The sequence below is a fragment of the Serratia sp. AS12 genome (assembly GCF_000214195.1).
Lineage (GTDB): Bacteria > Pseudomonadota > Gammaproteobacteria > Enterobacterales > Enterobacteriaceae > Serratia > Serratia plymuthica.
Genome location: NC_015566.1, coordinates 3,540,386 through 3,654,973, shown reverse-complemented (window position 1 = coordinate 3,654,973; position 114,588 = coordinate 3,540,386). Strand labels below are relative to the sequence as shown.

General features: G+C 55.2%; 107 protein-coding genes, 2 tRNA genes and 1 pseudogene (2 of these 110 only partly in view). 68 read left to right on the top strand and 42 right to left on the bottom strand.

Annotation, left to right across the window (positions count from 1 at the left end; translation table 11 throughout):
- The 29 genes from SERAS12_RS17090 to SERAS12_RS16950 all read left to right on the top strand — a co-directional run.
- Positions 1-598, top strand: the 3' portion of a protein-coding gene (locus SERAS12_RS17090; RefSeq protein WP_013813827.1) for an antitermination protein. Its footprint begins 224 nt before the window's first position; only the last 598 of its 822 coding nucleotides appear in the window; its start codon lies beyond the left edge, outside the window; it ends in the stop codon at positions 596-598.
- A gap of 329 nt (positions 599-927) precedes the next feature.
- The gene (locus SERAS12_RS17085) at positions 928-1,302 is read left to right on the top strand and encodes a putative holin (protein ID WP_013813826.1); all 375 of its coding nucleotides are present in this window, start codon (positions 928-930) and stop codon (positions 1,300-1,302) included.
- Positions 1,292-1,570 carry a phage holin family protein gene (locus SERAS12_RS17080; RefSeq protein WP_013813825.1) on the top strand — a complete coding sequence of 93 codons (279 nt, stop codon included), beginning with the start codon at positions 1,292-1,294 and terminating at the stop codon, positions 1,568-1,570. The genes SERAS12_RS17085 and SERAS12_RS17080 overlap by 11 nt, the downstream gene beginning before the upstream one ends.
- A gap of 6 nt (positions 1,571-1,576) precedes the next feature.
- Complete coding sequence (locus tag SERAS12_RS17075) at positions 1,577-1,963, top strand: M15 family metallopeptidase (protein WP_013813824.1); 387 nt, start codon at positions 1,577-1,579, stop codon at positions 1,961-1,963.
- A complete protein-coding gene (locus SERAS12_RS17070) occupies positions 1,960-2,346 on the top strand; it encodes a DUF2570 family protein (RefSeq protein WP_013813823.1) in 387 nt (128 codons plus the stop codon). The genes SERAS12_RS17075 and SERAS12_RS17070 overlap by 4 nt, the downstream gene beginning before the upstream one ends.
- A gap of 230 nt (positions 2,347-2,576) precedes the next feature.
- Positions 2,577-3,137, top strand: a complete 561-nt coding sequence (locus SERAS12_RS17065) for a hypothetical protein (protein WP_013813822.1) — start codon at positions 2,577-2,579, stop codon at positions 3,135-3,137.
- 42 nt (positions 3,138-3,179) lie between these two features.
- Positions 3,180-3,434 (top strand): DNA polymerase III subunit theta, encoded by a 255-nt coding sequence (locus SERAS12_RS17060; RefSeq protein ID WP_013813821.1) that lies wholly within the window; start codon positions 3,180-3,182, stop codon positions 3,432-3,434.
- Positions 3,435-3,497: 63 nt separating this feature from the next.
- A complete protein-coding gene (locus tag SERAS12_RS17055) occupies positions 3,498-3,746 on the top strand; it encodes a DUF2560 family protein (RefSeq protein WP_013813820.1) in 249 nt (82 codons plus the stop codon).
- A 284-nt stretch (positions 3,747-4,030) separates the two neighbouring features.
- Positions 4,031-4,540, top strand: coding sequence for a DUF1441 family protein (locus SERAS12_RS17050; RefSeq protein WP_013813819.1), 510 nt, complete (start codon positions 4,031-4,033; stop codon positions 4,538-4,540).
- A complete protein-coding gene (locus tag SERAS12_RS17045; protein ID WP_013813818.1) occupies positions 4,530-6,638 on the top strand; it encodes a phage terminase large subunit family protein in 2,109 nt (702 codons plus the stop codon). The genes SERAS12_RS17050 and SERAS12_RS17045 overlap by 11 nt, the downstream gene beginning before the upstream one ends.
- On the top strand, positions 6,635-6,850 hold the full coding sequence (locus tag SERAS12_RS17040) for a hypothetical protein (RefSeq protein WP_013813817.1): 216 nt from the start codon (positions 6,635-6,637) through the stop codon (positions 6,848-6,850). The genes SERAS12_RS17045 and SERAS12_RS17040 overlap by 4 nt, the downstream gene beginning before the upstream one ends.
- Positions 6,847-8,355: a phage portal protein gene (locus SERAS12_RS17035; RefSeq protein WP_013813816.1), complete on the top strand. Its 1,509-nt coding sequence runs from the start codon at positions 6,847-6,849 to the stop codon at positions 8,353-8,355. Before SERAS12_RS17040 ends, SERAS12_RS17035 begins: the two co-directional genes overlap by 4 nt.
- Positions 8,297-10,321, top strand: coding sequence for a ClpP-like prohead protease/major capsid protein fusion protein (locus SERAS12_RS17030; protein WP_013813815.1), 2,025 nt, complete (start codon positions 8,297-8,299; stop codon positions 10,319-10,321). Before SERAS12_RS17035 ends, SERAS12_RS17030 begins: the two co-directional genes overlap by 59 nt.
- Before the next feature lie 85 nt (positions 10,322-10,406).
- On the top strand, positions 10,407-10,730 hold the full coding sequence (locus tag SERAS12_RS17025; protein WP_013813814.1) for a DUF2190 family protein: 324 nt from the start codon (positions 10,407-10,409) through the stop codon (positions 10,728-10,730).
- Entirely contained in the window at positions 10,723-10,998 is a 276-nt protein-coding gene (locus tag SERAS12_RS17020; protein WP_013813813.1) for a DNA breaking-rejoining protein, read from the top strand. Before SERAS12_RS17025 ends, SERAS12_RS17020 begins: the two co-directional genes overlap by 8 nt.
- Positions 10,999-11,009: 11 nt before the next feature.
- Positions 11,010-11,573, top strand: a complete 564-nt coding sequence (locus tag SERAS12_RS17015; protein WP_013813812.1) for a phage tail protein — start codon at positions 11,010-11,012, stop codon at positions 11,571-11,573.
- Positions 11,570-11,971, top strand: coding sequence for a phage tail terminator protein (gene gpU, locus SERAS12_RS17010; protein WP_013813811.1), 402 nt, complete (start codon positions 11,570-11,572; stop codon positions 11,969-11,971). Before SERAS12_RS17015 ends, gpU begins: the two co-directional genes overlap by 4 nt.
- Positions 11,972-11,982: 11 nt before the next feature.
- Positions 11,983-12,720: a phage tail protein gene (locus tag SERAS12_RS17005; protein ID WP_013813810.1), complete on the top strand. Its 738-nt coding sequence runs from the start codon at positions 11,983-11,985 to the stop codon at positions 12,718-12,720.
- A 46-nt stretch (positions 12,721-12,766) separates the two neighbouring features.
- A complete protein-coding gene (gene gpG, locus SERAS12_RS17000; protein WP_013813809.1) occupies positions 12,767-13,174 on the top strand; it encodes a phage tail assembly chaperone G in 408 nt (135 codons plus the stop codon).
- Between the two features lie 20 nt (positions 13,175-13,194).
- Positions 13,195-13,494: a phage tail assembly protein T gene (locus SERAS12_RS16995; protein ID WP_013813808.1), complete on the top strand. Its 300-nt coding sequence runs from the start codon at positions 13,195-13,197 to the stop codon at positions 13,492-13,494.
- On the top strand, positions 13,487-16,612 hold the full coding sequence (locus tag SERAS12_RS16990) for a phage tail tape measure protein (RefSeq protein ID WP_013813807.1): 3,126 nt from the start codon (positions 13,487-13,489) through the stop codon (positions 16,610-16,612). The genes SERAS12_RS16995 and SERAS12_RS16990 overlap by 8 nt, the downstream gene beginning before the upstream one ends.
- Positions 16,612-16,965, top strand: coding sequence for a phage tail protein (locus SERAS12_RS16985; protein WP_013813806.1), 354 nt, complete (start codon positions 16,612-16,614; stop codon positions 16,963-16,965). Before SERAS12_RS16990 ends, SERAS12_RS16985 begins: the two co-directional genes overlap by 1 nt.
- Positions 16,966-16,973: 8 nt before the next feature.
- Positions 16,974-17,723 (top strand): phage minor tail protein L, encoded by a 750-nt coding sequence (locus SERAS12_RS16980; protein ID WP_013813805.1) that lies wholly within the window; start codon positions 16,974-16,976, stop codon positions 17,721-17,723.
- Between the two features lie 2 nt (positions 17,724-17,725).
- Positions 17,726-18,427 carry a C40 family peptidase gene (locus tag SERAS12_RS16975; protein WP_013813804.1) on the top strand — a complete coding sequence of 234 codons (702 nt, stop codon included), beginning with the start codon at positions 17,726-17,728 and terminating at the stop codon, positions 18,425-18,427.
- Between the two features lie 43 nt (positions 18,428-18,470).
- On the top strand, positions 18,471-18,893 hold the full coding sequence (locus tag SERAS12_RS16970) for a lipoprotein (RefSeq protein WP_013813803.1): 423 nt from the start codon (positions 18,471-18,473) through the stop codon (positions 18,891-18,893).
- Positions 18,894-18,935: 42 nt separating this feature from the next.
- A complete protein-coding gene (locus SERAS12_RS16965; RefSeq protein WP_013813802.1) occupies positions 18,936-19,544 on the top strand; it encodes a tail assembly protein in 609 nt (202 codons plus the stop codon).
- Between the two features lie 60 nt (positions 19,545-19,604).
- Entirely contained in the window at positions 19,605-22,982 is a 3,378-nt protein-coding gene (locus tag SERAS12_RS16960; RefSeq protein ID WP_013813801.1) for a DUF1983 domain-containing protein, read from the top strand.
- 51 nt (positions 22,983-23,033) lie between these two features.
- Positions 23,034-25,109, top strand: a complete 2,076-nt coding sequence (locus tag SERAS12_RS16955; RefSeq protein ID WP_013813800.1) for a prophage tail fiber N-terminal domain-containing protein — start codon at positions 23,034-23,036, stop codon at positions 25,107-25,109.
- Entirely contained in the window at positions 25,106-25,822 is a 717-nt protein-coding gene (locus SERAS12_RS16950) for a LamG-like jellyroll fold domain-containing protein (RefSeq protein ID WP_013813799.1), read from the top strand. Before SERAS12_RS16955 ends, SERAS12_RS16950 begins: the two co-directional genes overlap by 4 nt.
- A gap of 411 nt (positions 25,823-26,233) precedes the next feature.
- Here SERAS12_RS16950 and SERAS12_RS16945 read toward each other — a convergent pair whose 3' ends face one another.
- The 5 genes from SERAS12_RS16945 to SERAS12_RS16925 form a co-directional block, all read right to left on the bottom strand.
- The gene (locus SERAS12_RS16945) at positions 26,234-26,476 is read right to left on the bottom strand and encodes a hypothetical protein (protein ID WP_013813798.1); all 243 of its coding nucleotides are present in this window, start codon (positions 26,474-26,476) and stop codon (positions 26,234-26,236) included.
- Positions 26,476-26,718, bottom strand: a complete 243-nt coding sequence (locus tag SERAS12_RS16940; protein WP_013813797.1) for a DinI family protein — start codon at positions 26,716-26,718, stop codon at positions 26,476-26,478. Before SERAS12_RS16940 ends, SERAS12_RS16945 begins: the two co-directional genes overlap by 1 nt.
- A 220-nt stretch (positions 26,719-26,938) precedes the next feature.
- Positions 26,939-27,015: transfer RNA gene (locus SERAS12_RS16935), tRNA-Pro, on the bottom strand.
- A gap of 78 nt (positions 27,016-27,093) precedes the next feature.
- Complete coding sequence (gene yejM / locus SERAS12_RS16930) at positions 27,094-28,875, bottom strand: LPS biosynthesis-modulating metalloenzyme YejM (RefSeq protein WP_013813796.1); 1,782 nt, start codon at positions 28,873-28,875, stop codon at positions 27,094-27,096.
- A gap of 9 nt (positions 28,876-28,884) precedes the next feature.
- On the bottom strand, positions 28,885-29,112 hold the full coding sequence (locus SERAS12_RS16925) for a YejL family protein (RefSeq protein ID WP_006317912.1): 228 nt from the start codon (positions 29,110-29,112) through the stop codon (positions 28,885-28,887).
- A gap of 177 nt (positions 29,113-29,289) precedes the next feature.
- Between SERAS12_RS16925 and yejK the strand changes: the two genes are divergently transcribed.
- Positions 29,290-30,300 (top strand): nucleoid-associated protein YejK, encoded by a 1,011-nt coding sequence (gene yejK, locus SERAS12_RS16920; protein ID WP_004947114.1) that lies wholly within the window; start codon positions 29,290-29,292, stop codon positions 30,298-30,300.
- A gap of 85 nt (positions 30,301-30,385) precedes the next feature.
- Here the strand turns inward: yejK and rplY are convergent, their stop codons facing one another.
- The gene (rplY, locus tag SERAS12_RS16915) at positions 30,386-30,670 is read right to left on the bottom strand and encodes a 50S ribosomal protein L25 (RefSeq protein WP_013813795.1); all 285 of its coding nucleotides are present in this window, start codon (positions 30,668-30,670) and stop codon (positions 30,386-30,388) included.
- A gap of 161 nt (positions 30,671-30,831) precedes the next feature.
- A complete protein-coding gene (locus SERAS12_RS16910; protein ID WP_013813794.1) occupies positions 30,832-32,589 on the bottom strand; it encodes a DEAD/DEAH box helicase in 1,758 nt (585 codons plus the stop codon).
- Between the two features lie 309 nt (positions 32,590-32,898).
- Here SERAS12_RS16910 and rsuA point away from each other — a divergent pair, with 309 nt between their 5' ends.
- The 3 genes from rsuA to SERAS12_RS16895 all read left to right on the top strand — a co-directional run bounded on the left by rsuA (position 32,899) and on the right by SERAS12_RS16895 (position 35,800).
- Positions 32,899-33,612 carry a 16S rRNA pseudouridine(516) synthase RsuA gene (gene rsuA / locus SERAS12_RS16905; protein WP_013813793.1) on the top strand — a complete coding sequence of 238 codons (714 nt, stop codon included), beginning with the start codon at positions 32,899-32,901 and terminating at the stop codon, positions 33,610-33,612.
- A 30-nt stretch (positions 33,613-33,642) separates the two neighbouring features.
- Positions 33,643-34,839 carry a Bcr/CflA family multidrug efflux MFS transporter gene (locus tag SERAS12_RS16900; protein ID WP_013813792.1) on the top strand — a complete coding sequence of 399 codons (1,197 nt, stop codon included), beginning with the start codon at positions 33,643-33,645 and terminating at the stop codon, positions 34,837-34,839.
- A gap of 616 nt (positions 34,840-35,455) precedes the next feature.
- Complete coding sequence (locus tag SERAS12_RS16895) at positions 35,456-35,800, top strand: YejG family protein (RefSeq protein ID WP_004947098.1); 345 nt, start codon at positions 35,456-35,458, stop codon at positions 35,798-35,800.
- 8 nt (positions 35,801-35,808) lie between these two features.
- Here the strand turns inward: SERAS12_RS16895 and yejF are convergent, their stop codons facing one another.
- From yejF to SERAS12_RS16855, 8 genes are all read right to left on the bottom strand, one after another.
- Positions 35,809-37,401, bottom strand: a complete 1,593-nt coding sequence (gene yejF / locus SERAS12_RS16890) for a microcin C ABC transporter ATP-binding protein YejF (RefSeq protein WP_013813791.1) — start codon at positions 37,399-37,401, stop codon at positions 35,809-35,811.
- A gap of 1 nt (position 37,402) precedes the next feature.
- Positions 37,403-38,428 carry an ABC transporter permease gene (locus SERAS12_RS16885; protein ID WP_006326758.1) on the bottom strand — a complete coding sequence of 342 codons (1,026 nt, stop codon included), beginning with the start codon at positions 38,426-38,428 and terminating at the stop codon, positions 37,403-37,405.
- The gene (locus SERAS12_RS16880; protein ID WP_013813790.1) at positions 38,425-39,519 is read right to left on the bottom strand and encodes a microcin C ABC transporter permease YejB; all 1,095 of its coding nucleotides are present in this window, start codon (positions 39,517-39,519) and stop codon (positions 38,425-38,427) included. Before SERAS12_RS16880 ends, SERAS12_RS16885 begins: the two co-directional genes overlap by 4 nt.
- 10 nt (positions 39,520-39,529) lie before the next feature.
- Positions 39,530-41,338 carry an extracellular solute-binding protein gene (locus SERAS12_RS16875; RefSeq protein WP_013813789.1) on the bottom strand — a complete coding sequence of 603 codons (1,809 nt, stop codon included), beginning with the start codon at positions 41,336-41,338 and terminating at the stop codon, positions 39,530-39,532.
- 89 nt (positions 41,339-41,427) lie between these two features.
- Positions 41,428-43,014, bottom strand: a complete 1,587-nt coding sequence (locus SERAS12_RS16870) for a cyclic di-GMP phosphodiesterase (protein WP_013813788.1) — start codon at positions 43,012-43,014, stop codon at positions 41,428-41,430.
- Between the two features lie 257 nt (positions 43,015-43,271).
- The gene (gene mepS, locus SERAS12_RS16865; protein WP_013813787.1) at positions 43,272-43,847 is read right to left on the bottom strand and encodes a bifunctional murein DD-endopeptidase/murein LD-carboxypeptidase; all 576 of its coding nucleotides are present in this window, start codon (positions 43,845-43,847) and stop codon (positions 43,272-43,274) included.
- Between the two features lie 407 nt (positions 43,848-44,254).
- The gene (locus SERAS12_RS16860; protein WP_013813786.1) at positions 44,255-44,965 is read right to left on the bottom strand and encodes a phosphatase PAP2 family protein; all 711 of its coding nucleotides are present in this window, start codon (positions 44,963-44,965) and stop codon (positions 44,255-44,257) included.
- Between the two features lie 51 nt (positions 44,966-45,016).
- Entirely contained in the window at positions 45,017-45,991 is a 975-nt protein-coding gene (locus SERAS12_RS16855; protein WP_006326746.1) for a GTP-binding protein, read from the bottom strand.
- 312 nt (positions 45,992-46,303) lie between these two features.
- Between SERAS12_RS16855 and SERAS12_RS16850 the strand changes: the two genes are divergently transcribed.
- On the top strand, positions 46,304-46,612 hold the full coding sequence (locus SERAS12_RS16850) for a type 1 fimbrial protein (RefSeq protein ID WP_013813785.1): 309 nt from the start codon (positions 46,304-46,306) through the stop codon (positions 46,610-46,612).
- A gap of 48 nt (positions 46,613-46,660) precedes the next feature.
- On the opposite strand, the gene SERAS12_RS16845 is transcribed toward SERAS12_RS16850, so the two are convergent.
- Positions 46,661-48,142 carry a mannitol dehydrogenase family protein gene (locus SERAS12_RS16845; RefSeq protein ID WP_013813784.1) on the bottom strand — a complete coding sequence of 494 codons (1,482 nt, stop codon included), beginning with the start codon at positions 48,140-48,142 and terminating at the stop codon, positions 46,661-46,663.
- A gap of 341 nt (positions 48,143-48,483) precedes the next feature.
- Here SERAS12_RS16845 and uxuA point away from each other — a divergent pair, with 341 nt between their 5' ends.
- A complete protein-coding gene (uxuA, locus tag SERAS12_RS16840; RefSeq protein WP_013813783.1) occupies positions 48,484-49,677 on the top strand; it encodes a mannonate dehydratase in 1,194 nt (397 codons plus the stop codon).
- 132 nt (positions 49,678-49,809) lie between these two features.
- Here the strand turns inward: uxuA and yeiP are convergent, their stop codons facing one another.
- Both yeiP and mtr read right to left on the bottom strand, forming a co-directional pair.
- Entirely contained in the window at positions 49,810-50,382 is a 573-nt protein-coding gene (yeiP, locus tag SERAS12_RS16835) for an elongation factor P-like protein YeiP (protein WP_013813782.1), read from the bottom strand.
- A gap of 129 nt (positions 50,383-50,511) precedes the next feature.
- Complete coding sequence (mtr, locus tag SERAS12_RS16830; RefSeq protein WP_013813781.1) at positions 50,512-51,756, bottom strand: tryptophan permease; 1,245 nt, start codon at positions 51,754-51,756, stop codon at positions 50,512-50,514.
- Positions 51,757-52,040: 284 nt separating this feature from the next.
- Between mtr and SERAS12_RS16825 the strand changes: the two genes are divergently transcribed.
- Entirely contained in the window at positions 52,041-52,295 is a 255-nt protein-coding gene (locus SERAS12_RS16825) for a YkgJ family cysteine cluster protein (protein ID WP_006317870.1), read from the top strand.
- Here the strand turns inward: SERAS12_RS16825 and SERAS12_RS16820 are convergent.
- The 4 genes from SERAS12_RS16820 to SERAS12_RS16805 form a co-directional block, all read right to left on the bottom strand.
- A complete protein-coding gene (locus tag SERAS12_RS16820; RefSeq protein WP_013815092.1) occupies positions 52,292-53,470 on the bottom strand; it encodes a sugar efflux transporter in 1,179 nt (392 codons plus the stop codon). The genes SERAS12_RS16825 and SERAS12_RS16820 overlap by 4 nt on opposite strands.
- A 166-nt stretch (positions 53,471-53,636) precedes the next feature.
- Positions 53,637-56,117, bottom strand: a complete 2,481-nt coding sequence (gene torA / locus SERAS12_RS16815) for a trimethylamine-N-oxide reductase TorA (protein ID WP_013813779.1) — start codon at positions 56,115-56,117, stop codon at positions 53,637-53,639.
- A 12-nt stretch (positions 56,118-56,129) separates the two neighbouring features.
- On the bottom strand, positions 56,130-57,290 hold the full coding sequence (locus SERAS12_RS16810) for a NapC/NirT family cytochrome c (protein ID WP_013813778.1): 1,161 nt from the start codon (positions 57,288-57,290) through the stop codon (positions 56,130-56,132).
- A gap of 258 nt (positions 57,291-57,548) precedes the next feature.
- Positions 57,549-57,989 carry an NUDIX hydrolase gene (locus tag SERAS12_RS16805; RefSeq protein WP_013813777.1) on the bottom strand — a complete coding sequence of 147 codons (441 nt, stop codon included), beginning with the start codon at positions 57,987-57,989 and terminating at the stop codon, positions 57,549-57,551.
- A 247-nt stretch (positions 57,990-58,236) separates the two neighbouring features.
- Here SERAS12_RS16805 and fruB point away from each other — a divergent pair, with 247 nt between their 5' ends.
- From fruB to fruA, 3 genes are read left to right on the top strand one after another with little or no spacing between them, the layout of a single operon-like run.
- A complete protein-coding gene (fruB, locus tag SERAS12_RS16800) occupies positions 58,237-59,370 on the top strand; it encodes a fused PTS fructose transporter subunit IIA/HPr protein (protein ID WP_013813776.1) in 1,134 nt (377 codons plus the stop codon).
- Positions 59,367-60,308, top strand: a complete 942-nt coding sequence (fruK, locus tag SERAS12_RS16795) for a 1-phosphofructokinase (protein ID WP_013813775.1) — start codon at positions 59,367-59,369, stop codon at positions 60,306-60,308. The genes fruB and fruK overlap by 4 nt, the downstream gene beginning before the upstream one ends.
- An 11-nt stretch (positions 60,309-60,319) precedes the next feature.
- Positions 60,320-62,008: a PTS fructose transporter subunit IIBC gene (gene fruA, locus SERAS12_RS16790; RefSeq protein WP_013813774.1), complete on the top strand. Its 1,689-nt coding sequence runs from the start codon at positions 60,320-60,322 to the stop codon at positions 62,006-62,008.
- A 59-nt stretch (positions 62,009-62,067) separates the two neighbouring features.
- Here the strand turns inward: fruA and nfo are convergent, their stop codons facing one another.
- Both nfo and SERAS12_RS16780 read right to left on the bottom strand, forming a co-directional pair.
- A complete protein-coding gene (gene nfo, locus SERAS12_RS16785) occupies positions 62,068-62,907 on the bottom strand; it encodes a deoxyribonuclease IV (RefSeq protein WP_013813773.1) in 840 nt (279 codons plus the stop codon).
- 108 nt (positions 62,908-63,015) lie between these two features.
- Positions 63,016-64,095 carry a YeiH family protein gene (locus tag SERAS12_RS16780; RefSeq protein WP_013813772.1) on the bottom strand — a complete coding sequence of 360 codons (1,080 nt, stop codon included), beginning with the start codon at positions 64,093-64,095 and terminating at the stop codon, positions 63,016-63,018.
- Positions 64,096-64,398: 303 nt separating this feature from the next.
- Between SERAS12_RS16780 and yieE the strand changes: the two genes are divergently transcribed.
- Positions 64,399-65,271, top strand: coding sequence for a DNA-binding transcriptional regulator YeiE (gene yieE / locus SERAS12_RS16775; RefSeq protein ID WP_013813771.1), 873 nt, complete (start codon positions 64,399-64,401; stop codon positions 65,269-65,271).
- A gap of 216 nt (positions 65,272-65,487) precedes the next feature.
- On the top strand, positions 65,488-66,966 hold the full coding sequence (locus tag SERAS12_RS16770; RefSeq protein WP_013813770.1) for an amino acid permease: 1,479 nt from the start codon (positions 65,488-65,490) through the stop codon (positions 66,964-66,966).
- 92 nt (positions 66,967-67,058) lie between these two features.
- On the opposite strand, the gene SERAS12_RS16765 is transcribed toward SERAS12_RS16770, so the two are convergent.
- Positions 67,059-68,156, bottom strand: a complete 1,098-nt coding sequence (locus SERAS12_RS16765; RefSeq protein ID WP_013813769.1) for a diguanylate cyclase domain-containing protein — start codon at positions 68,154-68,156, stop codon at positions 67,059-67,061.
- Positions 68,157-68,514: 358 nt separating this feature from the next.
- Between SERAS12_RS16765 and SERAS12_RS16760 the strand changes: the two genes are divergently transcribed.
- Both SERAS12_RS16760 and SERAS12_RS16755 read left to right on the top strand, forming a co-directional pair.
- Positions 68,515-69,597, top strand: coding sequence for an iron ABC transporter permease (locus SERAS12_RS16760; RefSeq protein WP_013813768.1), 1,083 nt, complete (start codon positions 68,515-68,517; stop codon positions 69,595-69,597).
- Complete coding sequence (locus SERAS12_RS16755) at positions 69,594-70,382, top strand: ABC transporter ATP-binding protein (RefSeq protein WP_013813767.1); 789 nt, start codon at positions 69,594-69,596, stop codon at positions 70,380-70,382. Before SERAS12_RS16760 ends, SERAS12_RS16755 begins: the two co-directional genes overlap by 4 nt.
- Before the next feature lie 116 nt (positions 70,383-70,498).
- Here SERAS12_RS16755 and SERAS12_RS16750 read toward each other — a convergent pair whose 3' ends face one another.
- The 5 genes from SERAS12_RS16750 to puuR all read right to left on the bottom strand — a co-directional run bounded on the left by SERAS12_RS16750 (position 70,499) and on the right by puuR (position 77,222).
- Complete coding sequence (locus SERAS12_RS16750) at positions 70,499-72,484, bottom strand: ligand-gated channel protein (protein ID WP_013813766.1); 1,986 nt, start codon at positions 72,482-72,484, stop codon at positions 70,499-70,501.
- 253 nt (positions 72,485-72,737) lie between these two features.
- Entirely contained in the window at positions 72,738-73,733 is a 996-nt protein-coding gene (locus SERAS12_RS16745; protein ID WP_004947008.1) for an ABC transporter permease, read from the bottom strand.
- Positions 73,730-75,241, bottom strand: coding sequence for a sugar ABC transporter ATP-binding protein (locus SERAS12_RS16740; protein ID WP_013813765.1), 1,512 nt, complete (start codon positions 75,239-75,241; stop codon positions 73,730-73,732). The genes SERAS12_RS16745 and SERAS12_RS16740 overlap by 4 nt, the downstream gene beginning before the upstream one ends.
- 122 nt (positions 75,242-75,363) lie before the next feature.
- Positions 75,364-76,644: an FAD-binding oxidoreductase gene (locus SERAS12_RS16735; protein WP_013813764.1), complete on the bottom strand. Its 1,281-nt coding sequence runs from the start codon at positions 76,642-76,644 to the stop codon at positions 75,364-75,366.
- A 20-nt stretch (positions 76,645-76,664) separates the two neighbouring features.
- Positions 76,665-77,222, bottom strand: a complete 558-nt coding sequence (puuR, locus tag SERAS12_RS16730; RefSeq protein WP_013813763.1) for an HTH-type transcriptional regulator PuuR — start codon at positions 77,220-77,222, stop codon at positions 76,665-76,667.
- A gap of 394 nt (positions 77,223-77,616) precedes the next feature.
- On the opposite strand from puuR, the gene SERAS12_RS16725 reads away from it, so the two are divergent.
- Positions 77,617-79,035 carry a glutamine synthetase family protein gene (locus SERAS12_RS16725; RefSeq protein WP_006326689.1) on the top strand — a complete coding sequence of 473 codons (1,419 nt, stop codon included), beginning with the start codon at positions 77,617-77,619 and terminating at the stop codon, positions 79,033-79,035.
- 533 nt (positions 79,036-79,568) lie between these two features.
- Positions 79,569-80,936, top strand: a complete 1,368-nt coding sequence (locus SERAS12_RS16720) for an APC family permease (RefSeq protein WP_013813761.1) — start codon at positions 79,569-79,571, stop codon at positions 80,934-80,936.
- A gap of 273 nt (positions 80,937-81,209) precedes the next feature.
- Here SERAS12_RS16720 and sbcB read toward each other — a convergent pair whose 3' ends face one another.
- The 3 genes from sbcB to SERAS12_RS16705 form a co-directional block, all read right to left on the bottom strand.
- Positions 81,210-82,637 (bottom strand): exodeoxyribonuclease I, encoded by a 1,428-nt coding sequence (sbcB, locus tag SERAS12_RS16715; protein ID WP_013813759.1) that lies wholly within the window; start codon positions 82,635-82,637, stop codon positions 81,210-81,212.
- Positions 82,638-82,737: 100 nt separating this feature from the next.
- The gene (locus tag SERAS12_RS16710; RefSeq protein ID WP_013813758.1) at positions 82,738-82,926 is read right to left on the bottom strand and encodes a DNA polymerase III subunit theta; all 189 of its coding nucleotides are present in this window, start codon (positions 82,924-82,926) and stop codon (positions 82,738-82,740) included.
- 76 nt (positions 82,927-83,002) lie between these two features.
- The gene (locus tag SERAS12_RS16705; protein WP_013813757.1) at positions 83,003-83,212 is read right to left on the bottom strand and encodes a hypothetical protein; all 210 of its coding nucleotides are present in this window, start codon (positions 83,210-83,212) and stop codon (positions 83,003-83,005) included.
- Between the two features lie 258 nt (positions 83,213-83,470).
- Between SERAS12_RS16705 and SERAS12_RS16700 the strand changes: the two genes are divergently transcribed.
- On the top strand, positions 83,471-84,580 hold the full coding sequence (locus SERAS12_RS16700; protein ID WP_006326621.1) for an SDR family oxidoreductase: 1,110 nt from the start codon (positions 83,471-83,473) through the stop codon (positions 84,578-84,580).
- 58 nt (positions 84,581-84,638) lie between these two features.
- Here SERAS12_RS16700 and SERAS12_RS16695 read toward each other — a convergent pair whose 3' ends face one another.
- Positions 84,639-85,385, bottom strand: coding sequence for a helix-turn-helix transcriptional regulator (locus SERAS12_RS16695; protein ID WP_006326620.1), 747 nt, complete (start codon positions 85,383-85,385; stop codon positions 84,639-84,641).
- A 182-nt stretch (positions 85,386-85,567) separates the two neighbouring features.
- Here SERAS12_RS16695 and SERAS12_RS16690 point away from each other — a divergent pair, with 182 nt between their 5' ends.
- From SERAS12_RS16690 to tmaR, 3 genes are all read left to right on the top strand, one after another.
- Positions 85,568-86,335 carry an N-acetylmuramoyl-L-alanine amidase gene (locus SERAS12_RS16690; RefSeq protein WP_013813755.1) on the top strand — a complete coding sequence of 256 codons (768 nt, stop codon included), beginning with the start codon at positions 85,568-85,570 and terminating at the stop codon, positions 86,333-86,335.
- 99 nt (positions 86,336-86,434) lie between these two features.
- A complete protein-coding gene (locus tag SERAS12_RS16685; RefSeq protein WP_004946966.1) occupies positions 86,435-87,502 on the top strand; it encodes an FUSC family protein in 1,068 nt (355 codons plus the stop codon).
- Positions 87,503-87,663: 161 nt separating this feature from the next.
- The gene (gene tmaR, locus SERAS12_RS16680) at positions 87,664-87,981 is read left to right on the top strand and encodes a PTS system regulator TmaR (protein WP_006318052.1); all 318 of its coding nucleotides are present in this window, start codon (positions 87,664-87,666) and stop codon (positions 87,979-87,981) included.
- Positions 87,982-88,077: 96 nt separating this feature from the next.
- Here tmaR and SERAS12_RS16675 read toward each other — a convergent pair whose 3' ends face one another.
- Both SERAS12_RS16675 and SERAS12_RS16670 read right to left on the bottom strand, forming a co-directional pair.
- Positions 88,078-88,866: an ABC transporter substrate-binding protein gene (locus tag SERAS12_RS16675; protein WP_013813754.1), complete on the bottom strand. Its 789-nt coding sequence runs from the start codon at positions 88,864-88,866 to the stop codon at positions 88,078-88,080.
- Between the two features lie 38 nt (positions 88,867-88,904).
- Positions 88,905-90,074: a M20 aminoacylase family protein gene (locus tag SERAS12_RS16670; protein ID WP_013813753.1), complete on the bottom strand. Its 1,170-nt coding sequence runs from the start codon at positions 90,072-90,074 to the stop codon at positions 88,905-88,907.
- Positions 90,075-90,213: 139 nt separating this feature from the next.
- Here SERAS12_RS16670 and SERAS12_RS16665 point away from each other — a divergent pair, with 139 nt between their 5' ends.
- Entirely contained in the window at positions 90,214-91,167 is a 954-nt protein-coding gene (locus SERAS12_RS16665) for a LysR family transcriptional regulator (protein WP_013813752.1), read from the top strand.
- A 22-nt stretch (positions 91,168-91,189) separates the two neighbouring features.
- Here SERAS12_RS16665 and SERAS12_RS16660 read toward each other — a convergent pair whose 3' ends face one another.
- Positions 91,190-91,993: an NADPH-dependent F420 reductase gene (locus tag SERAS12_RS16660; protein WP_071880459.1), complete on the bottom strand. Its 804-nt coding sequence runs from the start codon at positions 91,991-91,993 to the stop codon at positions 91,190-91,192.
- Positions 91,994-92,045: 52 nt separating this feature from the next.
- On the opposite strand from SERAS12_RS16660, the gene SERAS12_RS16655 reads away from it, so the two are divergent.
- Positions 92,046-92,426: a helix-turn-helix domain-containing protein gene (locus SERAS12_RS16655; RefSeq protein ID WP_013813750.1), complete on the top strand. Its 381-nt coding sequence runs from the start codon at positions 92,046-92,048 to the stop codon at positions 92,424-92,426.
- Between the two features lie 60 nt (positions 92,427-92,486).
- On the opposite strand, the gene SERAS12_RS16650 is transcribed toward SERAS12_RS16655, so the two are convergent.
- Positions 92,487-93,263, bottom strand: coding sequence for an NAD(P)-binding domain-containing protein (locus SERAS12_RS16650; RefSeq protein WP_013813749.1), 777 nt, complete (start codon positions 93,261-93,263; stop codon positions 92,487-92,489).
- A 106-nt stretch (positions 93,264-93,369) separates the two neighbouring features.
- On the bottom strand, positions 93,370-94,827 hold the full coding sequence (locus tag SERAS12_RS16645) for an efflux transporter outer membrane subunit (RefSeq protein WP_013813748.1): 1,458 nt from the start codon (positions 94,825-94,827) through the stop codon (positions 93,370-93,372).
- 89 nt (positions 94,828-94,916) lie between these two features.
- Between SERAS12_RS16645 and SERAS12_RS16640 the strand changes: the two genes are divergently transcribed.
- The 9 genes from SERAS12_RS16640 (at position 94,917) to hutH (ending at position 106,435) form a co-directional block, all read left to right on the top strand.
- On the top strand, positions 94,917-95,531 hold the full coding sequence (locus tag SERAS12_RS16640; RefSeq protein ID WP_004946948.1) for a TetR/AcrR family transcriptional regulator: 615 nt from the start codon (positions 94,917-94,919) through the stop codon (positions 95,529-95,531).
- Positions 95,532-95,607: 76 nt separating this feature from the next.
- Positions 95,608-96,717: an efflux RND transporter periplasmic adaptor subunit gene (locus tag SERAS12_RS16635; RefSeq protein WP_013813747.1), complete on the top strand. Its 1,110-nt coding sequence runs from the start codon at positions 95,608-95,610 to the stop codon at positions 96,715-96,717.
- On the top strand, positions 96,714-99,803 hold the full coding sequence (locus tag SERAS12_RS16630) for an efflux RND transporter permease subunit (RefSeq protein ID WP_013813746.1): 3,090 nt from the start codon (positions 96,714-96,716) through the stop codon (positions 99,801-99,803). Before SERAS12_RS16635 ends, SERAS12_RS16630 begins: the two co-directional genes overlap by 4 nt.
- A gap of 168 nt (positions 99,804-99,971) precedes the next feature.
- A complete protein-coding gene (locus tag SERAS12_RS16625; RefSeq protein WP_013813745.1) occupies positions 99,972-101,210 on the top strand; it encodes a multidrug effflux MFS transporter in 1,239 nt (412 codons plus the stop codon).
- A 311-nt stretch (positions 101,211-101,521) separates the two neighbouring features.
- On the top strand, positions 101,522-102,616 hold the full coding sequence (locus tag SERAS12_RS16620; RefSeq protein WP_013813744.1) for an ABC transporter ATP-binding protein: 1,095 nt from the start codon (positions 101,522-101,524) through the stop codon (positions 102,614-102,616).
- Positions 102,617-102,620: 4 nt separating this feature from the next.
- Complete coding sequence (locus SERAS12_RS16615) at positions 102,621-103,271, top strand: ABC transporter permease (RefSeq protein WP_013813743.1); 651 nt, start codon at positions 102,621-102,623, stop codon at positions 103,269-103,271.
- Positions 103,268-103,975: an ABC transporter permease gene (locus SERAS12_RS16610; protein ID WP_013813742.1), complete on the top strand. Its 708-nt coding sequence runs from the start codon at positions 103,268-103,270 to the stop codon at positions 103,973-103,975. Before SERAS12_RS16615 ends, SERAS12_RS16610 begins: the two co-directional genes overlap by 4 nt.
- Positions 103,976-104,009: 34 nt before the next feature.
- Complete coding sequence (locus tag SERAS12_RS16605) at positions 104,010-104,894, top strand: ABC transporter substrate-binding protein (protein ID WP_013813741.1); 885 nt, start codon at positions 104,010-104,012, stop codon at positions 104,892-104,894.
- Positions 104,891-106,435, top strand: a complete 1,545-nt coding sequence (hutH, locus tag SERAS12_RS16600; RefSeq protein WP_013813740.1) for a histidine ammonia-lyase — start codon at positions 104,891-104,893, stop codon at positions 106,433-106,435. Before SERAS12_RS16605 ends, hutH begins: the two co-directional genes overlap by 4 nt.
- 347 nt (positions 106,436-106,782) lie before the next feature.
- Here the strand turns inward: hutH and SERAS12_RS16595 are convergent, their stop codons facing one another.
- On the bottom strand, positions 106,783-107,685 hold the full coding sequence (locus SERAS12_RS16595) for a LysR family transcriptional regulator (protein ID WP_013813738.1): 903 nt from the start codon (positions 107,683-107,685) through the stop codon (positions 106,783-106,785).
- Here SERAS12_RS16595 and SERAS12_RS26280 point away from each other — a divergent pair.
- The gene (locus tag SERAS12_RS26280; protein WP_143760036.1) at positions 107,653-107,925 is read left to right on the top strand and encodes a hypothetical protein; all 273 of its coding nucleotides are present in this window, start codon (positions 107,653-107,655) and stop codon (positions 107,923-107,925) included. The genes SERAS12_RS16595 and SERAS12_RS26280 overlap by 33 nt on opposite strands.
- A 3-nt stretch (positions 107,926-107,928) precedes the next feature.
- Positions 107,929-109,119 (top strand): MFS transporter, encoded by a 1,191-nt coding sequence (locus SERAS12_RS16590; protein WP_013813737.1) that lies wholly within the window; start codon positions 107,929-107,931, stop codon positions 109,117-109,119.
- Between the two features lie 111 nt (positions 109,120-109,230).
- On the opposite strand, the gene SERAS12_RS16585 is transcribed toward SERAS12_RS16590, so the two are convergent.
- Positions 109,231-109,626: a carboxymuconolactone decarboxylase family protein gene (locus SERAS12_RS16585; protein ID WP_004946930.1), complete on the bottom strand. Its 396-nt coding sequence runs from the start codon at positions 109,624-109,626 to the stop codon at positions 109,231-109,233.
- A gap of 99 nt (positions 109,627-109,725) precedes the next feature.
- Between SERAS12_RS16585 and SERAS12_RS16580 the strand changes: the two genes are divergently transcribed.
- The 4 genes and pseudogenes from SERAS12_RS16580 to SERAS12_RS25750 form a co-directional block, all read left to right on the top strand.
- The gene (locus SERAS12_RS16580) at positions 109,726-110,634 is read left to right on the top strand and encodes a LysR family transcriptional regulator (RefSeq protein ID WP_013813736.1); all 909 of its coding nucleotides are present in this window, start codon (positions 109,726-109,728) and stop codon (positions 110,632-110,634) included.
- 632 nt (positions 110,635-111,266) lie between these two features.
- Positions 111,267-111,593: a hypothetical protein gene (locus SERAS12_RS16575; protein ID WP_013813735.1), complete on the top strand. Its 327-nt coding sequence runs from the start codon at positions 111,267-111,269 to the stop codon at positions 111,591-111,593.
- Between the two features lie 205 nt (positions 111,594-111,798).
- Positions 111,799-112,110 carry a hypothetical protein gene (locus SERAS12_RS16570; protein ID WP_013813734.1) on the top strand — a complete coding sequence of 104 codons (312 nt, stop codon included), beginning with the start codon at positions 111,799-111,801 and terminating at the stop codon, positions 112,108-112,110.
- Positions 112,111-112,368: 258 nt separating this feature from the next.
- Positions 112,369-112,594, top strand: a pseudogene (locus tag SERAS12_RS25750) (zincin-like metallopeptidase domain-containing protein); the annotation flags it as partial.
- 65 nt (positions 112,595-112,659) lie between these two features.
- On the opposite strand, the gene SERAS12_RS16565 reads toward SERAS12_RS25750, so the two are convergent.
- A tRNA-Asn gene (locus SERAS12_RS16565) sits at positions 112,660-112,735 on the bottom strand.
- A 487-nt stretch (positions 112,736-113,222) separates the two neighbouring features.
- On the opposite strand from SERAS12_RS16565, the gene SERAS12_RS16560 reads away from it, so the two are divergent.
- Both SERAS12_RS16560 and SERAS12_RS16555 read left to right on the top strand, forming a co-directional pair.
- On the top strand, positions 113,223-114,341 hold the full coding sequence (locus SERAS12_RS16560; protein WP_004946915.1) for a branched-chain amino acid ABC transporter substrate-binding protein: 1,119 nt from the start codon (positions 113,223-113,225) through the stop codon (positions 114,339-114,341).
- A 159-nt stretch (positions 114,342-114,500) separates the two neighbouring features.
- Positions 114,501-114,588, top strand: partial view of a branched-chain amino acid ABC transporter permease gene (locus SERAS12_RS16555; protein WP_004946913.1) — the beginning only. The gene runs 827 nt beyond the window's last position; 88 of the gene's 915 nt are visible here — the first part of the coding sequence; it begins with the start codon at positions 114,501-114,503; its stop codon lies beyond the right edge, outside the window.

Sequence of the window (114,588 nt, the reverse complement as noted above, 5' to 3'; positions counted from 1 at the left end):
CAAGAAAGCGCCAAGGGCGATAAAGCGAGCCGCCGGGGCTAAGTTTGGTCGTTGCCTGCGTATCATGGCCGCAATGGCTTACGGTGAGTTTTGTCGTTCGGCATTGTCAGCTGAGTCGTGTTCGTGCTGCCAGGGTAGAGGGTTGGTGCGTAAAACCCAGATTAACCGCAACGAGCTGGCCATCGAGTGGGAAGAAAACAAATTCAGCATTAAGAATGGGTTGTGGATGATAAAAGACCAATGCCAGCCGCCAGCAAAGACAGTGTGGGAAGACGTTATGATGGTGGCCTGCCCAGTATGTAATGGTAAAGGCAATATCAGCGCACGTTGCCGCTGCCAGGGTACAGGTACCGTGCTGGATAAGAAGAATAGCGAGCTGCAAGGTGTGCCGGTAATGAAGGAGTGCCCGAAATGCAAGGGGAGAGGCTTCAAACGGGTTCAGCCGTCAGTGATCCACCACGCGGTTAAAAAGCTAATCCCTGAGCTGCCAGAGCGCACATGGCGGTATAGCTGGAAACCCTTCTATGAGTCGTTGCTGACAAAATGCTATCAGGAAGAGAGTGAGTTAGAGCGTGTTTTCAGTAAGGTCACCCGGTGATGGAAAACGTGCACTTGCAATAGTTGCCGTTTTTTCCTAATATCAGTCCTAACGATGGGGTATATACGCCCGTTACAGAAAACCTGCCGATGTGCAGGTTTTTTTATGGACGCAGCAGAAGGGCGCATTTAGTTTTGATACGCACTATCGAACCCTTTGGTGGGGAGTTTCTAAGTGCGCCCCTCGATGTGAAGTGACAGTCGGGAAAGACCGGCACTAATTCTAACCCTGGCATCTGCCGGGGTTTTTCTATTTAAGGGCTGCGCTAATGCGTGGCCTTTTTTATGTCTTACGCCCGGCGTTCGCTGAGCGAGCAAAGGAGCAAACAAATGACTGAGCCGGTAGGTACTGGGGCAGCGACTACCGCATTAACCGGCGTGACTGTGGCGGGGCTGTTATCAGGGGTAGATTCTGGCGTGCTGATCGGGGCATTCGCCGGCGCAGTAATTTTTGTTATGTCAGCCAGTGATTTTACTTGGCTAAAAAAGCTGGCGTTGTTCGTTGCTTCTTTACTCGTGGGAATTCTGGCAGCGCCTTTTGCAGCTGACATCATCACTTGGGCAACACCTGGTGACATCAAAGCCAGTAATCCAGTCGGTGCGTTGGTGGCCTCCGCAATCGCAGTTCGGCTACTCATGTCAGCTAGTCAAAATCCAACGGGTTTTTTTGACCGGTTCCGGCGAGGGGGGAGCGATGCTAAATGAATACCTCTTAATCGTGAATGCCATCACATGTGCAGTGATAGCAGCCCGCATGATGTTGTATCGCCGGAACGGGGCAACTCACCGGTTCTTTGCTTCTTTCTGCGCCTGGCTGCTGATCGTCGCCAGTGCCTCAGTGACGATCCGTATTCTTACCGGTGATTATCACTATGCAAACTGGTCGGAAACATTAATCAACTTGGCGTTCTGCGTAGCGGTAATTTCGTCTCGCGGCAATGTCATGAGACTGGCAAAACCCGCCCAAAGGTAATTCACCATGACTTATAAATTCAGCCAACGCAGCGAGAAAAATCTCGTTGGCGTCAACCCCGCGTTGGTAGCGGTTGCACGCCGGGCACTTGAGCTATCACCCGTAGATTTCGGTATCACGGAAGGGCTTCGTAGCCGAGAACGTCAAAAACAGATGGTTGCTGCCGGCGCCAGCCAGACGATGAACAGCCGCCATCTGACCGGGCATGCTGTAGACGTAGTGGCCTATCTTGGCAGCAATATCAGTTGGGAATGGAAATACTACGAGCAGATCGCCATAGCCTTTAAGCAGGCGGGCGCGGAGTTGGGCACGCCGATCGAGTGGGGTGGTGATTGGAAAACCCTGAAGGACGGGCCGCACTTCCAGTTACCACATCGGGATTATCCGGCATGAATAGCTGGTTGGCGGTGGTAAAGAACGGTGGATTAGTGGCGCTGCTGCTTACCGCCATTTTCCTGGGTGGGTATAGCTCGCTGTTGTCGCATCGGCTGGAGCTGGCACGGCAGCAGGTGACAGAACAGGAAAAAACGCTGGCGCAGCAGGCCGGGTTGATCGCCACGCTGCAAACTCAGGATGCGCAGAACCGTGCATTGATGTCAGCCCAGCAGCAGCGAGAGCAGCAGTTGCGCCAGCAGGCCGACATCTATCAAAGGAAATACCGGGATGCGATTAAAAACGATGAGTGCGCCCGTCGCACTGCTCCTGGTGCTGTGCTTGACCTCATGCGCCAGCCCAGCGGTACAACCACCAGCGCCGATCATCCTGTTACCCCCTGAGTCAGTATTTAAACAATGCGAGCAGCCAACGCTGCAGGGTGGTACCTGGGGAGACATCGGCAGCCATGCACTGGCACTACAAACAGCTTTATCAATCTGCGCTGGCCAGGTGGCCACGTTAAACCAATGGCGGACATTAATTGGTAGAGAGAATAGTAGTTTTTGAAAAGCGTACAGTTCACTGGTGAGGCCAAAGGTGTTAAATTGCCCATTAAAGAATGGGGGAATTTATGGCTGAGTGGTTTGATACTAATGCGTCCGCAATCATTGCAGCATCTGCGGCTCTTCTCGCAGCAATAATCGCTGCATTGGCCGCCTTCGGTGGCGCAATAATAAATAATAATAGTAGTAAGGCTTTAAGAGATGGACAATTTAAAATTGAAAAATGGAAAGCGAACCGAGAGCTTTACTTAAATAAAGCAGAGGAGTTGTTCACATTATTTGATAAGTGGCACGATAACGCCCACCAGGTAATGCTGCTTCAAACATTTCGTGCCCTTGGTACCAAGACAAAAGAGCAAGTTCTTGAAGAATGGGATAAATTCGATAACAGGATAATCCAGCCAAGGATTAAGTCATTGATATATCTTTACTTTCCAGACTTGGCGGACCGCTTCGAAGAAATAACAAAAATAATAACAGAAGTGAATTTAAAGTACGCAGTCTTTATATCTGATGATAATGAGAAAGCAAATTTTATTATTTTATCTCAAAAGAAAGCAACGGAACTATTTCCTCTAGCATCACAGTTTAGAACCGAGCTTGCTAAATTGACGCAAAAACACATTTGATCTCTATGTGTTGATGTATAATCCCTCTAATTGGAGGGTTCTATGTCATACAATCTCGGCAATCTGCCAAAAGAAGAAATGGACAAGGTGAACGTTGACCTTGCAGCGTCAGGCGTAGCGTACAAAGAGCGCATGAACCAGCCTGTTATCGCCGATCAGGTGGAGCGAGAGCAGCCAGCGCACCTGCGCGAATACTTCCGCGAGCGCGTGGCTCACTACAGAGAGGTGAGCAAAAGGCTACCTACCGGATCCGCGCCGGTGTATCAGCAAATGGCTGAGGCCAACGGCAAGAAGTAACAGAACATCGATAACGACCCGCTTAGGCGGGTTTTTTTATGCCCGAAATAACTGGAGGCTTAAATGTCAGAAACAGTAGAAATCGCACAGGCGAAGAGCATTCGCCTTAAAATTTTGTCGTTGGTGGGATACGACACCGCCGCAGCTTCAAGCGCTATTACGTTTGTTGCTGACGACCCTTTTAAGGCTGAGCTATTTGAACAGCAATACAACCGCTTCCTCCTCGATTACGGTGAGGTAATCGCCCGAACACTCAAGGCAATTCAAGAAAGCAAAGAGGCGTTGACACTGTTTGATACACCTATGTCATAAGCATCGCAGCAGCCATTCGTTGAGTGGCTGATTCAATGCAAATGAGAGTGATTATCAAAAGGTACTCCCGAGGGGGGACCCCAGCCACGGGGCGGCGGACTCGCGGAAAACGGCTAGTTTTCGGATTTTCATGCTGTCGGCAGCAGGTGTTATAACTATTTGAAATATAGAAATAAAAACGTATTTCAGGTGACAAACCTTTAAACCTACTGTCATCTGACCAGCTTGCAACCCTTTGAGTTAACGAAATAAATCGTGACTTCACCTGACAACGTGAGGTGTCAATGTCCAATATCAGCAATCTGGGGGACGCCTACAACTGGAGCGTAGCGAAGATTGCTGAGGCTTTTGGGCTGAACCGCGGCACGGTAAGAAAGCGGCTGCTTGAAGCCAATACGCCGATCGCCGATACGGTGAGAGGCAACCCAGTTTATGCCCTGAAAAATGTGGGGCCGGTGTTGTTCGGTGTGAGTGTACCTGGCGATATCGATGATATTCAAAACCCTGAAAAGATGGGGCCGAAAGACCGCAAGGACTGGTACCAGTCTGAAAACGAGCGCATCAAGCTGGAAGAATCACTTAAACAGTTGCTACCGGCGTCAGAGGCCCATCGTGAAATGGCATTACTGGTTAAAGGCATTTCTCAGGTGCTTGATACCTGGCCAGATAAGTTAGAGCGTGACCGAGGTTGGCGGCCTGATCAAATAGCCGAGGCACAGGTCGCAATAGATGAAATGCGGGAAATGTTGGCGGCGGAAGTTATGACGATTGAGGATGGCGACGATGACAGTTAATTGTTACGCATCGGCCAGCGCCTTGCGTCGTGAAGTTGCCACTTTGCTGAAGCCCCCCCGGCGTATGCCTGTGGCGGAAGCAGTGACAAAATTTATGCGGGTACCGATGGGGGCGGGGAGTTCTCTTCCTTGGGATCCAACCCTAACCCCCTATATCATTGAGCCGATGAACTGCCTGGCTTCACGGGAATATGATGCGGTGGTGTTTGTTGGCCCTGCGCGTACCGGAAAAACGGTGGGGTTAATCGACGGCTGGATCGTCTATACCATTGTTTGTGACCCTGCAGATTTCCTGTTGATACAGATGACAGAAGAAAAAGCCCGCGAACATTCTAAAAAGCGTCTCGACAGGACTTTTCGTGTAAGTAAAAAGGTGGCTGAACGACTTAGCCCACGAACAAATGACAATAACGTCCATGACAAAACATTCCGGGCCGGCAACTACCTGAAGATCGGCTGGCCGTCGGTCAACATCATGTCTTCTTCGGATTATCGTTTTGTAGCCCTGACGGATTATGACCGCTGGCCAGACGATATTGATGGGGAAGGCGATGGGTTCACGCTGGCATCCAAGCGTACCACCACTTTTATGTCTTCAGGTATGACGCTGGTTGAAAGTTCCCCAGGGCGGGAGATCAACGGTAAATGGCGACAAACCTCCCCGCACGAAGCACCGCCAACCACCGGGATTTTGTCTTTGTATAACCGTGGTGATCGTCGTAGTTGGTACTGGCCGTGTCCGCATTGCGGCGAATATTTCCAGCCATCGAAATCTAACATGACGGGATTCCGAGAACATACGGATCCGGTGATAGCCAGCGAAGCAGCTTATCTTCAATGTCCCCACTGCGCGGGCCGGGTTGACGCCAACCAAAAGCGAGAGCTTAACGGGCGGGGGGTATGGCTAAAGGACGGTGAAAAGATAAGGGCCAATGGGGAAAGGTACGGTGACGTTCGGCGGTCACGTATCGCGTCATTTTGGATGGAAGGGCCTGCTGCCGCATATCAGACCTGGGCGCAGCTGGTTTACAAATTACTGACGGCTGAACAAACATTCGAAGCCACTGACAGTGAAGAAACGTTGAAAGCGGTTATCAACACTGACTGGGGCTTGCCATATTTGCCGAGGTCAGCCTCTGAGCAGCGAAAGTCAGATGCACTGATGGCCAGGGCGGAGGAGATCACCAAACGTACTGTACCAGAGGGCGTTCGTTTCCTTGTTGCAACGGTAGACGTTCAGGGTGGGAAAAATCGCCGGTTCGTTGTTCAAATCATGGGTTACGGTGCTCACGGGGAACGCTGGCTGGTTGACCGTTACAACATCAGGCAGTCGATGCGATTTGACAAGAACGGTGAAAGCCTGCCGATTGATCCTGCCGCTTATCTTGAAGATTGGGATCTGCTGCGAACTGATGTGCTGGACAAAGCCTGGCCGTTGGATAAAAACCCCGACATCAAAATGCCGGTGCTGGCCATGGCTGTGGACTCCGGCGGTGAGGACGGTGTCACGGGTAATGCGTACGAATTCTGGCGTAAGTGCCGCCGTGATGGGGTGCATAAACGGGTTTATCTCTTCAAGGGGGACAGCCAGGCCCGTAGCAAGTTGATCAGTAAAACATTCCCCGATAACACAGGCCGCTCCAACCGGCGTGCGGAGGCTCGCGGAGATGTGCCGTTATATCTACTGCAGACTAATGCCCTAAAAGACCGGATAAATAACGCGCTATTACGTAATACGGCAGGGCCGAATTATGTGCATTTTCCTGATTGGATCGGTGAATGGTTCTATGACGAGCTGACGTATGAAGAACGCGGGCCAGATGGTAAGTGGAAGAAGCCTGGCCGTGGTGCTAACGAGGCATTTGACCTTATGGTCTATGCCCATGCGTTGGTGATATTGCGTGGCTACGAGAAGATCAAATGGGAAAAACCGCCCCCTTGGGCGCAACCCTTTGAAATGACTGAAAGCTCAACTCCATCACCCACACCTGTACCCCTTGCCACATCTGAAAGATTAACCGAACAAAAAGACACCGCAGCCCCTGAAAGTAAACCTTCAGCGTGGGCACCCATAAATTCATCCGGAGGGTGGGTATGAATCAGGCTGATATCGAAAACATGATCCAGCGCTATCTGGACGCAGAAACATCAGTCTTGGAGGGAAAGTCGATCACGTTTAACGGCCAATCCATGACGATGGAAAATCTGTCAGAAATTCGCAAAGGCAGGGAGTCCTGGGAGCGGCGGTTGACGAGTTTGACAGCGACGCGCCGCGGACGGCCGATGTACAAAGTGGCGAGGTTCCCATGAGTTTTATCGATGACGTGATCGGCATCATTTCCCCAGGCTGGAAGGCGGGAAGGTTGCAAGCTCGCTATAAGATTGCTGCTTATGAGGCGGTGATGCCGACTCGAACCCACAAGGCCCGCCGGGAGAACCGCAACGCTAATCAGCTGACGCAGTTTGGTGGGCGCTCTTTACGCGAGCAGGCTCGTTGGCTGGACAACAACCATGATTTGGTGATCGGCTTGCTGGACAAGATGGAGGAGAGGATTGTCGGTGCCAGAGGGATCATTGTTGAACCACAGCCATTATTGCTAACGGGAGCAGTGGCGGACGATCTGGCTAAAGAAATCCGTGCTGCCTGGGCGGAATGGTCTGTGGCGCCCGAAGTCACTGGCCAATATACCCGCCCGGTGATGGAACGGTTACTGGCTCGAACCTGGCTGCGCGACGGTGAAGTTTTCTGTCAGATGGTTCAGGGGAAAGTCACCGGACTCACTCCGCAGGCAGGGGTGCCATTCTGGCTGGAGGCGCTGGAGCCCGATTTCGTGCCTCTGGATAGCAATGACAGCGGAAAAGGTTTGTGCCAGGGGATTTTCCTCAATGCCTGGGGACGACCTATCAAGTACCAGGTTCATAAATCACTTACCACATCGGGTATAGCGTTGGGTGATACAAAGGAAATCAACGCCGACAACATGTTGCACCTGAAGTTTGTGCGCCGACTTCACCAAATCAGGGGCAACAGCTTGCTGTCCGGCATCCTTATCCGTCTCAGTGCGCTGAAGGATTACGAAGATGCAGAACTGACAGCAGCACGTATTGCAGCGGCACTTGGCATGTACGTTAAAAAAGGTGATGGCCAGTCGTATCCAGAAAGCGAAGACAAGGAGGAGCGGGAAATGGATATCGTGCCGGGCATGCTCTTTGATGGGCTACAGCCTGGTGAAGATATCGGCATGATTAAATCCGATCGGCCCAATCCAAATCTTGAAAACTTTCGAAATGGGCAGTTGCGAGCGGTATCTGCAGGCAGCCGTGGTAGCTACTCCAGCATCGCACGGGACTATAACGGTACCTACTCATCCCAACGGCAAGAGCTGGTGGAGTCATTCGAAGGCTACAACATCCTTCAAGACTCATTTGTGGCGGCCATTTCCCGTCCGAATTACCGAAACTGGCTGCAGATGGCGATCACCTCTGGCGTGATAAAAACGCCGGCTGATCTCGACATGAAATCACTTTTTAACGCCGTGTACAGCGGCCCGGTGATGCCGTGGATTGACCCGTTGAAAGAGGCCAACGGCTGGAAAGTGCAGGTGCGAGGTGGTGCGGCTACAGAAAGCGATTGGATACGCTCTCGAGGTGCCAACCCGTCAGAGGTTAAGCGCCGGCGCAAAGCTGAAATTGACGAAAACAATAAGCTGGGGCTGGTGTTTGATACCGATCCCGCCAACGACAAAGGAGGCACCAGTGCCGAAGCAACGAAACAGGACGAATCGTCGTCCGAAAGCGAACGCCGGAAGAAATAACTCCTGGTTCCGCATGCAGGCCAAGGCCAACAGCTCCGCCGATATCTACATCTATGACGAGATCGGTTACTGGGGGATCACGGCCAAGCAGTTTGTTAAAGACCTGCAGGCCTTGGGCGATATCACCCAAATTAATCTGCATATCAACTCCCCTGGCGGCGATGTTTTTGACGGTATCGCCATTTTTAATGCCCTGAAAAACCATGGCGCCGCGATTACTGTGCATATTGATGGCCTGGCGGCCTCGATGGCTTCAGTAATCGCGATGGTTGGAAACCCCGTCATCATGCCCGAAAACACCATGATGATGATCCATAAGCCCTGGGGCTTCGCCGGTGGCGATGCCAATGACATGCGGGATTACGCTGACTTGCTGGATAAGGTCGAGAACGTATTGATCCCGGCCTATGTGGCCAAAACAGGAAAGTCGGCGGAAGAAGTTGCCGCCATGCTTGATGATGAAACCTGGATGGATGGCAAAGAATGCCTTGCTTTAGGTTTCGCTGATCAGGTCACCCCCTCTCTGCAGGCCATGGCCTGTATTCATTCCAAACGCATTGAGGATTTTGAGAAAATGCCAAATTCTATCCGTAACCTGATCACTCCACCGCGCAACAGCACCACTCCGGCGCCACAACCAACACCGCAACCAACGCAACCTGTCGATCAGGGTAATCCAGATGCAGCCACTATTCGTGCGCAAGTGGTTGCTGAACAAAAAGCCCGGGTGACAGATATCAACAACCTGTTTGCCATGTTTGGCGGTAAACACATGGATCTGCAGGCGAGTTGCATCGCTGATATAGATTGCACCGTGGCGGCGGCAAAAGACAAGCTGCTGGAGATGTTGGGCAAAGGGGCGACGCCTTCAGACAAAACCTTACCTGGCGCACAAGGTCATATTGGTAACGGCAACATTGTCGGCGACGGTGTACGACAAATGTTGATGGCCCGCGCCGGTTATGAAGAGCGTGATAACAGCAACGCCTATAACGGCATGACACTTCGCGAACTGGCACGTATGTCGCTGACCGAGCGAGGTATCAGCGTTTCGACGCTCAACCCGGTTCAAATGGTCGGTCTGGCGTTGACGCACAGCACGTCCGACTTTGGCAACATTCTGCTGGATGTGGCGAACAAGTCGATTCTGCAGGGCTGGGAAGAAGCAGCCGAAACGTTTGAACAGTGGACCAAGAAAGGCCAACTGTCAGACTTTAAAACTGCGACCCGCGTCGGTCTGGGTGGGTTCCCATCGTTACGGCAGGTACGTGAGGGGGCCGAGTACAAGTATGTTACCACCGGTGATCGCGGTGAAAAAATTGCGCTGGCCACCTATGGGGAAATTTTCTCTATCACCCGCCAGGCCATCATCAACGACGATCTCAACCAACTGACGGATGTGCCGATGAAGATGGGCCGCGCGGCGAAAGCGACGATCGGCGATCTGGTTTATGCCGTATTGGTGGATAACAAAGTTATGTCGGACGGTAAAAAGCTGTTCAGTGCCGACCATAAAAACATGACCAACGGCGCGATTGACGTAGCTAACCTGGATAAAGCCCGTCAGCTGATGCGTACGCAGAAAGAACCGACCACCGGCCGCTCGTTGAACATTCGTCCAGCTTTCCTGCTGGTACCGACCGCTCTGGAAACGATCGCCAATCAGACAATCAAATCGGCCAGCGTGAAAGGGGCCGATATCAATGCCGGGATTATCAACCCGATCCAAAACTTTGCCTCTGTGATTGGTGAAGCTCGTCTTGACGATGCTGATCCTGTCGCGTGGTATCTGGCATCAGCTAAAGGCAGCGACACAATTGAGGTCGCATACCTCAACGGCGTTGACGTGCCATATATCGATCAGCAAGAAGGTTTCAACACTGACGGTATCGCGACCAAGGTTCGTATTGACGCCGGCGTGGCCCCGATCGATCACCGCGGCCTGACTTACTCGTCCGGCAAATAAGCCAGCAGCGCAAACATTACGGCCCTGACGGGCTTTTTTTATACCTGAAATTCGGCCCCTTCGCGGGCCGTATGGAGAGTTTCAAATGGCTAAGAACTTTGTACAAGACGGTAATACCATCGCGATCGCGGCCACTGCAGCGGATATCGCCAGCGGCGATCCGGTTGTTGTGGGGGATCTGGTCGCTGTGGCTATTACGGACATTCCTAAAGGCCGCATCGGTGACGGTTTTACATCCGGCGTGTTTCAACTGCCTAAACTGTCGGCCGACGTCATTCCTGCCGGTAAGAAGGTATTTATTAAAGGCGGCGTGGTGCAACTGGCTGATGTTGATGCAGTCGCGGCAGGTTATGCCTGGGAGGCTGCGGTTAAAGACGCCACCGTGGTATCGGTAAAACTCAATGGCTAATCCGTTTGACAGGATGGCTGCCAGGATGGATAGCGTCACGCTGTCCCGGCTTGGTATACCTGTCACGTTGGCGGACTCGCCACATGTTGCGGTGGAAGCCCATTTCATTCCTGAGCTGCAGGCAATGAGCGGAGACGGTATTTCGTTGGTGATCTTCACCCCGGGATACCGGCCTCGCAGAAACGATGCGGTGATTTTCGATGGTAAAAATTACATCGTGACGCGTTACCAGCTCTTCAACGGTAAGCCGCATATCTGGATTGAATAAGGGGAGCAGCCATGAAAGGCATTGAACAGGCCATTCGTAATCTGAACACCCTCAGCAAGTCTATGGTACCGCGCGCGACGGCACAATCGCTCAACCGCGTGGCCGGGCGGGCAATCAGTCGAAGTACCAAGCTGGTGGCCGAAGATGTCCGGGTGCAACAGAAACTGATCAGGCAGCGTGCCCGATTGCGCAGGGCCAGCGCCGAACAAAACCCACCGAGGGCATCGCTCTCAATTAACCGCGGTAATTTGCCGGCGATCAAGCTCGGAGCGGCACGAATGCAGCTATCCCGCCGCGTTGGGTTTGTGGGTAAGCAGGGCAGCGTGCTGAAGATTGGGCGCTATACCTTCCGCAACGCATTTATACAGCAGTTGGCCAACGGTCGATGGCATGTAATGAGGCGTGTCGGTCGGTCACGATATCCGATCGAGGTCGTCAAAATCCCATTGGTGACACCGCTGACCAAAGCCTACCAGGAGGAGACGCGGCGTTTGCTGGAAACCGATATGGGCAAGGAAATGGGGTATGCCCTGAAAAACCAGCTGCGGCTTTATCTTGTGAGGAAAATTGGATGATTAAGCATGCTGAGATCCGCAACGCGGTACTGAACCGTTGCCGCGCAACAATCACCGGAGATGTAACCTATTTCGACGGCCGCCCGGCGTTCATCGATGAGAACGATTTGCCGGCAGTGGCCGTATTTCTTGATGATGCACGTTATACGGGAGCATCGCTGGATGAGGACAGTTGGCGCGCCATATTGCATGTCGTGGTGTACCTCAAAGCCAGCCAACCTGATGCGGCGCTGGATCAGTGGGTAGAAGAGAAAATCTATCCTGTCCTGAATGATATTCCTGATATGGCCAGCCTGGCAGAAACCATGGCTCCCGTGGGTTACGACTACCAACGGGATGATGAAATGGCCACCTGGGGCGCCGCCGATCTTTCCTACCAACTGACCTATACCATGTAAGGAGCCTGATAATGGCAACTCCAAACCCGTTGGCGCCGGTAAAAGGCGCCGGGACAACTTTTTGGCTTTATACGGGAAATGGCGACCCGTACAGCAACCCGCTCAGTGACGATAGCTGGGCCCGCCTGGCGAAGGTTAAGGAACTGCAGCCGGGTGAAATCACTGCTGATTCCTATGACGACAGCTATCTGGATGATGAAGACGCTGACTGGAATGCCACGGCACAGGGGGCGAAGTCCGCCGGTGAGGCTAACCTGACGTTAGCCTGGAAGCCTGGCGAAACAGGCCAGCAAGGTCTGGTGGCGTGGTTTCATTCTGGTGAAGTCCGTGGTTACAAGATCAAATACCCGAATGGCGCTGTTGATGTGTTTAAGGGTTGGGTAAGCAGCCTTGGAAAAACCGTGACCGCTAAAGAGGTGATCACCCGTTCCATCAAGGTGACCAATACCGGCCGGCCATACATTGCCGAAGACGGCGATTCGCCAGTTGTGCCTGTCACTGGTGTGACCGTTGCACCGACAACCGCAAACGTTGCAGTGGGTGCAACGGTGGATCTGACCTTTAGCGTGCTGCCGGCCAATGCAACTGATTCTGGTTTGCGTGTGAGCACCTCTGCGCCAGCGACAGCCACCGTTACTCAAAATGGCAATGTGGCCAAAGTGAAAGGGGTAAAAGCCGGTAGTGTGGACATCATCGGGATGACAAACGATGGTCTGCTAGTGGCCATTGCCAAGATCACCGTAGCTTAATTTTTATTTCAGCGCCCCGCGAGGGGCGTTTTTTATTGGTGGATTTATGCTGAAAAAAGACGCGTTTGATTATGCCGATCAGAAGGTCGAGATTAGCGAACTTTCAGGATTGCAACGTATTGATTATATTTCATTTATTAAGGAAGTGGCAGACAAATACGACGCACTTCCAGAAGAAACCAGTGATTCTGATCGAAATATCGCTTTTACAACAATGCAATTGCGTATTAACGCCTGGTTGGTGGCCGCATCGCTTTGGCATAGCGATAAAAAACAAAATGTTGAAACACTGCAACAGGTTGTGTTGGAAGATTGGTCCGGCGCGGCCATTGCCAGCTGCAGCCAGAAGGTCCTGGCGCTGAGCAATATGATACCGGCCCAGGTTGAATCTTCAGATACCGATGAACAACTCCTCCCAGAGACAAAGAAAGACCTTACCCCGGAAAAGCCCTAGCCTCCGAAATCCAGTTCGCCATGCGGTTGGCGCGCGAATTTAAGCGCCCAGACTGGAGGCGAATGCTTTCAGAGATCAGCGCATCTGAGCTGGGTGAGTGGGCTGATTTTTATCGGGAAAATCATTTCTCGGATGGTCTGCTTGATGCCGAGTTTTCGTCACTCAAGGCCATGCTGGTGGCGCTGTACACTACCGGTGATGATCCTATTTATCCTAGTGACTACAGCTTACTGACCCCGCCAGAGCCGGAAATAGAGCAGACGGACGATGATCTTATGTTGATCGGCGAGGGGATTTACGGAGGGGTTCGTTATGGCTGAGCAGATTGCTGATCTCGTCGTCAATCTGGATGCAAATACAGTCTCTTTTCAGGAGCAGATGGGCCGCGTTGAGCGCCAATTGCTTGAATCGAGCCGTAAAGCGGATGTATCTACCGATCGTATGCGGCGCCTGGCAGAACGCCAGGCGGCAACGATTAGCGGGATAGCGGAAAACGGCGCCGCCGCTACCGCGAAGATGCAGGCCAGCCAGGCTATCGCAGTGGATAGCATGAAGGGGAAATGGTCTGAGGCATCGAGGGCCGTGGATGAAACGCATCAGCGTATCGCCCAGCTCAGTACGCGATTGAGGGAGGAACAGCAACAATCACAAGTGACCGGCGATGCACAGGACCGCCTGACAGCGTCTTTTTTCCGCCAGATCGATGCAGTAAAGGGAGCCGAAAACAGCCTGCAAGAGCTCCGTGTGATTCAGGAGCAGATCCGGGTTGCGAGGGCATCCGGCAATATTACGCAGGGGGATTACCTCTCCCTGGTGACAGAAACGGCGACAAAAGAGCGGGCACTAGCCCAGGCAGAGCGTGCCGCAGCTCAGGCCAAAGATGATTACCTGCAGAAGCTTCGTGAACAGGTTGCTTTGCAGGGAAAAACCTCATCACAGATTCAGGAGTACAAAGCTGCGCAATTAGGTGTTTCTCAACAGGCTGCGCCGCTGATCGCTAAGATGCGCGAACAGGAGGATGCCTGGAAACGCGGTGCAATTTCGGCTGGCCAATATCGCATGGCGATGCGCCAATTGCCGATGCAGATCACAGACATCACTACCTCGCTGGCATCTGGTGCTCCAATATGGCTTGTGGCCATTCAGCAAGGTGGCCAGATCAAAGATAGCTTTGGTGGCGCCGGTAATGCGCTAAAAGCGATGCTCAGTCTGTTAACGCCGGCACGGTTGCTTATTGGAGGTACTGCCGCGGTAATGGGGTTGCTCGCGTATGATGCCTACGACAGCAGCACGCGGATCGCCGATCTTAACCGTGAGCTTGTTCGGACTAATGGTGTATCCGGGTTAACAAAGCAGGGGCTGCAGGATTTAGTCTATCAGGGCACGGCTGCCGGGCAGTCTTTTACTGCTGTGACCGATTCTTTGAAGGCTCTGATCGCCGCCGGTGCCACGTCCGGTACCAACTTTTCACAGGTGAGTCAGGCTATCGCCGCCTATTCCAAAGAAAGTGGCGAAGGGCTGGATGTGTTGGCTGGCAAGTTTACAGCGATAGCCAAGGATCCCAGCCAGGGTATTTTGGCGCTGAATGAAAGTCTGCATTTCCTGACGGCAGAGCAGTACGCCAACATCCGCTCGCTTGAGGAACAGGGGCGGCAAATGGATGCCGTGAAATTGGCCTCAGATCTTGCGGCTGATGCGATGCATGGTGCCGCGGTGAAGATGAAAACCGAACTTTCCTCGGTTGAATCTTACATGCGGACGCTGAAGGACATGGCCGGCGGCATGTGGGATGCCATCACCGGTGTTTTCCGTGACAAGACGGCCGGTGAAGCTACTGCCGAATTGCAATCCCGTGCGGCAAGCATTCAGGCGCAGATCGCAAACTCTGAACGTACTGGCTACAACCAGAAGAACGGCAAGCTGCAAGCCTGGCGTGAAGAACTGGATTTGCTCAATTTCCAGCTTGATGCCTTAAGCCTGCGCCGCGGTGCGGAGAAGGGCATACAAACCATAGGTCAGCAGCAAAAGGAAAATGAGCAGCAACGTCTGCGCCTTGCGCAGCAACAGGATGCACTGGCTACCACGCTGCAGACCAAAGAAGAAAAGCGCGCGAAATTAATCCGGCAGACGAATGAAGCCTTCAACAACGGCATCATCAAAACTGCAGCAGAACGCGATAAACAGATTCAACGGATTAACGAGCAGTTCAAGGACCCGAAAACCCCGAAAGGACCGCAATACCGCACACCTGCCGGTGAACGGGCGATGGACAGTACGCAGTCAGAGATGTTGGCTCTGCAGGCTCAATTGCAGGTACTACGCCAGCACAGTGGGCTGAATGACACGATAAGCCAGCAGCGCAAGGATCTATGGAAAGCTCAAGCACAGTTCACTGTATTGGAGGAGGCGGCTGGTAAGCGTCAGCTATCCGCACAGGAAAAGTCTCTGTTGTCCAGCAAGGATAAAGTGCTGGCGCTGGCGGAACAGAAAGCTGCGCTCGGCGATCAAATCGCTCAGCAGGAACGGCTCAACAAACTGCAGGACGCATCGACCAAATATGTCACCCAAATGGCAGAGAAGCAGCAGGCGCTGCAGCGCAGTGCCGGCTTGGGGGATCGTGCCGCCCAGCGTGAAAGCACCTTTGCTCAACTGAGCCAGGGATGGCAAAACCAGGGTGGGAGCCTGGACGATGCTGGTTATAAGCGTCAGCTGCAGGCCGCGCAGGATTATTATGCAGCGGAGGACAAGTTACGAGGTGACTGGATGGCCGGCGCTTCTTCTGCCTGGAGTAATTATCAGGATCAGGCCGCAGATGCCGCCGGAATGACGAAATCACTCTTCACGGGGGCATTTTCTGGGATGGAAGATGCGCTGGTTTCTTTCTCTACTACGGGGAAAACCACATTCCGCAGCTTTACCACCTCAATCATTTCTGATTTGTCACGTATTGCATACCGGATGGCTATATCAAGCGGACTGCGAAGCCTCTTCGGCGCTTTTTCCGGAGGTGCTGGTAACAATCCCGGAGCTGTCCCTATGTTCGCTAATGCCAAGGGCGGGGCGTATTCCTCCCCATCGCTGAGCGCATACAGCGGGCAGATTGTGAGCCAGCCGACGTTCTTCGCGTTTGCCAAGGGCGCTGGGGTGATGGGGGAAGCGGGTGCCGAGGGGATATTGCCACTCAAGCGTGGTCCAGACGGGCGTTTAGGTGTCAGCGCTTATGGTGGTGCGGCTTCAGGTGCTTCCGGCGCTGCACCACAGGTAAATATCTACCTCACGGATAATGGTCAGTCGTCACAACAGAAAACGACGCCAGGCTTGGAATCGTTTGGTGCTGATATCGGTAATTATGTGGCGAAAAAATACCGTGAATTGAGGGATAAGGATCTTAGACAAAACGGTGTACTAAATCAGGCTATACGCGGCGGGAGGGGGTAATGGCACAACTTAAAACATTCCATTTCCCTCCGCGCTATGGCTCGGCTGGGGAATTTGAACCGGTTGTTCGGGAAGTGCAGTTTGGTGATGGCTACAGGCAGGTGACCGGCGATGGAATCAACAGCGAAAAGGAAAGCTGGCCATTAACGTTTTCTGGTCCCTGGAAGTTTGTCGAGCCGATCGTGGCATTTTTGCGCGAACATAACGGGTACCGTTCATTCCAGTGGCGTAATCCACTGTATCAGCTGGGGCTCTACAACGCAGGGGCCTTTACTCTAACGCCCACGTTTGCCAACGCTCAGGGCCGTAATTACACCCTGACGGTTACTTTCACCCGCGCTAATCATCCGTAGGAAAAATCATGTCAATCAATGCAGATCTCCAGCTTCTACGGCCGGGGAGCAAGGTTTTTTTGCTCCATGTGGATGGCAGTATGTTCGATGGTCCTGAACTGTTTTTTCATAACTATCCGATCCCGTACTCAGAAGCTGAATTGGTTTCCGCTGGCAGTGACCCAAGCTTGTTGCCAGCTAAATCCATCTGGTGGCAGGGGCAGGAGTACAAACCCTGGCCGGTGGAGGCAACAGGTTTCGAAGTTACCAGCGATGGCAGTGCACCGACGCCCACGTTGAGCGTGGCAAACCTTGATGGAACGATATCGGCCATGTGCCTGGCGTATCAAAACATGGCTCAGGCCAGAGTCACGCGTCACTTTACCTTTGCTCAATATCTGGATGCGCGAAATTATCCGGACGGCAATCCGGAGGCTGATCCGACAAAGGAAAAGCTGGATGTTTTCTACATCGAAAACAAAACCAGCGAAGATGACGAAATTATTCAGTTTCAGTTGTCCTCGCCGGCAGACCTGCAGGGTATCCAAATTCCAACGCGCCAAATCCATAGCCTGTGCACCTGGTGCATTCGTGGGCAGTACAGAGGTCCATCCTGTGGCTATACCGGCACAAACTATTTTGATCAGGACGGTAACCCGGTTGACGATCCGTCAAAAGACGACTGTGGCGGCTTGCTCAGTGATTGCAAAAAACGTTGGGGCGCAACAGAGCAATTGCCGTTTGGTGGTTTCCCCGGCTCCGCATTGCTGAAGAGGTGATAATGCGTAAACAGATAATCAGCGCCGTTCTGGCGCATGCGGCGGCGGAGTATCCGCGCGAGTGTTGTGGGCTGGTGGTGCAAAACGGACGCCGGCAGCGTTACGTTCCTTGCCGAAATTTGGCACCGGAGCCCACTGAACAGTTTAGCCTGGCACCAGAGGATTACGCCGCCGCTGAAGATGCCGGCACAATCATTGCGATTGTTCACAGTCACCCCGATGCAACGACCCAACCTAGCCAACTCGATATTGCGCAGTGTGACCTGTCACAACTGCCATGGATCATTGCCAGCTGGCCAGAGGGGGATATTCGTGAGGTCATGCCCACGCAGGGCATCAAGCCATTGCTGGGCCGTCCGTTCGTGCATGGGTTCTGGGATTGTTACGCAATTGTCCGGGATTGGTATCAGCTCGAGCGTGATGTCACCTTACCGAACTACCCGCGTGAAGATGGCTGGTGGGAACGGGGTGAAAACCTCTATATGAAGCTCTACGCCGAGGCGGGCTTCGTGCCGGCGTCGGGCGAGATACAGATCGGTGACGTAATCGTTATGCAGGTGCAGGCGCCGGAGCCGAATCACGCAGGCGTTTACCTGGGCGATGGGTTGATGGTGCATCACATGTATGGACAGCTCAGCTCGCGCGTTCCGTATGGTGGGTACTGGTCAGAACGGACGATCACCGTTTTGCGTTACAACGGCTGATCTGCTGCTATGATGTTGTGATATTCAGCAAAGGGATATCATTATGAAAAAAATAGCGTTTGTGGCTGTAGCAATTGCGATTCTATCAGGTTGTGCGACTCAAGCCGTTTTGCCAAATCAGGCAAAATTAGCCCCAAAAGAAAGAGTTTTTAAATATCAATCTTCCCAGGTAAATAGTGCACAACTAATCATAGTCAGAGATAGCGGTTTTTTAGGTGGTGGTTGCTATTTTGGCGTATATGTTGACGGTGAGCGTGCAGCAAGCCTCAATCCAGGAGAGCGAGTGAATTTTTACCTCCCTGCAGGTGAGCACAATATAGCGATGAAAGGTGAGGGAAAGGTTTGTATTGCAGACGAGGTTCCTGTTGGTAGGGATATAAATTTGAAGCCAAATCAAACAAAAGCCGTGAGGTTATTCGCTGACCCAAGTGGAAATCTCGATGTGAAACCCCTACCGTTAAATTGAAACTAAGCCACCAATAGGTGGCTTTTTTATTGGGAGTGTTTTATGGCCCTTTTAATCCCTGAAGTAAAAACCATACGATTATACGGTGTGCTTGGTGCAACATTTGGAAGAGTTCATCGACTAGCGGTAGATAGTCCTCAAGAGGCAATTAAAGCGTTATGTACGGTTATCCCTGGATTCCAAAACTTCTTACTGAAAAGCAAGGAAATCGGTTTAACTTTTGCTGTGTTTGAGGGTAAGAATGGGCTGAGTAGAGATGATCTCATCATGCCTTCAAACGGGCGAGATATACGAATAGCACCAATAATTATTGGAAGTAAAAAAGCAGGTGTTTTCCAAACGATTTTAGGTGCAGTGATGGTTGTTGCGGGTGTTCTTATATCAGTGTTTTCTGCTGGGACAATGTCCGCGTTTGGTGCTCAGTTGGCGTGGGCTGGTGGAGCCATGATGCTTGGTGGCGTCATTCAAATGCTTTCACCTATGCAGGGCGGACTGGCTTCACGCCAAGATCCTGACAATAAGCCGTCATACGCATTCGGTGGGCCAGTTAATACCATTGCCCAGGGTAATCCAGTGCCGATTCTATATGGGAAGCGTCGCATTGGTGGCGCCATTATCTCCGCTGGCATCTATGCAGAAGACCAGCAGTAATTAGATGCCTCTGATTTACTGAACCCGCTCCGGCGGGTTTTTTTACGCCTGGAGAAAAGCATGCATGTTATTGAAGGCCGAAAAGGTGGCAGCAGCAGCCCGAGCACACCGACAGAATCACCCGATTCTTTGCAGTCCACCTCTTACGCAAAAATACTTCTGGCGCTGGGCGAGGGAGAGTTTGCCGGTGAACTTGATGGCACCCGGATTTTTCTTGATGGCACTCCGCTAACTTCGGCTGATGGCACTGAAAACTTCCCCGGCGTGAAATGGGAATTCCGTTCAGGCACGCCACATCAGGATTACATTCCCGGCATGCCTGATGTTGAAAACGAAATTACGGTCAGCACTGAATTAACAAGCGAACGTGACTGGGTTAGAGCAGTGACCAACACTCAGCTTTCTGCGGTACGACTGCGTTTTTCTTGGGCCCAGTTGCAGCAGCAGCAAGATAACGGGGATGTAGTCGGGTACCGCATTGAATATGCGATCGACGTTGCCACTGATGGCGGCACTTATCAAGAAGCCCTGCGCACTGCCATTGATGGCAAGACCACGACCAAATATGAGCGCAGCCACCGCATCGATCTGCCGGCGGCCACAACAGGGTGGCAAGTGCGTGTCCGTCGCCTGACGCCGAACAGCACCAGTAACCGGGTAGCCGATAAAATGGTGGTTGAAGCCATTACGGAGACGATAGACGCCAAGCTGCGTTACCCGGAAACAGCGTTGCTGTTTATCCAGTTCGATGCGAAACAGTTCCCCAATATTCCCCAGGTATCCAGCGAGCCAAAAGGGCGCATCGCTCGAGTGCCTTCGAATTACAACCCCGAGACACGGGAATATACCGGCACATGGGACGGGACATTTAAAACAGCATGGACGAATAACCCGGCCTGGATAACCTATGATCTGATGATAAATGACCGGTTCTCTATCGGAACCCGAGTAAAGGCTGAAAACCTCGCGCTGACGAAATGGGACTTGTACCAGATTGGACAGTATTGCGATCAACTGGTGCCGGATGGCCGGGGCGGTGACGGAAAAGAACCGCGTTTTCTGTGTGATGTTTACATCCAGTCACAAGAGGATGCTTGGAACGTACTACGCGACATCGCGTCTATTTATCGCGGCTCTACGTTCTGGGCAAACAACGGCATGAATGTCCTGGCCGACATGCCCGCCGATGTTAAATACATTTTCACCCGCGCCAACGTTAAAGATGGCAAGTTTACCTATGCCAGCGCCAGCGAGAAAACGCATTACAGCACCTGCATGGTGAGCTGGAGCGACCCGGCAAACGGTTATCAGGACGCGATAGAGCCAGTCGCAGAACAATCACTAATTCGACGTTATGGCATCAAACAAGCTGACCTGACGGCGATCGGGTGTATTCGAAAGTCTGAAGGTATCCGCCGGGGTAAATGGCTGTTACACACCAACGACAAGGATCGCCTGGTGTCATTCACCGTGGGCCTTGATGGCAAAGTACCGCTGCCTGGTTGGATTATTGCCGTAGCTGATGAAATGTTGGCTGGTCGCCCGCTTGGTGGCCGCATCAGTTCTGTTGATGGTCGCAATATCAACCTTGATCGGGTTTCCTCCGCAGCTGTTGGCGAACGTTTGATTTTGAACCTGCCAAGCGGTAAGGCCGAGGGGCGAACCATTGCAGCGGTATCGGGTAAAGCCGTTACGGTCACGACGGCGTATTCCGAAACACCGGTTGCTGAGGCCGTGTGGGCAGTTGACGCGTCAGACCTTGCACTGCAGCAATTCCGCGTTACAGGCATTAAAGAAGGCGATGACGGGGTATCGTTCGATATTACCGCTGTCGAGCATGACCCAAATAAATTTGCAAAAATCGATACAGGTGCGCGGATTGAAGACCCGCCGTTCAGCGTTATTCCGCCTGGTGTGCAGCCGCCGCCGAAGAATGTTCAGATAGGTGAGTCGTCAGCCATTATTCAAGGGCTGGCCGTAGCGACGTTGCGTGTTACATGGGATCGGGCTGAAAGCGCTATTGCCTACGAGGCCGAGTGGCGCAGGGACAACGGCAACTGGATACCGGCACCGCGTACGTCAACACTCGGCTTTGAGGTTTCCGGCATTTATGCTGGTCGCTATCAGGCTCGCGTACGCGCCATAAACCCTTCTGAAATTTCGAGCGTGTGGGCGAACGCGCCAGAAATGGTACTGACCGGCAAACAAGGAGAGCCGCCAGCGCTGGCCAGCTTCACGACGTTAGGCCAGGTATTCGGCATTGTGTTGAACTGGGAGTTTCCTCTCGGGGCCGAGGATACGCAGCGGACTGAAATCTGGTATAGCCAGAACTCAGATGGCAGCAACAAAATGCACCTGGGTGATTATGCCTACCCGCAGCGCAGCCACACCATGACCGGATTAGCTGCAGGCGTGAATTTCTGGTTCCAGGCACGTCTGGTGGATAAGCTGGGAAATACAGGGCCGTGGACGGGCTGGACGCAAGGAACGTCAAGCGAAGACGCCAGCGAGGTACTGGACTACCTAAAAGGGAAAATCACCGAAACGGAGCTGGGGCAGGAGCTGCTGGGGCCGGTTGAGGATGCCGGAAAGCTGAAGGACATGTGGTCGGTTAAAGTTGGCCAGACTGTAGATGGTAAACTGTATACCGCTGGGATCGGCGTGGGCGTTGAAAACACCCCCGAAGGGATGCAGAGCCAGGTACTTATTCTGGCTGACCGGTTCGCTGTGTTGAATACTGCTGATGGTCAGGGTTCGGCTGTATCTGTCCCGTTTGCGATTGAGAATAACCAGGTGTTTATTAATAGCGCGTTCATTAAAGACGCGACGATAGATAGCGCCAAAATTGCACAACAAATTCAATCATCGAATTATATCGATGGTCAAAGAGGTTGGGCTATTGATAAAAGCGGATATGCTCAATTCCATCAGGTCACTGTCCGTGGCGTCATTTATGCTGATGCAGGTAACTTTAATAACGGTACTATAGGAAATTGCCATATTCTGGATACTTGCGTTATTGACGGTAAATTGTCAGCGGCAAATATTGAAGGGAATCTAGTTCAAGGCAATTCATTTTCATTCATTGTTTCAAATACCGGTGGTGGGCGAACTGTTCATTATGATGGTAACCCACTAATGCCAATGCGTATTTATGGCTATGTAATGGCAGTAATGCGTAAAAATCAAAAAACAAAAATTTACTTCAATGGTAATGAGGGAAGTGCTGTTGATGGGTTAGATATTGCCAGAAATGGTGAGTCCTCTACTGGGTACTCTTACACGAAGATGTTCAGTTTTTCTCGGGATGTAGGTAAAGGAGAAGCACTTGATATAAATGTAAGTGCTGGTTCCCTCGACCAGGGTAATGGTGAATCTACAAATTACACAGTAATGGTTTGGGCAACACCTCAAAATAGCGGGTTCTCAGTAGTATAAATATCATTGGAAAAACCAACCCGCTTCGGCGGGTTTTTTACTGGAGAAAATATGGCTGTTTTAATCAGCGGTAAACTCATCGGCCCGAATGGCGATCCGCGCCCCGGTGTAACCATTATGCTGACAGCGGTCAAAACGTCATCGGCAGTAGTTCACCTGGCGCCGTCCAGTTCCACTACCGGCGCAGATGGTAGCTATTCACTGTCGGTAGAGGTTGGCACGCATAACGTAATGATTGAGGCGTACGGGCGTCCATTCGAGAAAGTTGGGCAGATCACCGTTTATAGCGACTCTAAACCGGGGACCCTTAACGATTTTCTGACCACACCAGGCGCGGATGAACTGACCCCCGCTATAGTGGCAATGGTTGATGATATGCGAACTGCGGCCGCAGCATATGCTAACGCTGCAGCTGATGCCGCAACGCGTGCAGAGGCCGCTCGGGATAATACTGAAAACATTGCAGATGCAAATACGTACTATGCCACATCAACAGATCCAGATGGGACGATAGCGGGACTAGCCGGCACACAGGACGGAAAATCGTTCCGTGTCGCTATTCAGGATGCAACGCTATCTGTTGTGGCATTCAATTATTACTTAAATAAAAGTGGTGTAGCGGAATTCATCACCTCATATCCAAATAAACGTTATCTCGATATGGTCAATGAACTGGCAGACTCCACTGACAGGCGCACTCGGGGTTTGCTAACGCTAAAACGCAGAAAGAAACCTGTTGATTTTGTTAGCCGCCAAGGTGCAAGCATGTTCTCGATAAATGAGAACAGTGAAAAGGAGATGCCTGGAAAGACTTTCTCAGATTACATGAATATTCTCAGAGAGTTGATTATTGGTCCCTCAGCGCTGCGCCGTGCTCGTCCTGGATATCTTTTCAATCTTGTTGTTGGCGGTTTCCGGTTGTTAGCCGTTCGTGATGATAGCGCTGGCACACTGGAATATCGCGGAATTCCGCTTGAAACCCATATGGGGCTGTTGCAGAACACACTGGGTGGCTTCGGTGATTCCCTGACTGATAATGGCCGAAACCCAGCAGAATCAGGTAAGCCGCGCGGATGGACGTATAACGCGCGTTCGTGGCAGATGTGGGCCTCATTATTTAGCGATGGCAGAATTAAATATATTGGGCAATGGGCAACAGGTGGCTATACAACTGCTGACATGATCCGCGATCATTTGAAACCTGCAATCGCTGCAAAACCGAGATTCATTACGTTCCTTGGGGGCCGCAATGATGTCATACAGACAAACGGCGATGGTAGTTTTAAATTTTCATTAACAGCAATAAAAAATAACATTAAATATATATTAACTGAATTCAGAAAGAACGGGATTATTCCTGTTGTTTGCACTATGGCGGCCCAGAATAATTCAGATCCCGCCTTGAAATATCGCGAAAACGTGATCAATGCGTTTCTGCATGCCTGTGCAATTGAACAAGGATTGCCGTTCGTCAATATGCGCGCAGTGACCGTTGATCCCGTCACCGATGGGTGGAAGGCCGGATATAACGGTAAATTACCCGATGGGAGCCCAGATCCCTCGCATCCGTCACCGCTGGGTGCATTTCATATGGGTGGTAAGGCATTGGTTGAAGCCCTAGAACCGTTCATTATGCCAATTTATCCGCAACTTGCGATCGCGAATCCTGTCACAGAGGGGGGAGCAAACGCGATTATTAACCCTCTGTTCCTGGATACATCCGGCGGCATCCCGACAGGGTGGACAGTTGAAGGGGGGAGCGTTGCCATCACAACTGACCCGGCCGTTGTTGGTAATGTGCTGGTTGTGACGGGAATAGGCACAACGATCCCCCGAGTTTCTCAGACTGTGGCCGTCACTCCTGGTGAAACGCGCACATTCAGCTTCAGGGTAAAAACAGACGTGACAAGTGAAAACTCAACGGCTTGTTACTGCGAGGCAAATGATGCCTTTAATACGAACATAGCGGGTATCAGAACGTGGCGTCACTCAACGGGTGGATTTATGACATTCAGCTATGACGTAATCATTCCCGTCGGCGTTACTGAAATAAAAGTAATTATTGCGGCTAATGCAGGTCAGATTAGCGTAGGTCAAATGGGGTTGATAAAAGTGGAGGCAATATGATTATTATTTGTGATGGCGTTATTAACTCCGGTGATTTAGAACTGGCTGAGCCAGAAATGCTGCTAAATAATGATCACAGCTTAGCGACATATAGCATGCAAGATAAGTATGACTCCAGCGGTAACGCCCGCGACCTTGTGACCGATAACGAATTTACCTCCTTAGGGATGAAAACTGTTGCTGATTCAGCGCATGGGGCAAATACAGGCATCATAGAAACAGATGAGATGACGTTTGCATTGTGTATCAATATGAATCTGCCGACTGTTTCTGGGCGTATTTTCTCCAATTTCTATCCAGGCGTAGCACCATTCTCTGGCATTCAGCTACGTATTGAACCCAATGGCGCACTGATTTTGCAGGTTGCGACCGGCGATACTAACAATGGACAGACAGGAACCATTTCTGTGACATCTGTTGAACATGGTGGTGCTGTTGGGGGCTGGACGCGCTTCACGGTCACAGTATCAAACACAGAAGCATCAATAACTAGATCGGGCGGTGAACGCAGGTCAACGCCGATTACTAAACGGAATAAATCGACAAGGCCGCTCATGTTCAATGGTTCGCCAAGCGCTGAGCAGAATATGGGGCTACCAGGGTTAATAGGTTGTGCAGCAGTTTATGGCAGTGTTCTGACAGCAGAAAAGCAGGCGGAAAAGCGTGATGATTTGAAAACAGTCATGTCTCTTCGTGGCCAGTTCGTTAACTGAGTTTCAGTCAGGCGGAGTTATCTCCGCCTTCTCCAATCCCATTCAGCATGAGCCCAGATAACAAGCATCACACAGCTTGAGATAAACATGACGTCAGGCCAGTGAGTGAAGCTAGTAATAATGGAAGCGGCAGAAGTCAGAGCTGCGATCCGTGTCAGCGTTTTGATGGGCATTTGAAGGCCAAGGCAAGGGGATTAATCTGATATGTTGAGGCCGTATCAAAAATTGTTCAAATTGGTTTGATAGATCAATTATCTCGTATCGATCGTTGAAATCGATCGCAATTCGAATTATTTACCTGCGCTATTAATAATCAATTTTTTCAGATGACGAGGGATACTGCCATTGTGTCACACCGGGGATGTCATGGAGTAATGGTCGCAAGGGTGGGATGGCCGGGATGGAACCCGGCTATTTTTTGTCGAGGTCGGAGAAGTCGAAGGCGATAGCTGCCTCAATGGCGTCACCCTGTGTTGCAAACGGAGTTTCAGAAACTAATTGCCAGCCTTGATTGTGTAAAGTGTACATCCAGTGCTGGTGTTCCTCATCTTCGCGAATAGCGAACATCGAAGCGCTATCCCTATGTGGCTTTGGGAATCGCTCGTTTTCTGTCAGAACGAAGATCTGAGTGCCGCCAATAGTGAAGCTGCTCATCAGATATCCATCACCAGCCACTCATCGGCTTCTTCAAACATTTCTTCCAGCATCCGGTTAAGCTTTTCTTTGTCGCTTTTACTGGCATCGGTGTTCAGGCTGTTTGCCTGCATTGGTTTTACCCGAACGTCAGCGGCAGGAAAAATACCGTGAACGCGCTTGGTCAGTTCTGCCTTGATCATTTCAGCGGCGCCAGGGAGTTCTGCCACATTGCGCTTATCAAACACGAGCTCTACGAACATTTATTCACTCCTTAATTTAACTGTGATTTTATACAGTATATTCGGGTGGGTGATTTTTTCAATGCTCAGCGTGCAAATGGGGCATGTTACGGTATAGACGTATTGAGCTCGATCCCTAGTTTCGTCGGTAGTTTTACCATGGGTTTACCATCATTTTACCATGTTAAAATTTCAGACATAAAAAAACCAACCGCAACGGGTTGGTTTCTCTAAGGTTTTTTGGTCGGCATGAGAGGATTTGAACCTCCGACCCCCGACACCCCATGACGGTGCGCTACCAAGCTGCGCTACATGCCGACGCTATGGCAAATTATACTACCCTTTACCAAAGCCATTGCAAGAGTTGTAGCACCTGACTGCTTGTATTTTAAGCAGTTAGTTGGCAATGAACCGTTTAACGTCAGTCAGCACCTGCAACAGCAGGGTAAGCTGCGGTTTCTCGTCTTTTATTTCTTTGTCGTTCTTATCGTACGCGCGATAAGTGCCATTGCCGTCCAGCACCAGGGTTTGTGTCGGCGTTGTGATGATCAACAGGTTGTTATCACCGGTGGCGACCCAGTTATTCTTGCGCTGTGCGGTGAATAGATCTTCACCTTGCGAGTAATCGTTAGGGGCCGTTTTAACGTGCAGTAAACGCTGCATCAGCGTGCGCATCACATCGTTATGGCCGGTCAGCTTATTGATGGTCTGAGCCGGTGTACCCGGCCAGTGGATAACCAGCGGCACTTGCAGCTGCTGTTGGTTATAACTGCTGCCGGCACCCCAGTAGCCTTTGCCGCTGTCATTAAATTCAACGCCGTGTTCTGCGGTAATCACCACGACCGTTTTATCCAGAACGCCACGTGCTTTCAGCGTGCTGAGCACCTCAGCAATCTGCGTATCCACATCCTGCGCACCGGTGCGGTAACGTTGAATAAAGTCGGCCGGGGCCGGTGTTTTTTCATTGGCTGCCGGTTCAGCGCCACGGAAGTTGATGTAGGAGAACCACGGCGCATTGTTGTTCTGATCGGCCAGCCAACGCTGCCATTGTTGTGTGGTGACTGCATCGTTTTGCCTGCTTGGCGTCGGCAACGAGAAGTCGGTCAACAGCGCCTGACGATATAGGCTGGCGTTAAAGCCGTCAGACGAGAACAGGCCAAACTGATAACCCTGGGCGCTAAGTGCGTTCACCAGGGCAGAAGGTTTGCGCGCGGCAAGAATGCTGTCCAGATAGGTCGGCGAAATACCGTAGAACAGACCAAACAGGCCGGTATCCGCATGATTGCCTGAACTGTAGTGATCGCTGAAGCGAACGTTTTCCTGCGCGAAGCGGGTGAGGGCAGGCATATCCTTTGTCATATCCTGGGCGCGAACGCCATCTACGACGATCATCAACAGGTTATAGCCGCTGCCTTTGTCGTTGTAGCTGAGATCGTTGAGTGGATATTCCACCGCTACGGCCTCCGGATTACCCTGCTGCACCAAACGGCGCTCGTACTCTTGTGGATCGAGCAGGCCGTGTTTCTCAAGGAATTTACGCGCGGTCATGGGGTAGGAAAGTGGCAGGTTGGCTCGCTGCATGGTGATCGGGCGATAGAAATTGGCGTCGGCCCAGATATAAATCAGGTGCGAGGCAAAAAAGGCGCTGATGAACAGCACGGCCAACGGCTTGCCAAAGTGTTGGCGGTTCAGGCTGCGAAGCTTTTGCCAGCTCCAGGTGCCAAACAGCATCTCCACCAGGAAGATAACGGGCACGCAGATGAACATCAGTTGCCAGTCGCGCGCCAGCTCGCTTTGATCCGGGTTGACCACCAGTTCCCACACCACCGGATTAAGGTGAAGATGGAAATGCGTGAACACTTCGCTGTCTACCAGCAGCAGCGTTAGCCCGGTCGTGGCCAGCGCGGCGGAAATAAACCGCAGCAGCCGCTGCGACATCACCACAAAGGTCAGCGGGAATATCACCAGCAGGTAGCCGGCGAAAACGATAAAGCTGAAATGCCCCAGCAAGCTGACCAGGGCATAAACCCGGCCCAACAGGGAGGAGGGCCAGTCGGTGACAAACAGGTAGCGGCTGCCCAGCCCGAGGGCGAGCAGAATATTGAATAAGGCGAACCAGTGCCCCCAGCTAATCATCTGGGAGACTTTTTCACGATAACGCTGACGGTTTGTCACCATAAGTAATTATTAATGCGCTTTGTCTTCACGAATAGAAGCTTGCAGAGCTTCTGCAAACGATCTTGCCAACGTCTTCCGCTGCGCGGGAGCAACGCTGGTGTTGATCAGATTAGTTACCATGTTGCCCAGCACCATCAGCGAAAGATCGGTGGGAGTATGGTGTTTTTCCAGAACATTGACCAGCTCAGAGAGCAGTTGTTCAACGTGTTCGTCACTGTAACGGGATGATTGTGGCATAAAAATTGCGCTCAAAGCCTGACAAAGTCCCATATCTTACCGTATAGAGCCGTGATTTTCCGCTCTTTTATAGCGTGGTAGCCGTTAAGGTAACGATCGTTTGCCGATCCCGCATTACAGTTGCAGGGCGAAGCCTTCGGTGCTTGAATACGCGCTCAAAGAACAGGAGGATTTATCATGAGTCTGGATATCGACCAGATCGCTCTGCACCAGTTGGTAAAACGCGACGAACAAACGCTGGACGTAGTGCTGCGCGACTCTCTTCTTCCCACCAATGCGGCGGTGGAAGAAATGATGGAGGAACTGCATCGTGTCTACAGTGCCAAGAGCAAGGCTTATGGCCTGTTCAATGAAGGCAGTGAGCTGGCTGATGCGCTGCGCACCTGCCGCAAGGACGATAAGGATTTTCTGGCCTTCAGCCGCGCGGCAACCGGCCGCCTGCGCGATGAGCTGGGTAAGTATCCGTTTGCCGAAGGTGGCGTGGTGCTGTTCGGCCAGTATCGCTACCTGTCGACAGAGTATTTGTTGATCGCGGTGCTCAACAGCCGCAACAGTTCGCGCGTTAACGAAGAGCTGGATATCAATACCACCCATTATCTGGATATCAACCACGCCGATATCGTGGCGCGCATCGATCTGACCGAATGGGAAACCAACCCGGAATCTACCCGCTACCTGACCTTCCTGAAGGGCCGAGTGGGGCGCAAGGTGTCCGATTTCTTTATGGATTTCCTGGCGGCGGCCGAGGGGCTGGACACCAAAGCGCAAAACCGGGGCTTGTTGCAGGCGGTTGACGATTACTGCGCCGACGCTCAGTTGGATAAAAATGAGCGCCAGTCGGTGCGCCAGCAGGTTTACAGCTATTGCAACGAACAGTTGCAGGCCGGTGAGGAAATCGAGCTGCAGGAACTGTCGAAAGAGATCGCGCCGGTGGGCGAGAAAGATTTTCTGCAATTCTCCAGCGAACAGGGCTATCAACTGGAAGACAGTTTTCCGGCCGATCGCGGCACGCTGCGCCAGTTGACCAAGTTCGCCGGCAGCGGCGGCGGCATCAGCATGAACTTTGACGCGATGCTGTTGGGTGAGCGAGTGTTCTGGGATGCGGCAACGGATACGCTGACGATTAAGGGCACGCCGCCGAACCTGCGCGATCAGCTGCAACGCCGGTTAAACGGCGGCAACAAGTAACTTTTGCCGAATCGCAGGCAATAAAAAACGCCGCAATTGCGGCGTTTTCTACTTCGGCGTCCCGAAAAGCTCGAATACGTTGCGATTACGCGCGAACGAAGTCGATGTGGGTCAGTTTTGGCTTGAACGGGTGACGCTGTACAGCCTGAACCTTAACTTTGGTTTCTTTACCGTCGATAACCAGAGTTACTGCTTCGCTGTAGAATTCTGGTTTAGCTTCCATGTTCTTTACAGAATCATGGTCTAATTCGATGGAAACTGCAGCTTCTTCGCCACCGTAAACGATAGCTGGGAATTTGTTAGCTGCACGCAGGCGGCGGCTCGCACCCTTACCCTGGTCTTTACGTACTTCTACATTGATAGTGAACATTGTTTTTTCTCTTAAAAGAAAATTTACCCTGTTAAGGCGACCCAGTAACAGGTTCGATAAACCACTTTAGCACCGGGCGAACCCAGCTAAAGCGGGCGGCATTTTAACGGAAAGCGGTCGGCAGGGCAATGGAAACCTCCCGAATCTGCGCGATGCGGGCATCAATACAGCTCGTTGGCCCGGCGGAAGCGGCCTTGATAATCGAACACTTTTTCTCGCACCTGCCAGAATTGCCCACGTTTGCGCGCCACGACAAAATCCGGATGACGCAACAGTGCCTGCTGGGCCAGCACGTCGGCGGCGGTTTGCCAACTGAACGGCACCCCCGGCGCGCGTTGATGCGGGCGCAGAAACAGCATCTCGAAGGCTTTGCGCTGCGCCGGCGTTTGCAGGCGGAAGCGCTCGCTGGTGCTGGTACCGTCTTCATCGTAATAGGTGGCCTTCAGCCATTCGCCTTTTTCATCGCGCCCGCTTTGCAGCTCCATACCGCCGCAGCGCAGAACCAATGCGTCCTTCAGTTTCAGCGCCTCTTTCAGCATGTCATCGGGATCGACCAGCACTTCCTGGCACTGGTGGCAGCGGCGCGCAGCAATGTCGTTTTCTGCGCCACAGTGTGGGCAACTCTTGAAACGAAAGCGGTAGTCGCACTGTTCGCGATGGCCATCATCGTCTTCCAGCCAGCCTTGGCAGCGGCGGCCGTAATGCTCGATGATGTCGCCATTCTCGGTGCATTTTCCCCAGAACAGGTTGGCGAAGCCGCAGCCGGGGCAAAATACTTGTACCGGCTGGCTGTCGCTGTGCGGTTTGCTGACGCCCACCTCCGGCGTAAACAGGTCATGCGGATTGCCGGCGTAGTCGAGGATCAGGCAATCCTCTTTGCCGGGAGCCAGCCGCAGCCCGCGGCCGACGATTTGCTGATAAAGGCTGACGGATTCGGTGGGGCGCAGAATGGCGATCAGATCGACATGCGGTGCATCAAAGCCGGTGGTCAACACCGCTACGTTGACCAGATAGCGCAGCCGCTGTTGTTTGAACGCCTCAATCAACGCATCCCGCTCGGCGGCCGGCGTTTCGGCGCTGACCAGCGCGGCCTCACCGGCCGGCAGCAGGCCGTGGATCTCACGAGCATGCTCAACGGTGGAGGCGAAAATCATCACCCCTTTGCGCGTTTCGGCATATTCGACGATCTGGCTGATGATATGCGGCGTGATGCGATTTTGCTGTTTCAGCTCGCGGTTGAGGTCTATCTCACTGAACAGGCCGTTGCTTCTGGCCTCCAGGCGGCTGAAATCGTACTGTACAATCGGCATGTCGAGCCGTTCCGGCGGCACCAGATAGCCGTTCTTGATCATGTAGCGCAGCGGCAGTTCATAAATGCAGTCGCGAAACAGGCTGCCGGCATCGCCGCGGGTAAAACCGTGGTAGTGATACTGATAAATCCAGCCTTTACCCAGCCGGTAAGGCGTGGCGGTCAGCCCCAACAGCCGCAGTTGCGGATTGGATTTTTGCAGGTGCTGAATAATTTGCTGGTACTGGCTGTCGTCGTCATCGCTGATGCGGTGGCACTCGTCGATAATCAGCAGGGAAAACGCACCGTCGAACAACGGCAGATTACGCGCCACGGACTGTACGCTGCCGAACACCACTTTGCCGGCGCTGTCTTTTTGCTGCAGCCCGGCGGCAAAGATATCCGCCTCCAGGCCATAGGCGCAGTATTTGGCGTGATTTTGCGCTACCAGCTCTTTCACGTGGGCCAGCACCAATACCCGGCCGCGTGCGCGCTTCGCCAGTTCGGCGATCACCAGGCTTTTGCCTGCACCGGTCGGCAGCACAATCAGCGCCGGTTGTGAATGCCGGCGGAAATGTTTGATGGTGGCTTCGACCGCTTCCAGTTGGTAGGGGCGTAGAGTAAAGGCCATGAATTAACGCCGTTGGTTGAAATGGGCCGCCGGGAACATGTTTTGCAACATCTGAACCCACAGAAACAGTGACATTTTACTCCTCAGGCGGCTAAAAAATTTCTATTATTATGCCTTCTGAGCGCATGCGGTGCGAGAAGCGTGGAAATTACCTCTGTCAGGGGGCCGTTTCCGCCGCTATACTCCTGTGACAGTAATCGCTGTTTCCCCCTCTCCGAACCTGCCCTGTTGCACCTGGTGCAACGGCGGGCGTCATATTTTAGCAATACGATCAATGCGATCATAACAACGACAGGCAAAGCAGATTCAATGCGACTGGACAAGTTTTTATCTCAGCAGTTAGGTGTTAGCCGCGCGCTGGTAGCGCGTGAACTTCGGGCAAAACGCGTCACCGTGGACGGTGAAGTGGTGAAGAGCGGGGCTGTCAAACTGACCCCGGAGCAGGAGGTGGCGTTTGACGGCAACCCGCTGCAACAGCTGAGCGGCCCACGCTATTTTATGCTCAACAAGCCTCAGGGTTACGTTTGCTCTACGGACGATCCCGATCACCCAACGGTGCTGTATTTCCTCGATGAGCCGGTCGCTTATAAACTGCATGCCGCCGGTCGGTTGGATATCGACACCACCGGCCTGGTGCTGATGACTGACGACGGGCAGTGGTCGCACCGCATCACCTCACCGAAACATCATTGTGAGAAAACCTATCTGGTCACGCTGGAGCATCCGCTGGCGGAAGATACCGCGCAGCAGTTTGCCGAAGGCGTGCAGTTGCATAATGAGAAAGATCTGACCCGTCCGGCGCAGCTGGAAAAAATTGAAGACACTCTGGTGCGTCTGACCATCAGCGAAGGGCGTTACCACCAGGTGAAACGTATGTTCGCGGCGGTCGGCAACCGGGTTATTGAACTTCACCGCGAGCGGATTGGCGCCATCGTGATGGATGAAGATTTGGCTCCGGGTGAATATCGCCCGTTGACTGAAGAAGAAATCGCCAGCGTGGGCGCGCCACATTTACAGGACTAACGGCTGCGGCTGATTAAGGAGTCGTCGAACGTGCAACAGAACCGGTCATCTCACCTCGGTTTGATTTTTATTCTGGGCCTGCTTTCCATGCTGATGCCGCTGGCTATCGACATGTATCTGCCCAGTATGCCGGTGATAGCCAAGCAGTTCGGCGTCGAGTCGGGCAGCGTGCAGATGACGCTCAGCGCCTATATGCTCGGTTTTGCCCTGGGGCAACTGTTCTATGGGCCGATGTCGGACAGCATAGGGCGCAAGCCGGTGATCCTCTGGGGGACGCTGATCTTCGCCATTGCCGGCGGCGCTTGCGCCATGGCGCAGTCGATCGAGCAATTGATCAACCTGCGTTTCCTGCACGGCCTGTCGGCGGCGGCGGCCAGCGTGGTGATTAACGCCCTGATGCGCGATATGTTCACCAAGGACGAGTTTTCGCGCATGATGTCGTTTGTCATCCTGGTGATGACCATTGCGCCCTTGCTGGCGCCGATGATCGGCGGTGCGCTGCTGCTGTGGTTCAGCTGGCATGCGATTTTCTGGACCATGGGCGCTGCGGCGCTGATCGGTTCGCTGCTGGTGGCGTTCTTTATTAAAGAGACGCTGCCGAAAGAGCGGCGGCAGAAATTCCATCTGCGCACCACGTTGGGCAATTTCGCTTCGTTGTTCCGCCACAAGCGCGTGCTGAGTTATATGTTGGCCAGCGCCTTCTCGTTCGCCGGCATGTTCTCGTTCCTCAGCGCCGGGCCGTTCGTGTACATCGAATTGAATAACGTTTCGCCGCAGCATTTTGGTTATTACTTTGCACTGAATATCGTGTTTCTGTTCCTGACAACGCTGGTCAACAGCCGCAACGTACGGCGGCGGGGGGCGATCAAAATGTTCCGGCTGGGCTTGTTGGTTCAGTTGGCGATGGGGCTGTGGCTGCTGGCGGTAAGCGCCATTGGTCTGGGCTTCTGGGCGCTGGTGCTCGGTGTGGCGGTCTATCTGGGCTGTATCGCCATGATTTCGTCCAACGCGATGGCGGTGATCCTGGATGATTTCCCGCATATGGCGGGTACGGCGTCCTCGTTGGCCGGTACGCTGCGTTTCAGCATCGGCGCTCTGGTCGGGGCGGTACTGTCGATGGCGCCAGGCAAGAGTGCTTGGCCGATGGTCTCTTCCATGGCGCTGTGCAGTATCGTAGCGGTGCTGTTCTATTTGTATGCCAGCCGCCCACGCAACAACGTTGCCTGACCCCTTCGCGAGTTATCTCTGAATAACCCAGGCCAGCTTAGTGCTGAGCCTGGGTTATTTTCCATTCTTTTCAGCGCCCTCTCATCAATTCCGTTGGCAATGCAAATTTTGTTGCTAAATATAAGTACGCTAATTAAATGCTCGGCGTGCAATCTGTGTGCTTTTTGTTAAAAAAAGCTCAGGGTAGGCAAAGATAATTACAGACGTTTCGCACGGTATCTTTGCCGGGATGTGGTGTCTGATTTGTTTTTTGTCTATTTAAAGTCAATGGATTACATCGATTTTTCACCTTGAAGGGGGAAGTTAAATGTTTCTGCAATGTAAAATTATGAAGAGTGAAAAGTAACCGCATTGCAAGAAAAAAGAGTTGAGATCGTGGCGGGAAAGGGTTACATATAACGCAAAAATGCGAGCTGAGTCGCAAAATGCCGTGAAATGACACCGCGCGGCGTACCAAAACAGCACGATATCAGCAAGCGCAGGGTGCGGTTAATGAGTTGTGACATATTTTACATTTAAATAACATATGTGCTCAGCAGAGTCGGTTCTCAACGGCTATAACTTAGTTACCCCTGTCAGGTAAAAACTGTTTCACTTTTCAAACTAGGGATTTCATGTGGATAGTATCCAACTTTCGGTAGTGCATCGCTTGCCGCAAAGTTATCGTTGGCTATCAGGTTTTACCGGCATCAAGGTTGAACCGATTCCGCTTAGCGGGATAGACGAAGATAACAACCTGATTGGCTTGAAACTGCTCAGCCATGAAGGGGCGGACGCCTGGCAGGTTATGCAACAGCTTAAGCTGTCTTTGCAGGAGATTCAGGTCGATTGCGCCATCGTGGAGTGGGAAGGGGAAGCTTGCCTGTTTGTGCACCGCAGCGATGAAAGCGCTACCTTATGCCGGTTAAAAAACGTTGGCGCCGCCATCGCCGAGCCACTGAGCGCGCAATACCCTTTCTGACCCCGCCGCTAATCGGCCAGCTGTAACAGCTGCTGCGTATAAGCGGCGGCAGGCGAGTTGAAGATCGTCTGGCAATCGCCCTGTTCAACCACTTCCCCTTGGCGCAGTACGATCACCTGATGGCACAGTGAGCGCACCACCTGCAAATCATGGCTGATGAACAGATACGCCAGCCGGTGGCGCTGTTGCAGAGACTTCAATAGCGTCAGTATTTGCGCCTGTACCGATTTATCCAGCGATGAGGTCGGCTCATCCAGAATCAGCAACTGCGGCTGCAGAATCAGCGCCCGTGCGATAGCAATACGCTGGCGTTGGCCACCGGAAAACTCGGTAGGGTAGCGGTGGCGCAGGGCGGGATCCAGCCCCACCTCTTGCAAGGCTTCCATCACCTTCTGTTCACGCTGTTCGGCGCTCAATTTCTGATGTACCTCCAGCCCCTCGGCGATAATTTGCAACACGCTCAGTCGCGGATTCAGTGCGGAGTAGGGATCCTGAAACACGATCTGTATCTGACTGCGGTACGGCAGCATCTGTTTCAGGCTGAACTGGTGCAGCGGTTGGCCGTTAAACCAGATAGCGCCGCTGGCGCTCAACAGACGCAGCAGCGCCAGCCCGGTGGTGCTTTTACCCGACCCCGACTCCCCCACCAACCCAACGCTTTCCCCGGCCTTCAGCTCAAAACTCAGTCCCTTCAACGCGTAATGATGGTCAACCGTGCGGCGTAACAAACCGCGCTTGATCGGGAAGCTGACCTGCAAGTTTTCCACTTTCAGCAGCGGGGCGGCATCCGTCGGCAACGGCAGGGGATCACCGACATTTTCGGCTGCCAACAGTTGCTGGGTATAGGAGTGTTGCGGCTGGCTGAACAGGCCCGCCCGGCTGTTCTGCTCAACGCACTGACCGTTACGCATCACCGCCACATTGTCCGCCAGGCGGCGAACGATATTCAGGTTATGAGTGATAAACAGCAGCCCCATGCCCATTTCTTGCTTCAGCTCCTTCAACAGCACCAGGATTTGCGCCTGAATGGTCACATCAAGCGCAGTGGTCGGTTCGTCGGCAATCAGCAGTTTTGGCTGGGTCAACACCGCCATGGCGATCATGACCCGCTGCCGTTCGCCGCCGGAGAGCTGATGCGGATAGTCTTTCAACCGGCCTTTGGCGTTGCGAATACCGACGCGATCCAGGCATTGAATAATCTCCCCGCGCGCCACGTCGCGCCGCATGCCGCGGTGCAACGCCAACACTTCCGCCAACTGTTTCTCGATGGTGTGCAATGGGTTGAGCGACACCATAGGTTCCTGAAAAATCATCGAAATCTGGTTGCCGCGCACTTTGCGCAGTTCGGCTTCCGGCGCATGCAGCAACGAGCTGCCATTGAACTGGATATCCCCACCGGTATAGACCACCGGCGGCGAAGGCAGCAGCCGCAGCACCGACAGCGCGGTCACACTTTTGCCTGAGCCGGACTCACCCACCAAGGCCAACGTTTCCGCTTTTTCTATCTGCAACGACAAGCCGTTGACCACCTGATTCAACTGCTCTCCCTGACGGAAAGCGACGCTGAGATCCTGAATTGAAAGCAGTGGAGAGCTAGCCATATCAATGTGCCTTGCTGGGGTCAAAGGCGTCGCGTATGGCTTCGCCGATAAAAATGAGTAAAGACAGCAACACCGCCAACACCAGGAACGCAGTAATGCCGAGCCACGGTGCTTGCAGGTTGTTCTTGCCCTGCAGCAACAGTTCACCGAGCGACGGAGAGCCGATCGGCAGGCCGAAGCCCAGGAAATCGAGAGAGGTCAGGGTAGTGATGGAACCACAGAGGATAAACGGCAAGAAGGTCAGCATCGCCACCATCGCATTGGGTAGCATATGTCGGTACATAATGACCCGATCCGGCACCCCCATAGCGCGTGCGGCGCGGATGTAATCATAGTTGCGGGTGCGCAGGAACTCGGCGCGCACCACGCCTACCAGACTCATCCAGCCAAACAGAATGGTGATACCGAGCAGCCACCAGAAATTGGGTTGTACGATACTCGACAGCAAAATGATCAAAAACAGCGTCGGCATGCCCGACCACACCTCGATAAAGCGTTGTCCCCACAGGTCAAAACGCCCGCCGTAATAGCCTTGCATCGCGCCGACGCAAACGCCGATCACGCTGGAAAACAGCGTCAGCGCCAACCCGAACAGCATCGAAATGCGAAAGCCGTACAGTACGCGAGCCAGCACGTCGCTGCCGTTACCGTCGGTACCCAGCAGGTTATGGCGCGAGGGGGCGGAGGGGAAGGGCACTTCAGTGGCGAAGTTGATGGTGTCGTAACTGAAGCGAATCGGTGGCCAAACCGCCCAGCCGTGGCGGTCGATCTGCTGCTTGACGAAAGGATCCTGGTAATCGGTGGCGGTATTCAGCTCACCGCCAAAGGTGGTCTCGCTGTAATTGATCATGAACGGCAGGTACAGGCGGCCTTCGTAGCGCACCAGCAGCGGCCGGTCGTTGGCGATCAGGTTGGCGGCCAGGCTGAGGATAAACAACACCAGGAAAACCCACAGTGACCAGTAACCGCGGCGATTACTGCGAAAACGCGCCCAGCGCGCCTGGTTGATCGGGCTTAAGCGGCTCATTGGCGGGCCTCGAAATCAATGCGCGGATCGACCAGGGTATAGGTGATATCGCTGAGGATATTCAACAACAGGCCAATCAGGGTAAAAATATACAGCGTGCCGAACATCACCGGATAGTCGCGCTGCAGGGTGGCATCATACCCCAGCAGCCCCAGCCCGTTGAGTGAGAACATCACTTCAATCAGCAATGAACCGGTGAAAAACATGCTGACGAAAGTCGCCGGGAAGCCGGCGATCACCAGCAGCATGGCATTGCGAAATACGTGACGATAAAGGATCTTGTTCTCATCCAGTCCCTTGGCGCGCGCGGTGACTACATACTGTTTGCGGATCTCGTCAAGGAACGAGTTCTTGGTCAGCATGGTCAGGGTGGCGAAACCGCCAATGACCGTCGCCAGCACCGGCAGGGTGATGTGCCACAGATAATCGGTAATCTTGCCATACCACGACAGGCTATCGAAGTTGCTGGATACCAGGCCGCGCAACGGGAACCAATCCAGGTAACTGCCGCCGGCGAACAGCACGATCATCAAAATGGCGAACAGGAAGGCCGGAATGGCGTAGCCGATGATAATCAGCGTGCTGCTCCAGATATCGAAAGCGCTGCCGTTATGCACCGCCTTGCGGATACCGAGCGGGATCGACACCAGATAGATAATCAGCGTGCTCCACAGGCCCAGGGTGATGGAAACCGGCAGGCTATGGCCTACCAGTTGCATCACCGACGCGCCGCGAAACAGGCTGTCGCCAAAGTCGAGACGCATATAATTCCACAGCATGGTGAAATAGCGTTCATGCAGCGGTTTGTCGAAACCATAGCGTTTGGTGATTTCGGCGATCACTTCCGGATCCAGCCCGCGCGAACCCCGGTACTGGCTATCCGTGGCGCTGCCGACGCCGATCCGCGCGTGCCCCAGGCCTTCACCTGCGCCACCGCCGCCAAAACCGCTGCTCTGGCCCATCTCGATGTTGGCAATGGCCTGATCGACCGGGCCGCCGGGCGCGATCTGTACGATGAAAAAGTTAATGGTGATGATCGCCCACAGGGTGGGAATAATCAGCAACAGTCTGCGAATCAGATAAGCCGCCATCGCCGACCCCTTATTGTTGTTGGGTCGGCAAACGCGCCGCCTTGTTGACGTCAAACCACCAGTTGTCGAAGCCAATAACGTAAGCCGGACGGACAGCCGGCGTGGAGAACTTGTCCCAGTAGGCATAGCGATCGTGATTGGAATACCACATCGGCAGCATGAACCTATTCCAGGTCAGCACCCGATCCAGCGCGCGACCCAGCGGCAGCAGGGCTTTTTCGTCGCCCTGGTGCCGCAGGATGTTGCGTACCAGGCTGTCGACCGCCGGGTCTGTGACGCCGGGGGTATTCCAACTGGAATGGATGTATTCGGAGTCCCAGAGCGCTTGGAGGGAAGAGCTTGGGAACGGCATCGCCATATAGACCGTCGGCATCATATCGAAATCGCCGTCACGCATGCGTTTGGTGAATTGAGTGACGTCAATTTCACGGATTTGCATCTCGATGCCCAGCCGTTTGAGGTTGTGCTGGAACGGCAAGACGTACTGGAAGTTGCTGCCGCTCAGCAGCATCAGCTCGAAGGTAAAGGGCTTGCCGGTTTTGCTGTTCACCAGTTGCTGGTTTTTCACTTCCCAGCCGGCCTGCTTGAGCAACTGGGTGGCTTTCAGCAGGTTCTGGCGATCGCTGCCGCTGCCGTCAGAGGAGGGCGGCTGGTAGATGCTGGTGAACACCTCCGGCGGTACCTTGTCCTTCAGCGGCGCCAGCAGCGCCAGTTCGGCGGCATCCGGATAGCCGCTGGCGGCGTAGGGGGTATTCTGGAAATAGCTGTTGGTACGTTGATAAGCGTTGTAATACAGCGCCTTGTTCATCCAGTCGAAATCGAAGGCCAGCGTGATCGCCTCGCGTACGCGCCGATCGGCAAACAGAGGGCGTTTCATATTGAACGCCATCCAGCGGGTATTTTGCGCCGACTGGTTGGTTTCATCCTGTTTGACTATGTAGTTACGGGCGAAGTTGCCGCCCTGATATTGGGTAGCCCAGCTTTTGGGCGAACCCTCAATGCGGAAGTCGTAGGCACCGGCCTTGAAGGCCTCCAGAGCCACTTTGTCATCCAGATAGTAGTCGTAGCGGATGCTGTCGAAGTTGAAGCGGCCGCGATTGACCGGCAGGTTGGCTGCCCAGTAATCGCGTACCCGTTGATAGGTAATGTATTGGCCGAGGCGGTAACTGCCGACCTTATACGGGCCGCTGCCAAGCGGCGGCGCGGCCAGCGGCTCGTTCAGCTTATGATCTTTCCAGAAACTCTCCGGTAGCACCGGCAGCCCAAACAGCCCAAGCAGCTTGTCTTTATCCGGCTGTGGGAATTCGATGCGTACCGTCAGGCGGGAGATGGCCTTTACCGTAATGCCTTTGTAGGCAATGCGAAACTGCGGTACGCCTTCGGTCATAAACTTGTTAAAGGTGAAGGCGACGTCAGCGGCGGTGATAGGGCTGCCATCGTGGAAGCGGGCGCGGGCGTTAATGTCCAGCTCCACCCAGTGCATATCGGCCGGGAAGCGGGCAGATTCGGCGATCAGCGGATAGTAACTGCCTATTTCGTCGTCCGAGGTGGTGAACAGCGAGTCATACAGAGCGTCGGTGCGTTCGCCGGGTACGCCGCGCGAGGCGTAACGGTTAAAGTTATCGTAGGTGCCGATCGCCGCCATCCGCACGTCGCCACCTTTCGGTGCGGCCGGATTGACGTAGTCGTAATGACTGAAGTCGGTGGCGTATTTCGGCTCACCGAGAAGGGCGAAAGCGTAACTTTCATTGAGGGTTTCGGCCTGCAGGCCAAAACTCAGTGCTGAGAGCACCAGGGCAGCAAAAACGCGCACGGACATCTTGACGGTAAGCTCCTGCTGATAAGTCGGTTAAGTCTGCGGCCAGCATAACATTCACTGCCGTGCCGCAGGGTGAAGTAATGTAAAGATCAGGCTTTTTGCGCCTGATAATCAAAGACCTGCTGGCTATTGCAGAATGTCACGAAGTTGTCGATGCTCAACGGCTTGCTGAAATAATAACCCTGCATAAAGTTAACGTCCCGTTCCTGCAGGAAGTGCAATTGTTCGGCGGTTTCCACGCCTTCCGCCACGGTTTGCATTTTCAGTTTTTTAGCCAGCGAGATCACCGCGTCCAACACCGGAGCGGTGACCGTATCCTGACCAATGGTGTTGACGAAACCACGGTCTATTTTCAGGTAGTCCATGGTAAAGCGTTCCAGATAAATCAGCGCGCTGTGACCGGTGCCGAAATCGTCGACGGCGATCTCGATGCCTTGCTGGTGCAGCCAGTCAAACTCCGCCAGCGCATTGGCTTCCTCTACCATGCCGCGTTCGGTGATCTCGAATACCAGCGTAAAGTAGTCGCTGGGCAGTTGCGCCAGCAGTTCGTACACGTCCTGATGGAAGGAGGGGGCGCTCAGATGGGAAGGGGAGATGTTCAGACCCAGTTTGGCGCCTTTTGGCAACACCGTCGCCAGGCGTGGCACGTCTTCGGCAATCAGGCGGAACAGATGGCGCGTCAGCGGCACAATCAGCCCTTCGCTTTCGGCGTAGGGGATAAACAGGTCCGGCGGGATGCGCCCTTCAATCGGATGCTGCCAGCGGATCAGCGCCTCCAGTCCGGCGACGGCCCCTTTGCGGGTATGGAACACCGGCTGGTATTCAATAAAGAATTCATTGCGCTTGATGCCGCGCATCAACGCACGTTCCGGGCTTTGGCGCAGCAGCAGCATGTAGTAGCACAGAACGCCGATCATCAATGACAGCACCAGGCTGCCCAGCAGGGTCAGGCGGATATCATTGGGCGTCAGCGTTTCGTTATAAAACAGAATCGTCATCGGCGTGCCCGGAATGGCTAAGCGGTCGGCCTGGTCGTCCGGCAACTGGCTCACTGGCATCAGGTTCGGGCTGAAGGTGGTCAGGGCGCGATCGCCCAGAATAATGGCAATGCCGGGTGTGCGTGCGTCACGCGAAGCGAACAGCAGATAGGGCATCAGGTTGATATCCAGGGTCGCCAACACGCCGGTGTTTTCCTCTCCGGGATGACGCAACCAGACGGCTACTGCGGGTTTTCCCGGTACAAGGGGGGTGCCTTGCTGCAATTTGAGATCCCGCGTCTGGCGCGGATCGATTTCCGGATAAATATTTTTCAGTGCCAGCATCATGCTGCCGGTAGCCGAGGAGCAATAGGCAAAACCGTTTTTCACCAACAGAAAACTCCGCACGCCGGAATTAAACGCCGCCTGATAAGTAATTTCCGGCTGGCTGGACGCGCAGGAGCGTTCCGTCAACGGCATCAATTGCAGCATGATTTCCGTCAGACTATCCAGATTTTCGAGGGTGAATTTCTGCGTACGTTGTTCTACCGTGCGTTGATATTGTGTGCGCTGGTGATTAATCAGGAGGAGCGTGATGCCTGTAAACAGGATAAAAAATACCAGAGCGACAATGCTGCTTTTAGCCAGGCTGCGTCGTCTGTGCGAAACATGGCGTGCAAATGCCCTTTTCAAGCCCATAAACCTTTGCCCCCTGAGCACGGCGTATCATTCTGTTTTTGTTATCAAGTGATCGCTTAATATATCCCAATGGTGGTGGTGCAGTCATTATTCATCGTTTATTTACGCAGGGTAATCCGCGAACAAACGCTTAATAGTATTTGATGATGATAGGTGAGTTTTTTATCAGCGTAACGTTAGGGATAAAAAAAAACGCTGCCCGGAGGCAGCGTTTTATTGCTCGTTTGGTATTCAGGACAATCAGGTATTTTGCGCCGTCAGCTGCTGGTCAGCACTCTGCGGGCTTCACGATAACGTTTATTCCAGTAGTTATCGCTCAGATTCGAAATCATCACGCCGCTGCTGGTAGAGGCATGAACGAATTGATCGTTACCTAAATAAATGCCGACGTGGCGTCCGGTAGAGCCGGCGCGGAACAGCACCAGATCGCCAGGACGCAGTTTGGTACGCACGATTTTCTTGCCGAGGTCTTCCTGTTCATAGGTAGAACGCGGTAAATCCATACCAAACTGTTCACGGAAGGTGCGCTGTACAAACGCCGAGCAATCAATGCCGCGCTTGCTTTCGCCGCCTAAACGGTAACGAACGCCTTTCCAGTCTGCATACTGATCCATGATTTTTGACTTAACGTCAACGTTACGGACCATTGCTTCGAATTCATCCTGAGAGGCTTGCAGTAAAAGACCATTTTTGTCATTAACTGCATGCATCTCAGTTTGTGCGTTATTCAAGTTCGAAGTGTGAGTCGAGCTGCATGCGGAGAGCATTACCGCTGCGGCAATTGCAGGTACTACCCGCAAAAAATATCTCAGAAACGGTTGAGATTTGACCATTGTTGTTGTTTTCCCTTGAAGTCCTTAACGACGAAAGTCGCTACCTGAAAATGCCAAACGGAATGAGCCTAATCTGCACCTGCTGCCCCGACAATCGCTTACCGCTGAAAACGTGGCGGAACGCACATTTTTCACGGATTTAATGCTGAAACGAGGTAAACCAGGCACAAACGCATCCGAGGTTACCGCAACGAATCAGGGATTGCGAGCCTTTTCCTGCCCTTTTTTATATGAATTTGTGATGTAACATAATGTAAAACTTCATATAAAAAACGCCGATTGTCCGTTGTGTTGGTTTTACGTGAAATCAGGTGACGAAAGCGTTAACGCGCTGATGTGGAAATAGACAAAAGCCGGCGCGGAAATAATCAGGAGGCGGCGGGCCTCCTGCGGGTCATAGCGATTTGTTATGGCTGGGCGGGGCGATGCTTGCCGGGCAGCATGAGGTTCAACCCGTTAATCAGCTTGTCGCTGAGTGGGGTCATCAGGCACCAACTGACGCCCACCAGCACCACGGACAGTGAGCCGACGGCGATATCGGTGAACCAGTGGGCGCCGATCATGACGCGCGGCAGTGAGAAAACCAGCGTGATCAGCAGCGCCACGGCAAAGGCGCGGCGGTTAAAATAGCGCAACATAAAACAGGTAAAAATCATCAGCATCATGCCGTGATCGCCGGGGAAGCTGTCGCTGGAGGCATCTTTGGTGGGGATGCCGGTCAGCATACTGACTCGGTTGATGTTCTCGAAGCTGAGCGATGGGCTGGGGTGCTTTACCGGCAGCAGATGCCCAAGCTGGTTCAGCACTACGGCGGTCAGCAACATGACAATGCCGGTGACCCATAAACGACGGCGGCCGGTGGCATCCTGTTTGAGATAAAAATACAGGTACAGCAGCCCCATGGCGATCAGTGAAATCACGTCAAAGGCGCGATTATTGGTGATGGCCACCAGGTGCAGAAAGCCGGGATCGGTCGCCAGATGGCGGTTGAAGAAAAAGAAAATCGCTGAGTCCAGAGTAAACCAGTAACCGTGGTTAGCCGGCAGGAACCAGGACAGAAACAGCGCAATGCCCAGTAAATTGAAGAAAATGATGAAGGGTAAATTGCGGCGTGTCATGACATAACCTGTTGTAAGTCTAAAAATAAAATGATGCTAACGGTAAAGATTCTAACTTAAACGAATGTTAAACAATTGGGATTGCAGGGCGTTCCAGTCTGCATTGTCGCTGTGGATCAGTTCAATGCGGCTGTCCAGCGGTGCGACAGGGCGCGTTTCGATATTGAGATCCTGCCCCTGGCGGTTAATCAACAACGTGCCTTCTGCAATCCGGACCACGCCTTTGGCGCGTTCGACCGGCGCCAGCCGCACCCACTCCATGATGCCAATGGTATCGAATACTGTGTCCGCATCAAAAATCCAGCCACAGCTGGTAAACCCCTGACCCTGATTGAGCGCCCGTCGCCAACGCGAGGTTTCCGGCAGCCGCAATGCGGCCAGGCCCTGAGTTTTGGCATGGCTATGATGATGCTGCGCATCCGGTAATTCTGTGCGATTCGTGCGAGGCAGGTTGAGCCAATCTACATTCGCCTGGCCTTGTTCTATGGGGTAAAGCGGCCGCTGGCGGGGATCTTGCGCCGCCCACTGTTGCAAGGCCAGCAGATCCTGCGGTTGATAGGTGTCGCTTTTACTGGCCAGAATAATGTCGGCTGCAGCCAGTTGATCGCGAAAGTTTTCATTTTCTCGATAGCGCGGCTCACTGAGTTGGCGAGCGTCCAGCAGGCACAGCGTGGCCTGCAGATCGATCCAGCCGGCGTAGCTGTCCTGCGTCAGCAACGACAGTATTTGCTTCGGATGGCCCAGGCCGGTCGGCTCGATGAGTAACCGGTCGGGCTTGCTTTGCTGCAACAGCATATTCAATCCAACCTGCATCGGCAGGCCGTTTACGCAGCACATGCATCCGCCGGGGATCTCCTTCAGCACCGCGCCGCTGTCCGCCAGCAACGCGCCGTCGATGCCAATTTCACCGAATTCATTCACCAGCACCGCCCAGCGCTCGTGTTCCGGCTTATTGGCCAGCAGATGACGGATGGTGGTGGTTTTACCGCTGCCGAGAAAACCGGTGATCAGGTTAGTTTTGGTCATTGATGATTCCTGATGTTGATAAAGTCCAGGGGGCGATAACTAAGCCGTACTACCTGGTTGTGTGAGAGTGCGTAACCTGCGCCAGGTCACAAATTCAATACGTTATGCTGCGTTATTTCACCGGTGAAATCCACGTTTAGCGCTCGGAAAATTCCTAACAAAAACCCGCTATTAGACAAATGTTCAGGCAGTTAGTAGCTTGTTTTTACACTGTTAATGGCTGGAATATCCATCAAATAACCCCCCTTACCTTGCGATTATTCCTAAGGAAATCCTCTATGTTTAAATTGAGTTAACAAAAGTGAGGTTGCCATGAACATCTTTCGGTTAGTTTTGATCGCAGGAATGTTGTTTTCATGGACGGCGGCAGGCCATGCTGGAACCACTGGCGGGGTTATTCATTTTGTGGGTTCTATCGTAGAAAGCCCCTGCTCGGTGGATATCGCCGGTTCAACGGCCAATACGCAATGTTACCGCAATGGGCAACACTATCAAGGGCAACAGACCCTGTCGCACTTCGATGTTTCACGCAAAGAGCTTCCACTGAATTTAGGCACGACGGAAATGCAGTGGGTGGATCAACAGAAAAAATTGGCCGTCATGACCGTGGTTTATCGTTAAGTTACCCGACCATGCCGGGCACAGCTTGCCCGGCATGGCTTTCATTCCTTAGGCCAGTTGAGTCGCAACCCACTCTTTCACCGTTTGGCGTGCCCCGCGATCGCGCAGCGACAGGTAAGCGCGGGTTACCGCCGCCACAAATTCCCCCTCGGCCGGCAGTTGTTCACCGAAAACGCTTTTCAACCCCAATAGCGCCTTAACCCGCTGTTCATCGTCCGGCGTAGCGGCCACCGTTTGCTGCAGTGCAGGCAGTAGCGGATCGCGGATGTCGATAGGCTGGCCGGCATCATCCACACCGTTGACATAGCGCATCCAGGCTGCGACGCCCAATGCCAGACCGGCATAACTGCCGCCGTGCTGCAAATGCCAACGGACCGAATCCAGCATGCGCTGCGGCAGTTTTTGCGTGCCGTCCATGGCGATTTGCCAGGTGCGATGCTGCAGCGCAGGGTTGCTGTAGCGTTCGATCAGCTGCGCGGCGTAGGCGGCCAGATCGATGCCGCTGACGCTGAGGGTCGGCGCCTGTTCTGCCAGCATCAGGTGGTGTGCGGCGCGGCGATAAGACTCGTCGGCCATGCAGTCGTTAATGTACTGATAGCCGCCCAGATAACCGAGATAGGCCAGGAACGAATGGCTGCCGTTCAGCATGCGCAGCTTCATCTGCTCAAACGGCAGCACGTCGTCGACCAACTGTGCCCCGGCCAGTTCCCAGGCCGGGCGACCGGCGACAAAATTATCTTCCACCACCCATTGAATGAAGGGTTCGCAAGCGATGGCGCACTCATCATGGACGCCGCCGAGAGCGGCGGCAATGTCAGCCAGCGTTTCCGGCGTGGCGGCCGGAACAATACGGTCGACCATGGTGCTGGGGAAGCTGACCTGCCGGGCTATCCACTCGGCCAGCATGCCGTCACGCTCCTGCGCCAATCCGATTATTGCGTTACGCAGCACATGGCCGTTTTCCGGAATGTTATCGCAGGAGAGCAGGGTGAAGGCGGGCAAGCCGCGTTCAAGGCGCAGACGCAGCGCCTCCACCAGAATGCCGGGAACGGTGGCCGGTTGGCCTGGATTGGCCAGATCGGCACGGATCGCTTCGTGTTGCAGATCCAGTTTTCCACTGCCCGGCTCGATGCAGTAGCCTTTTTCGGTAATGGTCATCGACACGATCGCCACCTGAGGTTCTGCCAGCTTTTCCAGCACGGCCTCGATCCCTTCCAGCTTGCGGTGCACGCTTTCATTCACTGCGCCTATCACGATAGCCTGATTACCCGCCGCGCCTTTCTCCAGCACGCTGTACAGATGCTCTTGCAAGCGCAGGTTCTGGAACAATGGCACGCCGCCAGACAGGCTGATTTCGCAAATACCCCAGTCGCCGCCCTGGCGATTCAGCACCCGGTCGGTAAGCAACGCCTGGTGGGCGCGGTGGAAAGCACCAAATCCGATATGCACCATGCGGCTTTGCAATGCGCTGCGATCGTAGCGCGGTTGCTGGACCGCATCCGGTAGCGGCGAGTTGGCGATAGTCTTCATTCAAGGCTCCAAAGCTGAGTAAAAAGGTGCTGGCCGGTAACTTTTTAAAAGCTATCAGACCAGTTTTTCAGGCGATAAGTGAGGCTGCTTTCAGCCTTTGTCGTACTGGCTCTCTGCCGCCAGTGTAAGGCTGTCTGCGCATCAATAAAATTGCTCTGTCCAAAATAAGCCAGATTCGTGAAGTGGATCAACCCAGTGCGATTTCTGTTTTGACAACCTGCCTCGACGGAGTAAGGTAAAAGATAAATGATATCTATCTCGTTTGGTATAACAAGATTGCCGGATTTGAGCAGTCTTGATCACCAACCGGCAACCCCCGGCGATTTTTACAAGGATAAACAATGGAACAAACATGGCGTTGGTACGGGCCGAACGATCCTGTCTCTCTTGACGATGTGCGTCAGGCCGGTGCCACCGGCGTCGTCACCGCACTGCACCATATCCCGAATGGCGAAGTTTGGCCGATCGATGAGATCAAGGCGCGTCAGGCGTTGTTGGCGGAGAAAGGGTTGGTATGGTCGGTGGTGGAAAGCATTCCGGTGCATGAAGAGATCAAAACCCACAGCGGCAATTACCTGCGGCATATCGCCAATTACCAGCAGTCGCTGCGTAATCTGGCGACCTGCGGTATCGATACCGTGTGCTACAACTTTATGCCGATTCTCGATTGGACACGCACCGATCTGGAGTACCTGCTGCCTGACGGTTCGAAAGCGTTGCGTTTCGATCACATCGCCTTCGCCGCCTTTGATCTGCATATTCTGCAGCGCGCCGGCGCACAGCAGGATTACACGCCGGAAGAGCAGGCGCAGGCGGCCGCCCATTTCGCGGCCATGAGCGAAGCGGAGAAAAACAAATTGACCGGCAATATCATCGCCGGACTACCGGGCGCCGAAGAGGGTTACACGCTCGATCAGTTCCGCGCCCGGCTGGCGGAGTACGATGCGATCGACAAGGCGCAACTGCGCGAAAATATGGCGGTGTTCCTGCGCGCCATTGTGCCGGTGGCGGAGGAGGCTGGCGTGCGTCTGGCGGTGCATCCGGACGATCCGCCGCGGCCGATCCTCGGCCTGCCGCGTATCGTGTCCACCATTGAGGACATGCAGTGGCTGAAGCAGACCGTCGACAGCCTCTATAACGGTTTCACCATGTGCACCGGGTCTTACGGCGTGCGTGCGGATAATGACCTGGTACGGATGATTGACACCTTCGGCGACCGCATCCATTTCACCCACCTGCGCGCCACCTGCCGCGAAGAGAACCCGAAGAGTTTCCATGAGGGTGCCCATCTGCAGGGGGACGTGGATATGGTTGCGGTGATTGAGGCGATCCTCAGCGAGGAGCAGCGACGCCATCAGGCGGGCGATCGCCGGCCGATCCCGATGCGTCCCGATCACGGGCACCAGATGCTGGATGATTTGAAGAAAAAAACCAATCCGGGTTACTCGGCGATTGGTCGTCTGAAAGGATTGGCGGAGCTGCGCGGCGTTGAGCTGGCGCTTAAGCGCCGTTTCTTCCCTGAGTTGCCGTCGTAAAGCGGGAATAACGCCCGATGGATTTCACGTTGCAGCTAGGCGGCAAGCGTACAAATCCCCAGGAGCTTACATCGGTAAGTGACTGGGGTATGGGCGCGTAGCCAACAACGCTGCAGCGTGAAAGACGAAGGGCTAGTCTGCGCGGCTCATATAGCGGCGTTCGGCAATATGAATGCGGATTTTATCGCCGGCACTGAGGTATTCCGGTACCTGAATGGTCAGGCCGGTCGCCATGGTGGCCGGCTTGTTGCGGGCGCTGGCGGAGGCGCCTTTGATGCCCGGCGCGGTGTCGACAATTTCCATATCTACGGTCTGCGGCAGTTCCAGCGCCAGCACCTGGCCGTCCAGCGTCAGCACCTGCATGCCCGGCAGGCCGGCTTCAGGAATAAACAGCAGCTCGTCTTCTATCTGGTCTTTCTTGAAGATGTACGGGGTGAAATCCTCGTCATCCATGAACACGTATTCTTCCCCGTCGATATAAGAGAAGTTCACCTTGCGGCGGGACAGGGAAATGGTGTCCAGAATATCGTCGCCCTTAAAACGCTCTTCTACCTTCAGCCCGGTGCGGACGTCGGAGAAACGCATTTTGTATAAGGTGCTGGCGCCGCGTGCGCTTGGGCTTTGCACATCGATGTCTTTCACCAACAGCAGTTTGCCGTTGTAATTGATCGCCATGCCGCGCTTAATTTCGTTAGCCTTTGCCATATAAAGTAACCTGCAATGAAGAGTATTTGGGAAGTTGCGACAAGTTACTCGCGCCGCCGATTTCAGGCAAGCAGATCGCGCAAAAACAGTGACGGAAAGGGGATGACGAATGCCATCCCCTGAGCGGATTTACTGGAATACCGGCAGCAGGCCGAGCAACGCCAGCAGATGGGCGGCGGCGTTGATCACCCCAAACAGAATGATGAACAGGATCATCCCGTGGCCGCCTGGCGCGCGATACTGCGCCTGCGGGAAGCGGCGGCGGCTGGCGCGCGCCATCATCGCCGGCACGATCACCGCCCAGATGGTGGCCGCCAGCCCGGCGAAGCCGATGGCGTACAAGAAGCCGTTCGGGAACAGCAGGGCGGCCAGCGTTGGCGGTGCGAAAGTCACCAGCGCGGTTTTGCTGCGCCCGGTAGTGTCATCGCTGAATTTAAAGAAGTCCGCCAGATAATCGAACAGGCCCAGCGACACCCCGAGGAATGAACTGGCCAGCGCCATATAAGAGAAGGCGTTCAGCAATTGGCCAACGGCCTGGCTGCTGGAGACGTTGCCCATCTGTTTGAGCAGGCTGCCGATGTTGCCGCCTTCGGCAATCACCTGTTTGAAGGCATCGCGGGCGATGTTGCCCTGAATCACATACTGCCACAGGATATAGATAGCCAGCGCCAGCAGCGTACCGTACACCAGGCTGCGCACCACCGCACGGCTGTCTTTTTGGTAGTACTTCACCAACCCCGGCACGTTGCCGTGGTAGCCGAACGACGTCAGCAGATAGGGCAACGCCGCCAGTGCGTAAGGCAGGTAGCTGGCCTGGTCATCGCCGCGGTTGAACAGCACCGCCGGTTGTACGTGGGTGAACATATCGCCCACCGACATCACAAAGGTGATCACCATCCCGCCGATCAGAATGGTGCTCAGGCGATCGACGGCGCGGGTCGACAACCAGACGATAAATGCCACCACGATGGCAAACACCAGCCCTGCGGTGGTTTGGCCGACACCGACGATGCCTTCCAGCGTGTGGGCGATGATCGAGCCGCCGGCGGAAATGTAGGCGTAGGTGAGGATGTACAGCACAAAGGTAATGGAAATGCCGTTAATGGCGTTCCAGCCTTTGCCCAGCAGATCTTTGACGATGGTATGGAAGCTGGCGCCGCTTGGGTAATGCAGTGTGGCTTCCAGGATCATCAGACCGGAAATCAGCATGCAGGCCCAGGTATAAATCAACAGCGCCACGGAGCCGCTGAACCACACGCCAGAAGTGACGATGGGAATGGAGAACATGCCGGCGCCGACGGCGGTGCCTGCAATGATCATCGCGCCGCCGAGTACCGAAGGGCGGGCTAGCTTCTGGATGGTGTCCGTGGACATTTTTGCTCCTGAGTGGCCGCGTCGGCCGTGAGTTCTTTTGTACTAGCTTAATGGTACATGTGTGATTGGTGCATGTAAAGCCGGGAGTGCGCTTGTTTCATGCATTAATTGGCGCTAATTGGACAATTTATGGCGTATTTTTTTGTCTGTATGAGAGTGGCTGGTTTTTGGCTATGGAGGTGGGGTGTAAAGATTCGCGAGCAAAACCGGATTATGCTGGCGGCGGATGGGCCGTGCTGATATTGTCGCGCTTCAATTCCGCCAGCCCACCGGGAGACTCGCTGATGGACTGTCGTACCGACTGCGGCGCCTGTTGTATCGCGCCTTCAATATCCAGCCCCATCCCCGGTATGCCTAATGGCAAGCCCGCCAATACCCGCTGCATTCATCTGAGTGAGCAACTGCGCTGCGGCCTGTTTCACTCGCCGCTGCGGCCCAAAGTGTGCGGCAGCCTGCAGGCCAGCCGTGAGATGTGTCATGACCATCGTGACCAGGCATTGATCTATCTGATCAAGCTGGAAGCGGATACTGCACCTTAAGCATCTTTAAGCTTCCACAGGCATAGCACCGCGCCGGCGACCATCGCCAGCGCGGAATAAAACACCGCGTGATAGCTCCAGATCTCCGCCACCACGCCGGCGACGGAACCGGCAATAATCCAGCCCACGCGCGTGGTGTTGGTAAACAAGGTGGTGGCTGCACCCGCCTGTCCGGGCATCAAATCCTGGAAATAGAGCATGCCGATACCCGCCAGCACGCCGATAAACGCTGCGTTAAGCAGTTGCAGGGCGATCAGTTGCCAGGTGCCGGTGATAAACAGCAGCCCAAAATAAAACAGCAGACCCGCCACCACCGCATAGCGCATCAACAAGCGTTTGCCGAAGCGTTTGGCCACCATGCCGGCAATCAGCATGGTCGGTATCTCCAGCCCGGCCGCCGTGCCCATCAGTATCCCGGCCAGCTTTTCCGACAGTCGCAGCTCGTGCACCATATACAGCGGCATATTAATCAAATACATGCCATTTGCGGTCCACATAAAGGTGCCGGCCATAAACAACAGCAGCGTATCGCGGCGGTTCTGGCGTGGCGCCTCCAGCGTGGCGCGGGTTGTCACCTGCGTTTTGCGCATCGATGGCAGCATTTTCCACACCAGTACGCCGCACAGGATAAATGCTGCCGCTGCCGCCAGATACATCACCTTAAAGCCAAAACCCAATGCCAGCGCGAAGGCGATAGGCGGGCCTATTACCCAGGCGAGGGAAACCTGTGCACGCAAAATTGAGCTGAACATCACCGCCTCGCGGCCGGTGCGATCGGCGTGTTCGCGCGCCAGGGCGAACATCTGCGGGTTGGCGGTAGAGCCGAAACTGGTCAGCATCACGCCCACGATCAGCAGCAGGTAATAATTACGGTTCCAGGCGAACAGCACGCAGCCCAGCGCGCCCAGCATGCAGCAGAGGAAAATCAGCGATTTGCGGTCGCCTTTTTGATCCGAGCGGCGGGCAAGAAACTGACTGACCAGAATGCCGATGACGGCGCTGCCGGTGAAAAACAGGCCCACCATCGACGGGCGCACCTGCACTTCCGTCGCCAGAAACAGGCTGAGCGTGGGCGTCTGTAAAGCACCGGCAATCCCGGTGAGAAAAGCCACGACGAGAAAGGCCAGCGAAGTGAGATCGGGCGAGCGTCGCGTTACCGCAGTCGATGTAGGCATAGAGGTCAGCAAAGGGTCGGAAATAAGGAGGTCGGGTGAATGATACGCCCATTTTTTTAAGAAAAAACAAAAAAACAAAAAGCAGTTTCATTCTGCTTAACAGTGAAAAGCGATTATCCGCATAAGCTTAAAAAAGGGCGACGTTGCCGCCGCCCTGTCTGGCAGTTTACGCGCCGGCAGGCACGGCGTGTGCGGTGTTTTTCAGCACCGGGCCCTGATACTTCTCAATCTGCAACTGCGCCATCTGCCCGCAATTACCCTGCGCGAGGCTAGAGGAACCGACGTCGAAGGTCAGGCAGTTGACGTTGCCGTTCTTGCACAGCGACCCCGGTTGGGAAGGATCGGCCGGATCGAACCAGGCGCCTTCGCTGATGCGTACCACGCCGGGGCGCACGTCTTCGCTGACCACCGCACCGACCAGGATCTGACCGCGATCGTTAAACGCCCGCACCAAATCGCCATTGGCGATGCCACGCGGTTGGGCATCCTGAGGGTGGATCACAATCGCTTCCCGATCCGCCACCGCATATTTTTTGCGCAGCGGTGTGTTGTCGAGCTGCGAATGGAGTCGATTGATCGGGTGCGCGGTGTTCAGCGACAGCGGGTACTTCACCGCTTCCGGTCCGCGATACCATTCGTGAGGCGGCATCCAGGTCGGGATGCCCGGGCAGTCCTGATACTTCATTTTGGCGATGGCGTCGGAGTAGATCTCTATTTTGCCGGACGGCGTGCCCAGCGGGTTAAGCAGGGGATTTTCGCGGTAGTCGGCGAAGCGGACCCATTGGGTATTGGCCTCGGGCACCGGGAAACGCACATAGTTGTTGGACTGCCAGAACATGTCGAACGGCGGCAGAGCTACCCGGGCGGCGCGCGCCTGGGTTTTCATGTCGTCGTACATACCTTTGAGCCACTGGGTTTCATCTTTGCCTTCGGTAAAGGCATCCTGAACCCCCAGCCTTGCGGCCATCGCCGCGAAGATATCGAAATCGCTGCGCGACTCATGCTGTGGCGGCACGCACTGGTGCATCGGGAACACGTACAGCTGCGAATAATCGCCGCCCATTTCCAGATCGTTGCGCTCATAGCTGGTGGTGGCCGGCAGCACGATATCGGCGTGCCTGGCGGTGGCGGTCCAGTAAGGTTCATTCACCACTATGGTATCCGGCCGCTGCCAGGCCTTGACCAGGTTATTGGTGTCCTGATGCTGGTGGAAGGTGTTGCCGCCCGCCACGTACACCATTTTCACCTCAGGGTAGGTAACCTGCGCGCCATTGAAGTTAATGGTCTTGCCGGGGTTGGCCAGGCATTCGGCAATGCGCGCCACCGGAATGGGTGAAGGGGAGTTCTTCGGTGAATTGCCGGCGGAAATACCGGCAATAATGCCGCCTTTCGCCGTCGGGCTGCCGCCGGAGGAATAATGATAGCTGAAACCGAAGCCGCCGCCCGGCAGGCCAACCTGGCCGAGCATGGCCGCTACCGTGACCAACAGCCAATGTTGCTGTTCGCCATGATGCTGACGCTGAATGCCCCAGCCACCCATAATCATGGTGCGATTTTTCGCCATGTCGCGCGCAAGTTGGCGCAGCACTTCGGCATCGACGCCGCAAATGTCCGCAGCCCATTCGGCGGTTTTCGGCATGCCGTCGTGTTCGCCCAGCAGATAGGCCTGGAACTTGTCAAAACCGACGGTGTAGGTTTTCAGGAAGTCCGGGTTATGCAGTTTCTCGGTCAGCAACGTATGGGCGATGCCGATCAGCATGGCGCCGTCCGTATAAGGGCGTGGAGCAATCCACTGCGCGCCGACAAATTTGGCACTGTCGTTGTGCACCGGATCGATGCTGATGACGCGGGTGCCTTTTTTCTTCAACGCCTCAAAACCGGTCTGGCCGTAGTGATCCGGCACGTTCCAGCTGTTTTTCAGCGTGATCATCGGGTTACAGCCCCACATCACCACCAGTTGGCTGTTTTCAATCACGTTGGGCCAAGCGGTTTGCTGTTCGTAAACCTCCATCGACCCCACTACGTGTGACATGATCACCTGCGCCGCACCGGTAGAGTAGTCACCGGCATAGCCGAGGAAACCGCCGGTCAGGTTCATCAGGCGTTGCAGCAGCGTGCGGCTGTTATGCAGCATGCCGACGCTCTTCCAGCCATAGGAACCGGCGTAGATGGACTGCGGGCCGTGATCTTTTTGCAAACGGGTGATCTCGTTGCAGACCAGTTCAATCGCTTTGTCCCAGCTGACGCGCACCCATTCGTCGCGCCCGCGCAGTTCAGTGCGGCTGCCGGGGCCCCCTTCCAGCCAGCTTTTACGCACCATCGGGTATTTAATGCGGTTTTCGGCGTGCACCTGGAAGGGCGCCATGGTGATCAACTCGTTCGGATAAGGATCGTCTTTCACCGGCTGCACGCCGACCATTTTGCCGTCTTGCACTATGGCTTCGAAAGCGCCCCAGTGCGCGCCGGTCAGAATGCCTTTTTGCGCCTGGCGCAGTACCACAAACTGCGGCAATGCCTGGCTGATGGCTTGCGCCAGTGCAGATTTAGGCCACAGGCCCGCCAGCAGCGGTGCGGCGGCCAGCGCGGTGGCGCCGGTCAGGAAGCGGCGGCGGCTCATTTTTAACGGGTGCTGTTGATATTTGCTCATTGCGCTTTTCCCTTAAAGCTTGGCTGGTGCGGCAAGTGTCATGTCGCTGGCGTGTTTCTGCACGTACTGTGTCAGAACGCGCAGCTGTTCCTGCGTCAGCGAGGTGCGTGGAGCCATGCCTTTAATCACGCCGATCCACTGGTTGGCATTGAAGCGATCGAGGGCGGTCAGGCCGTGACAGCCGGTACAGTTGGCCGACATCATATCCGCCGCGTAGCGCCAGATTTTTTGCTGATCGTCGATCAGTTGCTTGCGTGGCAGCCAGACCTGCAGTGAAACCTGATGCCACACCAGGCCGGTTTCGGCGTCGGTCAGAGTATTGCCGGTTTTCAATAATTTACGGGCGTCTTCACCCAACAGCACGCTGAGGATACGTTTGCCCTGCGCGGCGTAGAACACTTCGCTCACGCCGTCTTGTTGCCAACCGGAGACGTTGGCCAGCACTTTGTCGCCGTCTTGTTTCACCACCTGAACTTCGGTGGAAGGCATCAGGTTACCGGCATTGTGGCTGTCGTCCTGCTTCAGGAAGAACGGCTCGGTGGCGATGGTGTACAAGGTAGTGGCGGCAGGAGAGGTTTCCGCCGCCGCCTTCGCCAGTTCTGCGGCGCCGGCCTGAGTTTCACCGCTCATGTCCGGCAGGATATGCGCTACCCCTTTATGACAGTCGATGCAGGTTTCGCCCTGTTTGATGGCGACCGGGTGCTGAATGCGCGCTTCAGGCCGCTGGGCTGTGATGTCCATGGCGTCGAAGCTGTGGCATGAGCGGCAGGTGGCGGAGTCGTTTTCTTTCAACGTTTTCCACACCGATTGGGCCATCGCCAGCTTGTGCGCCTCGTATTTTTCCGGCGTGTCGATGGTACCGACCATTTCGCCGTAAATGTCTTTTACCGCGCGGATTTTGGTCCACAGGTAATCGAGCGGTTCATGCGGGACGTGGCAGTCGGCGCATTCGGCGCGGATGCCTTTGGTGTTCTGGAAGTGAACGCTGCCCTGATATTCAGCCAGAGGCTGTTGCATGGTGTGGCAGGAAACGCAGAAGGTGGTGTCGCTGGTTTTATGGAACACGGTGGCGGTGCCCGCCAATAGCGCCGCACCGAGGATGATGCCGAGCAGCAATAGCCACAGCCATCCCCACCGGCGCTTTGTTGCCCAGTCCGTTAGCTTTTTGTTCATATTGAACCCACTTATAATTATGAAATACCAAGGAAAACCTTTCCCAAAAAGGTGTTGGCCAAAGACCAATTAACCAGATTAAGTATAAGGTTTATCGGTAAAAACATCTAACACTATAGGGTTATTTTTAGTGGAAAAAAGGGCATTTTGGGGATATTTTAGCGTTATATTTTGTATTATATAACGCGTTTTTACAGGGGATTATGACCTTGCAAGCGCCATCACGGACAGGGTATAAAAACCCTGAATGGGAAATGGTTACTTTGTCGGCAACAATGGGGCTGTCGGTAAATAGAATTGGCCGGTCAACCACAGATGGATGGCGTTGCGGCTGGCTTCAAAATGGGGCTCCGGCAGCGCCTCAGGTAAACACCAGCGCCATTCCGAGCATTTATCCGGCTCTTTCAGTTCCGCCTCGCCGCCAGGATGCTGCGTCACCATGCACACCGACACCGTATGCTTTCCTTCGGCACGCCAGGTCTGCAGATTGTTACTGATGCCGATCACGCTCGGCGGGGCGATGATCAACCCGGTTTCTTCGGCTATCTCACGCTGCGCGCACTGTTCAAACGTCTCGCCGGCATCCAGATGCCCACCGGGAATTGACCAGAAAGGGGCGTGTTTACCGCAGCGTTTTCCCAGCAAGATCTCTCCCTGCGCATTAACGATAATGACGCCTATGCCCGCGACAACAGTCATGCTTCTCTCCGTCAGCAAAGTTTCAGCACAGTATGTCATTTTTGCGCCACAGCGGATAACCCATAGGCCAAAGTGTGCGTAAGGTCAAAAATCTATCACATCAAAATTGAGAAAACTTGCTTTCAGTCTGGGCTACTTACACACTGATTGAAACGTTTCAGCGTTATTGCCGCAATGACTGCGTGTCGATAACGCTCCTTTTTCTCAATAAAGCTGAAACGATTCAATTCAGCAGGAGAGGAGAATCATGTTCCAGTTATCACAGCAAGACATCCACCTGGGCGCTGCCGCCGGCAGCAAACAGGACGCTATCCGCCAGGTGGCCGCCGGGCTAGCCGAGGCCGGCTGCGTCAGTGCCGCCTATGTAGACGGCATGCTGCAGCGTGAGCTGCAAACCTCAACCTACCTGGGCAACGGCATTGCCATTCCGCACGGCACTACCGATACCCGAGGTCTGGTGCTGAATACCGGTGTTCAGGTCTTCCAGTTCCCTCAGGGCATCGAGTGGGGTGAAGGCCAAACCGCGTATGTGGTGATCGGCATTGCCGCCCGTTCCGATGAACACCTGGCGCTGCTGCGTCAGCTGACGCACGTCCTGAGCGACGACAGCGTGGCCGAACAGATGGCGAAAACCACCTCATCCGAAGAGCTGCGCAGCTTGCTGATGGGCGAAAAACAGGCGGCTGAATTCCGGTTCGACGTTTCGCTGATCGCACTCGACGTAGCCGCAGATAACCTAATGACGTTGCAAGCGCTGAACGCGGGCCGTCTGCAGAAAATCGGCGCGGTCAACGCACAGTTCGTCAGCGACGTCATTACCCGTCGGCCATTGAATCTCGGGCAGGGTATCTGGCTGAGCGACAGCACCGAAGGCAATCTGACCAGCGCGGCGACCCTGAGCCGTCCGGCGCAGGCGTTTGACGAAAACGGTGAGCAAGTCGCGCTGTTGCTGACGCTGTCCGTGGCCGACCAGCAACCTCTGGCGGTGCTGAATTACCTGAGTGACCTGTTGCTGGCGAACAAGGCCGAACGCCTGCTGAACGCCGATGCCGCTACCCTGTTGGCATTGCTGACCAGCGAGGTGGAAGAAGAAAGCACCATGCTGAGCGCAGAGTACGTGATCCGCAACGAACACGGCCTGCATGCCCGTCCCGGCACCGCGCTGGTTAACGTGATCAAGCAGTTCAACAGCGAAATTACCGTCACTAACCTGGATGGCAGTGGCAAACCGGCCAACGGACGCAGCCTGATGAAGGTCGTGGCGTTGGGCGTTAAAAAAGGACATCACCTGCGCTTTACCGCCAAGGGTGAAGATGCTGAAGCGGCGCTGAAAGCGATCGGTGAAGCCATTAACGAAGGACTGGGCGAGGGCGCAGCATGACCAGAAGAGTAGCCACCATAACCCTGAATCCGGCTTACGATTTGGTGGGCTTTTGCCCGGAGATCGAGCGCGGGGAAGTGAACCTGGTGAAAACCGCTGGCCTGCATGCCGCCGGTAAAGGCATTAACGTTGCCAAGGTTCTGAAAGATCTGGGCATTGATGTCACTGTGGGTGGTTTCCTGGGGAAAGATAACCAGGACGGCTTCCAGTTGCTGTTCAGCGATCTGGGCATCGCCAACCGCTTCCAGGTGGTACCGGGCCGTACCCGCATCAACGTCAAGTTGACGGAAAAAGACGGTGAAGTGACGGATTTCAACTTCTCCGGTTTTGAAGTGACATCGCAGGATTGGGAGCGTTTCGTGACCGATTCTCTGAGCTGGCTGGGTCAGTTCGACATGGTTGCGGTAAGCGGCAGCCTGCCGGCCGGCGTTGATCCCGATGCCTTTACCGACTGGATGATCCGCCTGCGAGCACAGTGCCCGTGCATCATTTTCGACAGCAGCCGAGAAGCGCTGGTCGCTGGATTGAAAGCGGCGCCATGGCTGGTGAAACCGAACCGCCGCGAGCTGGAAATCTGGGCCGGTCGTCCGTTGCCGAAGTTGGCGGACGTGGTTGAGACCGCGCATGCGCTGCGCGATCAGGGCATTGCCCACGTAGTGATTTCTCTCGGCGCCGAAGGCGCGTTGTGGGTTAACGCTTCCGGCGCCTGGATTGCCAAGCCGCCGGCCTGCGAAGTCGTCAGCACCGTGGGCGCCGGTGATTCGATGGTTGGCGGCCTGATTTATGGCCTGCTGATGCGCGAATCCAGCGAACACACTCTGCGTTTGGCCACCGCCGTGGCTGCGCTGGCGGTAAGCCAGAGCAACGTTGGCGTGACCGATCGTCCACAGTTGGCCGCGATGATGGCGCGCGTCGATCTGAAACCTTTTAACCAATAGCAGGAGGCGTAATGAAAACGCTGCTGATGATAGACAATTCGTTGGGGCAGGCCCGTGGCCACCTGGCGAAACGCATGCTCGGCGCTGCTGCGGCGAAAACCGGCCTGACGCTGGTTGAGTCGCCTGCCGAGGCCGAACTGGTGGTGGTTGCGGGGCAGACAGTGCCTGCCGACGCCGCGCTGAACGGCAAACGGGTTTATGTGGGCGATGTGGAGTTGGCGGTACGCGAACCGGAAGCTTTCCTCGCACTGGCCAAAGCCGAGGCGAAAGCCTGGCAGGCGCCGGCTGCGGTTGCCGTGCCGGCAAAAGCGGCGGGTCAAAAACGCATTGTGGCGATCACCGCTTGCCCAACCGGCGTGGCGCATACCTTTATGGCAGCCGAAGCCATTGAAAGCGAAGCTAAAAAACGCGGCTGGTGGGTGAAAGTGGAAACCCGTGGCTCCGTGGGTGCCGGTAATGCCATTACGCCTGAAGAAGTGGCGGCGGCGGATCTGGTGATCGTGGCGGCTGACATTGAAGTGGATCTGGACAAGTTCGCCGGCAAGCCGATGTACCGCACCTCTACCGGTTTGGCGCTGAAGAAAACCGCGCAGGAACTGGACAAGGCGCAGGCCGAAGCCGAGATTTTCCAGCCGCAGAAAAGCGGCGGTTCGGCCACAGCCGGCAAGAAGAAAGAGAGCGCAGGGCCGTATCGTCACCTGTTGACCGGCGTGTCGTATATGCTGCCGATGGTGGTGGCGGGCGGTTTGTGTATCGCGCTGTCGTTCGTGTTCGGTATCAAGGCGTTTGAAGTCAAGGGCACGTTGGCTGCGGCACTGATGCAGATTGGCGGCGGTTCAGCCTTCGCGCTGATGGTGCCGGTGTTGGCCGGTTTTATCGCTTTCTCCATCGCTGACCGTCCGGGCCTGACGCCGGGTCTGATCGGCGGCATGCTGGCGGTGAGCACCGGTGCCGGTTTCCTCGGCGGTATCATTGCCGGTTTCCTGGCGGGCTACGTCGCCAAATTTATCAGCACCAAGCTGCGTTTGCCGCAGAGTATGGAAGCGCTGAAGCCGATTCTGATCATTCCGCTGGTCGCCAGCCTGGTCGTCGGTCTGATCATGATTTACATCGTCGGTACGCCGGTGGCGAAAATCATGGAAGGTCTGACCCACTGGCTGCAATCGCTGGGTACCGCCAATGCGGTGCTGTTGGGTGCGATCCTCGGTGCCATGATGTGTACCGATATGGGTGGCCCGGTTAACAAAGCGGCTTACGCCTTCGGCGTGGCGCTGCTGAGCTCTTCGGTATACGCCCCGATGGCTGCCATTATGGCCGCCGGTATGGTGCCACCGTTGGCGATGGGATTGGCGACGCTGCTGGCGCGTCGTAAGTTCGAGAAATCCGAGCAGGAGGGCGGTAAAGCGGCGTTGGTATTGGGCCTGTGCTTTATCTCTGAAGGCGCGATTCCGTTCGCTGCCCGTGACCCGATGCGTGTGCTGCCATGCTGCATCGCCGGCGGCGCGCTGACCGGTGCGCTGTCGATGGCCTTCGGCGCCAAGCTGATGGCTCCGCACGGTGGTCTGTTCGTGCTGCTGATCCCAGGTGCTATCACACCGGTGTTGCTGTATCTGGTGGCGATCATCGCCGGTACGCTGTTGGCGGGCGTGTCTTATGCGCTGCTGAAACGCGCTGACGTTCCTGCGGCTACCGCAGCTTAACGTTATCGCAGGCAATAAAAAACCGGAGCATGATGCTCCGGTTTTTGCGTTTTTGGGGCTTATTGTTGCGCTTTCAGCCAGGCGATTTCTTCCGCCCAGATATCCGGGTTCACGGTTTCGAGAATCAGCGGGATATTGTCGAAACGCGAGTCGCTCATGATGTAACTGAAGACCGTTTTGCCGATATTGCCTTCACCCAGGCTGTGATGGCGATCGACACGGCTGCCGAACGCGCTCTTGGCGTCGTTCAGGTGCATGCCGCGCAGGTAGTTGAAGCCCACCACGTCACCCAGCACTTTAAAGGTCTGCTCGCAGGTTTCCTTGGTGCGCAGATCGTAACCGGCGGCAAAGGCATGGCAGGTATCGATACACACGCCGACACGGCTTTTGTCTTCCACGCCGTCAATGATCGCCGCCAGATGTTCGAACCTGAAGCCCAGATTGCTGCCCTGGCCGGCGGTGTTCTCAATCACTGCCGTCACGCCGACGGTTTTATCCAGCACGATGTTGATGGATTCAGCAATGCGCGCCAGGCATTTGTCTTCATCAATCTGCATCAGATGGCTGCCGGGGTGGAAGTTCAACAGCGTCAGCCCGAGTTGTTCGCAGCGCTGCATTTCATCCAGAAACGCCTCGCGAGATTTTTCCAACGCTTCGGTCACCGGGTGGCCGAGATTGATCAGGTAGCTGTCGTGCGGCAGGATTTGCCCTGGGCCGTAACCGTACTGTGCGCAGGCGCTTTTGAATTTATCAATCACCTCTGCCGGCAGCGGTGCGGCCTTCCATTGACGCTGATTTTTGGTGAACAGGGCGAACGCGGTCGCCTCTAATTCGTGCGCGCGGATAACCGCCTGATCCACGCCGCCTGACGCGCTGACATGTGCACCGACAAACTTCATTTTCATTCTCCTGTGTAATCGGCGTCATTATGGCATTGATAGCGGCAGGATTGAATGGCGACAAAAAGGCCCGCGATAAATCGCGGGCCAGGGAAAACTCAATGCTCATCAGAAGAAATGTTGCACCAACAGGTTCATCGCGCCGCCGCCGACAATCAGCCAGACAAACAGCAGGGTAGCCAGCAGAATGGGTTTGACGCCTGCCTCACGCACCGCGCTGATGTGGGTGGTCAACCCCAGCGCCGCCATCGCCATCGCCAGCATCCAGGTGTCGGCGGTAATCAGGTGTTTCACCCAGGTGGCCGGGATCAGGTTGAACGAATTCAGCCCGGCGACGGCGATAAACAGCACCGCGAACCACGGAATGGTAATGGCAGATTTGTCCGCCTTGCTTTCGGCATCACGGCTGCGGCTGATATAACCGGAAAGCAGCAGCAAGAACGGCGCCAGCATCATCACGCGGATCATTTTGGCGATCACTGCGGCGTTCTCGGCATCCGGCCCTACGGCATGCCCGGCGGCTACGACCTGCGCCACTTCATGAATGGTTGAACCGGCATAGATGCCAAAGGTTTCCTGGCTCAGCGGCAGCCACTGATAATGTTCATTCAACTGGAACAGCCACGGGTAGGCGAAGATCGCCAGCGTACCGAACACCACCACGGTGCTCACCGCTACCGCCACCTTGCTGGAGTCGGCCTTCAGCACCGGTTCGGTCGCCATCACCGCCGCTGCGCCGCAGATGCTGCTGCCGGCGCCGATCAACATCGCCGTCTGGCTGTCGATGCCGAACACTTTTTTACCCAGCCAGCAGGCCAGCAGGAAGGTGGTGCTCAGCGTCATCGCATCGATGATGATGCCGGTAGCGCCGACGTCGGCAATTTGCTGAAACGTCAGGCGGAAACCGTAAAGAATGATGCCCAACCGCAGCAGGCGCTGTTTGGCGAGCTGAACGCCGCTGTGGCAACTCGGTTGCAGCCAGGGATACAGCGTATTGCCCACCAGAATGCCGAACAGGATCGCCAGCGTCAGCGCACCCAGCCCCAGACCGGCGACCCACGGGATATCGCCTGCCAAAATGGCCAGCGCGGTGAGCGCGCCGGCCAGTAACAACCCCGGCGCCAGCCGAGGTAAACCGAGCAGGGGAACGTGTCGTGATGGAAAAGCAGGTGTGGTATCGGTCGCCATGAGTCAGCCCTTTTAATCGAATTCCTTGAGCACAAGACTACGTTTCGGCGGCATAAAAGAGAAATTGATTATATATTTATAACCTATCTGAATAAGTGGTAACTCTCTTCCTCTTTCAGGCTGCAACCTGCAAGTTATTGGGGAGAGAAAATCGTGGGCGAGGTGCGGTCGTCATGCCGATTTCTGCAAACGTGGTAATCTTAATGAATAGATACCCTGTGCGTCGTTGCCGGACAGCGGCGCAGATTTAGCATTAATTTCAGTGGTTTTACGATCAGGCCACTTTTTAATACCGAGATGGTTATGCATATCACCTTACGTCAACTGGAAGTTTTTACCGAAGTGCTGAAAAGCGGTTCGACCACGCAGGCCTCGGTAGTCCTGGCGTTATCACAATCGGCGGTCAGTGCCGCGCTGGCTGACCTGGAAGGGCAGTTGAGCGTGCAACTGTTCGATCGCGTCGGCAAGCGTTTGGTTATCAATGAACATGGCCGGTTGCTGTACCCGAAGGCGCTGGCGCTGCTGGAGCAGGCGGGGGAGATTGAACAGCTGTTCCGCCATGACGGCGGCGCTTTGCGTATCGCCGCCAGCAGCACCATCGGCAACTATATGCTGCCGGAAATGATCGCTCGTTACCGCCATGATTTCCCTGCTACGCCACTGGAGCTGAACGTCGGCAACAGCCAGGACGTGATCGGGGCAGTAGCGGATTTTCGCGTCGATCTGGGGTTGATTGAGGGGCCTTGCCATATGCCTGAGCTGGTTACTCAGCCGTGGCTGGAGGATGAACTGGTGGTGTTTGCCGCGCCGGAAAGCCCGCTCGCCCGGCAGCCGCTGACGCTGGAGCTGTTGGCCAATGCGCCCTGGATCCTGCGTGAGCGCGGGTCGGGCACGCGAGAGGTGCTGGATCACCTGTTGCTGGCGCATCTGCCGCACTTCCAACTGGTGATGGAGTTGGGCAACTCGGAGGCGATCAAACACGCGGTGCGCCACGGGATTGGCATCAGTTGCCTGTCGCGGCGGGTGATTGAAGAACAACTGGCGAGCGGTGTGCTGGTGGAACTGAAAATCCCGCTACCGCCGCTGATGCGCACTTTGTATCTGATCCACCATCGGCAAAAACACATCTCCAACGCCCTGCAGCGTTTCCTCAGTTACTGCACGTTGCCGGCCTGAGGCGGCGAACTGCGCCAATAACGCCCCCATACGGAGAAATGAAGCATAAAAACCTGCACCCTGTCACATTAATGACAGTAAGTAAGGAAAAATGGGCTGCCGCTAATAATTAGCGCTGAGTTATGAAGCTATCTTATATCAGCGCAATGTTACTAGTTCGCCGGTGGGTATTTGTTACAATCCGCCCTCATTTTTTGACGAGCAGATAGGGTAAGAATGGCTCAGCAGGATATAAAAACATCGGGGCAGCAAGCACCCGGATTGCGCCGCGAGCTGAAAGCGCGGCACTTAACCATGATCGCTATTGGTGGCTCAATCGGCACCGGCCTGTTCGTCGCCTCCGGCGCTACTGTCTCTCAGGCCGGCCCGGGCGGGGCTCTGCTGTCTTATGCGTTGATCGGTCTGATGGTCTACTTCCTGATGACCAGCCTGGGCGAACTGGCGGCCTTTATGCCGGTGTCCGGTTCGTTTTCCACCTACGGTGCCAAATACGTCGAAGAAGGCTTTGGTTTCGCACTGGGCTGGAACTACTGGTACAACTGGGCGGTGACCATCGCCGTTGACCTGGTGGCTTCGCAGTTGGTGATGACCTACTGGTTCCCGGATGCGCCGGGCTGGATCTGGAGCGCACTGTTCCTCGGCCTGATGTTCCTGTTGAACTACATTTCGGTCAAAGGCTTCGGTGAAGCGGAATACTGGTTCTCGCTGATCAAAGTCACCACCGTCATTATCTTTATCGGCATTGGCGTGCTGATGATCTTCGGCATCCTCAAGGGTGGCGAACACGCCGGCTGGCAGAACTGGACTATCGGCGATGCACCGTTTGCCGGTGGTTTCTCGGCGATGATTGGCGTGGCGATGATCGTCGGCTTCTCGTTCCAGGGGACCGAGCTTATCGGTATCGCGGCCGGCGAATCGGAAAACCCGGGCAAAAACATCCCGCGCGCGGTGCGCCAGGTGTTCTGGCGTATCCTGCTGTTCTATATCTTCGCGATCCTGATCATCAGCCTGATCATTCCTTATACCGACCCAAGCCTGCTGCGTAACGACGTAAAAGACATCAGCGTCAGCCCGTTCACGCTGGTATTCCAGCATGCCGGCCTGTTGTCGGCGGCGGCGGTAATGAACGCGGTGATCCTGACGGCGGTGTTGTCCGCCGGTAACTCCGGGATGTACGCCTCTACCCGCATGCTGTTTACTCTGGCATCGGAAGGCAAAGCGCCGCGCATTTTCGCCAAACTGTCGAAGGGTGGGGTGCCGCGCAATGCGCTGTACGCGACCACCGTGGTGGCGGGCCTGTGCTTCCTGAGCTCGATGTTCGGTAACCAATCGGTTTATCTGTGGCTGCTGAACACCTCGGGCATGACCGGCTTTATCGCCTGGTTGGGGATAGCCATCAGCCACTACCGGTTCCGCCGCGGCTATATGATTCAGGGGCGTGACCTGAACGATCTGCCGTACCGTTCCGGTTTCTTCCCGCTGGGCCCGATCTTTGCCTTTGTCCTGTGCCTGATCATTACGCTGGGGCAGAACTACCAGGCGTTCCTGCAAGACCGGATCGACTGGTACGGCGTGACCGCCACCTATATCGGCCTGCCGCTGTTCCTGGTGATCTGGTTCGGTTACAAGCTGACGCGCGGCACCCGTGTGGTGAAGTACAGCGAGATGGAATTCCCGAAAATGGACGTGAAGTAACGCCTGTCTGCACCTTGTGAATGCCCGGTTGCAGCCAACAGCGCTGCAACCGGGCAGGCAACGAGTATGAAACGCGGTGTAATCTCGCCGCGTTATTCCTTCGTATTCATCGCCAGCGCTTGCTGCGCCGCCGCCATCAGGCTGTCCACCGTTTGATAATCCTGAGTTAACGCCAACGCCCCGGCGTTCAACTGCAACGTCACCTCACCGAAAACACCAAAGACATACGGCGCTTCCAGCGGCGGCAGGATGCGTGCCAGAAACTCTCCTTCGGAGCCGTAAGGCAAATCGTGCACCAGGATCAGAAACTGGCCGCCGGTATAACGGCTGACAAAATCGCTTGGACGAACCAGCATTTTCAGGCGCTCGCCAATAGTGCGCAGCACGTCATCGCCGATCAGCACGCCGTGGCTTTGATACAGCGCCGCCAACGGAGTGAATTCAATAATAAACAGGTGCGAAAGCGGGTGTGCCGTTGTCGATGGCCGGCAAATGTCTTGCATCACGGCTTCGCCGCCCGCGCGGTTGAGAAAACCGGTCAGATGATCGCGATGAGCCACTTTTCGTTTTTCGCCTGTCAGCGTGACGTACTGCACCAACTGGCGATGGTAGAGCGCGATCAACCCATGGGCCAGCAGTAGCCACAGCGGGATGATATTCGCCAGCAAAAACAGATTCTGCATGCGTGACAGCGGTGCGGCCAGCAGGTAAGGCAGCGTCAGCAGCATGACCTCCAGCAGGGCAAAGCGCGGCGCTGCGGCATGGCGCTGCATCAGCCAGAAGGCCAGCGCGGTAATCAGCAGGCCGGCGAACAGGACTAGCACCATGCGGCCAGACAGCATGGCCAGCAGCGCAATGGCGCCCACCAGTCCAGACCACAGCAGTACCGTCACCAGCATGGCATTCGGCCAGACGGGCGGCGTGACGCGAGCCAGCCACCAGCGTATGCCGGTCAACCCAAGCACCAGCACCAGCAGCGCGGCGCCGATCGCCATATTGCTCAGCCAGGCGTAGGCCAGCAGCAGCACGACTACACCGGCGGCGTTCAGCCAAGGGGTTCGGGGAGAAGGGACAAGCGTAAGCCGCAGTTGGTGTTGGAACTGGGCGTCATCAGCCTGTTGTGGGCCTTGTACCAGCCAGTGCAGCAGGGCGGGTCTTTTAGGCGGTAACGTGGATGGTCGACTTCTCATGGCTGCCTCTTCAATAAGGGCCTAAGCAGTAGGTCCTAAATATCCGGCCAGGCGCGGTTGGCGCGTCGTTGACCGGTCAGGATTTGGATTCTAGGTGGTTTTGTCGCAATTTGTCACAGTGCTGCGTGGAGCGATGAAACTTTCGGAATTATTAACCCTGCATCAGCAGGATGAGGTTGTTACGGCGGCTTGGCGAATACTCTTTAAAAATAAAGTGTTACATCTCAACATGGCAGGTAATAGCTATTGATATGATTGATAAGTATTATCGTTTGCTTTATTGTTAGCGGCTGCTTGTCAGGGTAAAGCGGCCGTTTGCATGCCGCTATGGTCATTGTCGTAACAGGTATCCGAAATAATGAGCGTATCCACCGAACCTATGTCTGACGCCAAGGGGAAACCCGACGTCAACGTCATGGGGCGTTATCAACATATTCTTCGCCACCGTTTATTGATGATGGGGGTGTTGGCACTGGCGATTGTTGGTTCGCTGCTGCTGGATTTTACCATGGGGCCATCCGGGCTCTCTCTGTCCTCCCTGTGGCAAACGCTGATTGACCCTGCGGCGGCAGATGCCGGAACGCGAGTGATCGTGTGGGATATCCGCCTGCCTTACGCGTTGATGGCGGTGGTGGTGGGGTTTGCGCTGGGTTTGGCCGGCGCGGAAATGCAGACTATCCTGAATAACCCGCTTGCCAGTCCGTTCACCCTCGGCGTTTCTTCCGCTGCGGCCTTCGGGGCGGCGTTGGCTATCGTGCTGGGTATTGGCGTGCCGGGCATCCCGGACCAGTGGTTTATTTCCGCCAACGCGTTTGTTTTTGCCCTGTTTGCCGCACTGATGCTGGACGGTATCACGCGCTGGACACGGGTTGCCACCTCCGGCGTCGTGCTGTTCGGTATTGCGCTGGTGTTCACCTTTAACGCACTGGTTTCAATGATGCAGTTTATCGCCAGCGAAGACACGCTGCAGGGGCTGGTGTTCTGGACCATGGGCAGCCTGGCGCGCGCTTCATGGGACAAGTTGGGTATTCTGCTCGGCGTGTTCGCCGTGCTGTTGCCATTGTCGATGATGAGCTCCTGGAAGTTGACCGCGCTGCGGTTGGGCGAGGATCGGGCGGTGAGCTTCGGTATCGACGTGCGTCGCCTGCGCCTCACGACTCTGCTGCGCATCAGTATTCTTTCCGCGCTGGCGGTGGCGTTTGTCGGCCCTATCGGTTTTATCGGCCTGGTGGCACCGCACATCGCTCGCATGATTTTCGGTGAGGATCACCGCTTCTATCTGCCGGCCAGCGCCTTGATTGGCGCGTTGGTGCTGTCGATGGCTTCAGTCGCCTCGAAAAACCTGATCCCGGGCATCATCATTCCGGTCGGCATAGTAACGTCACTGGTGGGCGTGCCGTTCTTCCTGAGCATTATTCTGCGTCATCGGGGGAATGTATGAGTCAGGGATTGCGTATTGAACATTTTTCCGCCGGTTACCCAAAGCGCCAGGTTATCCGCGATCTTGCCGTGCCGATGCTGCCGCGCGGGCAAATCACCGTGCTGCTGGGGCCGAACGGCAGCGGAAAATCGACGTTGCTGCGTTCTCTGGCCGGGCTGAACCCGGCGCAGGGGCAATTGTGGCTGGATGACGTCGATTTGATGCAGATGCCCTTTGCCCGTCGTGCGGAAAAAGTGGTGTATCTGCCACAGTCGCTACCTGCGGGGGTGCATTTGCACGTGCTGGAGTCGATCATCGTAGCGCAACGCGCTTCGGGCGGCCGCAGCAACGCCGGCAGTGAGGCGGAGGTCATGGCCTTGCTGGCGCAGCTCGGTATCGATCATTTGGCGCTGAGCTATCTCGATCAGCTTTCCGGCGGCCAGAAACAGTTGGTGGGGTTGGCGCAATCGCTGATCCGCCAACCTTCGCTGCTGCTGCTGGACGAACCGCTGAGCGCACTTGATCTCAACTACCAATTCCACGTGATGGATTTGGTGCGTAAAGAGACGCGTAAACGCAATATCATCACTGTGGTGGTGGTGCATGACATCAATATCGCCCTGCGGCATGGCGACCACGTGTTGATGCTGCAGGATGGCGAGTTGATTGCCGACGGTACGCCGGAAGAGGTGATCACGCCGCAGAGCCTGGCGAGAGTCTACGGCGTGTGCGGGCGCATTGAGCGCTGTTCGCAGGGAACGCCGCAGGTGCTGATCGACGGTTTGGTTACCCAGCCGGTGATCTGAAAGATTACTGCGTTTTGAAAGTCAGCTATTTTGACAACAGAAAGGCCCGGTGTCGTACAGATACCGGGCCTTTCTGTTTTAGCGTTTTGAGCACGCAGCGCGCGCCCCTGTTGGCATCAGAAGTTGTACGTCATGCCGACGGTGTAACGGCGGCCGTCCAGGGTGGTGTTGTAGTTATCGTAATCGACGGTTTTGTCGAGAATGTTGTAAACACCGCCGGTGACCGTCAGGTCTTTATTCGCCTGGTAGCTGAGGCCGGCGTCAACAAAGGTATAGGATGGCGTGTTCTTGGCCATTGAGGTGCGGCTCAGGTATTCCGATGTCTTGCTGCGGAAGTTGACGCGTGACCACAGGCTAACGTCATGGGTGGCCTGCCAGTCCAGTACGGTATTGAGCATGTGCTTCGGCATCTGGTTCAGCGCCTTGCCCTGGAACTCGCCGCTTTTTTGCTCTGACGAGGTGAAGGTGTAGTTGGTGTTCCACTTCCACTCTTTGCTGATCTGCCAGCCGAAAGTGGCTTCCACGCCGCGCATATTGGCTTTATCGACGTTAGTGCGATCGCTGATAAAGTCATAGAGATCGCCGCCGATGGTGCAGTCTGGCGTATCCTCACAGCGTCTTACTTCGGTGATTTTGTCTTTAAAGTCGGTGTTGAATACCGTTACGCCGGCATTCAGATTCTGCTGATTGTCCCACATGAGGCCGATCTCTTCGCTCAGGCTCTTCTCTGGCTGCAGATCCGGATTGCCGACAATAATGCCCTTGCGCACGCCGCCACCGGTAACCTGTCCCCAACTGGCGGAAGATTGACGCAGGTCCGGTGAGCGGTAGCCGGCGGATACGCCGCCTTTCAACGTCCACTGCTCTGTCAGGTGCCAGACGCCGTACATGCGTGGTGTCCAATGGTTGCCGTAGTTCTGATCCTGATCCATGCGGATGCCGCTGGTCAGGCTGAAATCGTTAGTCAGCGCCCATTCGTCTTCGGCAAATAGCGCCCAGCTCCAGCGGGTCAGTTGGTTCAGACCTTGGGCGGATTCAAGCTTGTTGCCGCTGTCGCCCAGCTTTTCGTAGCGGTATTGGCCGCCAAGGTTCAGCATATGGGAACCCAGTTCGAACTGATTCTGGGTGTTGAAGATGGTGTTATACATCTTCATGTCGCGGCCGGGATTATTCGTCTCTTCGCGCTGAATGTAGCTGGTGGTATTGCCGAAATCGTAATAGCCATTGTGGGTCAGGGCGTAGTTGGTACGGGTATAAAGGCTTTCGCTGCGCGTGCTTGGGGTGCATTTACCTTTGCTGCAACGTTCCGCGACTACCGATTCGCCCGGCGTGCTGTTACGGTCCTGCAGCGAACGGCCGACTTCAAAGTCGAATTCGTTTTTGTCGTCCGGCGTCAGGCTGAATACCGCAGTACCGCTGCGCATGCGTTGCTCGTTGTAACCGTTAACGATTTTGTCCTCGGCGCGGCGCGACAGCAGGCCATTGACCCGCAGGCCGAGCAGGCCTTCAATCAGCGGGCCGGAGGCGTAGGCGTTGGTCTGGAAAATATCGCCGGAATCGCTGCGTTCCTGGAAGGTGGCGTCGCCGTGCAGCGAACCTTTCCACTCGGTTCTGGAGGTTTTGCGAGTGATGACGTTGATTACGCCGCCCATGGCGTCGGAGCCGTACAGCGAAGACATCGGCCCGCGCACCACTTCGATGCGTTCAATCGCCTCCAGCGGCGGCAGCCAGCCTTGTTCGATACCGGAGTTGTCGCTGTTCGGGCGGGTGCCGCGGGTGTCCACGCGTTTGCCGTCCACCAGAATCAGGGTGTATTTGGAGGACATGCCACGGATGCTGATATCGCTGCTGCTGGCACCGCCGGTGACCACCACGCCCGGCACGTCTTTCAGTGCGTCGGTGATGTCTCGGTAGGCTTTGTCTTCGATCTGCTGGCGTGGGATCACTGAAATAGAGGCGGCGGAATCCTGGATTTTTTGCTGGAAACCGGAGGCGGTCACCACCATGGTGTCCTGGGTATCCTCTTGCGCCGCCAGTGCGCCGGTGCTGGCGAGTGAGGCGATAATCAGTGCGGTGAGTTTGTTATAGCGTGGCTTTTCCATGGGCAACCTTTCCTGGTTTGCTGTAATTCGACAAAGGTGTCGACTTAACGGGTTGAATAATAGGTAGAAACGGTTCCCTGTCGTGGCAGGGGACATCATTTCGGCAGTATTTCGTCAGGCCATTGTAAGGATTTAAAACTGAATGTAAACGCAAATGATAATTCGTATCATTTGTATGCTTAAAAAGAGGTAGGGAGAGGTAACCGGATGAATTAAAGGGAAAACCGGCGCGGCAGGGCGCGCCGGGGGAAAGTCAGCGTTTTTGGATGTAGGTGATAGCCAGCGCCAGAGCCAGTACCAGCCCTTTGATAATATCCATCGCATAGTAGGGGACTGAAAGCATCACCAGCCCATTTTGTAAGACGCCGAGGATCACCGCACCGACCAGCGTGCCGAGCGCGTTGGGTTTGCCGGAGCCGGCCAGAGAGAAACCGATGTAGGCGGCGGCGACGGCATCCATCAGATAACCGCCTCCGGCGTTAACCTGTGAAGAGCCGATACGTGACGCCAGCAATATGCCGCCAAGCGAGGCCAGCAGCGAGGAAATCACATACGCGGCGACCTTGTAACGTACCGTGCGGATCCCCGAAAGGCGCGCCGCCTCCGGGTTGCCGCCGATGGCGTACATGCGGCGGCCGTGTTTGGTCAACGACAGGAACAATTGCACCACAATCGTGACCGCCAGCATAATCAGCACAATCACCGGTACCTGGCCCAGCGCGGAGAAAATGTCCGGGATGAGCCCCTCGGCCATATCGCCATTCGGCAACAGCATATTTTGGGTGATCGATCCGCCGTAACTGTAAGTCATGGCAACGCCCTGGATCACAAACAGGCTGGCCAGCGTCGCCAGCATGTCAGGGATCTTCAACACCACAATCAGGAAGGCGTTGAACAGGCCAACCAGCGTACAAATCAGCAGCGTCAGCACAATCGCGCCGGTGGTACCGAAGCCGTACCAAACGAACAGCGAGACCACCAGCGCGTTAGCCAGTGAGGCGGTGGAGCCGACGGAAAGATCGAAACCGCCCACCGACAACGAGATAGACACCCCGATGGCGATCACCGTAACGATGGCGATGGAGCGCAGAATGTTGATGATATTGTTGGGATCGAGGAAGTTGTCCGACGCCAGCCCGAACAAGGCGATCAGCGCGACAACGGTGAGCAACATCCCCCATTTGTAGAGAAACTCAAACAGCTGATGACGCCAGGGCTGTGCATTGGGCAGGGATAATTCTTTACTCACGCAGGGGTTCCTCCGGTGGAATACAGTAATAGGGTTTCTTCATCAATATCGGCGGCGTTCAGCTCCGCCACCACACGGCCGTCCCACAGAACGCAGATGCGATCGCACAGGCCGAGTAGCTCCGAGAACTCGCCGGAGGCGTAGATAATGCCTTTGCCGTCGCGCGCCAGGCCGTCGATCAGGGTAAACAGCTCCTGTTTGGCCTTGATATCCACCCCCTTGGTCGGCTCATCGAAAATCAGCACGTCGGCATCGCCACGCAGCCATTTGCCGATGGCTACCTTTTGCTGGTTGCCGCCGGAAAGCCTTTTTAGCCTCTGCTGCGGGCCGGAGGCGCGAATGTTCAGGCGTTGCATGATATCGCGCGCCCAGCGCAGCTCCTCTCGGCGGCTGAACAGGCTCCAGCGCGAGAAACTGTCGTCGGCGCTCACGCTCAGGTTCATCGGGATGGCTTCATCAATAAATATGCCTTCTTTGCGGCGCTCTTCCGGCACCAGCGCCAGCCCCTGTTCAACGGACAGATGCGGTGCGCGCGGTGCCCAGGGCTTGCCGCGCAGCTCGCCGCGTTCAACTCGGGCCGGCGAGGCGCCGAACAGCGCCTTGCACAGTTCGGTTTTGCCCGCGCCGGCCAACCCGGCGATACCCAAAATCTCCCCCTGATGCAGCCGCAGGGAGACGTCGCGCAGCTTGTGGCGATCGTGCAGGCTCTCTACCTGCAACAGCGTGCGCGTGCCGTGCGGCGGCCGCGGTGATGGGAAGATATCGTCCAACCGGTGGCCAAGCATTTTCTCGACAATCTGCTCGCCGACCAACCCCTGCATGGCATCTTCACTGACGTGGCGGCCATCGCGCAGCACCGTCAACCGATCGCAAATTTCACTCAGCTCGTGAATGCGGTGGGAGATAAACACAATGCCGATGCCTTCGGACTGCAAGCGACGCACCACGCGGAACAGGCGCTCGCTTTCGGCGCGATCGAGCGGGGCGGTGGGTTCATCGAGCACCAGGAAGCGGCAGCGATGCGACAGCGCGCGTGCCAGCAACACCTGCTGTTTTTCCGCCAGCGTGCACTCTGCCAGGCGCTGGCGCAGGTTGAGGGATAAATCCAGTTGCTGAAGCAGTTGCGCAGCCTGGCGGTACATCTGCGCCCAGTTGAGCAGATGGCCCGGTTCGTTCAGCCAGTCGAGCATGATGTTTTCGGCCACCGACAGCGTGGGGATCAGCGCTACGTCCACCTCCTGCTGCACCACGTGGATGCCGTGTCGGCGGGCTTGCAGCGGTGAGTGAATATCGACTTTTTGGCCGTCGATAAAGATCTCGCCGCGGTAATGATCATGCGCACCGGAGAGGATCGCCATCAGCGTTGATTTTCCCGCGCCGTTGGCACCGACCAGTGCATGCGTGGAGCCCCCCTGCAGGGTGAAGTCGACGTTTTGCAGCGCATTGAATCCGGCAAAGGCGATCGAGATATTGCGCATCTCGAGGCGTGAGGGCGTTGCGGTTGGCATAGTGTGATTAAAAGACGTTTAGGTGTTTAGATGGCTAAAGATCTTCTTTTTTAACACAGATTGCGATTTTGGCAACAAACTAAATGGCATAACTGAGACGAAAAAATTCCTGGAGAGGCGCGCTAGAATCCCAAACGGTCCCGCAGCGCATAGTAGGCCGCACCGAGGGCGGTGAAGGGAACGCGGAACTGACGCCCGCCGAAAAAGGGCAGGTGCGGCAACCGGGCGAAAGCGTCAAAACGTTCGGCATCGCCGCGCAGCGCTTCGGCAATCAGCTTGCCTGCCAGATGGGTGCTGGTGACACCATGGCCGCTGTCACCCTGCATGTAATAGACGTTATTCTCCAGCCGGCCGAACTGCGGCATGCGCGACAGCGTCAGCAGGAAATTGCCGCTCCAGCGGTAATCGATACGCACCTGTTTCAATTGCGGAAAGGTTTTTAATAGCTTGGGCAGGATCAAGGGGTCGATATCGACCGGATCGCGCGCGCCGTAAACCACGCCGCCACCGTACAGCAGCCGGTTATCGGCGGTCAGGCGAAAATAATCCAGCAGGTAATTGCCGTCTTCGACGCAAAAGTTATTGGGCAGCAACGACAGCGCCATGTCTTTTGACAGCGGTTCGGTAGTCAGAATTTGCGAGCCGCACGGCATGCTCAGCCGGCTGAGGCGCGGCTCCAGTTTGTCGCCCAGATAAGCGTTGCCGGCAATAATCACAAAACCGGCGGTGACCGACCCCTGTGCGGTGTGCACCCTGGCCGGTTGGCGGTAATCAATACGCGTGGCCGCCGACTGTTCGTACAGCCGCCCACCGTGACGGCGTATCGCGTCAGCTTCGCCCAATGCCAGATTGAGCGGGTGCAAGTGGCCGCCGTTGTGGTCCAACAGCCCTCCCACGTAGCGTTCGCTGGCTATCTCGCGCCTAATTGCCTGCTGGTCCAGCAGCTCCAGTCGGGCATTGCCATAGCGCCGCCAGTTGGCCTGTTGGTGTTCCAGCGTACGCAGTTGTTTAGGGTTCAGCGCGGCGAAGATACCGCCGGGGCGATAGTCGCAGGCGATGGCGTAGTGATCGATGCGGTTGCGGATAATCTCCGCGCCTTCGAACATCATGCCGCCAAGCATGGCGGCGGTATCTGCGCCGTAACGCGCCTCGATCACATCGATATCGCGACTGTAAGAGTTGACCACCTGACCGCCGTTGCGGCCGCTGGCGCCCCAACCGATACGCGCAGCCTCGAGCAGCACCACATCAAAACCGGCCTCGACCAAATGCAACGCCGACGACAGGCCGGTAAAACCGCCGCCAACGATGCAGACGTCGCAGCGGATATCTTCGTTCAGCGCCGGATAGGGCGCGAACGGATTGGCGGTGGCGGCATAATAGCTGGCAACATGTTCCGTCATGACTCCTCCGCCAGAATCGGTCAGAAGGTGGTGGGCGTATGCGCGCTGACGATTCGGCAGACGCGCGCCGACGTATTGCTAAAACTGTGGGGAATGCCGGTATTGATGGCGTAACTCTGGCCGGCGGTCAGGCAATAGGTCTGGCCGTTGATGGTCAGCATTATTTCGCCTTCCAGCAGAGTGCCTATCTCCTCGCCCTGATGCTTGATCTTCTCGCCGGTGGTGGTGCCGGGTTGATAGGTTTCCAGCATCATTGCCAGATTGCGCGCCGGATTGCCGTTGTGCACCAGCTTCATCGACACGCCCTGGCTGCCGATTTCGATCAGATCCTCCGCGTCGATCACCACTTTGGGTTCATCGGCGGCTTCCGGTTCGGCAAAAAAGGCGGACAGCGACAGCCCATACACCTTCAGCAGCTTTTGCAGCGTACTGATGGCCGGGCTGACCTTGTCCTGTTCGATGGTACTGATTGCGCTGTGGGTTAACCCGGACAGTTCGGCGACTCGGCGCTGCGACAAACCCAATTGCAGACGGATCTGTGACAGGCGCTTACCCGGCGCCAAGCTGACTTCGCTCATAGCGGTACTTCCTTCTGATAGGGACGACAGGCAGAAATGAATAACAGGGTCGGGTGCCTGTCTGAGGGATATCGACACAGCATGATATCGGTAGTTAAGGTAGATTTGGAAAATATATTGCCCATAGTCACCCCCGTTCTGGCGGACGAAATTCTGTTCGTTAAAAGGCAGTCAACGCCTTTTCGGTCAATATTTTATCAATTTAGCAGCCGGTGGCGAATAATCAAACGGGATTGTAACATTTGCAAACCATTTGTGTTAAGGCTATGTTTCATATTATGGATGTTATTTTGAGCGCCAGACAGGGCGCAGTCTACAGAGAAATCAGACCATGTGTTGAACCGATCGGCAGACGGATGCGCAAGCGTCCTTAGAGCATAATGGCGGGTGATGTATGCAAACCAATATCGCAGCAGTTGAAAATTTTGCACAGCATAATGAAGAGAGGCGAAGTAGCGCGTTCCAACGTGAGGTTGCTCACTATCTGGAACGCCATCCCTCAACGCAGTATATCGATATCCTTCTCACAGACCTGAATGGTTCCTTCCGCGGTAAACGTATTCCCGTCTCCGGGCTGAAAAAATTGGAAAAAGGCTGTTACTTCCCCGCCTCGGTATTCGCTATGGATATTCTGGGCAACGTGGTGGAAGAGGCGGGCCTGGGCCAGGAACTGGGCGAGCCGGACCGCGTGTGTATGCCGGTGGCCGGATCGCTGACCCCGTCGGCGGCGGACCCGGACAATATCGGTCAGGTATTGCTGACCATGCTGGATGAAGATGGTACTCCCTTTGACGTTGAACCCCGTAATGTCCTGAATCGAGTGTGGCAGGCGTTGCGCCAGCGCGGCATGTTCCCGGTGGTAGCGGTAGAGTTGGAGTTCTATCTCATTGATCGACAGCGAGACTCTGAAGGTTATTTGCAACCCCCTTGTTCGCCCGGCACCCAGGAGCGAAACATGCAAAGCCAGGTCTACTCGCTGGATAACCTGAATCATTTCGCTGAGGTGTTGAACGACATCGACACTCTGGCGCAGATGCAGGGGTTGCCGGCGGACGGCGCGGTGGCGGAGGCGTCGCCCGGCCAGTTCGAGGTGAACCTGAACCATACCGATAACGTGCTGCTGGCCTGCGATCATGCACTGTCGTTGAAACGCCTGGTGCGGCTGGTGGCGGAAAATCATCATCTGCACGCGACCTTTATGGCGAAGCCCTATGAGGAGTACGCCGGTAGCGGCATGCACGTGCATATCAGCATGCTGGACGGTGACGGCAAGAATCTGTTTACGGATGCGGATGGCGAAGACTCGCCGCTGTTGCACCGCGCGCTGGCCGGGATGATCACTTTGATGCCTGCCTCCATGGCGCTGCTGGCCCCCAACATTAACGCCTTCCGTCGTTTCCAACCGGGGATGTATGTGCCTACCCAGGCTTCCTGGGGGCATAATAACCGCACTGTCGCGCTGCGCATTCCCTGCAGCGATCCGGAGAATCACCGGGTGGAATACCGTGTCGCCGGTGCCGATGCCAATCCCTATCTGGTAGTGGCGGCGATTCTGGCTGGGATCTTGTACGGCCTGGACAACGAGCTGCCGCTGCCTGAGCCAGTGACCGGCAACGGACTGGAACAGGAAGGGCTGCCGTTCCCGATCCGACAAAGCGATGCGCTGTATGAGTTTGAGCACCAGCATGAGCTGACGCAGTATCTGGGCGAACGCTTTGCGCAGGTTTATCATGCTTGCAAGATGGATGAGCTGATGCAGTTTGAGCGGCTGGTAACGGAAACCGAAATTGACTGGATGTTGAAAAACGCCTGAGCCTGGGTAAACTGAATGTTAATATTCTGGTGATAAGCGGATTGATAGCGGAATAATTCGCCTTGCGGGCGGGTTTTGAGCACAATCGCCAAAAGAATTTGTGTAAGAAGGTTTCCGGATCTTGTCATCCGGCCGCTTTCTGGTGCAAAATATGACTAATGCAGATAGCCGACGTTTTAAAGCGTCGGTTATTTTTTTTGCATTTGTGTTCTAACAACTGTGCGTTTCATACACCAAGCGAGGCCGGACACCGATCCGGATAGATAAATAGTTTCGTGCGCGATCAAACAAAACTTTATGGTCGTGACTCATGAGGATAAGAAAGATGGGGCAATTTTTCACTTTAGCGCCGGCGCCCGCCGGTTTCCGCTGCGGTCGCAGCGATTATGGAGCAGTCAAGGCCATCTTGACCCGTTATCCAGCTTCCAATCCCCTTCTTTTTGAATTCAGTCGCACGTTGCGAAGTTTCCCCGCAACCTTAAGTCTTGGCGTGTCTACGCTCCGCAAGGCAGAAGGTAAGGGGGGGCTGCGTCATGTCCGATAACATCATCAGCGCTGCTCCAGCCCAACGCGCACAACTGCGTAAAACCCTGACTTTAGTTCCGGTAGTGATGATGGGGCTGGCTTACCTGCAGCCAATGACCATCTTCGATACCTTCGGCATCGTATCCGGCCTGACCGATGGTCACGTCGCCACTGCGTACGCCTTTGCTCTGCTGGCGGTTCTGTTTACCGCATTGAGCTACGGCAAACTGGTGCGGAAATTCCCGTCCGCCGGTTCTGCTTATACCTATGCTCAGAAAGCCATCAGCCCGCACGTCGGCTTTATGGTGGGCTGGTCGTCGTTGCTGGACTATCTGTTCATGCCGATGATCAACATCCTGCTGGCCAAAATTTACCTGGAAGCCATCTTCCCGGGCGTGCCTTCATGGATTTTCGTGGCGGCGCTGGTCGCGCTGATGACCCTTTTCAACCTGCGCGGCATCAAGCTGGTGGCGAACCTGAACTCCATCATCGTGGTAGTGCAGGTGGCGATCATGATCGTGTTCCTCTGCCTGGTGGTGAACGGTATTTCCCACGGCGAAGGCGCGGGCACGCTGATCAGCAGCCGTCCGTTCTGGTCTGAGAATGCGCACGTGGTGCCGATGATTACCGGTGCGACCATTCTGTGCTTCTCGTTCCTCGGGTTTGACGGCATCAGCTCGCTGTCTGAGGAAACCAAAGACGCAGAGAAAGTGATCCCGAAAGCCATCTTCCTGACGGCATTGATCGGCGGCATCATCTTCATTGTGGTGTCTTACTTCGTGCAGCTGTACTTCCCGGACATCTCGCGCTTCAAAGATCCTGACGCGTCCCAACCGGAAATCATGCTGTACGTGGCCGGCAAGTTCTTCCAGTCGGTGATCCTGGTGTTCTCCTGCGTAACCGTACTGGCTTCAGGTATGGCGTCGCACGCCGGTGTTTCGCGCCTGATGTATGTGATGGGCCGCGACGGCGTATTCCCGGAGCGTTTCTTCGGTTATGTGCACCCGAAATGGCGTACCCCGGCGCTGAACGTACTGCTGGTCGGCGTGATTGCGCTGTCTGCGGTGTCGTTTGACCTGGTGACGGCGACGGCGTTGATTAACTTCGGTGCGTTGGTGGCGTTCACCTTTGTGAACCTGTCGGTGATTTCGCAGTTCTATATCCGCGACAAGCTGAACCGTACCGTAAAAGACACCTTCAACTACCTGATTTTGCCGGTGTTGGGTGCGCTGACCGTAGGTGCGCTGTGGCTCAATCTGGAAACCAGCTCAATGACGCTGGGGCTGGTATGGGCGGCGATTGGTCTGATTTATCTGGCTTTCGTGACCCGCAGCTTCCGTCTTCCGGTGCCGCAGGCCAGTGAAGACGTGGCATAAAGCTTAACCGGACATCATTAAAAAGGGCGCATTGCGCCCTTGATTTTGATGACAAAGTTGTCTTTGAACCCGAGATACCCGGGCCTAGCGCACCGAGGGGCCATTATGGGACACGTCCGTGTGTCCCACCCTGCGGGCCGACATGAAGTCGTTCCAATTTGCTCCCGGCAAATTGGTCGGCGGGCAAGCCGCTACGATCCCTTCGGCACGCTCTCCCTAATAACGGGCTTTGTCAGCAGTCTGAAGGGCGCATTGCGCCCTTTGTTGTTTTTATTAGCCCACCAACTCTTTGCCGTATTCAAACAGCGCTTTCAGCAGCGCAGTCTTTTCTTTATCGCCTTCGTGCAGGTTATACAGTGATTCCAGCTGCAGCACGTAGCTCTGCACCCGTTCGGCGCTCAGGGCCTCCTGACGGTGCTGCAACCAGCGGCGCTGCTCGGCGTCATCCAGCGTATTCGGGTAGTTGCGGGCGCGGAAGCGGAACAGCAGCTCTTTCATGCGTCCATCGCTGAAGGTCAGATCCAGGGCCGGCAGATTCTGCGGCTTGGTTTGCTGGATGATCCTCATCGCCGCCTTGTCGGCATCGCTGAAGAAACCGTCGTACAGCCTGGCGTCCACATCGTCGACGGCTTTAAAAGGCTCGGCATCGGCGAACAGCGCCACCACCTTCTCGCGGACTTGCGGATTCTGGCGCAGCAATTGCAAATTCTGCAGGCAGGCCTGGCGGTCGATACCCAATCGCTCGGCGTTTTCCGGCAGCAGCGTCTTGGCAGGTGCCAGCACCGGGCATTTATTGATATGTACCAGCTTGATCGGCACCGGGGATTGGTCGGCCGCCAGATCCTCACGGCGGGTATACAAGCGTTCACGCAGTTCGTCGGCGCTCAAGGTCAGCAGCGGGGTCATATCGCCGGCCAAATCGCACATGATCACCGCATTCTTGTTGTCCGGGTGCCAGGCCAGCGGCGATACCCAACTGGTGTTGCCGCGCGCTGCGCCGAACATCCCGGAAACGTGCACCAGCGGCGTCATTTCCGCGATATCGATCAAGGCGTTCAGCTTGTGTTTGTTGCGGTGTTGCAGCAGAAAATCAAACAGCCGCGGTTGCGCCTGCTTCACGAGCTTGGCCATGGCGATGGTGGCGTAAACGTCCGACATGGCGTCATGGGCATGCTCGTGCTCGACGCCGTTGGCGCGAGTCAGATGTTCCAGGCGGAAACTGGGGAACCCATCTTCGTTCTCCGGCCAAACGATGCCCTCCGGCCGCAGCGCATAGCAGGCACGCATCACGTCAAGCAAATCCCAGCGGGAGTTGCCGTTTTGCCAACTGTAGGCGTAGGGATCATAGAAGCTGCGATAGAAAATATTACGGCTGACTTCGTCATCGAAGCGGATATTGTTGTAACCCAGAATACAGGTGCCCGGCACGCTGAACGCCTGATGGATTTCGCGCGCAAAGTCGGCTTCGTTAACGCCTTTGGCCAGCGCCAGTTGCGGCGTGATACCGGTGATCATCACCGCTTCAGGATCGGGTAGGTAATCGTCGGCCGGTTTGCAGTAAATGACCAGAGGTTCTTCGATGATATTGAAATCCATATCGGTACGCACGCCGGCAAACTGCGCCGGGCGGTCCATCGATGGGCTTTTGCCGAAGGTCTCGTAATCGTGGATGTAGAATGTGGCCGGTGCCTTACTGCTCAAAATCGCATCTCTCACTTGGCGTAGGGAATATGCCTCTATTGTAACGGCGGGATGCACGATGCCAAGCGGTCGTTACCGTTAATCGCCCAAATGCGAAGGATTACGCATTGCGGTAGTAGTTCAGGCGCTGATGAAAGTAGGGGCGTAAGTGGTCGGGGACTTGTTCTTCAGCGCTGATGGCGTTGGAAGCAATGCCATAACGCTCGTTATAAATGACGCTAAGTGCGAGTAAATCGGCTTCAATTCTTTCACGTTCTGCCTGCGGTAAGCTATCCAGCTTTCGACCCATATTCTTCTCCCTGTGAACTAAAGGGCATCATAGGATCGTTAGCGGTACTTGTCCCTACCCCATTCAGGGGGGAGTCTCACAAGGCCCGCGACTCTGCCTGCAGGCTGTGGCCAGATGCGGCAGTGGCATGATAGCTATGTGAGGTTTGCGCCGTGAGCGCCTCCTGGCTTTGTTGATGGTCACGTTCGACGACCCGATTGACCGAAAGAACGCTGCCGAACACCGCCAGCCAGAAAACGCTGCACAGGACCAAAATGCTCAACCAGGCTTTTTGGTTATAGCTCATAGAAACTCCTGACGATAAAAGTGAAAGGTATTGACCGGTAAATTAAATCAGAGCTTGTATCAATGGTCGATAAACGGCGTTGTTTAATACGGATTGTTTTTTATTGAATGTGTTACAAAATACCGTAACGGTGTTTCAGGATATTCCTTAAGACAATATTAAGAAAAGATAACACAGAGCTACTGAGTTCCATTTAATATTCGTTTAATTATCTCCGCATACAATTAGCGACATTCAATGCCAATGTGGGTACATATTATGAAAACGCTGCTATTGACCGGCGCTACCGGCTTTCTTGGTGGTGCAGTCCTTGAGAAATTACTGAATGAAAATCAGTCAATTAACTATCTGCTGTTAGTGCGTGCCGAAAGCGCGCAGCAAGGATTAGATCGCATTCGTATTAATATGGAGAAATTTAATATTGATGCTGAGTTATTTTCTAAAATCACGATAGAAAATATATTGTTGGGCGATTTAAGTGAGCCTGCTAATTTTTTGTCTGACACACGTATTAACAATGTAACGCACGTTATCAATTGTGCGGCAGTAGCGTCATTTGGCAATAACCCACTTATTTGGAAGGTTAATGTTGAAGGCACGTTGGCCTTTGCCGAAAGAATGGCGCAGGTGGAAGGATTGAAACGTTTTCTGCACGTGGGCACCGCCATGTCTTGTGCGCCTGAGCCGGGTTCACTGGTGGCAGAAAGCGCAGAGTTTGAAGAAACCGCCGAGCATCTGGTGGAATACACCCGGTCCAAATCCACCATTGAACAGTTGATGCGTCAACGCTGCCCGCAACTGCCGCTGGTGATCGCCCGTCCTTCCATTGTGGTGGGGCATACTCGCCTTGGCTGCCAACCTTCCAGCAGTATTTTTTGGGTGTTCAGCATGGCGCTGATGCTGCGCAAGTTTATGTGCTCGTTGCAGGACAATATCGATGTGATCCCGGTTGATTACTGCGCCGATGCGATGGTAATGCTACTGAACAGTGAAGCGCTGGATAATGACGTTTACCACATCTCCGCAGGGGAAGAGTGCAGCGTCAGTTTCGCGGATATCGATAGCGCCATTGCCGCCGCGCTGGAGAAACCGCCGCTTGGCGATCGTTATGCACAGGTCAGTTACGAAGCGTTGCTGAAAATGCGCAAGCAGCTAAAGGATATTTTCGGGCCGTGCAACGAGCGGCTGATGCTGAAGGCGATGCGCCTGTATGGCTCATTTGCCATGCTCAACGTTCGTTTCAGCAACGAAAAAATCCTTAAACTGGGTATGCCGAAACCACCGCGTTTTACCGACTACATTGCCTGTTGCGTACAGTCCACTCGCGGTTTATCGATCCAGCAGCAAATGGTGGTGGATTTCAAATAAAGTCAGGGCGAATCGCTCGCCTGGCTACAGACGAAATTTATCGGGGATATCTTTGCCATTACCAGGATGAAGAAGACCAGAAAACGCGGCCCAGCACCACCAATTGGTCTTTACGCTGCGCATAACTCAGATGCTCATCCTGATATTCTTCCCGGTTCAGGGAACGGATCGTCACGCCGCCGTCAGGCTGCTCGATCAAGACCTTCACCCGCAGCAGATTGCCGTGGCGGATAGCGTAGGTTTTACCTTCACGGATGCGGGTGTCATCCGTGTTGATGCCCACCACGTCGCCGTCCTGCAGGCGTGGCTCCATGCTGGAGCCGGAGATACGGATGATCCGCGCGGCATTCACCGCCACCCCCATCTTGTGCAGATAATAGCGGCGGAAGATCAGTGAGAACTCTTCACGATCAACGATTTCATAGCAACCATCACCGGCTGAGAAATCGATATCCAGCAGGGGAATTTCCACAAACTCTTCCTTGTCTTGTTCGGTATCTTCCCACACCACCGGTTTCAGGCGGGCAGGTTGAAAATCCGACTCTGCCGCCACGTTATCGAAAGGGCGCACCAGCTGTTTTTCATGGAAAACGTCAAACCAGCCCTTCGGCAGGTTCAGTTTGGCCTCGATCCGCCTGGCGAGGTTGTCGCCCAGGTTGCGGGAGGATTTCTCACCGGTGATTTGGCTTAGCGTCGGCGCGGAGGACTCAACCAGTATCGCAAACTCATTCTGGTTAACGCCTTGCCGGGCGTAGCGGGCCATCAGGTCGCGCAAATTATTGCGTCTTATTTCTTTGGTTTCCATCGTCGGATGATTGCATTCTTTAGCAAAAAGGTAAATATCGTTTTTGCTAAAAACTGCTTGCGTTTAATTTAGCAATTAGCTAAATCTAAAAGAGTGGACAGCGTTCACGCAGGCAGTGTAGGGGCGACCCCTACATGACGATAAGGTGCTAATGAAGACCAACAGAGAAGAAGGAATCTACGATGTTCAGTATTGATTACAATAGCTACCGTTCGGTGGCCGGTTTTGGCCACCGCGTGCGTTTTCTGGTGTTGCATTACACGGCGCAGAATTTTGCCGATTCGGTGCAATCACTGACCGGAAAATCGGTCAGTGCCCATTACCTGGTGCCGGATCCGGAAGATCAAACCTATCAGGCGGCCGGCTTTAGCGGCGTGCGTATTTTCAACCTGGTAGATGAAGATGAACGGGCCTGGCATGCCGGAGTCAGCAAGTGGGGTAGCCGCAATAATCTCAACGATACGGCGATTGGCATTGAGATCGTGAATCTGGCAAGCGGCGAGGGCGAAGACATTACTTTCCCGCCGTTTAACCCGCAGCAGATCGCGGCGGTAACGCAGCTGGCGCAAAATATCCTGCAGCGCTATCCGGATATCACGCCGATCAACGTGGTGGCGCATTCGGACATAGCGCCGGGCCGCAAGAGCGATCCCGGCCCGCAATTCCCGTGGCGTCAACTGCATCAGGCCGGCGTAGGCGCCTGGTATGACGACGCGGTTAAACAGCATCACCAGCGTGAGTATCACTGCCAGGGCATTCCCACGCAGCGAGAACTGCTGGCGCTGTTCGCCAAATACGGTTACGACACCTCGGCTGCGACCGATGCTGAAGGCTATCGCCAACTGGTACGTGCCTTCCAACTGCATTTCCGCCCGCAGCAGTATGGCGGCGTAATGGATGTGGAAACCGCCGCCATTCTGCGTGCGCTGGTGGACAAATATGCCGCTTAAGGTTCGCCTGCGGGTGGGGGACGCCTCATCCGCCTTTTCTCCACCCGCTTTCCTCCGCTAAACTAAGCTTCTTCCTCGTCATCGGTAACGGGATGCATTGTGCGCCTCGACAGAAAAATATCGCCTTTTGAACGACTGACCTATCGGCATTACCGCGTCGTCCATGGTTTGCGCATTGGGCTGGCGTTTGTCCTGACCTTCCTGCTGATCCGCCTGCTCGAGGTGCCGGAAGGCACCTGGCCGCTCATCACCCTGGTGGTGGTGATGGGGCCGATCTCATTTTGGGGCAACGTGTTGCAGCGGGCGTTGCAGCGCATTGCCGGCACGGTATTCGGTGCCGTCTCCGGCCTGATCGCCCTGTATCTTGAACTTTACTCGCTGTCGCTGATGCTGGCGTGGTGCGGGGTAGTGATGTTTTTCTGCGGCTATTTGACGCTCGGCAAGCGGCCCTATATGGCCTTGCTGGTGGGTATCACGTTGGCGGTAGTCTGCGGTGCCGGGGCCGGTGATATGCATACTGCACTGTGGCGCAGCGGCGACGTGATTTTTGGTTCGCTGCTGGCGCTGTTGTTCAGCAGTATTTATCCGCAGCGCGCTTATATCCTGTGGCGCATGCAGTTGGCCGATTGCCTGCAGAGCGCAGGCAAAATCTACGGCGCCTATCTCTCGCCGAACATGATTGAACGGCCACGGCTGGAGCCGCAGTTGAAAGATCTGCTGAGCCAGGTGGTCAGGTTACGTGGTCTGATCGTCCCCAGCAGCAAAGAAACCCGCATTCCCACAACGGTATTTGAAGCGGTACAGACGCTGAGCCGCAATCTGGTGTGCACGCTTGAGCTGCTGGCGGACGCTTACTGGGCCTCGCGCGAAACCCATTTTATTATGCTGAATGCCAAAACACTGCGCAGCGCGCAACTGTTGACGCTGCGTTCGCTCGAATCGTTGGCGGAAATGATGCACAACGGCCCCCAGGAACAACAGCAGGCGGCGGTGGGGCAACTGAGCGAAATCGCCGCCGAACTGAAAACCCTGATGCAGGAGGCCAGCGTTGTTCAGCACGGTGAAGCACCGATCTATGGCTATGTCTGGCTGAGCATGGAGCTGACGCAGCAGTTGGAAGAACTGGGCGATCTGCTCAAGGTTTGTACCGCTGCCGGTCACGATTAGGGGGTCAGATCATGAAGCAGGCGCTTCGGGTTTTTGTCAGGCGGTTAAAGTGGGTAAGATAAGGCAATGAGAGTTGTGCCTGACCGCCACAAACCTGTATCTTGGTGTCATTGTGGCCGTAAGCAAATGAATCTGTGTATTACTAAAGCAAGGGTATGAAGATGGATAATGCAAATAAGCCGAGTTTCCAGGACGTTCTGGAGTTTGTGCGTATGTTCCGCCGTAAAAATAAGCTGCAGCGCGAAATTATCGACAACGAGAAGAAAGTCCGTGATAACCAGAAGCGTGTGCTGCTGCTCGACAACCTGAGTGAGTACATCAAGCCAGGCATGAGCATTGAAGACGTTCAGGGCATCATTGCCAACATGCGTAGCGACTATGAAGATCGCGTTGATGACTACATCATCAAAAATGCCGATCTGTCTAAAGAGCGCCGTGATTTGTCCAAAAAGCTGAAGGCTATGGGCGAAGTGAAGTAACAGGTTTTATCGGGTCAGGCATTCGCCTGGCCCTTTTAGTTTCCCCGCTCGTCTCTGTTATTGCGCCGAACCGCTAGCCCAACGCCGTTTTGCGCGTTATTGGCCTGCGCCGTAGACGTCAAAATCAAAATATTTATCATTCACTTTCTTGTAAGTGCCGTTGGCAATGATTGTTTGCAGCGCAGAATTGAACGCGTCGCGCAGTGCGGTGTCCTCTTTGCGCAGCCCAATACCGTCGCCGATGCCAAAATACTTGCTGTCATTGAGTTCGGCGCCGACAAACGCAAAGTCTTTCCCTGCCGGAGTATGGAAGAACTCGCCGGCGCTGACGCTGGCCAGCAGCGAAGCATCCAAACGGCCATTGATCAGATCTTCATTGGCTTCCTGCTGGCTCTGATAGGACACCACGTTGACGCCGGCCGTTCGCCACAGGGCCGTGGCGTAGGCTTCCTGGCTGGAACCCTGCTGCACGCCAACCGACTTGCCTTTCAGCGAAGCCGCGGTGGGCTGCAGATCGCTGCCTTTACGGGCCACCAGCCGCGCCGGGGCGTTGGAAACCTTGTTTGAAAACGCAATCTGCACCTGACGCTGCGGCGTGATGGTCATCGACGAGGCTATGGCGTCAAACTTTTTCGCCAGCAACCCGGGGATCATCCCGTCCCAACTGCTCTCGACCCAAACGCATTTGGCCTGCATCTGATCGCACATCGCCTGCGCGATATCGACGCCGAAACCGGTCAGCACACCCTGCGGAGTTTTATATTCCAGCGGTGGATAGGTCGGGTCTACGCCCAACTTAATCACTTTACCGCTAAACCCCCCGCCAAAGGCCGCAAAACTTAACGCCAGTGGCAAGACTAAAACCAGACTCATTGTTGTCTTCATTTCATTTTCCTCAGCGTTGTGGCGGTCAAGTCAGGACATTAAGCCAAAAAGCGCTCAACCAGCTTGACCCAGTAAGTGGCGCCAATGGGCAGGCACTCATCGTTAAAATCGTAACCGGCGTTATGCAGCGCATTTCCGGGCGTACTTTCACCGTTGCCGATTGAGATATAGCTGCCGGGGCATTTTTCCAGCATAAAAGCAAAATCTTCGCTGGCGGTAATTGGCCTCATTTGGCGGATAACCCGGCTTTCGCCGGCCCATTCCTCCGCGACTGAACGCGCCAGCTCGGTTTCTGCCACATGATTCACCAACACCGGGTAGCCGTGCTGGTAGTCGATGTCCGCTGTGGCGCCAAAGCTGGCGGCTTGGGCCGTGACCAGCGCGGTAATGCGGCTTTCCAACCGTTGGCGCACTCCGGCATCCAGTGCGCGCACGCTTAGCGTCATTTGGGCGCTGGCAGGGATCACGTTGGCGGCCTTGCCGGCGTTGATCGCGCCAACCGTGATGATCGCCGTCTCCTGCGGATCGATATTGCGCGAGACGATGGTTTGCAGGCTCATCACTATGGCGGCGCACACTACCACCGGATCGACCGTGTGCTGCGGCACTGCGCCGTGGCCGCCCTGGCCGTGCAGGGTAATGGTGACCGTATCGGCCGAGCACATGAAGGGGCCGCTGGCAAAACCCAGTTGGCCGACCGGGAAGCCGGGAACGTTATGCATGGCGAACACGGCATCACAAGGGAAGCGATCGAACAGCCCGTCTTCAATCATCACTCGGGCGCCGCCGCCGCCTTCTTCCGCCGGCTGGAAAATCAGGTGCAGGGTGCCGATAAACGAAGGGTGCTGTGCCAGATAGCGCGCCGCCGCCAGCAGCATGGTGGTGTGGCCGTCATGACCGCAGGCGTGCATCACGCCGTTATGGGTGCTGGCATAGGGCAACCCGGTGGCTTCTTCGATCGGCAGTGCGTCCATGTCGGCACGCAAGCCGAGCGATTTCCCCGTGCCGCGTTGCAGCGTGGCGACAACACCGGTTTGTCCTACATGACGCGTAATCCGATAACCCCATTCGGCCAGCAGTTTCGCCACCAGATCGCTGGTAGCGAACTCGTTGAAGCCCAATTCGGGATGTGCGTGAATATGGCGGCGAATGGCGACCATTTCGTGCTTAACAGCGGCTATTTCAGGTAAAACAAGCGGGTTTGGCATCGCCGTCTCCAGAGTGAGTTTCCGATTTTCGGCGGGTCGACAGCCGGAAAGCAGGGGGTCTTCGAGACTAGCAAACAACCTTTTTGCCGGGGAGCCGCCGTTCGGTTATGCTGACAATCTTTGGTTGTCAGGGGGCGCGATGAAACTGCATCAGTTACAAGCATTGGTCGCCAGCGCCGACAGCGGCAGCATTCGCGGTGCCGCGCGGCAACTGGGGCTTTCACAAGCGGCGGTCACGCGGGCCCTGCGCGAACTGGAACAGGAGCAGGAACTGCCGTTGCTGATCCGCACGCCGGCCGGATTGGGTTTTACCCCTTACGGCAAAACGCTGTTGGCTCACGCCCGGCTGGTGCTTAACCAGTTGGAACAGGCCAACATGGAGATGGCGGGTCTGCGTGGGTTGGCGGAAGATCAGGTAAAAGCGGCGATAACGCCCTGGCTGATGCTGACGGTGTTGCCGCCGGCGGTGATGGCTTTTCGCAAAAAAATGCCCAAGGTCAAGCTGGAGTTGTTTGAAAGCCTGATGGCCAACGCGCAATCGCAACTGCGAGAGGGCACGATGGATTTCGCCATCACGCCGCTGCCGGCCTCTATGGCGCCGCAGGAGTTTCATTGTGAACCGCTGCTGGACTACGAAACGGCGGTGATGGTGCGGCAAGGGCATCCGTTGAGCCAAAGCACCTCGGTCCACCAACTGCTGGAACAGGACTGGGTGCTGAATTACACGCCGGAAAACTATGACGATTTGGTCCGCCAACTGTTCAGCCGCCATGGCGCCCAGCTTGATCCCCATCGCATCATCCACGCCCATTCCCTTGGCATGCTACAGGCAATGGTGGAGTCGGCGGACATGTGCACCTGGTGCCCGTCGCCGCTGGCCGGGCTGCCGCAGCTTACCGGGCGCCTGATGCCGCTGACGCTGCGGGAAAGCTGCGACCCGGTGCGGCTGAATATCGTCACCCGTCGCAACAGCATCCTGAGCGCGGCGGCGAATGCTCTGATTGACTCTCTGGTGCGCCAACTGCGTCTGCATACCCGCTCGGCACGGCAGGAAGACCGCCGGATTTTCGAACGGGTGCGGCTCCTGATTTAGGTTTGCCTACCCGTATTTGTCATTAGATAAGCGGATAGAGCGAGCGGTTCAGGGCCACGATATCTTGATGAGTCGGGTTGGCACCCAGTTGGCCGAACAGTTCAGGCAACCGATCGCGCTTTTGTGCCGCTTCACCCTTTATGGCTGCGGCCAAGCCTTTCTTCATTTTTTCCACACCGTAATCGCAGCAGTAGGCCGGTGTTGACGGTTGCTGCCGCCAGGACGCTTCAAGAGAACCCGCATCGACCGGATCGAACCCGGTGTCGTTCACCAACGTCATAACAATCTGTTTTAACGTGACGTCATCGCCCGCGACGGCAACCGCCAAACGCGATGGTGAGCCTTTTGACGTTCCGAGCTCCGCAAGCGAATAGGCAAGAATATTGTTGAATGCCTTGATCACCGGGCGCCCAAGTTGTTGCGATACCCATAGGCTTTCAGTCATGCCGTTATCGATTTCCGGAATGCGGGGATCGCGCAAGCCGGGATAATAGTTGCTGGTATCAATCAGCGGCACCGTATCGGGTACCTCATCAAAGAGATCCTTTGGCAGCGATGCCAGTGCAGGCAGCGGGATCGACACAATGATCGCATCCGCTCCCTTCACCGCACCATAGACATCCGCCGCAGTGACCTCGATTTCATCGGCAAAGTTCTGGACGCCCTGAATGCCTTTGGAGTTCGCTACGCGTACGTGATGGCCCGCAGCGTTAAGCTTGCGGGCCAGCGTACCGCCGATATTGCCCGTGCCGATGATGCCAATTTCCATGTTTTTTGCCTCTCTAGAATTAGGGGATTGAGCGTGTGGCCACTTTATGGTGTACATGTTAATCTTGCAAGAACACACCAAAAAGTAAGTAACACCCAAAAAGGTAAGTATGAAGAAAGAACGCGTCTGGAACTGTGAGGATCCCCAACGCCGGCTGGCCTGGGCAGCGGCGACCACCGAGGCCCTGCGGGTGCTGGAAGGCAAGTGGAAAATCATCATCATCTGCCAACTGTTTGCGGCCAAAGGCCCGCTACGTTTTTCTGACCTGGAGCGATTGGTGGAAGGCGTCAATCAAAAGATGCTGATTCAGCAGCTTAGGCAGTTGGAAACCGATGGCATCGTCACACGGACGGTGTATCCGCAAGTGCCGCCCAGGGTTGAATATGCTCTGAGCGCTACGGGTATTGCGCTGGGGCCTGCGATGGAAGCGCTCATCGACTGGGCTGAGGAGAAGCAGCGGATCATGGATGAAGGATCACAGGCAATGTGATGTGATTGTGAAGTCTACAGAGGAATTCGTTGCCCCCAACCCTAACAAGGATGCGCCGCTTTATTGGGGCGGCGTGGTTTTTTGCACGACCGATAAAACCGTTTCTGACGCAGCACGCCAGGGATTAAGCGCCTGCATTTGGGCAAGCACTTCCAGCCCCTGTAGGGTTAAGCGCTCAGAAGAGGCCATATCATTACCCAGATCGCCCAAGGCGATAGAGGCGTTATGGCCCGCATACTCTGCGCAATCCTTCAACCCGCCGAGTACCAGACGACGGGCAACCTCCGCTGCCATGCCTTTCTCGGCAAGCCAGCATTGCAAGCCCTCGGCGAAGAAGTAGAACCACCCATTCATGCAAAGGCTTACCGTCGCCAAATCAAAGTCCGATTCGTTGGGGAGCACGGTCAGTTGGCCCAATCGGGAAAACAGGTCCTGGATCTCTTCGTCGGCGGCCGTCAGGATCACGTTCGATTTGTTGATTTCAGCGGCGAAAGTCAGCATCAATCTGACGCAGTCAGCGTGCCTGAACAGATCTCGCAGGCTCTGAGAACCCATCCCCGGAACCAGAGAAACCAGCGTTTGCGAGCTGCGCAGGTGCACCTGGTTTGCGATTTCATTGAGAGCATGTCGGCTCACACCGGTAATAATAACGTCAGCTTCATCGACGACATCCTGGTAATGATCCAGAGTCCAGCAGGGTAGCTCTCTCTCCAGCCTGCGCGCCCGTTCATTGTTGCCAGAGACAAGAAATATCTGTGCCTCAGGAACGGCGAGAAACATTCCCCTGACCAGTTTTTCGGTCAGTTCGTCAACGTCCAGAATCCCCATCCTTTTCATTAACAACGCTCCGGTGATCAGTCTCTGTTCTGTAGCCGCATTTACGGTGCGGAGAAGTCACGACAGTGCAATTACCGCACTTGTTGCGGACGAGGATTCTTAGCATTCATTGCGTCATTGCACCGGCTTGCGGAGGCTGCCAACCGCCCCCGAGCGCCCTGAACGTAGCGACCGCCGCGCGCGCCGATTCCGTTTGGGCCTGTGCCCTGGCGTCGGAGGCCTGCAGCAAGGCTTCATCGTTGTGCAGGACGTCAATCAGGCTGGCTGTCCCTTGCCGGTAGGCAACGAAAGACGATTGCCTGGCGCTGGCCAGGGCCGTTTCACCCCCGGTCAGTATTGCTGCTTGTGTTTCACGATTGATCAGTGCGGAGAAGGCGTTTTCGACGTCTTCGGTGGCGCGTAACACCGACAGACGGTAAGCTGCGAGCGCTTCGGCCTCCTGGCCTTTCGCCTGATCGATCTGCGCGTTGATACGACCGAAATCGAAGAGCCGCCAACGCAGCCCCAATACGCCTGCCGATTGGCTGGCGCCGCTGGAGAACAGGTTGCCGCTCGTCACCGCCGTTGCGCTGCCGAGTAATGCGCTGAGCGAAAACTTCGGATAGTACTCGCTGACGGCCACCCCGATGCGCGCGCTGGACGCGGCAAGATGACGTTCGGCCACGATAATGTCGGGGCGGCGGCGCAGCAGATCGGCGGGGGTGCCCGTGGAGGTGATCTGCGGAGCCTGCGGAATGGCGCCCGGCGTAGTCAACTGAGCGCGATGAGTGCCGGGCGGGGTGCCGAGCATGACGTCCAGCGCGTTCATGGCGGCGTCGAGCCCGGTCTGGAGAACCGGCACCGTTGCCTGAACCTGCGCAAGGGATCCTTCGGTCTGGCGGACCTGGTACTCAGCGGCCAGCCCCTTGCTGTGAAGGAGTTGCACTTTGTCCAGTAGCTCTTGTTGCGTACTGACTTGCTTGTTTGCGATAGCCAACCGGGTTTGCAAGCCGCGCAGGGTGATATAGATATCGGCGGTTTGGGCCGCGACGGCAAGGCGGGTTGCGGCAACACCCGCCTCGGAGGCCTGATAATCAGCCAGTGCGGCCTCGCGACCGCGTCGCAGTCCCCCGAAAACATCAATCTCCCAGCTTGCGTTCAGATCGGTTTCATAGCTATTGCCATAGCGATTATAATCCGGGGTTGAGCTGAGCACTTGGCCAAGCGGAGTCTCGACCGACTGATAGGCGCGAGTGGCCTGTCCGCTGATATTACCCGACGGCAGCAACGCCGCTGTCGCCGCGCCAAGTCCGGCGCGGGCCTGCGCCATCCGGGCGCTTGCCTGAGCCAGATCGAGATTTTGCGCGAGTGCGCTTGAAACGAGGTCACTCAATAAGGGATCGTCAAAGCCTTCCCACCAGACCGCAAAACTGGCTGGCCGGGCGGCGTTTCTCTGTTGGACGGCGGATTGGGCCTGATAACGATCCGAGAGTGGAGCGTCCGGGCGCTGGTAATCCGGTCCAACCGCGCAACCCGCCAGTAAGACGGCGCTCACAACCAGAGCAAGAGTACGGAGGGGAAACATGGGGATTCCTTGAGTCGAAGCAGAATGGTGACTACATTACCAAATGGTCACTTGTTGTCAATCAGTGCTCATCGAGCTAAGCTAGAAAAATGACTAAACACATGAATGCACTTTCCCCGCGAGGGCCATTGGATCACAGCGTTCGCGATCAGATCGTGGAAGCCGCCACAGAGCACTTCGGGCACTTTGGGTATGAGAAAACCACCGTGTCCGACTTGGCCAAGGCGATTGGTTTTTCCAAGGCTTACATCTATAAATTTTTCGATTCCAAACAGGCAATTGGTGAGGTGATCTGCGTCAATCGGCTGGCCATGATCATGGAGATTGTCAATTCGGCGCTCGCAGATGCGCCGACGGCCTCGGAAAAATTAAGGCGTCTTTTCAAAGCGTTGACGGAAGCAGGCAGCGACCTGTTTTTTCACGATCGCAAGCTTTACGACATCGCTGCCGTCGCCGCCCGCGAACGCTGGCCTTCGGTGGTGGCGTATGAAGAACGTTTGTGCCAGGTGATCCAGCACATCCTGCTCGAGGGCAGGCAGTCGGGGGAGTTCGAGCGCAAAACGCCGCTGGATGAAGCGACACTGGCGATCTCCCTGGTGCTGCGGCCCTACATCTGCCCTGTCCAACTGCAAAATAACCTGGAGAATGCGCCGGTGGCGGCGGTACTTCTGTCGGCATTGATACTGCGCAGCATGGCGCCTTAAAATTTGTGACCATTGACATTATTGGTCACTGGTTGGAGAATGCGGTTACCGTCCTGTTCATTAATTAAGGGAACCCATGCTCCGGCTAAAATCCGCCCCCTTTGCTGTTTGCCTGTTATCTTTCGCCCTGGTGGCGTGCGGCGACGCTGCCAGCGTCGACGATCCGCGTAGCCAACCTCCTCTGGTGAGGGCGGCTACCGTGAAGAGCGCCGTCGATGCCTCCCGCGCCTTCACCGGCGTCGTCGTCGCCCGCGTTCAGAGCGATCTCGGTTTTCGGGTGCAGGGTAAAATACTTGAACGTCTGGTCGATACCGGCCAAAGCGTCAAACGCGGTCAGCCGCTGATGCGTCTGGATCCCGTCGATCTTGGCCTGCAGGCGCAAGCCCAACAGCAGGCGGTCGCCGCCGCACGGGCGCGCGCCAGACAGGCTACCGATGACGAAGCGCGTTATCGCGGTCTGGTTGCCTCAGGGGCCATCTCGGCTTCGGCTTACGATCAGATAAAGGCCGCTGCCGATACGGCCAAAGCGGAGCTCAGCGCGGCGCAGGCACAGGCCGACGTGGCGCGCAATGCGACGGGCTATGCCGTCTTGCTGGCCGACGCAGACGGCGTGGTGGTGGACACCCTGGCCGAGCCGGGGCAGGTCGTCAGTGCAGGGCAACCGGTGGTACGGTTGGCGCGGGCGGGGCAGCGAGAAGCCATCGTACATTTGCCTGAAACGTTGCGCCCGGCTATCGGGAGCGAGGCCCTGACGACGTTATACGGCAAGGATACGGCGGCGGTTCCCGCAAAATTGCGCCTGCTCTCCGATGCGGCCGATCCTCTGACGCGCACCTTTGAGGCAAGGTATGTGCTGGAGGGGGCGCTTGCGAGCGCACCGCTGGGTGCCACCGTTACCCTCGCCATCGCTGAAGGCAAGTTAACCGGGCAGGTGCTGCAGGTGCCTATCGCCGCTCTCTATGATCCGGGCAAAGGACCGGGCGTGTGGGGCATTTCCGGCCAGCCTGCCAAAGTGTCGTGGCGGCCGGTTCAGGTACTTGGCCTGGGCGACGATGCGGCCAGGGTGACCGGCGGCCTCAAGCCCGGTGAACGGGTGGTGGCTTTGGGCGCGCATTTGCTGCACGAAGGCGAAGCCGTCCGTCTTGGTAATCAGAGCGATGCCAGCGTCGCCGGGAGCCGGCCATGAGCGAAGGGCGGTTCAACCTTTCGGCGCTCGCCGTTCGCGAGCGCTCAATCACTTTGTTCCTTATCATCCTGATTACCGTGGCCGGCATTCTTTCGTTCTTCGAGCTGGGGCGTGCGGAAGATCCGCCGTTTACGGTCAAGCAGATGACGATCATTTCTGCCTGGCCGGGCGCCACCGCGCAGGAAATGCAGGATCAGGTGGCCGAGCCGCTTGAAAAGCGCATGCAGGAGCTCAAATGGTACGACCGCAGCGAGACCTACACGCGGCCCGGCCTGGCTTTTACCATGATGTCGCTGCAGGACAGCACGCCGCCTTCACAGGTGCAGGAAGAATTCTATCAGGCGCGCAAGAAACTCGGCGACGAGGCCAAGAATCTGCCGGCGGGCGTGATCGGCCCGATGGTCAACGATGAATTCTCGGACGTGACCTTTGCGCTCTTTGCATTGAAAGCCAAAGGGGAACCGCAGCGCCTGCTGGTGCGCGATGCCGAATCGTTGCGCCAGCGTTTATTGCATGTCCCAGGGGTAAAGAAGGTCAATATCGTCGGGGAGCAGGCCGAGCGTATCTTCGTCTCTTTCTCGCATGACCGGCTGGCCACGCTGGGCATCTCCCCGCAGGACATTTTCTCCGCGCTCAACAACCAGAACGTGCTTACGCCGGCCGGTTCGATTGAAACCCATGGGCCGCAGGTCTTTTTGCGCCTGGACGGTGCCTTCGACAAGCTGGAGAAGATCCGCGATACGCCGATTGTGGTTCAGGGAAGGACGTTAAAACTCTCGGACGTGGCGAAGGTCGAACGTGGCTACGAAGATCCTGCGACCTTCCTGGTGCGCAATCAGGGTGAGCCGGCGCTGTTGCTGGGCATCGTGATGCGTGAGGGCTGGAACGGCCTGGATCTGGGCAAGGCGTTGGATGCGGAGACGGCAAAAATCAATGAAGGCATGCCGTTGGGCATGACATTGACGAAAGTCACCGATCAGTCGGTGAACATCAGCTCATCCGTCGACGAGTTCATGATCAAGTTCTTCGTCGCGTTGCTCGTGGTGATGGTGGTCTGTTTCGTCAGCATGGGCTGGCGCGTGGGCGTGGTGGTTGCGGCGGCGGTACCGTTGACGCTGGCTATCGTTTTCGTGGTGATGGAGGCCACCGGCAAGAACTTTGACCGCATCACCCTCGGCTCGCTGATCCTGGCTCTCGGGCTGCTGGTGGATGATGCCATCATCGCCATCGAAATGATGGTGGTGAAAATGGAAGAGGGCTACGACCGTATCAAAGCCTCGGCCTATGCCTGGAGCCACACGGCGGCCCCGATGCTGGCCGGTACGCTGGTGACGGCCGTCGGCTTTATGCCCAACGGTTTCGCTCAGTCTACCGCCGGCGAGTACACCAGCAACATGTTCTGGATCGTGGGCATCGCCCTGATTGCTTCCTGGGTGGTGGCGGTGGTGTTTACGCCTTACCTGGGCGTGAAGATGCTGCCGAAAATCAAAACGGTTGAGGGTGGGCACACGGCCATCTACAACACCCGCAATTACAACCGCTTTCGTCGACTGCTGACGCGCGTCATCGCCCGGAAATGGGTCGTGGCGGGCACGGTCATTGCCGTGTTTACTCTGGCCATTCTCGGCATGGGACTGGTGAAAAAACAGTTCTTCCCCACCTCCGACCGCCCGGAAGTGCTGGTTGAAGTGCAGATGCCTTATGGCACTGCCATTGAACAGACCAGCGCCGTAACGGCCAAGATCGAGGCGTGGCTGAAAAAGCAGAAAGAGGCAACAATCGTCACGTCCTATATCGGGCAGGGGTCACCGCGTTTTTATCTGGCGATGGCGCCGGAGTTGCCCGACTCGTCATTCGCGAAGATTGTCATACTGACGGACAGCCCGGACGCGCGTGAGGCGCTCAAGTTTCGTCTTCGCCAGGCAGTGGCCGATGGGCTGGCACCCGAAGCGCGTGTCCGGGTCACGCAACTGGTATTTGGCCCGTACTCGCCATTCCCCGTTGCCTATCGCGTGATGGGGCCGGATCCCGAGCTATTGCGCGCGATCGCCGATCAGGTCGAGACGATCATGCAGGCCAGCCCGATGATGAGGACCGTCAACTCCGACTGGGGCCCGCCGGTGCCGACGCTGCATTTCACGCTCGATCAGGACCGCTTGCAGGCCGTGGGGTTGACCTCAACGGCGGTCGCCCAGCAACTTCAGTTCCTGCTCTCGGGTGTGCCGATCACCTCCGTGCGTGAAGATATCCGTTCGGTGCAGGTCATGGGCCGTGCCGCGGGGGATATCCGGCTTGACCCGGAAAAAATTGCCGGCTTTACGTTGGTGGGGGCTGCCGGTCAGCGCATTCCGCTGTCGCAAATAGGGGATGTCGATGTACGCATGGAAGATCCCGTTCTCCGTCGGCGCGATCGTACCCCGACCGTTACGGTGCGGGGCGACATAGCCGAAAACCTGCAACCGCCGGATGTGTCCGCGGCGATCACGAAAGCGTTGCAGCCGGTTATCGACCAACTCCCGGCCGGGTACCGCATCGAGCAGGCGGGGTCGATTGAAGAGTCGGGCAAAGCGACCGAGGCGATGGTACCGCTGTTCCCCATCATGATTGCCATGACGCTGCTGATCATCATCCTGCAGGTGCGTTCGATGTCGGCGATGGTGATGGTCTTCCTCACCGCGCCACTGGGGCTGATTGGGGTGGTGCCAACGCTGCTGCTCTTCAACCAGCCGTTTGGCATCAATGCGCTGGTGGGGTTGATCGCGCTGTCGGGCATCCTGATGCGTAATACCTTGATCCTGATAGGGCAGATCCATCACAACGTGCAGGAAGGGCTGGATCCGTTCCATGCGGTGGTCGAGGCGACGATTCAGCGAGCCCGACCGGTGTTGCTCACGGCGATGGCGGCCATTCTGGCGTTTATCCCGCTCACCCACTCGGTGTTCTGGGGCACCCTGGCTTACACCCTGATTGGCGGGACCTTTGGCGGAACTATCGTGACGCTGGTGTTCCTGCCGGCGATGTATGCCATCTGGTTCAAGATACGCCCGGACAACACGCCGCCAACCGACAAGCCGACATTGGCATAAGTCATAACGGGGAGCGCGATCCCCGCGGTGGCGCTCGCCGAATAACCTACCGACACGTTATGGCCACAAAGCCCTGACGTGTCGGTAGACGTTTACCGCAAAACGAAAGGGTCCGATGATGAAGGCTGAGGGTGTTTACGCGCCGGCCACTCCCGGCGAGGGATTACCATGAGTACAGAAAACACGCCCACTGAAATGAGGGCGGCTATCCCTTCGGCCGAAGGCCCGCAACTAACAGGTAAAATCGTCGCGTTACTGGCCGGCCTTTCTGCCATTAGCATACTGTCCACCAACATTATCCTTCCTGCGTTTCCGGATATCGGCGAGCAGCTTGGGGTGTCAGCGCGTGAGCTTGGTCTGACGCTCTCCAGCTTTTTTATCACCTTCGCGCTGGCTCAGTTGGTCGTCGGCCCGCTGGCTGACCGATACGGACGCAAGAAGCTGGTGTTGGGGGGACTCTCAATATTCATCGTGGGTACGGTGGTAGGCGGTCTCGCCGGTTCGCTGGAAACGCTGATCGTCGGGCGCATCATCCAGGCGTTGGGCGTATGCGCGGCAGCGGTTTTAGCCCGCGCCATTGCGCGTGATCTGTTTGAAGGCGAAACGCTGGCGCGCGCGTTGTCGCTGACCATGATCGCAGCGGCTGCCGCACCGGGCTTCTCGCCGTTGGTGGGGAGCGTGCTGACTACGGCGTTGGGCTGGCGAGCGATCTTCATACTGGTGGGCATTGCCGCCTTCGTTGTCGCCGTATTTTACGTCAATGTGCTGGGGGAAACGCATCCTGCTGAGCGTCGCGCACCGCACTCGATGCCGAGTGTGATATTCGCGTACGGCAGGCTGCTGGTGGAGGGGAAATTTATACTTCCGGCATTGTCGATGAGCCTGTTGATGAGCGGATTGTTTGCCTCTTTCGGTGCCGCGCCCGCCATTTTGATGAACGGGATAGGCTTGTCGTCGCTACAGGCCGGGCTGTATTTTGCCGCCACCGTGTTCGTGGTCTTTGCCGCAGGGATGGCGGCACCGCGCCTTGCGCACCGCTATGGCCCGCAAGTCATTACCTCGGGAGGTATTTTCACCGCATTATTGGGGGGAAGCCTGTTGCTGATTGGGCCGGAAACTCCAGGCTTGGCCTGGTATACCTTGTCCATGAGTCTGTATCTCTGGGGAATGGGGTTGGCCAATCCATTGGGAACGGCAATCACCATGGGGCCCTTCGGGAAACAGGCCGGCCTGGCATCCGCATTACTGGGTTTTCTTACGATGGGGGCGGCGGCAATCACAACCTGGCTCGGCTCGGTGCTGACGTTCCCCGCGGTCACAACGCTGGGGGGCATACAGGCAACGGCCTGTCTGATCGCACTGTTATTGTTTCTGCTGCGGGGAAAATTAACGGCATCGTCTTCGTAAAAACCCGTCATTTTTGGCAAGCCTGCATCGGCAAGGATCCTCAACGGTAATCCGGGTGCAGGCCCTCTCTCTGCCCCCCTGCAAGCACCTTAATGGTGCGAGTGGTTTTTTTTGGGGCAAGAGATGCCCTCTTTTGTTCATTTTTTCCTCTCGGCACAGCCCATCCCCCTAAAACCGCCGGTATCACCCTGTTTTGGTAAGTTGGCATCCTGCTTGCTAGCTTGTACATACAGGTTAGTACATATCGGGTCTGCGAATAGATGAAAGGCAGGCGACGGTTAACAACAGTCCGTAATGGGGCAGGAAACGTAATGATTTCATTTGAGAGCATCAGCAAATTTTACCCCGATGGCACGGTGGCCGTAGACAGGCTGTCGTTCAGTGCGCCGACAGGCAAAATCACCATGCTGGTCGGGCCTTCGGGCTGCGGAAAAACCACGTTACTGCGCATGATCAACCGGCTAATCGAGCCTTCTTCGGGGAGTATTTTGCTCAACGGACAACCGACGGCAGGGATGGACCTGGTCAAACTGCGCCGCAAGATTGGCTATGTGATCCAGAATGCCGGTCTGTTTCCGCATAAAACGGTGCAGGACAACATCGCCGTCACCGCGCTGCTTAACGGGGCAACGCGCACGGCGGCGCGTAAAAAGTCATTGGAACTTCTGGAGCTGGTCGGGCTGTCGCTGGCGATGGCGGAACGTTATCCGTGGCAGTTGTCCGGCGGCCAGCAGCAGCGGGTCGGTGTCGCCCGCGCACTGGCTTCCGACCCTGAATTCATGCTGATGGATGAACCTTTCAGCGCCGTCGATCCGGTGGTTCGTGAACAGTTGCAGGAGGAGTTTTTACGTTTACAGCGTGAAATCGGCAAGACGATCATCATGGTTACCCATGATATTGATGAAGCGATGAAATTAGGCGATCAGGTGGCGGTTTTTCGTCCCGGAGGGCGTCTGGCGCAAATTGCCTCGCCGGTCAAATTATTGAACGAACCTGAAGATGCTTTCGTCGCCGATTTTATCGGCCGCGATCGCGGATACCGCAAGCTTTCTTTTGACATGATCCCTGAAGATATTGCGCTGGCTAAAGAGAAAGTCATTGCGCCGGGAATGTCGGTCAGCGAAGCCCGCTTAGTGGCAGGGCATGAGTCCTGGGTGCTGGTGGTGGAAAATGATTGCCCGGTCGGCTGGTATGATGTGCAGCAAAACAAAACCACGGTAGAGGCGGAAGACATTAATCTTGGCAGCACCTTTGCGCCAAAAAATGGCACGCTGCGGCAGTTAATGGATTCTGTATTAAGTTCTCCCTGTCAGCGCGGTATTGTTGTCGATGAACAACAACGCTTCATCGGCACGGCGAATATCGAACAGGTATTTTCGCTTTCTCACTCCCGCGCCGAGAGGTAATGCCATGCGCTTTGACTGGTTGTTTCAGCAGCGGGAAAATATAGTGACGTTACTCGGCTGGCACGTTTATCTGTCCATCATTCCTGTCTTGATCGGGCTGGCATTGGCCATTCCGGTGGGCGGTTTACTTCACCGCTGCGGGAAGTTTAAGGACGGCATTCTTAATCTGTTGGGGCTGCTTTATACCATTCCCTCACTGGCCCTGTTTGTCTTGTTACCGGGGCTGCTCGGCACCAAAATTCTGGACGCCGTCAATGTCGTTGTGGCGTTGACGCTGTATGCCTTCGCGCTGTTGATTCGCACGGTTTGCGACGGGTTGGATTCTGTCCCGCAAGACACGCATCAGGCCGCCGTGGCTATGGGGTATCGGCCGCTACAGCGATTTCTGAGTGTCGAACTGCCGCTGGCGGTGCCGGTGATCGCCGCCGGCATGCGCGTGGTGGTGGTGTCGAATGTCAGTATTGTTTCCATCTCGGCGCTGGTCGGGATGCCGCAACTGGGGGCGTTATTTACCCAGGGTTTCCAACTGCATTTTCTGACGCCGATTATCGCCGGTATTTTCCTGTGCATCGTGCTGGCGCTGCTGCTGGATAATCTGGTGCTGCGCACCGGCAATAAAATCACCGCCTGGCAACCGAAAAGGAATGCGAAATGATTAACTGGTTGCTCGACCCTGGTCATTGGCTCAATGACGACGGACTGTTGATGTTGATTTTCCAGCATCTGGTTTACAGCATCGAAGCCTTGTTTGTTGCGGTGATTATCGCGTTTCCTGTGGGATGTTATGTCGGGCATACCGGCAAAGGCGCGACGTTATTAATCGGCAGCGCGAATGCCATGCGTGCGCTGCCTTCCTTCGGGTTGATCATCTTACTGGTCATTCTTTTCGGGCCGGTATTTGAATCCGATCTGGCCTTTATTGTGCCTTGCCTGATAGTGCTGATTATCCTGGCATTACCGCCGATCATGATGGGCGTTTATTCCGGTATTCGGGCAATTAATCCGGCAATTATTGACGCAGCCATTGGCATGGGGTATTCGCCGTGGAAATTACTGCTGACCGTTGAGATCCCCTGTGCGCTGGCGCTGATATTATCCGGCATCCGGAGCTCGGCATTACAAATCGTTTCGACCGCCACCATTGCGGCTTATGTTTCTCTCGGCGGGTTAGGGCGTCTTATTATTGATGGCCGTGCGCAGAACGATTATCCGCAGATGGTCGCGGGGGCTTTTATGGTAGGAATGTTGGCGTTACTGGTCGATGTATTTTTCTCTTTTTTAATTCGTTTCACGGTATCACCAGGTATACGGCAGCGTGAACGCCGCCGTAAAAAAACACTGCCTTTATCGAATAGCTGAATCATCTACTCACTCATTCCGGAGTCTGATAAAAATGAAATTGAAAAATCTGCTTGCCGTTGCCCTGTTTTCTGCCGCCGTGGTGCATGCTCCTGTGGCTCTCTCTGCTGATGCCAGTGGAACCCTTATCATCGGTTCCGCAGACTTCCCGGAAAGCCAACTGATTGCCACTATTTACGAGCAGGCGCTGGCCGCTAAAAACGTCAAAGTGGAAACCAAACTCAATATCGGCAGCCGTGAGGTTTACATGCCCGCGTTGCTCGACGGTTCCATCAACCTGATCCCTGAATACAGCGGTGCCACGCTGAGTTATCTCGACGAAAAAACACAGGCTCACTCTTCCGAAGATGTGGCCGCGGCGCTGGCCAAAGCGTTGCCGGAAAAAATCAAGATGCTGGATATTTCAGCTGCGCAGGACCGCGATGTACTGGCAGTAACGGAAAAAACCGCGAAGAAATACAACCTGAAAGACATCAGCGATCTGGCTCCGGTCGCCAAAACGCTGGTGCTGGGCGGCCCGGCAGAATGGAAAACCCGCCGTGAGGGCGTGAGAGGGTTGAGCGAAGTGTACGGATTGACCTTCAAAAACTTTAAGGTGCTTGATGTTGCCGGCCCGCTGACGCTGTCTGCGCTGACCAACAATCAGATCCAGGTGGCGGATATGACCTCAACCGATCCGGCCATTAAAACCAAAAATCTGGTGGCGCTGGAAGATTCCAAACACTTGTTCCCTGCGCAAAATATCGTGCCCTTGATTGCGAAAGACAAAGCCAGCGATGTGGTCGAAACCACGCTCAAAGCCGTCTCCGCACAGCTGACGACCAGCGATTTGATCGTGATGAACGGCAAACTGGCGAATTTCGAAAGCGTCGATGCGGTAGCGAAAGAATGGCTGACTCAACACGGTCTGAATAAATGAGGACGCAACCGGTCACCTTAGGCACGGCTGAAACCTCGATCCGCGACATCGTTGATATTGCTTACGGCGCACAGGTGTTGCTCTCACCGCCAGCGTTAGACGGCATGGAGATTGTGCACGAGAAAATCAGACAGGCGATAGCCGAAAATAAAGTGATTTATGGGTTGACCACCGGCGTGGGCGATCTGGTCACGCAGCGGTTATCGCCGGAACAAATCTCTGATGTGCAACTGAATATGCTGAAAAGTCATGCGTGCGGGGTGGGGCCAGAACTGGCACAGCATGAAGTGCGCGCGATGATGGCGGTGATGATTAAATCCCTGTTACAGGGTTTCAGCGGCGTCAGCCCGGCATTGGTGCTGACCATGGCGGATATGCTCAATAAGGGCGTGATCCCGTGGTCGCCCGGTAAGGGGTCGGTCGGGTATCTGATTGCCACGGCGCACATCGGACTGTCGGTGTTTGGTTATGGAAAATCGTACTATCAGGGCGAGCTGTTGCCTGCCCGCGAAGCGCTGAAGCGGGCGGGCATTGCCCTGCGTATTCCCGGCCCGCGCGAAGGCCATGCGCTGGTCAGCGGCACCTACGAAATTACGGCGCTCGGGTGTCTGGCAGCGGAAGCTTTCCGGGAACTCATCCCGGTGGCGGACGCCGCCGGAGGCATGAGCCTGGAGGTGCTCAAAGGGAATATCCGTGGTTATGACGCCCGCTTGCATGCCCTGAGGCCGCATGACGGGCAGCAGGAAACCGCGCGGATTTTACGCTGCCTGCTGCGTGACAGCGAGATCCTGGACAGATACCGCGATTTCCGCGTTCAGGATGCCTTGAGCCTGCGCTGTATCCCGCAAATGCATGGCGCGGTGCGTGATGTGCTGAGTTATTGCCAGAAAACCCTGACCACCGAGGTCAATTCTGTCACTGACAATCCGGTGTTTATGGTTGAAGACGGGGAACTGAATGTGCTGCCGGGCGGCAACGGGCATGGCGCCCCGGTTGCGTTGTGTCTCGATGCGCTGGCGATCGCCATTGCCCAGCTCAGTACCGGTTCGCAGGCGCGTTCCGATCGGCTGACCAACAGTCATCTCAGCGGCTTACCGGCCTTTTTAGTGGCGGACGGTGGGGCGCATTCAGGAATGATGATCCCGCCTTACGCTGCGGCCGCGCTGGCAGGGGAAAACCGAGCCTTGGCGGCACCGGCCAGCGTGCATACCGTGTCCACCTGCGCGGGACAGGAGGATCACATTTCTATGGGCGTCACGGCGGCGCGTAATGCCATCGATGCCGTCGAAAATGCCATCGATATCGTGGCGATAGAAATATTGTGCGCCACGCAGGCGGTGGAGTTTTACCGGCCGTTGCGGGCGTCCACGGGCACCGAAAGGGTGCTTTCGTTGGTGCGTCAGCGGGTGGCGTTCAGACAAAGCGATGAAGAAATGTATCCGGATATGCTGGCCATCCGGCTGTTGGTCAAACACGGGGATATTTACCGGGCGCTTGAACCGCTTATCTTTCCCGAACCCGCTCACGGAGGTTCGGCATGAGTACGCCAACCCATTCACGGCCACTGAAAGGGGCAAGGTGTTTGAACCTCTCCTGCGTGCGTAGAAGTCCTGGGTAGAATCGTGATGCTGGTGTTCTTGCTGGCGGAGTGTGCCACCTGATTCAAGATATTCGATAGCCGAACAGGTGGCTTCCGGCATGTCGCCAGGTGCAATCGCTATACCTACCGAGTTATGTATGAGAACCGCGCACGTTCTGCACCAGAATATAAAGATGCGGACGAGAGATGATCAATAACCGGCTATTGCCGTATTCTGCATTCATCGTCCGCGACATTTTTGCTGCATCCTGTGGATTGCTTTGAGCCGATTCGATAGGCACTGCGCAGTCAGGCGTCATCCCAGGGCGCTCGCCGCCACCGTTCAAGCAAGAAATCACTGAAGGCGGTGAGTCTGTGCGGTACAGGTTCTCTTCGCGCCCGGACGAGACTTATCTTCGATGCTACGCCCTCCCAGCCGGCCAGTACGCGTATCAGATGGCCGCTGCGTAATTCTTCGTGAACGTCCCAGGTTTCACGCAGGGAAATGCCCAACCCGGCAAGGCACCATTCATGTAACACGTCGCCATTATCGCTGCTTAGCGTGCCATCGATAACGATCGCCTCTTCAAGGCCATTTTTTTGTATCCGCCAGGTGTTTTGCAATAATCCTGGGTAGGCAAACACCAGGCAGTTATGGTTTTTCAGCGCTTCGGGGCTTTGAGGGCTGCCATGTGCTTTGATATAGGCGGGGGACGCGACCAGGATACGGCGGTTATCGGCCACCCGGCGAGCAAGCAGCCTTGAGTCGGCCAATTCCCCCATGCGTATTGCCAGATCCAAATCACCGCTATACAGGTCCTGAATTTGATCAGACAAGCGTAAATCAAACCCCACTCTGGGATGTAACCGGCTGAAGTCCGTGATCGCCGCCGCGACAAATTTCCGCCCGAAGGGAGCTGGGGCGGTCAGACGTATATTACCGGTCAGTTCCTGACTGCCGCCCCGAGCCAATTCTTTAACTTCATCAAGCACGGATAAGGCTACACGGGCCCTTTCCGCAATGGCGCGACCCTCGTCCGTAATGCGTAAGTTACGCGTATTCCTTTCAAACAGGGTGGTTCCAAGCGCGCCTTCCAGCCTCGCAATCTGTTTGCTGACAGCCTTCGGGGAAATTTGCAGGTCTCGTGCCGTAGCGGAAAAGCTATGGCGGTCGACCACATGCAAAAAGACGGCGAGATCGTCATTGCGCAATGGATTTGGCCTTTTTTGGAGAAAGTGTTTGTCGATTTTAGACACTTTGAAGTGCAAATCAAATCATCCAAGATGGACTTTGATGAGGTTAGCCCGGTCTGTATTGCTCAAGGTGATGGCCGGGGCCACGCGCATTTATTTCAAAGGAATCAAGAAATGACAAAACGCATTTTGTTCGTATTGACCCCTCATGACAGAAAAGGGTCGACAGAAGTAACGGATGCCGATGGGGGGGAATAAAGTATGAGTGAACGTACGCCTTTCGTTATTTACGTGTTTGCGCTGTGTGCCTTCGCTTTGGGGTTCACCGAGTTCGTCACCATCGGTCTGGTGTCCAATATTTCTGAAGATCTTCATACCAGCGTCAGCCAGGTAGGGACGGCGGTGACGGCCTATGCTTTGGGGGCGGTGATTGGCGCGCCGGGTTTGACTGCGCTTGCCACGCGTTGGCCAAGAAAGCGATTGTTACTGGTAGCGATGGCGTTGTTTACCCTGGGCAATGCCATCGTGAGCCTGTCGGATTCGTTGACGCCGATGCTGGTCGCTCGCTTCGCTTCAGGGTTGGGCCACGGCGTGTTTCTCGCCGTGGCCTCCAGCGTAGCGACGCAGTTGGTAGGGCGTGATCGTGCTGGCCTCGCTGTCGCTGTCGTTTTTGGCGGCCTGACGCTGGCTTTGGCCCTTGGGGTGCCTTTGGGGACTTATCTCGGCAGTCTTTTCAATTGGCCGGTGATTTTCATGGCTGTTGCCGTCAGCGGTGCGATGGGTTTTCTGGGCCTGCTGTTGCTCATGCCGACTGACCACAACGATGCCTCGAACCAGGCCAACGCCCTGGACGGCCTTAAGGCGATGTTTAATCCGCGTCTCCTGGCCGGCGCCGGTATTACCGTATTGGCCTACGCCGGTTCGTTCGCTCTTTATACCTATATCTCGCCCATCTTGTTGCACGTCACTAAGGTCCATGAAAGTACCGGCAGTTTATTGATGCTCGGATACGGCGTGATGGCGGCAATCGGGAACGTTTGGGGCGGGCGCCTGACTGACCGCAAAGGTGCGGATTATGCAGTGATGATCATATTGGTTGGGCTGGCCGTGGTATTGCTTGCCATCGGGGCGTCAGCCGTATCGGTCGCGCTCATGGCGATACTTATCGGCTTGCTTGGCGCTTTGACCTACGCAGCGGTGCCTGCGCTTCAGACTCGGGTGATTGGCTTGTCTCATGAACATGCGCCACAGGCACCCGCAGTGGCGGCGGGCCTGAATATCGCCGGGTTTAACGGCGGCATTGCTTTAGGTTCTATTCTGGGAGGGATTGCATTGGAAATCACGGGGTTGGCGAGCACTGCATGGGTAGGGGCGTGCGTGGTAGTGCTGGGAATAGTTTGGATGCTGTTCCAAATGTTGGGGGCAAAAAGCAAAAGAGCCTTTGTGCGGTGACGTCATCAGCAAACGGAAAGGCTTTTTTTGATGCTTAAAGAGGGCGCCTTGCTGGCGCCGATGGGGAAAGATTGAGGGGGCTCCACATGCATACCTTGTTCAGGTCGGAGTTTATTTTCCGCTATGCGCTGGCGCGTTCAGAATATCGCGCACATTAACCAACGCATTACGTACCGCAGCACCCCCGGCATAAAACAACAATTGCAGGATGGCCTCAATAATTTGTTCACGACTGGCCCCGGCATTCAGTGCCGCCTGAGTATGCGCGCGCAGTTGCGGAACGGTATGGCCCAGGGTGACGCAGGACGCGACCACGACCAGCTCCCGCGTCATGGCGTCCAGGCCGGGTCGTGAAAGGATGCCGCCCATTGCCCATTCTATTGAAATATCTGTAAAGTCGGGGCATAGATCGGCCATATCTTGGCGTAATGCTTCCCCGGCACCATCACCATACAACTTGGTAAACAACGCTAAACCCCTTTCGCGCAACTCTGGATTCGTCACCATTTTCATTCTCCTGTCTGAGTGAGGTTTAATTAAAACTCGCTAACAGGAGTTGATAAACAGCGTTATAGTTTAATCTTTAACAAGAAAAACTTGGTAATTGTGAACAAACTGGAAAGCATGTCGGTGTTTGTGCGCGTGGTGGAGCGTGGCAGTTTCAGTGCGGTTGCCGAAGAAATGCGACTGAGCGGCACTATGGTCGGGCTGCACATTAAAGCGTTGGAAAAACATCTCGGCGTTCGCCTGCTGAACCGAACGACGCGCAGGCACAGCCTGACTGACTTCGGAAGTGCTTATTATCAGAGTTGTCGGCGCATTTTAGCCGATATTGAGGATACGGAGTCGGTCGCGTTGGCATTGCACCAGAGCCCACGAGGAAGGTTGAAGGTGGCTTGCCCCGTTTCATTTGGGGTACATGCACTGTCCCCGGTCACTGCACGGTTTCTCACCACCTGGCCTGAGATGACGTTGGATCTGGTGCTGAGTGACAAGACGATGGACATGGCGGAGGAGGGGATCGACGTCATGATTAAAGTGGGCGAACTGGAGCATGTGAATTCGTTGGTCGCCCGCCGGCTGGCTGCGTATCGATCGGTCATCTGTGCCTCTCCCGCCTATCTGGAGCGCGCGGGTACGCCTGTTCACCCTGAAGAGTTGATCGAGCACCGCTGCCTGGGGTTTGCCCACCCACTGGCGGGCAGTGAATGGTCACTGCAGCAAGGCGGTAAACTAATCAAAGTGCCGGTCAATATCGTTATGGCGGTCAATAATGGCGAGGCCCTGCGCAACGCAGCGTTAAATGGGCTGGGAATTTTAATGCAACCGGAGGTGTTGCTGGCCGAGGATTTGCGCCAGGGCAGGCTGATACCTCTGCTGCCGGAGTATCAACCCTTGGCGAGACAGGTGCATATTCTTACGTTTGCTGACCGCCAGCAGTTGCCGAAAATCCGTCTATATGTCGATTTTCTGCTGCAGCATTTTAAGGAGACACTCGTTCTTCACAAGGGGTAGCGCTTATCGCTGAAGAGTAATGTCCAATAATACTGAGCATGATTTTAACTATCAAATAAAGCGAGGTTTTTAAATTACAATTGATATATATTAAAATGAAATAATATAAACTTTATGGTTTTAATTTAAAAACATTAAAATAGCCATTCGTACACTCCGTTTTTCATTTGTTAATGAAAATGAAGAGCGATTTGACATTTAATTGTCAGGTGCTGAGTGAGTTCTTGCAGTTACGATAGAGATAGTTAATGTCGTTACATGACTTGCAGTGTTTTTTTAATGTGTGCATTACAAATAAATAGCGTGCTCTTAATCTACCTATCGATGGCCAAATTGGCGTAACTCGGATATCCGTCAGCTATGGCGGCATAAAATATTACCCCACACTTTTCCATTCCCTCCTTTATCTAACTGTTTTACCAGAGGTCATGCAATTAATAGACACGTCCTAATTTTAAATTATTATTATTATTTTACGTTATTTAATGAGCTTGGTAATTAATAATTTAAGTGTGGATTTGTTGATAAATAAAATAACTCTGATACGCTTCAGTGAAGCACGAGCTATAAACTCATGCCACTGCATAAATAAATGTACTTTTATTAAATAATGAAAAATACAGGTGAATGCTATGAGGCAAGTACAGAAAATTACAGTAAATAATAAAGGTGGGTATGTGTTTAATTTCTCAGTTCAATGGCTGGGAAGTGACGGGAAATGGCATACCACTAGTTGGAACAGCGGCGATTATCCGGTGGCGCAGTCCAGAACGACTCCGCCGCTTAATGAAATTGGTGTCCCAAGTGATGCCTTGGCCGTAACGCCACATGGACATGCTGTGCTCGGTAGCTCCGGTCAGGGAAATCCGTTTGTTTCCTTCGCTCCAAACGGCCAGATTGCGACGTATGATGCCGTTGGTACCACTATAATTGGGTTTGCTATCGTGTTGATTGAGTAATTTAGATAAAAATCTATACTAAAGGGAATTATCAGATTAGAAATGCTGATAAGTCCCTGGATATAGAATCGATTATTTTTCCGCTATGTTTTACAGAACACTTATACCTATGAATTCCGCAAGTCCGGCATTCCTGAGTGAATCGTCGTTATCTGCACAGAATGAGCAGGTTAATTTTAATCAGAAAAGTGTTGGAGAGTAAACGATGGCTTATTATATAGACAAAAAATATCAGGTTATAGGAATGGGCAACAAGCCCTATGAAGTGAGGATTCAGATCCTTCAAAATACCTGGGATAAATGCGATTTAGATGTGCAAACTGGCGTGAATAACATTTTAGCATCGGAGCCTATTCCGCTGCTGAGTAGTTCCGGTAAAGGAAACGGTATTAAACAGGAGACAAAAGGGCTTGAATTTCATACCCAGACTCAAAAGCGACTACAGTTCCCGGGCGGGAATATTAGGACGGATACAACCTTCATCTTTGATAGCTATGGCAAGGGATGGGGGCACTAAAAAAGGTTCTTTCACATTAAGCGGCCAATGAGGGGACAACTCGTCGAACGCCTCCAGCTTTGCAAGGTTATTCAGTCAACATCCCTGATGACTAACAATCACATAATAATTTATTGAATTTTATTATGAAATTATGTGGTGAGCATTGTGTTAAATCAGGCCTGAGATCAGATTGTCGGCTAATAATCAGTATGTCGGAAGATCTCTAAAAGTGAATGGTGCGACTTACACGTGGGTAAAAACCGATTTAGCCGTGGAATTACAGGCAAGTTTGGCCGTGAAGGGTATGCGTTTGAGGTGTTCATTGCCGAGTTGGGAAGCGCGTTCCCTGTGGCGGATTTGGGCATTGTTGGAGAGGGACAGCATGAAAGTGATATTGCTTCCTGGCTGAAAGCATTTAAAGAACGACAAAGGCTATATTTTCAACGTCGCCAGCGCGGCGTCAAAAGCGCATCGTTATTTGATGGATAAGAACCCAGTTTGAGACAGATCAAGTGACATCAAAAGCAAAAAGCCCGCTTAAGTTTCCTTAAGCGGGCTTCTCTAATATGGCTCCTCTGACTGGACTCGAACCAGTGACATACGGATTAACAGTCCGCCGTTCTACCGACTGAACTACAGAGGAATCGTGTGAACGGGGCGAATAATAGCGGGGTGCCGTGGGTTTGTCAAAGCACTAAAGTGAGGAAAAAGCGCGTTTGCTGTCAGAATGAGCATGTTGCGTCGTTTTTCAGCACTCATCCCGTTCATTTGCGGGGTTTGTCATCAGAAAATTCCTGCCATTGTCCTTGCACCGGCGATTGCACGTTTATGGTGCGAGTGTGTGAAAGGGTATTCCCGACTGGCCTGAATGCCAAAAAAATTCCTCTGCGCGGTTAGCGCATAGGTCCCGCTCAGCCCCCTGATGCCAGCGATCGCCCCCATTTTCCCACTGATATGTAGGATGAATAATCAGAAAATATGTATTGGCCGTCACAATGGCTGGATTTTTGCTTACCTAAATGCGGGTAATGCGACTGCGCTCTCGCGCAAATTATTTTCCCCGTCTACACATAAAGTGATTGCTCCGCGCCTTTGGGCGTTCTGCTAAAACAGTGCTGAGGAAAACAACAATGTCATCGAAATTCATTAAAAGTCCGCTCGCTGCTCTGCTTATCGGTTGTTTAGGTTCTGCTTTTTATGCTCAGGCCGATATCGTTATCGGCGTTGCCGGGCCCTTCTCCGGGCCGAATGCGACCTATGGCGATCAGTACTGGCGCGGTGCTTCGCAGGCGGCGGCGGATATCAACGCTGCCGGTGGGATCAAAGGGGAAAAAATCAAACTGGTGCAGGGCGACGACGCCTGCGAACCGAAACAGGCGGTGGCGGTTGCCAACCGTCTGGTCGATCAGGACAAGGTTTCGGCGGTAGTCGGCCACTTCTGCTCATCCTCCACCATGCCTGCCTCTGAGGTGTATGACGAGGCTGGCATCATCGCCATCACCCCGGGTTCCACCAACCCGCAAATTACCGAGCGCGGCATGGCCAACATGTTCCGCATGTGCGGCCGTGATGATCAGCAGGGGGTTATCGCCACCAACTACATGCTGAACACCCTGAAAGCCAAACGCATTGCGGTGATCCACGACAAAGACACCTACGGCCAGGGGCTGGCGGATGCCGCCAGGGCGGAGATGAACAAGCGTGGCGTGAAAGAGGTGCTGTATGAAGGGCTGTCACGTGGTGAAAAAGACTTTAACGCGCTGGTGACCAAAATCGCTTCGGTCAAACCGGACGTGGTCTACTTCGGCGGCTGCCATCCGGAAGCCGGGCCGCTGGTGCGCCAGATGCGCGAGCAGGGCGTGACCGCCAAGTTCTTCTCCGGTGACTGCGTGGTGACCGAAGAGTTGGTGACCGCTGCCGGCGGGCCGCAGTACACCAACGGTGTGCTGATGACCTTCGGCAACGATCCGCGCCAAATCCCGGAAGGCAAGGCGGTCATCGCCAAGTTCCGCGCCAGCGGTTTTGAGCCGGAAGGTTACACCCTCTATTCCTACGCTTCCATCCAGGCGATTGCCGCCGCCTTCAACGCGACCGGCGGCAAAGACAGCGCCAAGGCCAGCGAATGGCTGAAATCGCACGACGTGGATACCGTGATGGGCAAAAAGGCCTGGGATAAGAAGGGCGACCTGAAAGTATCGGACTACGTGGTCTATCAGTGGGACGACAAAGGGAAATATCACCAACTCTAATATCTCCTGCGTCTTTCAAGCGGCAGCGTTGTTGGCTGCAACTTGAAATCCATTGGAGAAATACTGGTTACGGATCCGCGCATTGGGCGGATCCGTTCCGATACTTTCTTGGGCCGCGTCGGACTTCGTTTGCGGCCCCTCCAGGCGAGACTGCAAATTATGGATGTTTTCTTCCTGCAACAGCTGATTAACGGCCTGACGCTCGGTGCGGTTTATGGCCTGATCGCCATTGGCTACACCATGGTTT

Coding starts and splice junctions, on each gene's coding strand:
- SERAS12_RS16720 (WP_013813761.1), top strand. CDS start 79,569: ATGTCCGATAACATCATCAGCGCTGCTCCAGCCCAACGCGCACAACTG.
- SERAS12_RS16735 (WP_013813764.1), bottom strand. CDS start 76,644: ATGACGGAACATGTTGCCAGCTATTATGCCGCCACCGCCAATCCGTTC.
- SERAS12_RS16875 (WP_013813789.1), bottom strand. CDS start 41,338: ATGTCCGTGCGCGTTTTTGCTGCCCTGGTGCTCTCAGCACTGAGTTTT.
- yejK (WP_004947114.1), top strand. CDS start 29,290: ATGAGTCTGGATATCGACCAGATCGCTCTGCACCAGTTGGTAAAACGC.
- rsuA (WP_013813793.1), top strand. CDS start 32,899: ATGCGACTGGACAAGTTTTTATCTCAGCAGTTAGGTGTTAGCCGCGCG.
- SERAS12_RS16850 (WP_013813785.1), top strand. CDS start 46,304: ATGAACATCTTTCGGTTAGTTTTGATCGCAGGAATGTTGTTTTCATGG.
- SERAS12_RS17015 (WP_013813812.1), top strand. CDS start 11,010: ATGAAAGGCATTGAACAGGCCATTCGTAATCTGAACACCCTCAGCAAG.
- SERAS12_RS16965 (WP_013813802.1), top strand. CDS start 18,936: ATGGCCCTTTTAATCCCTGAAGTAAAAACCATACGATTATACGGTGTG.
- SERAS12_RS16675 (WP_013813754.1), bottom strand. CDS start 88,866: ATGAAGACAACAATGAGTCTGGTTTTAGTCTTGCCACTGGCGTTAAGT.
- SERAS12_RS17045 (WP_013813818.1), top strand. CDS start 4,530: ATGACAGTTAATTGTTACGCATCGGCCAGCGCCTTGCGTCGTGAAGTT.
- SERAS12_RS17065 (WP_013813822.1), top strand. CDS start 2,577: ATGGCTGAGTGGTTTGATACTAATGCGTCCGCAATCATTGCAGCATCT.
- yeiP (WP_013813782.1), bottom strand. CDS start 50,382: ATGGCAAAGGCTAACGAAATTAAGCGCGGCATGGCGATCAATTACAAC.
- SERAS12_RS16855 (WP_006326746.1), bottom strand. CDS start 45,991: ATGACCAAAACTAACCTGATCACCGGTTTTCTCGGCAGCGGTAAAACC.
- SERAS12_RS17005 (WP_013813810.1), top strand. CDS start 11,983: ATGGCAACTCCAAACCCGTTGGCGCCGGTAAAAGGCGCCGGGACAACT.
- SERAS12_RS16755 (WP_013813767.1), top strand. CDS start 69,594: ATGAGTCAGGGATTGCGTATTGAACATTTTTCCGCCGGTTACCCAAAG.
- hutH (WP_013813740.1), top strand. CDS start 104,891: ATGAGGACGCAACCGGTCACCTTAGGCACGGCTGAAACCTCGATCCGC.
- SERAS12_RS16960 (WP_013813801.1), top strand. CDS start 19,605: ATGCATGTTATTGAAGGCCGAAAAGGTGGCAGCAGCAGCCCGAGCACA.
- SERAS12_RS16725 (WP_006326689.1), top strand. CDS start 77,617: ATGCAAACCAATATCGCAGCAGTTGAAAATTTTGCACAGCATAATGAA.
- SERAS12_RS16560 (WP_004946915.1), top strand. CDS start 113,223: ATGTCATCGAAATTCATTAAAAGTCCGCTCGCTGCTCTGCTTATCGGT.
- SERAS12_RS16640 (WP_004946948.1), top strand. CDS start 94,917: ATGACTAAACACATGAATGCACTTTCCCCGCGAGGGCCATTGGATCAC.
- SERAS12_RS16650 (WP_013813749.1), bottom strand. CDS start 93,263: ATGAAAAGGATGGGGATTCTGGACGTTGACGAACTGACCGAAAAACTG.
- yejF (WP_013813791.1), bottom strand. CDS start 37,401: ATGGCTAGCTCTCCACTGCTTTCAATTCAGGATCTCAGCGTCGCTTTC.
- SERAS12_RS16635 (WP_013813747.1), top strand. CDS start 95,608: ATGCTCCGGCTAAAATCCGCCCCCTTTGCTGTTTGCCTGTTATCTTTC.
- SERAS12_RS16750 (WP_013813766.1), bottom strand. CDS start 72,484: ATGGAAAAGCCACGCTATAACAAACTCACCGCACTGATTATCGCCTCA.
- fruK (WP_013813775.1), top strand. CDS start 59,367: ATGACCAGAAGAGTAGCCACCATAACCCTGAATCCGGCTTACGATTTG.
- SERAS12_RS16995 (WP_013813808.1), top strand. CDS start 13,195: ATGCGGTTGGCGCGCGAATTTAAGCGCCCAGACTGGAGGCGAATGCTT.
- SERAS12_RS16820 (WP_013815092.1), bottom strand. CDS start 53,470: ATGCCTACATCGACTGCGGTAACGCGACGCTCGCCCGATCTCACTTCG.
- SERAS12_RS16910 (WP_013813794.1), bottom strand. CDS start 32,589: ATGGCCTTTACTCTACGCCCCTACCAACTGGAAGCGGTCGAAGCCACC.
- SERAS12_RS16695 (WP_006326620.1), bottom strand. CDS start 85,385: ATGGAAACCAAAGAAATAAGACGCAATAATTTGCGCGACCTGATGGCC.
- SERAS12_RS16760 (WP_013813768.1), top strand. CDS start 68,515: ATGAGCGTATCCACCGAACCTATGTCTGACGCCAAGGGGAAACCCGAC.
- SERAS12_RS26280 (WP_143760036.1), top strand. CDS start 107,653: ATGCAAAAAGACGGCGAGATCGTCATTGCGCAATGGATTTGGCCTTTT.
- SERAS12_RS16605 (WP_013813741.1), top strand. CDS start 104,010: ATGAAATTGAAAAATCTGCTTGCCGTTGCCCTGTTTTCTGCCGCCGTG.
- uxuA (WP_013813783.1), top strand. CDS start 48,484: ATGGAACAAACATGGCGTTGGTACGGGCCGAACGATCCTGTCTCTCTT.
- SERAS12_RS16610 (WP_013813742.1), top strand. CDS start 103,268: ATGATTAACTGGTTGCTCGACCCTGGTCATTGGCTCAATGACGACGGA.
- SERAS12_RS16970 (WP_013813803.1), top strand. CDS start 18,471: ATGAAAAAAATAGCGTTTGTGGCTGTAGCAATTGCGATTCTATCAGGT.
- SERAS12_RS17080 (WP_013813825.1), top strand. CDS start 1,292: ATGCTAAATGAATACCTCTTAATCGTGAATGCCATCACATGTGCAGTG.
- SERAS12_RS16690 (WP_013813755.1), top strand. CDS start 85,568: ATGTTCAGTATTGATTACAATAGCTACCGTTCGGTGGCCGGTTTTGGC.
- fruB (WP_013813776.1), top strand. CDS start 58,237: ATGTTCCAGTTATCACAGCAAGACATCCACCTGGGCGCTGCCGCCGGC.
- SERAS12_RS16765 (WP_013813769.1), bottom strand. CDS start 68,156: ATGAGAAGTCGACCATCCACGTTACCGCCTAAAAGACCCGCCCTGCTG.
- SERAS12_RS16615 (WP_013813743.1), top strand. CDS start 102,621: ATGCGCTTTGACTGGTTGTTTCAGCAGCGGGAAAATATAGTGACGTTA.
- SERAS12_RS16860 (WP_013813786.1), bottom strand. CDS start 44,965: ATGACACGCCGCAATTTACCCTTCATCATTTTCTTCAATTTACTGGGC.
- SERAS12_RS16645 (WP_013813748.1), bottom strand. CDS start 94,827: ATGTTTCCCCTCCGTACTCTTGCTCTGGTTGTGAGCGCCGTCTTACTG.
- gpU (WP_013813811.1), top strand. CDS start 11,570: ATGATTAAGCATGCTGAGATCCGCAACGCGGTACTGAACCGTTGCCGC.
- SERAS12_RS16925 (WP_006317912.1), bottom strand. CDS start 29,112: ATGCCACAATCATCCCGTTACAGTGACGAACACGTTGAACAACTGCTC.
- rplY (WP_013813795.1), bottom strand. CDS start 30,670: ATGTTCACTATCAATGTAGAAGTACGTAAAGACCAGGGTAAGGGTGCG.
- SERAS12_RS16660 (WP_071880459.1), bottom strand. CDS start 91,993: ATGTACACCATAAAGTGGCCACACGCTCAATCCCCTAATTCTAGAGAG.
- SERAS12_RS16710 (WP_013813758.1), bottom strand. CDS start 82,926: ATGGGTCGAAAGCTGGATAGCTTACCGCAGGCAGAACGTGAAAGAATT.
- fruA (WP_013813774.1), top strand. CDS start 60,320: ATGAAAACGCTGCTGATGATAGACAATTCGTTGGGGCAGGCCCGTGGC.
- tmaR (WP_006318052.1), top strand. CDS start 87,664: ATGGATAATGCAAATAAGCCGAGTTTCCAGGACGTTCTGGAGTTTGTG.
- yejM (WP_013813796.1), bottom strand. CDS start 28,875: ATGGTGACAAACCGTCAGCGTTATCGTGAAAAAGTCTCCCAGATGATT.
- SERAS12_RS17055 (WP_013813820.1), top strand. CDS start 3,498: ATGTCAGAAACAGTAGAAATCGCACAGGCGAAGAGCATTCGCCTTAAA.
- SERAS12_RS16665 (WP_013813752.1), top strand. CDS start 90,214: ATGAAACTGCATCAGTTACAAGCATTGGTCGCCAGCGCCGACAGCGGC.
- nfo (WP_013813773.1), bottom strand. CDS start 62,907: ATGAAGTTTGTCGGTGCACATGTCAGCGCGTCAGGCGGCGTGGATCAG.
- SERAS12_RS16570 (WP_013813734.1), top strand. CDS start 111,799: ATGGCTTATTATATAGACAAAAAATATCAGGTTATAGGAATGGGCAAC.
- SERAS12_RS16780 (WP_013813772.1), bottom strand. CDS start 64,095: ATGGCGACCGATACCACACCTGCTTTTCCATCACGACACGTTCCCCTG.
- SERAS12_RS16955 (WP_013813800.1), top strand. CDS start 23,034: ATGGCTGTTTTAATCAGCGGTAAACTCATCGGCCCGAATGGCGATCCG.
- SERAS12_RS16585 (WP_004946930.1), bottom strand. CDS start 109,626: ATGGTGACGAATCCAGAGTTGCGCGAAAGGGGTTTAGCGTTGTTTACC.
- SERAS12_RS16885 (WP_006326758.1), bottom strand. CDS start 38,428: ATGAGCCGCTTAAGCCCGATCAACCAGGCGCGCTGGGCGCGTTTTCGC.
- SERAS12_RS16805 (WP_013813777.1), bottom strand. CDS start 57,989: ATGACTGTTGTCGCGGGCATAGGCGTCATTATCGTTAATGCGCAGGGA.
- SERAS12_RS16980 (WP_013813805.1), top strand. CDS start 16,974: ATGTCAATCAATGCAGATCTCCAGCTTCTACGGCCGGGGAGCAAGGTT.
- SERAS12_RS16880 (WP_013813790.1), bottom strand. CDS start 39,519: ATGGCGGCTTATCTGATTCGCAGACTGTTGCTGATTATTCCCACCCTG.
- SERAS12_RS17035 (WP_013813816.1), top strand. CDS start 6,847: ATGAGTTTTATCGATGACGTGATCGGCATCATTTCCCCAGGCTGGAAG.
- SERAS12_RS16950 (WP_013813799.1), top strand. CDS start 25,106: ATGATTATTATTTGTGATGGCGTTATTAACTCCGGTGATTTAGAACTG.
- mepS (WP_013813787.1), bottom strand. CDS start 43,847: ATGGTCAAATCTCAACCGTTTCTGAGATATTTTTTGCGGGTAGTACCT.
- SERAS12_RS16625 (WP_013813745.1), top strand. CDS start 99,972: ATGAGTACAGAAAACACGCCCACTGAAATGAGGGCGGCTATCCCTTCG.
- gpG (WP_013813809.1), top strand. CDS start 12,767: ATGCTGAAAAAAGACGCGTTTGATTATGCCGATCAGAAGGTCGAGATT.
- SERAS12_RS16845 (WP_013813784.1), bottom strand. CDS start 48,142: ATGAAGACTATCGCCAACTCGCCGCTACCGGATGCGGTCCAGCAACCG.
- SERAS12_RS16655 (WP_013813750.1), top strand. CDS start 92,046: ATGAAGAAAGAACGCGTCTGGAACTGTGAGGATCCCCAACGCCGGCTG.
- torA (WP_013813779.1), bottom strand. CDS start 56,117: ATGAGCAAATATCAACAGCACCCGTTAAAAATGAGCCGCCGCCGCTTC.
- SERAS12_RS16945 (WP_013813798.1), bottom strand. CDS start 26,476: ATGAGCAGCTTCACTATTGGCGGCACTCAGATCTTCGTTCTGACAGAA.
- SERAS12_RS17050 (WP_013813819.1), top strand. CDS start 4,031: ATGTCCAATATCAGCAATCTGGGGGACGCCTACAACTGGAGCGTAGCG.
- SERAS12_RS17040 (WP_013813817.1), top strand. CDS start 6,635: ATGAATCAGGCTGATATCGAAAACATGATCCAGCGCTATCTGGACGCA.
- SERAS12_RS16975 (WP_013813804.1), top strand. CDS start 17,726: ATGCGTAAACAGATAATCAGCGCCGTTCTGGCGCATGCGGCGGCGGAG.
- puuR (WP_013813763.1), bottom strand. CDS start 77,222: ATGAGCGAAGTCAGCTTGGCGCCGGGTAAGCGCCTGTCACAGATCCGT.
- SERAS12_RS16740 (WP_013813765.1), bottom strand. CDS start 75,241: ATGCCAACCGCAACGCCCTCACGCCTCGAGATGCGCAATATCTCGATC.
- yieE (WP_013813771.1), top strand. CDS start 64,399: ATGCATATCACCTTACGTCAACTGGAAGTTTTTACCGAAGTGCTGAAA.
- SERAS12_RS16630 (WP_013813746.1), top strand. CDS start 96,714: ATGAGCGAAGGGCGGTTCAACCTTTCGGCGCTCGCCGTTCGCGAGCGC.
- SERAS12_RS16770 (WP_013813770.1), top strand. CDS start 65,488: ATGGCTCAGCAGGATATAAAAACATCGGGGCAGCAAGCACCCGGATTG.
- mtr (WP_013813781.1), bottom strand. CDS start 51,756: ATGTCCACGGACACCATCCAGAAGCTAGCCCGCCCTTCGGTACTCGGC.
- SERAS12_RS16825 (WP_006317870.1), top strand. CDS start 52,041: ATGGACTGTCGTACCGACTGCGGCGCCTGTTGTATCGCGCCTTCAATA.
- SERAS12_RS16705 (WP_013813757.1), bottom strand. CDS start 83,212: ATGAGCTATAACCAAAAAGCCTGGTTGAGCATTTTGGTCCTGTGCAGC.
- SERAS12_RS16990 (WP_013813807.1), top strand. CDS start 13,487: ATGGCTGAGCAGATTGCTGATCTCGTCGTCAATCTGGATGCAAATACA.
- SERAS12_RS16985 (WP_013813806.1), top strand. CDS start 16,612: ATGGCACAACTTAAAACATTCCATTTCCCTCCGCGCTATGGCTCGGCT.
- SERAS12_RS17075 (WP_013813824.1), top strand. CDS start 1,577: ATGACTTATAAATTCAGCCAACGCAGCGAGAAAAATCTCGTTGGCGTC.
- SERAS12_RS16575 (WP_013813735.1), top strand. CDS start 111,267: ATGAGGCAAGTACAGAAAATTACAGTAAATAATAAAGGTGGGTATGTG.
- SERAS12_RS16940 (WP_013813797.1), bottom strand. CDS start 26,718: ATGTTCGTAGAGCTCGTGTTTGATAAGCGCAATGTGGCAGAACTCCCT.
- SERAS12_RS16590 (WP_013813737.1), top strand. CDS start 107,929: ATGAGTGAACGTACGCCTTTCGTTATTTACGTGTTTGCGCTGTGTGCC.
- SERAS12_RS16700 (WP_006326621.1), top strand. CDS start 83,471: ATGAAAACGCTGCTATTGACCGGCGCTACCGGCTTTCTTGGTGGTGCA.
- SERAS12_RS16620 (WP_013813744.1), top strand. CDS start 101,522: ATGATTTCATTTGAGAGCATCAGCAAATTTTACCCCGATGGCACGGTG.
- SERAS12_RS17070 (WP_013813823.1), top strand. CDS start 1,960: ATGAATAGCTGGTTGGCGGTGGTAAAGAACGGTGGATTAGTGGCGCTG.
- SERAS12_RS16870 (WP_013813788.1), bottom strand. CDS start 43,014: ATGGGCTTGAAAAGGGCATTTGCACGCCATGTTTCGCACAGACGACGC.
- SERAS12_RS16670 (WP_013813753.1), bottom strand. CDS start 90,074: ATGCCAAACCCGCTTGTTTTACCTGAAATAGCCGCTGTTAAGCACGAA.
- SERAS12_RS17020 (WP_013813813.1), top strand. CDS start 10,723: ATGGCTAATCCGTTTGACAGGATGGCTGCCAGGATGGATAGCGTCACG.
- SERAS12_RS17060 (WP_013813821.1), top strand. CDS start 3,180: ATGTCATACAATCTCGGCAATCTGCCAAAAGAAGAAATGGACAAGGTG.
- SERAS12_RS17025 (WP_013813814.1), top strand. CDS start 10,407: ATGGCTAAGAACTTTGTACAAGACGGTAATACCATCGCGATCGCGGCC.
- SERAS12_RS17085 (WP_013813826.1), top strand. CDS start 928: ATGACTGAGCCGGTAGGTACTGGGGCAGCGACTACCGCATTAACCGGC.
- SERAS12_RS16810 (WP_013813778.1), bottom strand. CDS start 57,290: ATGAACAAAAAGCTAACGGACTGGGCAACAAAGCGCCGGTGGGGATGG.